This is a genomic window from Bacillus massiliigorillae, assembly GCF_000380245.2.
Classification (GTDB): domain Bacteria; phylum Bacillota; class Bacilli; order Bacillales; family DSM-1321; genus Bacillus_AD; species Bacillus_AD massiliigorillae.
This window is the reverse complement of sequence record NZ_HG428741.1, coordinates 2,239,665-2,355,007: the sequence shown is the minus strand read 5'-3', so window position 1 is coordinate 2,355,007 and position 115,343 is coordinate 2,239,665. Positions and strand designations below refer to the sequence as shown.

Below are 115,343 nucleotides of genomic sequence, written 5' to 3'. Positions count from 1 at the left end.
AGTTATTAAATAAGTAAAATATTTTGCAACCATACTTTTTCAGCGTCGTCTAAAGTATGAAAGGGTGTGGAGGATGCTAGAGAAAAAGAAGAGGGGTTATATGGAAGAGGAGCATTTGAATAAAGAAGAAACTATCGAAATGTTAATGGATCAATATGGTAAAAGTGTTGTGAGATTAGCATTCACTTTTGTTAAAAAAGAGCAATTAGCTGAGGATATCGCACAGGAAGTTTTTATTAAATGCTATCAAAAGTTGGACGATTTTCGTTACGAGTCTTCTTATAAAACTTGGATTTATCGTATTACTGTGAATTTATGTAAGGATAGGCTGAGAAGTTGGAATTTTAGAAATATTTTTTTAACGGAATTGTTTTCGGAAAATAGAATTAATTATAACACTCCTGAATCAGAGCTATTGAATTTAGAGATGAAATCTGATTTATCAATAAAAGTGTTATCATTACCGATTAAGTATCGAGAAGTTATTATTTTATATTATTACGAGGACTTTTCTTATGGTCAAATATCTGACTTGTCGAATATTAGCATACAAACGATTAAATCTAGATTACATAGGGGAAGGATTTTATTGAAAAAAATGATGGGTGAGGGAGGTAAAAATGATGGATGATAGGTTAAAACGTTTAAAAGAAAATATGGACAATACTATTTTAAATACTTTGGATTTTCGGGAAGAAAATAAGTCTAAAGTAAGAAAAGTGATTTATAACTCAAAAAAAATAAAAAGATAAAGAATCTGTATCCACGGATTTTAAGTCTCGGTTTTTCCTGCATCTTTATATTAGGCATCTGTTATCTAGGGTTAGAAAAGTTCGGTTTTATTCAACCAGAAAAGGAAAAAGTTACGGCTAATACTTTGATTTCATCTGGAAAGATATATGATTCTAATGGTAAAGCTATCGGAGATAAGGCTGTATCATTTGACGATGCATTAGATTCAAAAGTACTCTCAGAAGTTAAGAAAGGTAATAATTTAAAATTAACAGTTGACATGGATTTGCAATACGGAGTAGAGAAAATTATTGAAGAAGAATTGATTCAGAAAAAAACTTTTGAAAACACTGACCTTTTAGACCGAGCGTTTGTAGTAATGATGGATCCGAACACAGGAGAAATTTTAACAATGGCTGGTAAACAATATGTGAGAGATGAAGAGACTGGTAAGATGCAGATTCATGATTTTGCTCTAGGAAACATAACTACATCTTATACAATGGGAACGGTTATAACGGGTGCAACAATCTTAACAGGCTATGAAACTGGTGCAATTCAACCTGGGCAGGTAATCCTTGATACTCCATTAAAGATAAAAGGTACAGTTTCAAAGAAATCGTGGAAGGATATGGGGTTTATCAATGATTTGAATGCATTAAAGCAGTCATCAGATGTCTATATGTATAATACAGCAATTCGAATTGGAGAAGGAGAATATCGTGAAAATCAACCATTAAAAGTGAATCCTGAAGCATTTGATACAATGCGCCGTTATATGGGGCAATTTGGTTTAGGTGTTGCAACAGGCGTTGATTTATCAGATGAAATGAAAGGTTTTAAAGGAAAAGGAACGGAACCTGGTAAATTACTAGACTTATCAATTGGTCAATATGATACCTATACTCCGATGCAATTACTACAATATGCTTCTACAATTGCAAATGGTGGAAAAAGGCTGCAACCTCATATTTTAAAAGAAATAAGAGAGCCAGCTAAGGATGCTTCGTCATTAGGTGCAATTATCAAAGAAGTATCTCCTACTATTCTTAATAAAGTAGATATGGAGCCTAAGATGGTTGAACGAGTTCAAAAAGGATTTCAGAAAGTAATGCAAGAGGAGGGCGGAACAGGTTATTCAATGTTCGGAAATGCGGGCTACAATCCTGCAGGTAAAACGGGTGCAGCATCGGCTTTTTATGATGGCCCACTTCATAAAAACAATGATGAGCCACTAGCCACAATGAACTTATCATTGGTAAGTTATGCACCTGCTAATAATCCAGAAGTTGCGGTGGCAGTTGTTGTTCCTTGGGCATATCAAGGGGAAAGTGGTCATTCTATGAATTTAGATATTGGAAGAAAAGTGATGGATAAATACTTTGAATTAAAGGGAAATAGTAAAGCACCTCTATCAGAAGGTGAAGAAAAAAATGCAGATGTAAAAGAATAATTAGTAGAAAGTAATTCAGCTCAGCTATGTATGCGTATCAATATATACAAGAAAATGAGTTAGTTTTTAATTAAAGTCACAATTATGTTGAATAATTAAATAAAGGTAATAGATGTTAGGAGTATAATTATAGACAAATAATCTTTATAAGGAGATGTCCAAGGTGAAAGATTTTCAAATACATTTTAATGGCTCTGAGTATTCGGTGTTTTATGAATATTGGGATGGAAATGTTTATTGGGAAACTGTTCAAGATGGATTTAAGACTAAAGAAGATGCTAAAAAGTGGGTAGATGGAACCCATTCTGTACTTGAAGAAAGTAGAGAAAGAGATTTATGGACAGAGATAAATTAGAATAACGATACTAACTCAAAAAAGTTCTCAAATATAAACGGCATTTAAGGGAATTGTTGTTCCTTAAGAAGCTTAAAATAGCGGTAAATAATGTTATATAACGAAGCGGGCAGAAAGAATGTGAATTCGATTTTCTGTTCGCTTCTTCTCTTTAAGTCAGAATAAAAGAAGGATTTAATTAGAAAATGTATGATAGTACCCAGATTACATATGTGAGATGTTGTAAGGTGTTAAAAAGAATTGATAATTGAGTGAAGGATTGAGTATTTGATATTCAATATAAAGATAAAAAGCTAATTTTTTATAAAAATTAGCCAAAGAAGAAAAAGTATTTTAAACCTATCCGTGATTAAATATGTAAAATAGAATCAGTTACCAAGAATGATTTGAATAAATGACGTAACTCCATTGTCTCCAAAAAAATGATCAAAGTAATCAATCGCTCTAACTACAACCCATGTAAGGGTGCTTGCGATTAGTCGAATGATAAGCAGTAATAACCCGGATTTCCAAAGAATGAAGACGATTAATAAGTAAAAGAACCATTTAATTGCACTGAATCCTAATTTAATAAACATTAAAAAGAATATAAGTCCGCCTATGATGATATATAACATGTATTCCCAACCTTTTATATTAATTGATTTTACAACTAAATGATATATGAATATATTAATGTAAATTGCATTAAATGAAAATATGATGAATTGTTGTTTAATTATTATGAATATTTAATTTGTTATAGTGTGATAAAGGATGATTGTTATATGAAAAAAGCCTCCCATAAAGAGAGGCAGTTTATAATCATAACCCAAGAAAGTATTTTTTATAGATAAAACCAAACTCTTTTGCATTATATTGAACTTTTCTGTTACAGCATTTAAAACAAGCTTATTATCTCTTTGAGAATCACAATACCTTCCTCCATTTGTTATCAGGTTAAAAAATTAAACAGCATAATCAAATATTTCTTTCTCTTTAGAAGAGTTATTGTTGATAAGTAAATCCTTATATTGTTTTTTGGAAAGTGTGGAAGATAAATGAGGTTCATCATTTTTATAGAGAATTCTTTCAGCATCTATGAATGCACCTTTTTTAGGAAAAGTACTAATCATTGTATACTGATCATGTTCCGTTGTTCCGTTTAGTTTAAAATCATATTTATGAAGTTCATCATTGATTTCATATCTTAAATAGTAGCTTATCTGTTTACTATATAATTCAAATAATATAAATTGCTCGTAAGTATTAAGTTTTGAAAATTCTTTTTGTGGTTTAAATTTTAACAATTAACTTTAAAAAAGCATTATGAATAATGAGGTGATTTATGGAAATGATAGGGGCTTTCAATTGAAGTAACAAAAAACCAGCCAATTAAGGCTGGTTCAGAAGAGGAGATACTTGAAAAAAGATTCATCATAAATAGAGTATGCTAAAAAAATTACGAAACTATTAAAGAAAGTTTAAATATTTTTTAAAAACGGATTATTTTTTATTTCATCTTCTATTGATGTTAGAGGACCATGACCAGGAAAAACAACTGTGTTTAATGGAAGTTTAAATAATTTATGATGAATGCTATTCATTAATGCATCCATATTCCCTCCTATAAAATCTGTGCGTCCGATGCCTCTTTTAAATAAAACATCTCCTGAAAATAAATACCCTTCTTCACGGAAATAAAAAGATATACTACCTGGTGAATGACCAGGTGTTTCAAGAACATCAAATGTAAAGTTCCCTATAGTTAATATTGATTCATTCATTATGACCTTTTCAGCTTCTCTTTGTACAAATGGTATATCCATGTCGGAACCATTTAAAGCAGGTGTATATAGCCATTCTTCTTCATTTTTATGTACGTATGCTGGAATTTGAAATGCATCTCGAACTTCATCTGCTGCTCCAATATGGTCAGAATGTGCATGAGTTAATAAAATAGCTAGAGGTTGCAATTCATTATTTTTAATAAATTGAACTAATTTTTCTCCCTCTGCACCTGGGTCAATAATGATGCATTGATCTTTTTCATCTTTCAATATGTAGCAGTTTGCTGCATACGATCCTAATGGTAATTGATAAAATTTCATCATACAAAAACCTTCTTTCTTTTTAAGTTTTTGAATAAAAGCATGTTATTAAATAATAGTTTTACACTGATACAGGTAAACCCTCATTAGATGATTTCTAATATCAGGAATAATTATAATATTTAAAAATGCTATTCTAATATATTTTAGTTTATGTATAGTTCAGTGGTAAAGCGAATTATTATTGAATAACATTAAGTTGAGTTATTAGACATATTTTATGGAGAGGGAGAAAGATTGAATTTATAAAAGTTTCATTATATAAGTTTTGGGGAAGGGATGAATATATTTGGTGATTCTTTAATTTTATTTATGCCTATTACGGTCTTCTGGAATGTGAATGAGGCGGTTGGTATAATAATCCAAAAGGAACAGTGACGGTTTTTCTTACATATTGTATGATTATTATGAAACCGTAAGCTTTTATGTTCGTATATATGGTATAGCCAATTTTCCTATTGGATGAAAGAACATCAAAAGTAGGTTGGTAATAAGTAGGAGGGAACCAGATGAAGGTAATTATAGGTTCGATTATTGTCATATTCTTTTTAGGTATTGGCATTTGGTTAATAATGTCTCCATCATTTAAGCAAGTTGGAGATACAGCCTACAAATTAAAAGAAAAATTAAAGGAGGAAGATGACGAAGATGGAAAACGTGACAGCGATGAAAAAAGGTAAAAGTCGTAAAGTATTAGGTGGAATTATTGTAGCTTTAGTTTTAGTTGTCGGAGTAGCTGTAGTATCGTTATTTATTGAAAAGATTCCAAATGGTTACGTGGGCGTAGTTTATAGTCCAAATGGTGGTGTTCAGGAGAAAACATTAGGGCAAGGTTGGCACTTAGTTGGACTGTTCGATAAGGTAACAAAGTATCCTGTAAGAATGCAAACGGTTAATTATAAGGATATTCAAGTTGCAACTTCTGATGGGAAAAACGTAACAATTGATTTTGCTTATACATATAGCATTCAGCCTGATAAAGTAGTAGATGTTTTTAACAAGTTTGGTCCAATTGAAGTCGAGCAAATTGAAGAATCATATTTACGTACTAGATTATGGGATGCAGGACGTAAGGGAATTGCTAAGTTCTCTGTTATTGACACGTATGGAGAGAAATCTTCTGAAGCAGCTTTAGATGTACAAAAAATCTTTTCTGATGACATTGGTAGAATTGGATTTGTTGTAGATAATTTAACTCTTGGTGTTCCAAAGCCAGATGAATCTACACAAGCAGCGATTAATAAGCGTGTAGAAGCTGCACAGGAGCTAGAAAGAAAACAAATTGAATTAAACATTGCGAAAGCAGAAGCAGAAAAGAAAAGAATAGAAGCACAAGGTATTGCTAATTATAATGAAATTATTAAAAAATCAATATCTCCACAAGTAATTCAGAACAAATGGATTGAAAAATGGGATGGTAAAATGCCTAAGGCGACAGGATCTAACCAATTAATTCAAATTCCTATTGATGATACGACAACTTCAGCTACAAAGTAAATTGAGATTGTCAAAAGGGTTCTATTAGAAATATTTCTTAGTAATGTATGGAGGTGTGGCTCATTTTACGATAAAAATAAGCCACATCCTAACAGAGGTTCTAACAAACGAAGTTAAATTATAAAATTGTTAAGAGGCGTCCCAAAAGTAATTGAAAATCGCTTTTGAGACGCCTCTATTTTTATCGACCAATTCATCTGACTTTATGTAAAAGAAAAAAATGTATATATAATATTTTTTATAAGACGTTTAAAAGTAAATTTGATAAAGTTAAAAATAGAAACTATTAACTTAGAAACTATTATTATATTCATTTAACAAACAATCGAGTTCTTGGCTATGTTCAAGCGTTGTTGAACTGTTTAAACCGTATTCAGAGACGATTTGAAATAGTTCTTTACGCTTATTTTCAATTTGTTGCAATAATTCTTGATTTGACACAGTAGATAATCCTTTCGAAAATAATTGATTATAGGTATATGTAACTAGTAAAAAATGTAATTTTCCCTTTTAATAGTATAACTTTTCGTGGAAATAAATTCAAACATTTACTTTCATTGTTAATTGAATATTCTGTCAAATAAAATTCAATAATAATTTTTCCCTAAAATAACCTATTTTTGATAATATAGTTATATAAGATAGTATGTTAGGAGGTTGCACCATTGTCAGAGGTTAATATTTTTCTTGCTTTTGGAGCTGGATTCTTGAGTTTTATTTCACCTTGTTGTCTTCCGCTATATCCTGCATTTTTATCATATATTACTGGAATGAGTGTTGGAGAAATTAAATCAGAAAATGCAATGCTGCAAAGAAGAAGTATGCTACATACATTGTGTTTCTTAATAGGTTTTTCCATCATTTTTATCGCATTAGGATTTGGTACGTCGTTTTTAGGACAATTCTTTAAAAACTATGAAGATTTAATTAGACAAATAGGAGCGATTTTAATCCTATTTTTCGGTCTAGTGATTGTAGGTATTTTCAAGCCCCAATTTTTAATGAAAGATCATAAATTTCAATTGAAAAGTCGACCAAGTGGTTATTTAGGCTCTATATTAGTTGGGCTTGCATTTGCAGCTGGATGGACGCCATGTACAGGTCCTATTCTATCAGTTGTCTTAGCTATGGGTGTATCAAACCCTGACTCTGCTATGATGTATATGATTGCATATATACTTGGTTTTGCAATTCCTTTCTTCATTCTTTCTTTTTTTATTGGGAAAATGCAATGGATTAAGAAGCATAATGTATTCATTTTGAAAAGCGGTGGATATATCATGATTGTAATGGCTGTGGTCCTCTATTTTGATATGATGACAGGCATTTCTTCCTTTGTAACTAATACTTTTTTTAATGGTTGGACAGGATTCTAATGCGTTCGTTTTGTATACATTACAATAAGTGAAAAGTATATTTAATTTTTTTGAAATTTTTTCTAGAATCTGAGTTTTTTATAGTATACTAGTTAGAAGATATTGTAATAGTAAACGGATTTTAGTTAATGCTGATTTATATAAGTTTTCTATAAAGGGAAATAGGAAAACCCGTTTTTATAGGTAGGAGGTCCAACATTGGCTAGAATTTTGATTGTAGATGATGCGAAGTTTATGCGATTAACTTTATCTAGTATCTTGGTAAAAGCAAATCATGAAATCGTCGGGGAAGGTGAAAATGGTCAACAAGCTGTTGAACTGTATAACGAACACCAACCCGATATAGTTACTATGGATATCACAATGCCGGTAATGAGTGGACTTGAAGCGGTAAAAATCATAAAACAAGATAATCCGGAAGCGAAAATAATTATGTGTTCTGCTATGGGACAACAGAAAATGGTGGTAGAAGCCATCGAAGCTGGAGCAAAAGATTTTATTATTAAGCCGTTTGATGAAATGAGAGTAAATGATGCAATTAATCGTATTTTAAGATAAAATAGAAAAAACCTGTTCATTTCGAACAGGTCTTTTGATTTTCAATGTAAAAATTGGTAATATAATAAAGCAAATTCATACGAAAAATGTCTTACAACTAGGTGTACATTTATAGATGAATAAGCAACAGTTGTATACAATAAATGTAGTTAGCTTTTGCAATCCCATGAAAAGGACTGATGGATTTGATTTATATTTCAACGGGAATAGCTATATTAATGGCTTTGGGTGTTTTATTTATTAGAATGAAAGCTTCGAGTAAACCTGTTAGTAGCAAAAAAATAATATTACCACCTATTTTTATGAGTACGGGAGCGCTTATGTTTCTTTTTCCTTTCTTCCGAGTTACCTCAGCAGAAATATTAGAAGCACTATGTGTGGGGATGTTTTTTTCAATCTTTTTAATTAAAACGTCTACTTTTGAAATTCGAGATAATGATATTTACTTAAAACGATCAAAGGCGTTTGCATTTATTTTAATTGGTTTAGTAATCATACGCTTAGTTGGTAAACTGGTATTAAGTAGTACTATTGATGTTGGTCAACTAAGCGGTATGTTTTGGATTCTTGCGTTTGGAATGATTGTTCCATGGCGTGTAGCGATGTATGTACAGTATAAAAGACTACAAAATACAATGTTAAATACGGCAATCGTTAAAGCACCCTAAGTTGGGTGCTTTTTTCTATGTAACGAAAAATACTGACCTCTAAATGGCGATATAGAGGTCAGTACTCTTTGGGAAATAATTTAATAACTTTTAGGATTTTATGGCGGGACTGTGTGGGAATCGAACCCACCAGAGATGACACGCATCTCTCAGATGATTTTGAAGATCACGGGGCACACCAGTGTCCCTTCCAACCCCGTGTGACAACGTTTCTTATTATACAAAGAATGTTCACTAATGACAACATGATTTTTCTTATTTTCTTCACAAATTTATCAATATTAAATAAGTATCTCCTTAATCTTCTAACTTTACCATTTTGAGGGTAAAATCTTGCTATAAAATAAGCTACTTTATTATAATAGTATTGATATAGTGGAAGGGGAACAGGAGGTTATATCTATGTTGAGTGGCTGGTTTTTATGGTTTATTTTATTATGGGTTGTAGTGCTACTAGGATCTTTTGCTATCGGTGGATTTTTTATGTTCAGAAAATTCTTAAAAAGAATCCCGAAGCAAGATGGCTTGTCAGATATGGATTGGGAAGAGTATTATGTGAAAGAAACAGGAACGTTATGGACCAAGGATACTAAAGAGTTATTGGATGATTTAGTAAGCCCAGTACCTGAGTTATTCCGAGATGTTGCTAGACAAAAAATCGCAGGGAAAATTGGTGAGCTTGCGTTGCAAGAGAAAGCTAAGCTTATAGATGAAGACCTAATAATAAGAGGATACATAATAGCAAGCCCTAAGCGCGATCATAAATTCTTGCGTAAGAAGTTGCTGGAAAATAAAATTGATATTCAAATTTATCAGCATTTATTTGATTAATGAAAATAGAAAATGGCTTCATTTGAATGTCTTTTGACGTTTGAATGAAGCTTTTTTAGAGGCGTATTTATTTTATCGCTATAACAATAAATGCTTGGATAATAAAGGGTAAATATATAGTGAGATAAAAATTAGCTAATAGTAAGAAAAAATGGTTGAATTTTCATTGAATTTGTACTAATCTTTAATAGTGATTTTGATAATCGTTATCATTTAATTATAACAATTTTGTTAAAGAAGAAATGAAATTATAAAGATTGTTGAAGTAAGAAACTGAATATTTAAATTTTTGTTCTGGTGTAACAATTACCTTCTGTGTGTTTTTTTATTTGAAGAGTTATATGCCAGTTTGGAGTGAATGAATTTGTATAGAAAAATAATTTATATGTGCTTGTCATTATTAATTATCCTTTTCTCAAGTGTCCATTTAACAGCTTATGCAAAAGACGATGTGAAAGAATCAGCGAAGAATTTGGTAACTAGTTTAAAAGATGTTCAAGAGCAGTTGCAACAGAATGATATAGAAGCTGCAGATCAACTTTTCCGTGATTTTAAAGTAGAATGGACGAAAGTAAAGGGAGATATTAGAGAAGATTCACCAGAATCGTTACAAATGGTGGAATCGGAAATGGCTCAATTATCGCTATCTTTATTAAATGAAGAAAAAGAAAAATCTATTGAAAACTGTAATGAATTAATAGAGATTATGAACAAATATAGCGAGGGGACATTAAATACAAACCCTAATAAAATAGAAGAAAAAAGTTTATCTTCTTATATTACGTTACTAAAGGATACAAAAGAATCGCTTAAGAAGAATGATTTGGCAACGGGTAAACTTCAAGTCCAACAATTAACAAATGAGTGGCTTAGCGTTGAAGGTGATGTTGTCACGCAATCACAAAGCGTGTATAACAACGCTGAGAAATCATTAGTGTTGTTAGCTGCCTATGTTGAAGATGAAAGCAAGATTTCAAAAGCTATAAAGACTATTGATACATTAATTGTTGATTTAGAACCATTACAGAAAGATTCCTATGGTATATGGGATGCTGCATTAATTCCTATACGAGAAGGTGTAGAGGCACTGCTAGTGGTAGGTGCTTTACTAACTGTTGTAAAAAAAGCAAACGTTCAAAAAGGTCGTCGATGGATATGGGGCGGGACGTTACTTGGATTACTGGTCAGTATATTAATTGGAGTAGTAGTTTCATATATTTTAACGTCTATTTCATTTGGACAAAATAATTTCTTAATTAATGGATGGTCAGGTGTTCTAGCTAGTCTAATGCTTCTATATGTAAGTTATTGGCTACATCGTAATTCAAATGTGAAACAGTGGAATAGTTTTATTAAAGATCGAACAGAAATGGCACTTAGTAAGGGGAAAATGTTTTCCTTTGCGGCTTTAGCATTTTTAGCGATATTAAGAGAAGGTATGGAAACAGTTATTTTCTTAATTGGTATGGTTAATCGGATGCCAATGGAAAAGTTGTTGTTAGGAATAGCTTTAGGATTTAGTATTTTGATTATTATTGCTATATTGATGTTAAAAGTAGGAGCATATCTACCATTAAAACCGTTTTTCGTTGTATCAAGTTTAATCGTATTCTATATGTGTATTAAGTTTATGGGCTCTGGAATTCATAGCTTACAACTTTCCGGGCTAATTGATTCAACTGTCAATGAGAGCATACCAACAATTTCACTTTTAGGTGTATATCCATCTTGGTATAGTACAATACCTCAAGTAGCGATTTTTGCAATTGCTATTGGAGTTGTTATTTATAAACGTGTTAAACAAAGTCGTATTGAACAGAAAATTGGGGGAACAATTTCATGAAAATTGCAAACAAAGGGTTAAAAATCGTATTAATGTCATCACTATTAGCAGTACCTGCTTTAGCGGGATGTAATAATGATTCTTCAGAAAAGACAACAAGTGATAAGCCAAAAGAAACAGCGACAGTAGAAAAAGATAACGGGGTAAAAACTATTGCTGAATCACTTCAAAAATCGTTGCAAAATTTAACAGCAGCAATTGATAAGAACGATAAAGTAGAAATCGAAAAACTAGGGAAAGAGTTAAATAGCGAATGGTTGAAAAAAGAAAATGGCATTCGTGAAACATTCCCATTACTTTATACAGAAGTAGAAAAGTATATGCAGCCATTATATATCGGAGCTACTGGTGGCGCGCCAGATCAAAAGAAATTACAAGAATTAGCTGGACAGCTAGATGCTTCACTAACGAAGTTAGCAAGTGCTAAAGAAACAGAAGAGAAAACATCTGATATTTTAAATCAAGCTGTTGGACAATATGAGAAGTATGTTAATGAGGAAATTACAGCACTAGTTGCTTCTACTAAACTATTTACAGATGCTGTGAGAGCAAAAGATGTAGAAAAAGCAAAACAATATTATATTGAGTCACGTGTTCATTATGAACGAGTTGAGCCAGTTGCAGAAAGCTTTGGTGACCTTGATCCGAAAATCGATGCACGTGAAGGCGATGTTGACGAGGCTGAATGGGGTGGCTTCCATAAAATTGAGAAAGCACTATGGATGAATGAACCATTAGAGCCTATGGCTGCAGTGGCAGACCAATTAGATGCTAATATTTTAGAGTTAGAAAAACAAGTAAAAGAACTAAAATTACGTCCAACAACAGTAGTGGCTGGAGCAATGGAATTAATCAATGAAGCAGCTATTTCGAAAATAACTGGAGAAGAAGAGCGCTATTCTCACGTTGATTTAATGGACTTAGCGGCGAATGTAGAAGGTTCTCAAGCTGTGTACTTTGCAATTCTTCCTGCATTAAATGAAAATAATCGTGAATTAGGAAATAAACTAGATGCACAGTTCACTGTGTTAACGGATACGTTGCAACAATATAAAAAAAATGGTCAATATGTTCTTTATACAGAGTTAACAAAGGATCAAGTTCGTGACATCAGTCAAAAGCTAGCTGTATTAGCTGAATTAATGGGACAAACAGCGAAGATATTACAATAAGGAGGATTTATGATGGCGGATTCCTCTAGAAAAATTACAAGACGCGAATTATTAAAGCTTTCAGCTGTTGCTGGAGCAGGGGTAGCTATAGGAGCAAGCGGTTTAGGGGCTGTAACTGCTCTTTCAGAAGGCGGATTTTCAAAGTCTACAGTTTCTAAAGTAAATGATGAGGAACTTATTGTACCTTTTTATGGAGAACATCAAGCGGGAATTATTACTCCGCAGCAAACAAATATGTACATTGCTTCATTCAATTTAATGACGAATGATAGAAAAGATGTTATTAACCTTTTAAAAGATTGGACTAGCTTAAGTAATATATTAAGTAAAGGTAAAGTAAAAGACGATGATACAGTTAATGACTTTCAATCGCCAACAGATACTGGTGAATCAGAAGATTTAACTCCTTCACGATTAACGATTACATTTGGATTCGGACCATCCTTCTTTATGAAAGATGGTGTCGACCGATATGGCGTAGCCAAGCACAAACCAAAATATTTAAAAGATATACCAGCTACCAATGGTGAAGTATTGCAAGAACATTTGGTTGGAGGAGATCTTTGTATTCAAGTATGTGCGGATAGTCAACAAGTGGCTTTTCATTCAATACGTAATTTGATAAGAGCAGCATCTGGAACAGCACTTGTTCATTGGATGCAACAAGGCTTTATTAATGTACCAGACGGCGGAAAAACACCTAGAAATTTATTTGGCTTTAAGGATGGTACCGCGAATCCATCTGCAGATGATCAAAAATCATTACAAGAAATGGTTTGGGCTGGTGACAATGAGCCGGAGTGGATGAAGGCTGGCACCTATATGGCTTGCCGAAAAATTCAAATGTTCTTAGAAATGTGGGATCGTACTTCTCTTAAAGCGCAAGAAGATACATTCGGACGAAAGAAGAGCAGTGGAGCAGCCTATGGAAGTGTAGGGGAGCATGATGAAGTGGATACGTCCCAGCTTCCGAATGTTTCCCATACTAGGATTGCAAAAGAAACCGGTCAGCGAATTCTTCGACGTGCCTATTCTTATATGGATGGTATGGATCAAGTAACGGGCAATATGGATGCCGGACTTATGTTTATTTGTTTCCAACGTAATCCAGATAAGCAGTTTGTTCCGATGTTAAAGAAATTATCACAAATAGATATGATGAATGAATATATTAAACATATTGGTAGTGCTATGTTTGCTTGTCCTGGCGGTATTAAAAAAGGAGAGTATGTAGCACAGCGGCTTTTTGAATCTTAATTATGGAACTGTCTCAGCTGAGGCAGTTTTTCTTTTGGCTAATCTTCCATCTGCCATGCTCGGTCATAAGCCGTTCTGTTTTGAAAACTAAAAGCGGGTTTTCAAGAACAGTTCGTCTAGCCTTGCGCATGTCTCCTTATTGATTAAAAGCTATAACAAGAAGCAAATTCTAAATTCAAAAGGATCGGTGCTGGTTTTTCTTAATTTAAGAGGGTATATAATTTTGTGTGGTGTCCAATCTTACACCTGCTATGCTCTGAAATAAGCCAACCTGTTTTGAAAACCAAGTGCGGGTTTTCAAGAACAGCTCGTCTTATTTCTGCCGCATAGCTCTTTTTTGATTGGGAGTAAATCAAGGAGCGTAAACATCAATCAAAAAAGACCGGTGACGGTTTTTCTTAACAATCTGCTATAATATGGGGGAGCAAGAACTAGAAATGAGGGATGAATGTGAAATTCATACATACGGCCGATTGGCATCTAGGGAAAATAGTGCATGGTATTTACATGACTGAAAACCAAAGATATATTCTCCAAGAATTTGTGAAAATAGTAGAGGAAGAGCAGCCAGATGCAATAGTCATTGCTGGGGATTTATACGATCGTTCTGTTCCATCTACAGAAGCAGTTGAATTACTAGACGAAGTATTATTTCATATAAATATTACAATGAAAATACCACTAGTCGCTATTGCAGGTAATCATGATAGTGCGGAACGCTTATCGTTCGGTACGTCTTGGTATAAGCATAGCGATCTTTATATTCAAGGGAAAATTGAGGAAGATATTCAACCAATAAAAATTAAGGGAGTTAATTTTTATTGTGTTCCTTATGTTGAACCAGGGGTAATTAGACAATTATACAATGATGAATCTATTCATTCACATCAAGATGCAATGGCCGCAGTAATAGCTAGAATTGAAGAAAAGCTAGATAAAGATGAACCAAATGTGTTAGTCGGTCATTCTTTTGTTATTGGAGGAGAAACATCAGACTCGGAGCGTACACTTTCAGTTGGAGGTTCGGGCTGTGTTGCAAGTGAATTATATACACCTTTTTCTTATACTGCACTTGGTCATCTCCATAGCCCAGATGCTATTAAACATCCAACAATTCATTATTCAGGTTCATTGATGAAGTATTCGTTTTCTGAAGTTAATCAGAACAAATCAATCAACATTGTTGAAATGAAATCAGATGGGACTTTTACTTTGAAAAGACGTCCGTTAATACCGAAGCAAGACATGCGGGAATTAACAGGTTTTTTCAATGACTTGATGGATCCAGAATTTTATAAACAACAGAATACACAGGATTTCTTAAAGATAACACTATTGGATGAAGGTACAATTCTTGATCCTATTCATAGACTTCGACAAGTATATCCGTTTGTTTTACATCTGGAACGAAAATGGGATGTAACGGATTTAAAAAATAAGCAAAGTTATACAGTAGCAAAAGGTGAAAATAAATCTGAATTACAATTGTTTGAAAGCTTCTATGAGCAAATGACAGAGCGGAAATTTGATGAACAGAAGCATGATATTATGAAGCGAATTATTGATTCAGTGAAAAAAGAGGTGGAGATGTAAGATGAGACCACTACAATTAATATTGCAGGCCTTTGGTCCTTATGCTGCTAAAGAGGAAATTGATTTCACGAAATTAGGCAATCGCAATATGTTCGTCATTTCAGGAAAAACAGGAGCAGGTAAAACGACAATTTTTGACGGAATCAGTTTCGCGATTTATGGAAAAGCAAGTGGAGAAGAGCGTAATGGAACTGATTTAAGAAGTCATTTTGCTGATGCTGATATGACAACTGAAGTGTCATTGAAGTTCCAACTAAGAGATAAAACATATTATATTTGGCGATCTCCTATGCAGGATAGAAAGAAGAAGTCCGGAGAAGGCTTTACGACCTCTAATGCGAAAGCTGAATTGTATGAGATTACGAAAGATGGTAAGGAAATTCTGGCGGCAAATGTTAGAGATGTAGATGAAAAAATCAAAGAAATTATCGGTTTAGATGCGACGCAATTTAAGCAGATCTTGATGATTCCACAAGGTGATTTTAAGAAGCTACTTGTTTCTGAAAGTAAAGATAAAGAAGTTATTCTTCAAAAACTGTTTCACACACAAATTTACAAAAAAATTGAAGAAAAGTTAAAAGAAGAAGCGAGCACGATTAAAAAAGAAGAAGAACTTATTCAAATGGAAATAAATACACTTATTTCAAGTATTGAATGGAATCAAGATGATATAAAGAATGAAGCACCACAGCGTATTGTTGAACTTCTTGAAGAAGAAATGGAAAGGGGTAAAGAAGAGACAGAAAAGCTTCAAAATGAATATAAGTTAAAAGAAGCGTGGGAAAAAGCATTACAAAAAGAAATTTTTCATGGAAAAGAACTGCTTGTTAAATTTGAAGAGAAAAATAAATACACACAAGAAAAGCAAAGCTTAGAAGGTAAAAAAGAAACAATTGCTAATCAGAAAATAGAATTGCAGGCAGCTCAAAAAGCAAGCAATCTAGAGAAACAAGAGCATTCTTATTTACGTGTTGGAAAAAGGTTAACTGAAACAAAAGGGAGAGTTGATTCTTTAAAACAAGAAGCAAATGTACTTGAAAAAAGAAAGCTACAGTGTCAAGAAGCTTATACAATTGAAGCCAATAAAACTTCAGAAAGAGAAGAAGCAGCAGCTACAGTAATTAGCTTACAAGATCTACAAAAAGATGTACTTACATTTGCAAGTTTTCAAAAAGAAGTAGCGACTCTCGAAAGGAATTGGCAAGAGGAAAAAGCAAACTGCATTGCCCTTGAAAAGAAGTCAGAGCAAACAGAGCAGCTGTTGAAACAAATCGAAGGGCGAATCTCTGAAGCACAAAAATCAGCTGTTCTATACGGTGAAACCTTGCATGAGCATGAGAAACTGGAAGCGACGTTGCAGTTATTAAAAGAATTTAAGGATACAAATGCTGAAATCATTCAAGTTCGAAAAGCTCATAATGAGAAGCAATTAGAATTGAATGTAATGGAAGAAACGTTCCAAAAAGAAAAAAATGTATTGATGGAAATGGAAGCTGCTTTATTTCAGTCTCATGCTTTGCTTTTGGCGACTGAATTACGAGAAGGACAGCCATGTGCTGTTTGTGGATCGACATCCCACCCTAATCCAGCTACACATTCACAGAAATCAGGTGTGGCTTCTCAAGAAGACCATGAGAAGCAAAAAAGTAAATGTTTGAAATTAGAAAAACAAACACAAGTGTTACAGCAAGATGTGTATCGTTTGCACGTGCAGATTGAAAATCTAGACACTAGTATTGAAAAACAAGAAGAGTTACTGCAATCAAAATTATCATTCTTTGAAAGAAATGATTTTCAAACGGTACTTTTGCAGTTGAATTTACAATTAAAAAATACTTCAGAATCCCTGCTTCAACTTCAAAAAGAAAAAGATGAATTACTAAGTTTAGAATCGCAGTTAGAACAACTAAAGAAACAAATAGAAAGTCTTCATGAGAATAGTAAACAAACAAAAGCTAAAGAAGATGAAGTGAAAGAACGATTTATTCAATTGAGTACAAGGTTAGAAGGGATGGAAGAAAGAATCCCTGAGGAGCTGCGGTCAGAGCGAGCATTTGAGCAGGCATTACAGAATGCCATTTCAAAAAGAAACGAGCTTCAGCGTGTTCTTGAACAAAAGCAAGTAGCATTGCAACTAGTGTTAACGGAAGAAGCAAAATTGAAAAGTGCAATTGAAACGAATGAAAATAGTATGCAATCTTTACAAATTGAACTTGATGAAGAAAGAGAACTGTTTAAACAAGAAATGAATAATCAAGGATTTGAGACATATCAATCTTATAAAGAGGCGAAACGATCGGAAGCAGAAATGTTACTAATTCAAGAAGCGATTGAAGCGTTTGAAAAAGATTTTCAACGTGTTACTCACTTACTGAATAATTTAGAACTGGGATTAAAAGGAGTTGAAATGCCGGATATAGCTTCTATTGAACAGCAAGTACAGCAATTAGGAGAGGAAATGAAGCGAGAACGTACGGTAATTAGTGAGTTAATGCTTCAAATCCAACAAAATGAGAAAATTATTAGTAAGCTAACAAATAGTATTGCAAAGCAAGAACAAATACAACAGCAATACGTTACAATAGGTCATTTAGCGGATATGTCTAAAGGACAAAATCCTTTTAAAATAACATTTGAACGTTATGTTTTGGCAGCTTTCTTAGATGATATTCTGCAAGAAGCGAATGAACGTTTAACGAAGATGACGAGCGGTCGTTATCAGCTATTAAGGAAGGTTGATCCAACGCGTAAAAATGTTCAAAGTGGATTAGAATTGACTGTATTCGACCAATATACTGGTATGGAACGACACGTTAAAACATTAAGTGGTGGTGAGAGCTTTAAAGCGTCTCTTTCACTAGCACTTGGTCTTGCAGCAGTTGTTCAACAAAATGCGGGTGGCATTTCTTTAGAAACGATGTTTATTGATGAAGGGTTTGGAACGCTTGACCCCGAGTCATTAGATCAAGCTATTGAAGCGCTTTTAGAGATTCAAAGTAGTGGTCGTTTAGTTGGTATTATTTCACATGTTCCGGAATTAAAAGAGCGAATGGATGCTCGACTTGAGGTAATTGGTAGTCAAAGCGGCAGTACGACAAGATTTGTCTTATCATAGAGTGGAAAAGAGGTTGTCCATATTTGGACAATCTCTTTTTATTGAATGTTAAGCTTTTACTTTGCCTTTTCGAACGTTGAAGTAGTTGTATAAAAAGTCTGCTACTTCATAGTTTGTGGCTTTATGGTTATTAAAAATCGTATCACGCAATAAAGTTGTGACACCATCTTCTTCCGCGTGAATAATTTGTCCCCATTTACGAGCTGATGTTTGAACCATTGCACTACGAGGCTGTCTTTCAGCTTGATAGTGCTTAAAAGCTTCATTGTACGTTGCTTTTATTTCTAGTGCTTCGCCTAGAACATAGGCATCTTCAAGTGCTTGTACACCACCTTGCGCTAAATATTGTAACATTGGATGTGCAGCATCACCTAATAGTGTCACGTTACCTTCTGTCCAATTTTCAATTGGCAAACGGTCAAACATTGGCCAACGGAATTGTGTTGAAATAAAATCTAATGCACGCACTACTAATGGATGTGCTCCTTTAAAACGCTTTGCCATTTCTTCTGGTGTACCCCAGTCACCATTTGGTTTGTAATCATATGTTTTAAAAACCACTACTTGATTATAAAGTTCACCACGACGTACAGGATATTGAACTAAATGTAGGTTTGGACCAATCCACATGATTACATCATCCATAGCTACATCATCTTTTGAAGTGATTTCCTCAATTGGAATCGTACCGCGATATGCCACATATTCGGAGCAAATTGGTTTATCATTTGAAAATAATTTACGAACGTTAGATTTTAAACCATCTGCACCAATGACAGCTTCAGCCCTATATATTTCACCATTTTGGTTTGTAACGCTTGCTTGCCCATCTGTTTGCTGAACACTTTGGATGCTTTGATTGTTCATAAATTGGATACGATCTTGTTTTTGACATGCTTCGAATAATACCCGGTGTAAATCAGAACGATGAAGTACAATATATGGGTGTTTAAAATGTTCTTGGAAGCCTTCCGTTAAATCTAAAACAGCAACTTCTTTTGCTGTATATACATCTTTCAAAACGAGACGTTTGGGGAATACAGCAACTTTTGCAATTTCTTCTTTTACACCTAGTTGATCTAATACAAATAGAGCATTAGGTGCTAATTGAATACCAGCGCCAACTTCTCCAAATTCAGCAGCTTGTTCTATTACCGTTACGGACTTGTTTGTTCGTTGTACGATAGAAAGTGCTGCGGCTAAACCACCGATTCCTCCACCAACTACAATAATGTCACTGATTTTTGTCATGAATAATGGCCTCCTATTCTACAAAAAGAAATTTCAACAAATAGTGAACAATATCTCTTTATAATGGAAATTTAACTTGTGTGTGGTATGTTTGTCAATAATAAAAACGAAATATTCTGTTTTTTATTAATGAAATTACACAATCATTTGAAGGATTTTAGTCTCAACTTTACGTAGATAAAGAAGCGTAAGAGTTATTTGTAAGATGTTCAGCAACTAGCAGAGCACTGGGGAACTTTAGCAGTTAAAGCCTTTGGTCATGTGATTGTCGGTTATGCTATAAAATATGTCAGCTCAAAAGAAAATTTTTTTCTTTACTTGAAAGGAAATAAGCTAAAGAAGCGAGAATGAAATAAAAAATATCGTTGAATCATTAAACATGCAGTTTGATTAGAGAATAATTTTTGTTTTTTTTCGATAACTCTAACAGGTAATGTATGATGGAGTTTCGACGAATTGAAATTGGTTTATAAAAAATAGTGAAAGGATGTTCTTACAATGATTATTGAAGTTTCAGGTCAATCGGACAGTCCTCAATTACAGCAGAAGGATCGTATGTTATCCATCTATTCCTCTGCATTCGGAATTTTAAGAAAAGAACTTATTAATAATATAGGTATGAAAAGAATGAAAGGCTTTTTGCTACGGTATGGATGGGAAATGGGAACCAGTGATGCGAAAAAAGAAATAGCAAATGGATCTTCATTAGAGGCATTGCTGAAACAGGGACCTGTTTATCACCATCTGAACGGATATATAAAAAGCATAGTATATGAGGCGGATTTTGAATTTGGGTCTGATCAAATGATCAAATGTGTTAAAGGGAAAGGGACATGGATAGGGTCTTATGAAGCAGAAGAACACATTAAGCGTCTCGGTATTTCTGAAACACAAGTTTGTCATATGAATGTTGGTTATTTAAATGGATATTTAACAACGGTATGTAATCATCCGGTTATAGCAAAAGAAGTCTCATGTGTCGGAAGGGGTGACGATAAATGTGAATGGGTTCTAAAATCACAAGATTCTTGGGAAGATGAAATCGAAGAAGAGTTGGAATATTATCACGAAACTCCAATTGTTAAAGAACTAGAATATACATACGAACAACTTCTTGAACAGCGCAACTTTATTACGAAAGTATCGTATATTCATAAAAGGCTAACGGAAGAAATTATAGATGGCAATAATCTACAAAATATTACCGATATCGTACATGAGATATCAGATATCCCTTGCATGATCTATGATTTGAATTTTCGAACACTTGCATACTCGGGATTAACAGAGGAAGATTTTATGAAGTTGGAACAGGACTTTAAGGGGCGTATACAGAAATCACCCGAATCTTTATTTAACGGTGCTGGCTATGAATTAAATTCTTTAGAAAGGAACGCGGTAATCAGTACAGAGCAACAAAAACGTCTTATTGCACCAGTTATTGTAAGAAAACAAATCATTGGTTACAGTACTTTAATCTATATTGAAGGTGAAAATTTATATCGGGAAAATGATTTTTTGATACTTGAAAGGGTCGCTAATGCTGTTTCTTTATTTCTTTTGAACGAGAAGACAAGCTTTGAATCATTCGAAAGGATGAAAGGGAATTTTCTGGAGCAATTATTAAATAAACAATACTTATTGCGAAAAGAAATTCTTAAGCGAGGAATATACGTTAATATTGATCTTGCAAAACCATTTCGTATTATTGTATTAGGTTATCACCATAAACAATTAAATCATATGAATGATGAATTTCTACTTTATGAACAAATATTAGAAACAGCCTTACTGTTTTTTAAAGAACGAAATCATGACGTATTGATTGGCCAACGTGAGGGGAATGTAGTTTTTTTAGTTAATAATGATGTTGTTAAAAAAAATGACATAATTAAAATATTCAAAGAATTATCTAAAAATTTAGAAAAAATATTTAAAAATTGTATAATTAAAATCGGGATTAGCTCAGAAGGTAAACAAATCGAAAATGTTTCCCAATATCATGATGAAGCAGTATTAGCACTAAGAATGACTACAACGAAGAAAGCTGTCTCTTATGACGACTTGGGTGTTGTAGGGGTATTGATTAAGTCAACAAATGAAAGTGAAGTTAAATCAATGGCAAAGCTATTATTGGGGCCCATTTATGATGATGAATCCCCTAATATCAAGCTTATTAAAACACTTTATGTTTTTTTGTCGAATGGTGGAAGATTAGAGCAGACGATGAGAGATCTCTCGTTATCCATGAGTGGATTATTATACCGGTTACAAAAAATAGAATCTGTCATTAACAGAGATCTCCGTGATCCTAAAGATAGTCACCAGCTGTTTCTAATATTGGAAGCCTTGATCGCATTAGGAGAATTAGAAATAGAATAAATTAGAATATATAAGTTATTTTTGAAAAGCAGCTGCGGATTTGATGGGTACTTCCCATAAATCTGGAGCTTTTTTTATCTTTGTAAAAACAAAACCAATAAAAAATTACTAATTTCTCGTATAATTCCATATGATTTTATCTCTAGTTTTCGAGCCCTCCATTTTTCTATAATTCTATTAACCGCTACATGAAAGCGCTTAAATTGAACAAGCGAGTAAAACTTTACATTTTAACAGAAAGGGTGGAAAGCTATATGTCAATGATTTCAACGAGAAAAATTCGAACAGGAAGTTACGAAACAGTTCTTCATGAAGGAGGAGAACAAAACAAGGAAACAGTCATATTTCTTCATGGCGGTGGTCCTGGAGCAACTGCTATGTCGAATTGGAAGGATGTCTTACCTACATTTTGTGATAGATACCATGTATTAGCTCCTGATATTCGGGGATTTGGGAGTACAGACCATCCTGAGGAACCTCCAACAGATATGTTAGGATGGATGCGTCAAAGGGTTAACCAAATCGCAGCTTTGATGGATGAACTTGGTATAGATAAAGCGCACCTTGTAGGGAATTCAATGGGAGGAGCTCTTACTCTTAATCTAATAATGGATATGCCAGAACGTTTTAATCGCGTTATTCTGATGGGGAGCGCAGGTGCTTCGACAGAACCTACACCAGAGCTTTATAGGATGTCTAACTTTTATAAAGATCCAACTCCTATTGCACTTGAAAACTTATTTAGATGGTTTGTGTACGATGAGGAAGTACTTGGTGACAAACTAAAATCAATTACTGAGGAGCGGTATCAAGAGGTTATGCGTGTCGAAGTTAAAAAATCATATGAATCTATGTTTAAAATTCCTCCTTTTATGACCATACCTCCATCAGCGCTTAGAAGAATGAATCATCCGTTTTTACTTCTTCATGGACGTGATGATCGCTTTGTCCCATATGAAGGGAGTATCCAATTTTTGAAGCATCTACCAAACGTACAATTGCATGTTTTCGATCGTTGTGGCCATTGGGTGCAAGTAGAAAGAAAAAAAGAGTTTATTAAGTTAGTATCGGATTTCTTAGGAGAAGAGCTATAAATCATTTGAGTAAAGGAGAATAAATTCATGAAAAATAATCTTTCAGAGATTGATTTATTGCAAACCAATGAGGGACTAGTAGAAAGGGCAAAGAGCTTTGTTTCAAAATTACGTGAACGAGCTTGCGAGACGGAAGAACTTCGAAGAGTACCAGAAGATGTCATTGCTGCAATGAAAGATGAAGGGCTCTTCAAAATCCTTCGTCCAAAAAGATATGGTGGTCATCAAGCGAATATTAGAACATATTTAGATTGTCTTGTCGAGATTTCACGCGGTTGCGGGTCGACTGGCTGGGTATATTCTCTTTGTAATATTCGTGAATTAATGATAGCGGAATCCTTTTCTGAAAAAACACATCAAGAGATTTATGGCCAAGGGACAGATGTCGTATTTGCTGGTGTATTTGAACCTCGAGAAATCTCAGTTCGCCGCGTTGATGGAGGTTATTACATCGATCAGGGAAAATGGATGTTTTGCTCTGGTAGCGTCCATGCAACATGGGGATATTTTGGGATGCCAATTGTTGATGAGGCTGGCGTCATCGTTGATCAAGGTTTGATCACGTTACCTTTTAAAGATATAGAAATCGGTGATGATTGGCATACACTTGGTATGAGAGGTACATCTAGCCATAGTGTCATAATAAAAGATACATTTATACCTGATCATCGTTGTGTATCTTTATCAGAGGCAAAAAACGGGAACTTTCAATCCAAACATCTCCGAGATGAGTCATTATATAATACTGCGCTCTTTCCAGCTCTGAACTTGTCATTATCAGCTCCAGCTTTAGGGATAGCGCGAGCTGCCTTGGATTTATTTATGGAAAGGCTTCCAAATCGTAGAATAAGCTATACGTTTTACAATAAACAAATCGAAGCTCCTGTTACACATTTACAGCTTTCAGAAGCATCATTGAAAATTGACTCGGCAGCAATGCATTTTTATCGCGTTGCAGATGAACTTGATGCTTTTGCTGAAAGTGGTAAATATATGGATGTTAAAACTAGAGTTAAAGTGAATGGAGATATGGGGATAGCCGTGGAATATTGTAAGGAAGCCCTTGATATTTTAATCGGTGCTAGCGGGGGATCTTATATTTACGATGGGAACCCATTACAGCGGGTATTTCGTGATTTTTGGTCGATGTATGTCCATGGAGCGATTTTACCGTCATCACAACTGGAAACCTATGGTCGTTCACTGTGCGGATTAGAACCGAATAAAGATTTTTTGTAAACCATTTATGAAAGTAGGGATAATATGAATCCAGAAATTGCAAAATTAGGACATGTTTCATTAGTGACGCCAAATTTGGAGAAATCACTTTGGTTTTTTCATGAGGTAATCGGCTTGGAAATTACTGAGCGATCAAGTGACACTGTATACTTACGTGCCAACGGGGAGTTTGAGCATCATAGTCTTATACTTAAAGCTGGAGACCGAGCTTATATGGACCATATTGGATGGCGAGTGAAGCGTCCAGAGGACGTGGAATTATTTGAACACATATTGAAAAAAACTGATAATGTAGTTCGGAAAATTCCGAAAGGTCAAGAAGCAGGCCAAGGGGATGCAATTAGCTTTCAAATGCCAACTGGTCATAAGTTTGAATTATATTATGATGTTGAAAAACCACTTGCTCCTGAAGGTGAACGATCAGTATTGAAGAATCAAACGTATAAATCATGGAATCGAGGCATCTCTCCCCGCAGAATTGATCATGTAAATATATGGACTTCACATGATCCAGGGGCTGCTCATAATTGGTTAGCGGAGCAATTAGGTTTTAAAATGCGAGAATATATTCGCTTAGATAACGGTCAAGTGATTAGTGGATGGATGAGTGTTACGCCTCTTGTTCACGATATTGCAGTAATGGCTGAACCAAATGCCCCAACGCCTGCAAGATTACATCATGTGGCATATTGGTTAGACAACGCTCAAGATGTACTTAGGGCTTGTGATATTTTACGTGAACATGGAATAACCCCAGATTCAGGTCCTGGAAAGCATGGCATTAGTCAGGCACTTTTCACTTATGTACGAGATCCTGGAAGCGGGCATCGAGTAGAATTATTCAGCAATGGTTATTTAATTTTTGACCCAGATTGGGAACCAATTGAGTGGAAAGAAGAGGAATTAGCGCTCGGACTTACAATGTGGGGACCAACAGAGTATGTACCTCATCGAAATAATCATATTATGGATCGAACAACAGAAGCGTAAAGGCATTTAAATCGACTACTTCCATTAACATTACTTAAGTTATTACAAGATATAAAAAGTAGGAAGAATCGTAAAAGAGTAAAGAGGCTTCCTAAAAGGGAATGAAAATCGCTTTTAGGATAGCCTTATTATTTATAAATTAATAGAGAAGAGTAGGTGTAAAAATGGATAGTCAACTTTTTAGAAATGCTATGGGGAAATTCGCCACAGGAATAACAGTGTTGACCACATTGTATGAAGAGGAACCGCATGGAATGACAGCAAATGCATTTATGTCTGTTTCGCTAGATCCAAAGCTAGTAGTGATTTCGATTGGCCATAAAGCAAAATTTTTAAATAAAGTTAAAAATACGAAGAAATTTGCTGTTAATATTTTGGCGGATGATCAAGAACACTACTCTCGCATTTTTGCAGGGCAGCAACAAGGAGAAGGTGCTTTTGATACATTAGCTAATTTGCCTGTATTAAAAGGTGCATTAGCTCAAGTCGCATGTGAAGTTGTTTCAGAGTATGTTGAAGGAGATCACACCCTTTTTATTGGAAAAGTCCTAGATATTCGTATAGAAGAAAAAGAACCTATTCTATTTTATGGAGGAAAATATCGTAAACTTGCAAATTTAGAAAGAATAGAAAATTAAGAAGGTGTATCAGTTAATGAGACCTATGCAATCTAACTTCATCAAATTGATCAAAAGGTAAAAGTATATGTAGAGGGGGAAATTCGATATGAAAATAATTTATGTAGATCAAGAAAATATCCCAGCGCTTCAATTGAATCCTGTATTTTCTACCATGGCGCTTGGATATTTTGATGGTGTACATCTAGGCCATCGAAAGGTTATTGATGCAGCAAAAGATATAGCCAAACAAAATCAATTAGCATTGTCAGTTTTATCATTTTTCCCTCATCCTAAAAGTGTGTTGTATCCGTCTAAAGAAATGCAATATTTAGAGCCGTTAGAAGAACGAATTGAAAAATTAGAAAAGATTGGTGTCGATATTTTTTATGTTGTTCAGTTTGATAAAGCATTTGCACAAATAGAACCAGATGTATTCATTCGGCAATATATTTTAGGCTTAGGTGCTAAGCAGATTGTCTGTGGATTTGATTATCATTATGGAGCCAAAGCTAGAGGGAATGTCGATACTTTAAAGCAATATGAAAACGAACGAGTCGGCGTAACAATTATTGAGGAACAATGTATTTCACAACAAAAGATTAGTTCTTCTATTATTAGAGAATATCTAAATATCGGTAAAGTAGATGAAATTCCTAAATATTTAGGAGATTACTATAAAATCAAATGGTGTTGCCAAAAAGGCCTTTTCCCTTATTATTCTATGTCCGCCCCGGGAAAATATAGAGTTTTAGTAGATAATCAAAATAATGTAATAGAATCAAAGGTAATAGTTACACATGATCGGCAACTAGAGTTTGATTACTGTTTATCGAAATTAGGAGAACAATATACCGTATCATGGTTGGAGCATGTAAATCATTAATAAACGATTTAAAAACTTCAGAAAATTATTTTTGGAGTTTTTTACAAAAGCGATAATCGCTTTAGGAGCAGAAAAAATTAGTTGGAATAATCGGATATCAGATTCTACGTAGGAAATAAAACGATATAGCTAATAAAGGGAAATGGTGTGCTAAAAGAGATTTTTGTTTCTCTTTTAGCACACCATTTTATTTTTCAACAGTAATGAGTGATGCTTGTTTAGGAATAACTCGTCCTACTATGAAAGCTTCTCTTCCTCGTTGTTTAAGTGATTGAATGTATTCATTAGCTTCCTCTTCCGGTAAGCTGATGAATAAACCACCTGATGTGATGCTATCGCATAAAGCTAGTTGCTCATGCATTTGTAAATGCTCATCATAGGTAACTTTGTTTTTTAACCATGCATGGTTTGATTTAGAACCACCCGGTACAACACCTTTTTCAGCCAATTCAAGGGTACCTTCAATGAAAGGAACACTTGAATATTTAATAATAATACTAACGTCACTACCCTCAGCTAACTCACTAGCATGACCTAATAGTCCGAAGCCAGTAATATCAGTCACCGCATTAGGATGAAAATTCATTAAACATTCTGCGCTCACTTTATTTAACGTAGCCATTGTTTCCGTTACAAGCTTCTCTTGTTCAGGGGTAACGGCGTTTCGTTTAATACCTGTTGTAAGGATGCCAACTCCAAGAGGCTTTGTTAGTATGAGCACATCATTTGGCTTTGCACCAACATTCTTCCAAATTTCCTTTGGTGATACGATACCAGTAACAGATAAACCAAATTTAGGTTCAGCATCATCAATACTATGGCCACCAACGGTAACAGCACCAGCTTCAACAACTTTATCTGAAGCTCCCCGTAAAATGTCGGCTAAAACATCGCTTCCAAGCGTATTAATTGGAAAGCCTACAATATTTAAGGCTGTTTTGGGTGTACCACCCATAGCATAAACATCACTTAATGCATTAGCAGCCGCTATTTGTCCAAACATATAAGGATCATCTACAACAGGTGTAAAGTAATCGACTGTTTGGATTAAAGCAATCTCTTCTGTTAATTGAAATACACCAGCATCATCGGCAGTTTCGTTCCCAACTAGTAACTGTGGATGTGATGGTTGTTTTGGTAATAAGCGCAAAACTTGCGCTAAGTCCTGAGGACCAATCTTGCAGCCTCAGCCAGCTTTTGATGATAATGAAGTTAAGCGTACAATTTCTTTTTCAGTCATGTCTACACCTCCTATAGTTATGTAAGTATTAATTATGTAATAAGTATTACTTATCTTTATTAGTATACTACAATAAGACCATAATAAGGCGTGTAAAATCTGGTTATTTATTTCTTAATATTCTGAATATTTTTATCTATAAATCATTTCTACTTCATGGTTTTAAAAAGAATCTGAATTTATAATTTCTTTCATATCATACATTTTGTAAGAAATGAGAGTTGTGATTATTTTGGAAAGGGGGATTCTCATATGAAAAGCATATTTTTCTCTTTAATACTAGTTATTGTTACGATACTTGGATGGCAATATTACGAATATATAACTCGTCCAACTACTACAGCGGAAGACGTATTTAAAAGTTATGTACATAATTATCAGCAGAATAATTACAGTGGAATGTATGCTTTTGTTGATCAAAAAGAGTTAAAGGAAAAAGGATTTACTAAAGATACATTTATTCAAAAATATGAGGCTATTTTGGGTGGAATAGAAGCATCACATATAGAAATTGTAAATAAGAGACTGACTTTTAATAAAGATAATGATCACTATGAAGGGGTTTTTAAAGCAATTATTTCGACCTTCTTAGGAAATGTCACAGCTACATACTCAGCTACTATTACGCAAAAAGAAATAGATGGAAAGAATAGATGGGTTGTTAATTGGAATCCATCATTAATCTTTCCACAAATGGATTACGGAGACAAAATTAGTGCGCAAGCAATTATACCTGAACGTGGAGAAATACTAGATAGAGATGGTATACCTTTAGGGAGAAACGGATCAGTTTATGAATTAGGAATCATTCCACGGGAACTAGGAAAAAAACGCGAAGAAAATATAAAAAAAATTAGTAATTATTTTAATGTCTCAACTGAAACAATTAATCTTGCTTTAAAACAAAAATGGGTAAAGCCTGATTTATTTGTGCCTATTACTATATTACCTGATAATTTTAATCCGAGTTATTATATGGAGGATATCCCTGGTGTTTCGTTTGGTACGAGAAATATTAGACGCTATCCGTTAGGGGATAGTGCAGCTCACTTAATTGGCTATGTAAAAAAAGTGACAAAGGAAGATTTGGATCAAGATGAAGAAGGTTACTATTCAGCTAGTGATTGGATAGGAAAAGCAGGGTTGGAAGCTACTTTTGAAAAGCAATTAAGGGGAAGTAAAGGTGGCTTTATTAAAGTGATAGATGAGTCAGGAAATAGTAAAAGTATTATTAAACAAAAAGAGGCTATCAATGGTGAGGATATTCGTCTAACTATAAGTTCAACACTTCAAAGCAATTTATTTGAAGATATGAAAGGTGAGGCAGGTGCTGTAAGTGCTATGAATCCCCTTACTGGGGAATTACTTGCTTTAGTTAGTTTTCCATCTTTTGATCCAAATATAATGGTAACTGGTATGTCCGTGGAGAAGTGGAATTCTTATAATGACGATCCTAAATTTCCGTTTTTAAATCGATTTACCAGTTTATATGCACCAGGATCTGTATTTAAGGCTATAACAGCTTCGATTGGAATTGATTCAGGAGTGACCTATCCTGAAAAAAGGCGTCATATCAATGGATTACAATGGAAAAAAGATAGTAGTTGGGGTGGATATTATGTGACTCGGGTTGCAAATGCTTCAAATGTAAACCTTTATGATGCACTTGCTCTATCGGATAATATTTTTTTTGCTCAAGAAGCACTTGAAATGGGCTATAAAATGTTTGAATCAAAAGCAATCCAATTCGGATTTCAATCTGATTTTAATCTACCGTTATATGTTCCGAAAAGCCAACTTTCAAATGAAGGTATTCACGGTGAGGTGTTGTTAGCAGACTCATCATATGGTCAAGGAGAAGTATTAATGTCTCTGATACATTTAGGGGTTGCTTTTACGCCATTTGCTAATAGTGGACAACTAATATTTCCTCATTTACTTTTGGGAGAACAAAACGGACATAAAGAAAGAATTATAAGTAATAACACCGCAGAAGTCGTAAATAATGCTCTTGTACAAGTTGCAGAGAGAAGGGATGGAACAGCCTACAGTTTACATACATTACAAGATAAAATCGCTGCGAAAACAGGTACAGCTGAATTGAAAAAGAAAAAGGGAGAGAATGGTCTCGAAAATGGTTTCCTTGTAGCGTACGATACAGAGTCACCTAATATTTTAATTGCAGCAGTGGTAGAGAATGTAAAAGGTAGAGGTGGAAGTCAAGTGGTTATTAATAAAGTAAAGCCATCACTTCAAACTTATCTAACTTTTAATCATTAATGAAATATAAAGAGTGAGATGATAAAAAATGTTAAGTAAATGTCGTCTTATAGGTGGAATTGGGTTTATCTGTAGTACTGTTTTATACATTCTAATACCCCAACCGGTAATTGTAACTGTGTATTGTTCCACATGTGTATTATTTTTACTTTCAATTTTTTTAGAATTAAAGGTGATTTATGATGAAGAAGCAAAGAAAGAAGGAAGAGAAGAAAGTTAAATACACGAATGTAATTCGATTAAATCTATTGTTTTTTATTGTTTTCGTATTATTTGTTGCACTCATTTTAAGACTCGCGGTTGTACAAATTTTAGATGGTGAAAAATATAGTCGTGATGCTAGTGCCACCACTCATAGAGTAGTGAAAACATCTAATCCTAGAGGTAAGATTTATGATCGAAAACATCGAATTATAGTAGATAATGAATCCACATATGCCATCGTTTATTCAAAAGAAGAAAAAACGACGACAAAAGAAATGCTTGATATAGCAAGGAAACTATCTCAATTGATTCAATTGGATACAAACAAGCTTACAGAAAGAGATTTAAAAGATTATTGGATTGTAACAAGACCTGAACAAGCAGTAGAAAAAATAAGTCCAAAAGAATGGAAGGATACGACGAAGTCTGATCAGGATTTATATAAATTACAATTAGAGAGGATTAATTCAAAAGATTTAGCAGCTATTGATAAAAATGAATTAGAAGTAGCAGCAATACTAAGGGAAATGAAAAAAGGATATGCCTATTCTTCTCAAATAATTAAAAATAAAGGCGTTACAGATACAGAGGTAGCGGTAGTAAGTGAACAATTGAATGAATTACCTGGAGTTGATATTTCTATCGATTGGAACAGAAAGTATAATTATAATGATGTTTTTCGTTCTGTATTAGGGAATGTTTCATCATCAGAAGATGGATTACCGAGTGACAAGTTAGAAGATTTTCTATCAAAAGGATATAGTCGAAATGATCGAGTAGGTAAAAGTCAAATAGAGTTGCAATATGAAGATTTATTACAAGGCGAGAAATCTGTATCAGAAATTGAAATGAGCAAAGACGGAGATTTACTCTATAAAAAGGTCATAAATGAGGGTAAAGTAGGAAAAAATCTTGTTTTAACGATTGATATGGAATTACAGAAAAAAGTAGAGGAAGTATTAACAAAAGAATTAGTGATGGCTAAAAATAACGGTGGTGGAGAATTTTTAAACAGTGCATTTGCCGTTGTTATGAATCCACAAACTGGAGAAGTTCTTTCAATGTCTGGAAAGAAGTTAGAAAATGTAAATGGGAAAATAAAAGTGATTGACCATGCACTTGGAACGATAAATTCGTCATTTGAAATGGGGTCTTCCGTGAAAGGTGCTACTATATTAACTGGATTTGAGACAGGGAGTATTAAACCAAAGCAACAATTCTTGGATGAACCCATCTATATTAAAGGTACAAAGGTGAAGAAATCTGTTAGTACGATGGGGATGCTTAATGATCAGACAGCACTTCAACGTTCATCTAATGTATATATGTTTAAGGTTGCCATGGCTATGTTTGGAAAAACGTATTATAAAGATATGAAATTACCAATAAAGCCAGAAGCGTTTAATACATTTCGTTATTACTTTAATCAATTTGGGTTAGGAATTAGAACGGGGATTGATTTACCGAATGAAGCAGCTGGCTTGCCTGGTAACAAATATGACCCTGGTTATCTGTTAGATTTTACAATTGGACAATATGATACGTATACACCTATCCAGCTTACTCAATACATTTCAACAATTGCTAATGGAGGCTACCGTGTACAGCCACATTTGCTTAAAGAAGTTTTGAATCCTTCTGATGGAATGGAAGTATATAAATCTGTAGAGACGAAAGTATTGAATAAATTAGATATGAAGCAAAGTTATATAGAGCGGGTACAGGAAGGGTTTAGAAAAGTATATCAAGAACCGGGTGGCACAGCGTACTCATACTTTAGTCAGCCCCCTTATAATGAATATAAATTAGCCGGAAAAACAGGAACAGCTCAATCGTTCTACTACGATCCAGTAAAAAAATATTTATATAAAGAACAGCCAACTTATAATTTAACCTTAGTAGGTTATGCACCTTATGATCATCCAGAAATAGCATTCTCAGTTGTAGTACCAAACACGAAGACAGATTCTCATCCAGTTAATAAAAGAATTGGCCAAGGTATTATTAAAGCGTATTTTGATTTAAAAAAAGAGTAACATAAGGCGTCTAAAAAGTGATTGATAATACTTTTTAGACGCCTTTTTTCGCTTTATTAAGGTTCCAATGAATACCTTTTTGTCGTCAATCACTTATTTGGAAGGTAATGTAGCTTTTTTTACATATCATGATGAGCATGGTTCTTTTGGCGACTGTGATTACGATTTTTAACTTTATGAGAGCCACTTAAAGGAGCAGGCTGTCCAGATTGATGTCCTTTAGGCGCATTTTTTTTCATATCTTTACCATCATTTTTATTCATTGTAACGCCTCCTTTTCCTTCTTAAATTGTGCGACTCAAGCAGAGTTTATTCCATGAATAAAGTACATGATTTTGAAGAAAATAAGCTTGATTATATAAAGAAGGAGATGTGGGAACATGCCTTATCATCAAAATCCACAACAAGCGTTTCAGCAAGCACAAGAAGGAACGAAGGACGTTATAGATGTTTATGAGAATTTAGATTTTAGTGGAGCAGCTTTCGGTCATCAATTAAACCATTTGAAACATGAAATTAATGAAGCATATCAACAAATTGAAAATGCCATGGAAGTAGCGACAGATCATCAGCGCGATCAACTACAAAAATTCCAAATGGATTTGAAAGCAATAGTAGACGAAGTAAATAAAAACTGAAAAAATAGCATTGATAGGACATCGCTTTTAAAGTAACGGTTCTGTTTTTAGGTGATAAAACGCAAGTATAAGCATATTTGACAGCACAATTACGGTTTTGACACACTCATTAGAAATAGAAAAAAAGCATCGATTATAGTTGTTATTCGGTGCTCTTTTTGACGTTTGATCAAAAACCATATGAATGACAAGATAGAGTTTATCTTTTTTTTATAATTTATTTAGAGGAAGTTTATAGTAGGGTACTAACATAATAGGAGAAGTAACTATAATCATAAAATGAGGAGACTATAAAATGAATAAAAAAGCAAAAGCCATATCATCAATACTACTCGGATGCACATTTGTATTAACAAGTTACAGTAGCGCGAACGCTCAAGAAAATCATAGTAAATATGGGCAAGATGCGAGTGTTCATGATAAAGAAAATCATGGTAAATATCATCAAAAAACTGTTAAAGAGAATAAAAAAGAACATAAGTTTACTAAAGGGCAGGTAATGGCTGACATTCTTAGTAGTACCAATTGGCAAGGTACAAGAGTGTATGACAAACATCATAATGATTTAACAAAAGAGAATGCGAACTTCATAGGTCTTGCGAAATATGATGTGAAAACAGGACATTATGAATTTTTTGATGCAAAGACTGGGAAAAGTCGTGGGGATAAGGGAACATTCTTTATCTCTAATGATGGGAAGAAGAGAATATTAATTTCAGAATCAATGAATTATCAAGCTGTTGTTGACATGACAAAATTAGATAAACATGTTTTTACTTATAAAAGACTGGGAAAAGATGCTAATGGCAATGATGTAGAGATATTTGTTGAACATATTCCATATAAAGGGGAAAAGCTTTCTTTTACTGATCCAGACAAGCAGTTGAACACTATTACCGGAAAAATTGATAAAAAGGTTGATGGAGATGAAATTTTAAGTAAAACTCTTTGGAATGGAACAAAGGTATTAGATGAAGACGGCAATGATGTAACAAAATATAATACTAGCTTTATTAGTCTGGCAAAATTTGATGATAAGACTAATAAATATGAGTTTTTCAATCTTGAAACAGGCAAAAGCCGCGGTGATTTTGGATATTTCGATATTATACACAAAAATAAAATAAGAGCCCATGTTTCGATTGGAGTTAATAAATATGGAGCTGCGCTTGAACTTACTGAACTTAATTCAAATAAATTTACGTATAAAAGAACGGGTAAAGACAAAGTTGGTAATGACATAATTGTATTCGTTGAACATGAACCTTATAAAGGTGATTTTAAACCGAAATTTAGTTTTAAATAAAACGTCAAATAAGATTGACCCGTCATCAAGGAGGGAATTGTTTTCTTTATTCCCTTTATATTTCTTTTGGTAAATTTAAGCTGTCAGGGAAGTTCACTGAAGTAACGGGTTTAGTACAAAAGATTGTAATGCTTTCTTTTAAATCAATAGTGACTTCAGTAAGGCGATTGTTAATGTTTTAAGATTACATTAATAGCATTTTATTTATATCATTAATGGAGGTTTAGCAATGGACAAATTCATGGAACTAGCAGTAGAACTAGCGGTAGAAAATGTTCGTGAGGGTGGACAACCTTTTGGTGCAGTACTTGTGAAAAATAACAACGTTGTAGCTGAGGGTGTTAATGAGCTGCACAAAACTTATGATGTTAGTGGACATGCGGAATTACTGGCTATCCGGCGCGCACAAGAGCGATTGCAAACGGATAACCTATCAGATTATACAATGTATGCAAGTGGGGAGCCTTGTCCGATGTGTCTCACGGCTATGTACTTTGCTGGAATCGAAAAGGTTTTTTATTGTGCTTCAGTTGAGAATGCGGTTGAAGTGGGATTAGGGAAATCTAAAACAATATATGAGGATTTACAAAAAACAAAAGCAGAACGCTCACTTTCGATGATACAAGTGCCATTAAATGAAGGGCAAAAAAATCCAATGAAGCTTTGGAAGGAGAGAGTGTAGTCTAATGATTGTAATTGGAAATGGCTGATGCTTTAAGCACAGCAAAAATTTCATTCAATTGTAATGAAGACATAGACTATTCAAAATAGTAAGCATAAATTTTCTCGAAAAACAATAGATGAATTACAACAATTGAAAAAATATTTCATGAAAACAAAGTCTTTTTGTCGGACTTTTCTCCTTGAATTTGTTAACCTCATGATGATAGTGAAAACTTAATTTTGATTTGCGTTTTCTATATCAAAATACAAACATGATGGAAAAGGAGCTTTACAATGAAAAAAAGTTTATTTGCCTTTTTATTATTACTAATGATTATACCTACGATGGCATACGCTCACACGGGTTTAGTTTCATCAAATCCTAGTGAAGGACAAATAATTAAAGAAGATTTATCACAGATTACGTTGCAATTTGAGTCTGAAATTGAAAAGTTGAGCTCAATGAAAGTAATTATAGATCATAAAGAAATACCATTCGCTAATTTAGAAGTTAAAGGGAATGAAATGATGGGGACACTTTCCACTCCACTAGAGAATGGAAAGTATACGATTGAATGGAAGATTGTTGGTGAAGATGGGCATAACATAGAAGGGGAAATTCCTTTCAATATTGAAAAAGAGCAAACTGCCGCTATAAATAACAATGTATCAGTGAAAGATGATCAAAAGGACTCAGGTACAGAAAAGAAAGAAGTTCAAGATCAACCGAAAGTTGGTAATGAAGAGACAAAGAATGGGTCAGTGATGACAATTGTTATAATTATCGTATTAGGAATTCTATTAGTGGCCGGATTTATGATGTTATTAAAAAAGAAGAAATAAGATGAATATTCTTGTAATTATTGCAGAAGTAATCAGTTACATTCTTTTTTCTTTTCTAGTAGGTTATGTAGCTTTGCAATTTGTTTCCGAATCCAAAAAACCAATTATTATAGTTGGAAAAACAACTTTGTTACTTTCTACTTTAGGAATCATCATTTGTTCTTTTGCTCCAGTTCTGAAAAATATTACATACTTTTCAGGTGATGTAGGCGTATATGTAGCAACTGTATCAGTACTTACTGACTTTAAAGTAGGTAAGGCATGGTTGTTTATAGCTTTTGCAGCTACTTTGTTATGGATTACTTTTTATAAAGTGGGTTCTAAGTATCTTCAAGCTATTTTTCTTCTGTCAATGATTATCGCAGTGGGATCCGCAGGTCATGTTGCTTCATTGTCTTATTGGACAGGACTGATCTCACATTCAATTCATTTCTTGTTAGCAACCTTTTGGGTGGGCGTATTACTATTGGTAGGATGGTTTGCGAAAGACGAACAAAATTGGTCTGCCTTTTTACGTTGTTTTTCTCCTATGGCAATAGTTTGCTTCGTTTTAATCATAGGTAGCGGTCTCATTCTTATGTTTAAAGTTGTCGAGCCTGTACAATATGTAAATGCTTGGTCTATCCCATACGGAAAGATGTTGCTACTTAAACATATAAGTATTATCCCAGTCCTTGTATTTGCATACATTAATGGTTTTCTGTCGAAAAGAGTTTTTAGTTCACATACATTCGATCCTAAACCGTGGATTAAGATTGAAAGTATCCTATTATTAATAATATTTTCAATAACAGGAACTATGGGGACATTGCCACCACCATATGAGGCACTTGCTTCAAATGTTCATGTGTCATTTGTTCTATCCATTCAAGGTGTTTCATTACTGGTTATGTCATTTCTGTTTATATGTATGATAGTTTTAAGCTTTTATAAAAAAGCATCGGCTTTTTTAGGGTTGTTATTTAGTATTGGTTTTATAGCATCTCTGTATATTGGTTGGATGTTGAATCTATTCTATTGAAAAGGGCTGTCCGAAAAGTGATTTTAAATCATTTTTTGGACGCCCTTTTATGCTTTTTGTACCATTTGAAGTCGTGTTCATTTAAATCTCACTTTTGCTTAGTAGACTAAAAAAGCTGATTTTTGGCACTTTTGGTCAAGATAAAATTCAAATGATTCCTTCAAAACACTTATTGGACAGCATCTTTTTTCGAATTTATATTTTGTTTATATTTAAGATATATAGAGTTTAGAACTGCGCTTCATAATAAAGGTTAAGCAAATGATAAAGGAGAGAATATAGTATGAATAACAGATTTAAATTCGCAACACTCGCTATTTTTAGCACAGTCACATTATTAGCGGCATGCTCTGATGCAACTAACAATGAGGCAAACAATTCAAAAGTACAAAATCAACAGGCGGAAGGCAATCAAGTTGAGAAGCATTTAACAAAGGGTCAAGAAATGGTGAATGTATTAAGCAGTACAAATTGGCAAGGTACTCGTGTTTACGATGAAAATAATAATGATTTAACTAAGGAAAATACTGGATTTATCGGTTTGGCAAAATATGATTCGAAGACAGGTCGATATGAATTCTTTGACGCGAAAACAGGTCAGACACGTGGTGATGAAGGTACATTCTTTATGACAAATGATGGTAAGAAGCGTATTTTGATTTCAGAAACGATGAAATATCAAGCCATTGTCGAAGTGACTGAATTAAATGATGAGATTTTTACTTATAAACGCATGGATAAAGATGCGAATGGTAATGACATAGAAGTGTTTGTGGAGCATATACCGTATGAGAATAATGAATTAGACTTCACAAAAGAAAATCAAAAGTTAACTACTTCGACAGGAAATATTAATACTCGTGTGAGTGGGGATACAATTCTTAGTAAAACATTATGGCAAGGTACAAAGGCGCTTGATGAAAAAGGCAATGATGTCACAAAGTATAATGAGAATTTTTTAAGTATTGCAAAGTTTGAAGGGGATACAAATCAATATGAATTCTTTAACATAGAAACAGAAAAAAGTCGTGGTGATTATGGTTACTTTGATGTGATTCATGACAATAAAATTCGCGCACATGTATCAATAGGTGATAATAAATATGGTGCCGTATTGGAACTGACTGAATTAAACGATGACAAGTTTACTTATAAGCGTATTGGTAAGGATGCGGATGGCAAGGATATAACAATTTTTGTAGAGCACAAGCCATATAAGGGAGATTTGAAGCCATCATTTAGTTTTTAAACAACAAGAAAGTCCATTACTTGAAAAAGTAAGGCATCTCCTTTATAAATTGAGGAAAGGAGATTAATATGACAATCAAAAATAGATTCTTAACTTCATATATTGGAGGTATCGTTATTGCGAGTGTCTCCATTCTCGCAATTTTATGCATTGTTTTTTATGTGACAATAGGCTCAGTTCCGACACCTAAAACATTGTATAAAACTTTTACGCAGCAGCGCTCTTTGAGTCCAGAAGAGCAGCTTGCTTACGTAGAGTTACGTAATATTGCCAAGCTAAATCCAGACAAACTTTTAGCGCAAGATACGCATGAAAAATGGAAACAAATTGAGAAGAAGTCACTTGGGGTTGTTATCCGTCGCGATGAGAAAATCTTGTATTATTCGAAAGGTCTAGTAGAAAAATCACTTATCGTGCATTTTCCAAGTTTTGATACAAATAATATTGAAACGAAGGGTACAATCGATAATGCAGGTAGGCTGTATCGTTATATTAAGTTTGATTTTTTTTATAGTGACAATTCGAAGGGTAGCGTTTTAGTACTTAAAAAGGAAAGTAGTTTTTTAGATTTTCTTACAAAATGGGGAATTATAATTATTTTCATTATCCTACTTGTATCCATTGCAGCAATGCTCTTTTTAAATCAACTTTTACGTAAGACAATTATTAAGCCTTTAGAAAATTTAGGACAGACTATGTCTAAAATGCGAGAGGGAGATTTAATGATCGATGAACCTCTTATACCTACCAATACAGCAAGAGAAGTCCAAGAGTTGACAGCTAATTTTGAGAGTATGCGAGCAGCGCTTTTAGTTTCAATCCAGGATCAGAGAAATCTTGAAAATAACCGTAAAGAATTAATAGCCAGTATTTCTCATGATTTAAAAACACCGATTACATCTATCATTGGGTATGTTGAAGGCTTACTGGAGGGAGTTGCTGAAACCCCTGAAAAGCAGGAAAAGTATTTGAAGACCATTCATTCTAAATCACTAGCATTGAATAAATTAATTGAAGAACTTTTCCTTTACTCTAAGTTTGATGCAGAGGCAGTTCATTTCTATTTTGAACGTATACAGCTTGCAAAGTTCCTCGCACATATGGTAGAAGAATTTCAGTTATATCACCAAGATGTTCAGTTTGTGTTGAATGTAGCAGATGATGTGTACGCCCATATTGATCGTATGCAGATGAATCGAGCAATTACTAACTTAATAGAAAATAGTATGAAGTTTAGAAAAACAACTGAACCGTTGTGTGTGATATTAGAAGTAGTAGTCGTGGATTATATAGTTGAAATTGTTGTGAAAGATAATGGACAAGGAATTTCGGAACTACAACTCCCATATGTATTTGACCACTTTTATCGTGGAGAAGAAGCGCGTACATCTACGACAGGGGGAAGTGGCTTAGGTCTTGCAATTGTGAAGCAGATAGTCGAGCAGCATAATGGTCAGGTGAAAATTCAAAGTAAGCTACATAATGGTACGACGGTGACAATAACATTGGAAAAAGCTTGAAGGAAGGGTCAATAAATGGAGCCATCACGTATATTAATCATTGAAGATGATATCAGTATTGCAGAATTACAAAGAGATTATCTAGAAATTCATCAAATAGAGGCAGAAATTGTAACGGATGGTTTTGAGGGAGTGAATCGAGCATTAAATGAGCCTTTTGATTTAATTGTCATTGATTTAATGCTCCCCTCAATGAATGGTTTTGAAATATGTCGACGTATTCGAGAAAAGAAAGATATTCCATTGATGATTGTATCTGCTAAAAAAGAAGATGTCGATAAGATAAGAGGTCTTGGGTTAGGTGCAGATGATTATATGACGAAACCATTTAGTCCGAGTGAGCTAGTGGCACGTGTACAAGCTCATATTAAACGTTATAAGCAACTGACAGGTACTGGACAAGCACAGGATCATTTAGAGATGAAGAATATTATAGTTGAGAAAGCTGCGCGTAAAGTATTCGTTTTAGGTCAAGAAGTTATTTTTACGACGAAGGAATTTGATCTTCTCGTGTTCTTTATGGAGCATCCGAATCGCGTATGGACAAAGGAGCAGCTTTTCCGTCAATTATGGTATATGGATGATTTAGATGGGGATGTTTTTACAGTTGTTGTTCATGTAGGACGCGTTCGAGATAAATTAAAAAAGGGTAAACTATCGGAGTTGCCAATTGAGACAATCTGGGGCAGTGGATATCGCTTTAATAGTTGAAAATATCCTTGTGAAAGGAAGGTTTACATGAAGTTTTTTATTGGCATTATCGTAAGCGTTTTCTTACTATTAACAGGATGTAATGAAAGGGAGGAAAAGAATGTGAAGCAACAGTCAGATAGTCTTATTCAAGCAATTGAAAACAATGATTTAGAAAGTGTGCAAGAAATTTTAAAGGATTCGTCATATCTAATTAATGAATCGAATGATAAAGGGGAGACGCCTCTCTTAATTGCTGCACATAAAAATAATATCGAGGTGGCAAAACTTTTAATAGAAGCGGGAGCAGACATTAATCAACAAGATCGTATTCAGGATAGCGCCTATCTGTATGCAGGTGCACAAGGGAAAACAGAGATTTTAAAGTACATGCTTGAGCATGCTGAGCCAAATCAAAACATTTTTAATCGCTTTGGTGGTAATGCTTTAATACCAGCAGCTGAAAAAGGACATTTAAACAATGTGAAGCTACTTTTAGTAGATGGCAAAGTAGATATCGATCATCAAAATAATTTTGGCTATACGGCATTAATCGAAGCAGTAGCATTAACTGACGGTACAGAAGTGTATCAGCAAATTGTACAAGAATTACTAGAATATAATGCGAATAAAGAACTTCGTGACCAATCGGGTATGACAGCACTTGATTATGCTATGGAGAGGGGCTATACAACAATGATTAAAATATTAGAAGAATAGTAGTAAGATGGATATAGCGATTAGGTATATCCATTTTATTATGTAAATTGACGATTGAGCTCTTTTTGTGAATTACCAAATTCGCTTGATATTTTGTTAAAAGAGAAATATCATCCAAAATAGATAGTGTGTAAAAAAGAAGAGATGTTTCCTTAACGGAAGCACCTCAGAGATGGATATATTGGTACTAGAGAAGGGAATCTGTCTAAAATAGTATCCCGGTTTTTATCCGTTTAGTGAATAGGGGATGTTGTCTAATCATTATTCCGTTGTACCATAGTCAATAATTGTTGTAGTAATATTGGTGGTGATGGGAATGTTTTGATATGTTTCTTTCCAGTTTATTTTAGTCCAAATATCATTGTGAAATGCTTTTACTCGTAAACCGATGCCGAGGCCATCACAGTTCGATTGTTGCAGTTTCTTAATGGTTTTATTAGCAGCTTTAGTTAATTCTTTTTGGATATTTTTATTTAGTTCTCGTATTACGTCCTCACGATTTAAATGGTCTATTGGATACTCCTTAATACTTAATTTTAAATCCAAATCAATATTGACCACAATATTATCGGATTTTTCTTTAACAACTAAATTTCTTTTCATTTTCAGTACGTTGAAGGTGACTTGATTACTTAATTCATTCTTTTTCTTGTTGGATACTTTAAATGTAAAGGTTCGTTTTTTTCTGTTCTCTCCGTTAAGTAATAAATACATTTTTGCTTCTAAGTTAGATAGTTCTCCTACAAACCGATTTTGATTAAAAAGTGCCAATCCAATAACTGTTGCTCTATTTTGTTCATCCGTTAATTTAATATGAGGAATTAAGATATCCTTTTCTGCAGCTTCGAGTTTAGATGAAGTATCTTGAACGGTTACCTCGGGTAACTCCCCTAATTTTATAGCACTTTTTATTAAGCCATTAAAATATGCGCCTTTTAGTGGTTGTTCTGGTGGTACAATAGATAATGCTTCTTTTGCAGTTCCCTTTACAATTGCAACATATGCATTTAAAGGACTTTTTGAATCTCTATAAAAAGTATCCATTACAGGGAGAATGCTTTGCTTTGCTAACTTTTCACCAATTAAAAAAACTTGTACTTTTGAATAGTCTAATTCCTCTGCAAATTTTTTGTTTATTTGTTCAGTAGCATCTTGAGTGGAAGCACCTTTACCCGAAACGGTGACAGCTTCCTGCTCCTGACTAGTGTCTTGTCCTTTTATTGAAATTGGAAATGCAACAGTTTCAAGCAGTTCTTTTTTAACAAGATCAAAGCTTATTATTGTAATAACCCCTTTATCTTTTAGCAATCGTTGATCCCAACAACCACTGCAAGCGAGTAATATAAAACAAAGAAGGCTTCCAATCTTAATTATTTTCATGAGATACACCCTCTGTCTGTTGCTTTGCTATTGATAGAAAAAGTAAAAAAGCAGGTATCAAAACTATAAAGATAATGCCACAATTTGAAATAAGTAATTCTAATTGAATTACTTCTTCTTTTAGATTCCAAATGAGTGAAATAATTAAACTACAAAATGCTGACAAGTAAACAAATAATACTCTCGTTTTTTTATAGAACAGGTTCTTTAGCGCTTTGGATGCAGAATATAAATGGTTCATGAAAGAAGTAGATACTAGTACGATCCATAGTGTAATAAAGAAAAGATCGGGTCTTTCAATTAATGTTAGCTTCAGGGACTTTATTAAATATGGAACAGGTTCAGGAATTCTTGATAATTCGTGTGCATTAAAAAAAATTAAGCAAGAAAATGTAATTAACGTGTAAAAGAGAGTTGTAAACAAATTGGCTAGGGAAGTTACTTTTAATTTTGTTATAGAGGATGAATTAACGTATGGAAAAATAATTAACATCATTTCAAATCCTATAAAAGAAAAAAAGCCTCATGTGTCCCTTTTAAAATAGGGAGGTAATTCGAAAATCCAATTGGTAATATGTTTAACAGAGTCCCATCTTTTAAAGAATAAAATGTTAACGGAATCATGAAAATCGAAACAAATGTACAAAGTAAAAAAAAACGACCTATCACACGAAGATTATCCTTTACCACATAGATTGCAATGCTTATCATAAGAGCTTTCGTAACCCAATGAGGTGTATGAGGTAATAGCCAATCAGCTATAATATTGCTGTATAACGATAGTACAATACTACTTAAACATATAAAGTAAATACTATATAAAAAACAAAGAAATATTCCTAATTTTCTCCCTAATAGCTTTGTTATGATTTCAAAAAAATTAGAAGTTGGATATCTTCGAGCAAGAAACCAGTGAAGAAATATTAATATTTGAATAAAAAGCCCTGTTAATAAAATAGATAACCAACTATCAAATTTTGCTTCCTTGAATAGTTCATAGGGCATAGTTAATATAGCGATACCTATTTGAGATTGCAAAATAATACCAAATAATTGAAGTGGGGTTATGTGATTTTTAGCTGTCATTATTATCCCACTTTCTATTTTTACTTTGTTTTTTTACTTTTTTAGGATTAGCATCAAGTGGCCGTTTACTAAACATCCAATTTGGAAATCTAACAAAGGTGTCTTTCAAGTTTGTTAAGTGAAACGGAGCAAATGGTGCAAAATATGGTTTACCGTATGATTCTAATTTACATAGGTGCTTCGCTATAAACAATGACAAAAAAACGATTCCTACAAAACCTAATGTTGCTGCTGCAATCATAAATGGATAAGCTAAAGTTCGAAGAGAATTACTCATTTCATAAGATGGTATTGTGAAAGAAGCAATGGATGTTATGGCAATAATGATAACCATAACATTTGATATTAGTCCTGCTTTAATAATGGCATCCCCTATAATTAAGCCTCCAACAATACCAATTGTTTGTCCAATTGGTGTAGGTAAACGTACTCCAGCTTCTCTGATTAGTTCAATAGTTACAAGCATAATAATCGCTTCAACAAGTGGTGGAAAAGGAATCCCTTCTACTGAATTTTTAACTAGTAGTATTATATCGTTAGGAATAATCTCAAAATGATAAGCAATTGTTGCGATATAAAAGGCAGGGAAGCTAATAGAAATGATAAAGTTCATTAGTCTTAAAAAACGATATACAGTAGCTGTAAATACTCTTGAATTATAGTCATCTGGCGTTTGAAAAAAGGCGAAAAACGTAATAGGGAGGATTAAAACCTCAGCACTTCCATCAGCCATTAGTATAATTCTTCCGTCTAATAAATGGGCCATTCCCCGATCAGGTCTTTCTGTATATAGCGTTTGAGGAAAAGGTGAAAAAGGTTTATCCTCGATAAATTCTTCTAAGAAACCTGGAGTGAAAATCATATCGGAAGATACATCATTTAATCTTTTTTCTACTATTTTAAGTATGTTTGGGTCTACTAAATCATTCATATAGAGAAGGGCAACTTTATTATTTTCTTCTGTTCCCATTTCTTTATATTTAACTGTTAATTGACGGCTTTTTATTCTTTTTCTAACCAAATTAATATTAATATCGATACTTTCTACAAAACCTTCATGAGAGCCTCTAACTACCTTTTCACTAATTGGTTCATCAGGGGAACGATTAATTGGTTTTGAAGAATTTATTAAATATAAATTGTTTTCTTGTTCAATAATTAGAATGCATATGCCTTTATTGAGCATATTTATTGCCTTATTTAAGTCAATTGTTGTTTTTACATCTGGAATCGTTATAATTTCTTCAATAGGTTTAATAGTATTGCTATTTAATGGAGATAATAGTCCATTTTGAATTATTTCAGCATCACAAATGGTATCAATATACACAATTACAGCATCATTGTCGTTATATTTAAAATATCGAGTTTGTAAATCATCAGTGTAATTATATTTCTCTTTAATATAAGAAATATTTTCATTAAGAGTAGAAGAAACGTGCTTATCATCATTTATTTCATTTTCAACATAAATTTTCTTCTTTTTCTTCCGTTTAAAGAACATAATATAATCACTCTTTCACAATTATTGATTTTATTATGTGGGTTAATAAGGAAATTATGCAGATTTTCGAAAGAGTAACTTTCCCGATTTCGTCATAATGTATGTTATTTAGTAGTAAGTAGATGATTTAAGACTGTATTGACAAATAAATGGGAGATTAGTAAGTTGGAAATTGGGTAATTGTAAAACAACTAGAGATTTGGAGGCTTATCATGACTAATATAGAACAAAACATATTTAACATCATAAACGAGCGTCATTCTATCAGAGAGTTTGATGGTAATTATAAAATACATAAAGATGAAATAGAGGAAATGATTCAAATAGCAGCTACTGCTCCTTCTTCTAGTAACTTACAACCATGGCGCTTTCTAATTATTCAAGACGAAAATGTAAAAAAAGAACTACAGGGTATTGCCTATAATCAAGCTCCAATTGGAAGCTGTTCAGCTGTTATTTCTGTTATTGGCGATACAAAAATGTATAAAAATGTTGAAAAAATATATCATAGTAATTTTGAAGCTGGTCATATTGATGAAGTAAATACACAACGTTTAATTGATAGTGTCATGCATTCATATCCAAGCTTTGCGTCTGAAGCAAGAGCGAATATCGCTTCATTTGATGCAGGCTTAATTTCAATGCAATTCATGCTTATTGCGAAGGCAAAAGGATATGATACGGTTACTATTGGCGGCTTTAATAAACAAGAATTTGCAGAGCGCTTTGAGCTAGAGGATCGATATATGCCTATCGTGTTAATTGCTCTTGGTAAAGCAGCTGCACCAGCATTTAAAACAACGAGGTTACCTGTAGAAGAGATAGTGGATTTTATTTAATTTAGTATGCAAATGGCAGGGGAGTATACCTCTGTCATTTTTTTAGCTTAAATGTTTTTCTCTAGCTATGATTAGTTGTATACTTTTCAAAATGCTATTTTCTTAATATTATGAATGTATAGAATGTAAAGTGTGAATTAAAATATTGGGGTGTTTAAATGAAAGCATTAGTACATAGTGATAAAGATGGATTTGCTGGTTTATTGTATCGAGAAATAGAAGAGGTAAAGCCTGGACCAGGAGAGGTAAGAGTTCGTATTAAAATAGCGGGCATGAATCATCGTGACTTATTCGTGCTAACTCGTCATAAAGCTACTGATGCACCATTAATAATAGGCTCAGATGGAGCTGGAATAATTGATGCAGTCGGTGAAGGTGTAGATGTAGATCAAATTGGAGCTGAAGTTATAATTAACCCAGGACTTGGTTGGAAAGAGAAAAGTGATGCTCCACCAGCTGGTTTTGAAATAGTGGGGCTTCCTTTTCATGGTACGTTTGCAGAATATATTGTTGTACCAGTGGAAAATGTATATCCTAAACCTTCACATTTAAACTGGGAAGAAGCAGGAGTACTATCTTTGGCTGCTCTAACAGCTTATCGTGTGCTATTTACTAGAGCTAAAGTAAGTCATAATATGAAAGTGCTGATTCCTGGTATCGGCAGTGGTGTAGCAACATTTCTATTACAATTTGCGAAAGCTGCAGGGGCTACCGTTTATGTTACTTCACGTTCTGAAGAAAAGCGTCAGAAGGCAATGGAGCTTGGTGCTGATTTTACAATAGATAGCAGTGCTGATTGGGATGAGGCACTAAATGGTGAGAAGATGGATGTAGTTATCGAATGTGTAGGCGCAGCAACTTTTAATAAATCACTGAAGCAACTTCGTCAAGGTGGAACGATTGCAACTTTTGGTGCATCTGCTGGAGATGAAGTAACGATAAATCTTCGTGATTTCTTCTATGGTCAATTGAACATGTTAGGATCAACGATGGGAAGTGCAGAGGAATATAAAGAAATGCTAGAGTTTATTGAAGTGCATCAAATAAAGCCAGTAATTGATGGTATTTATTCATTAGACCAGTTTGGACAAGCTTTTAATCGTCTTGAAGAGGCGAAACAAATAGGGAAAATTGGTTTTATTATTGAATAAGGAATAATAAGGGGTGTTCGAAGAAAATGATTATTAATCATTTTTCGAACACCTTTTTGATCTTTAGTAGTTCTCCAAAGATTTATTGATTTTTTTTTCGCTTTTTATTATTTTGTCTTTGCATGGTCGTTAATGGTTCATTAGATAATTCTTCATTATAACCTGCACCCATACCTTGAGCAGAAGCTGCATTTGCTCCTGGTCTGACATGATTCGCCTTTCTTTTACCCACGAGTATTCACCTCATTTCACATAAAAAAAATAATTGGATACTTATATATTATTTTCTAGAAATAGTATTATATGTATTCTTGAAATCTTTTTTAGGATGTTTAGTGTTGATTTTATTGGTGTAATTAAGAATCATTATCAATTATGGTGATTTTTGATAAGTTTTACTTATCATACACAATAACATTCTTGTCATTTACTTATGTGTTGATTTTTTATACACTAAGGTTGATAGAAAACGAAGTCGGGAGAAGTTTTCAAATTTTTCGACATATATGATTTTTTCCTTTATAGTTAAAGGTGATAGAAGTTTGGTACTTAAGTTAGTATCAGACTAAGTCTTTATGAGTATTTTTCATTTAATTAAGGAAAAAAGAGGGGGATTTGTAATGGCAAAACAAGACACTTTTCAAGCACGCTCTTCTTTTGAAGCAAATGGTAAGAAGTATAACTATTATAGTTTAAGTGCTTTAGAAAAAGCAGGAATTGGAGCAGTATCTAAATTACCTTATTCAATTAAAGTACTTCTTGAATCAGTATTACGTCAAGAAGATGGACGCGTTATTACTAAAGAACATGTAGAAAATTTAGCAAAATGGGGTACAGCTGGACAACAAAATGTTGATGTACCATTCAAACCATCACGTGTAATTCTACAAGACTTCACTGGTGTACCTGCAGTAGTTGACTTAGCATCAATGAGACAAGCAATGGCTAACATTGGTGGTAATCCAGATGAAATCAACCCATTAATTCCTGTTGATTTAGTTATCGACCACTCAGTACAAGTTGATAAAGCTGGTTCAGCAGATTCATTAAAAGTGAACATGGATTTTGAATTTTCACGTAATAATGAGCGTTATCAATTCTTAAGCTGGGCTCAAAAATCATTTGATAACTACCGTGCAGTTCCACCAGCAACTGGTATCGTTCACCAAGTAAACTTAGAGTACTTGGCAGCAGTTGTGCATGCAGTAGAAAACGAAGACGGAACTTTCGAAACATTCCCAGATTCATTAGTAGGTACTGACTCTCATACTACTATGATCAATGGTATCGGTGTACTTGGATGGGGTGTTGGTGGTATTGAAGCAGAAGCAGGAATGCTTGGTCAACCTTCATACTTCCCAGTTCCAGAAGTAATCGGTGTTAAACTTGTTGGTCAACTTCCAAGTGGCGCTACAGCTACTGACTTAGCTCTTAAAGTAACTCAAGTATTACGTGCTAAAGGTGTAGTTAACAAATTCGTTGAGTTCTTCGGACCTGGCGTAATTTCATTACCTCTAGCTGACCGTGCAACAGTAGCTAACATGGCTCCTGAATACGGTGCTACTTGTGGTTTCTTCCCAGTTGATGAAGAAGCATTAGCTTACATGCGTCTAACTGGTAGAAGCGAAGAGCAAATCAAAGTTGTTGAAGAATATTGCAAAGCGAACGGACTATTCTTAACAGCTGATAGTCAAGATCCAATCTACACTGACGTAGTTGAAATTGATCTTGCTACAATCGAAGCAAATCTTTCTGGTCCTAAGCGTCCACAAGATTTAATTCCAATGTCTAAAATGAAAGAAGAATTCCACAATGCATTGAATGCACCAGCAGGTCCTCACGGATTTGGTATCGATGCAGCGGATAAAGAAAAAGAAATCACAGTTAAATTAGCTGATGGTTCTGAAGTACAAATGAAAACTGGTGCTATTGCAATTGCTGCAATCACAAGTTGTACAAATACTTCTAACCCATACGTACTAGTAGGTGCTGGTTTAGTAGCTAAGAAAGCTGTAGAAAAAGGCTTAACAGTTCCTGCATACGTAAAAACTTCTTTAGCACCAGGTTCTAAAGTTGTTACAGGATACCTTGCTGATTCAGGTTTACAACCATACCTAGATCAATTAGGATACCAAATCGTTGGTTACGGATGTACAACATGTATTGGTAACTCAGGTCCTTTAGCTGATGAGCTTGAAAAAGCAATCGCTGAATCTGATCTATTAGTTACTTCAGTTCTTTCTGGTAACCGTAACTTTGAAGGACGTATTCACCCACTTGTAAAAGGTAACTACCTAGCTTCACCACCATTAGTAGTTGCTTACTCACTAGCTGGTACTGTTGATATCGATTTCTCTACTGAAGCAATTGGTAAAGACAAAGATGGTAACGATGTAATGCTTGCAGACATCTGGCCAACAGCTGATGAAATTAAAGAAGTAGTAAATGCTACTGTAACACCGGAATTATTCAATAAAGAATACAACACTGTATTCACAAACAATGAGCGTTGGAACGAAATCAAAGTAGGTAATGATCCATTATACACTTGGGATGATGAGTCTACTTACATTGCAAACCCTCCATTCTTCGAAGGTTTGAAAGCAGAAGCTGGTACAGTTGAACCACTTAACGGATTACGCGTAGTTGCTAAATTCGCTGATTCAGTAACAACTGACCACATTTCTCCAGCTGGTTCAATCGGTCTTAAGACTCCAGCAGGCCTTTACCTACGTGAAAATGGCGTAGAACCAAGAGATTTCAACTCATATGGATCTCGTCGTGGACACCACGAAGTAATGATGAGAGGTACATTTGCAAACATTCGTATCCGTAACCAAGTTGCTCCTGGTACAGAAGGTGGATACACTACTTACTGGCCAACTGGCGAAGTTACATCAATTTATGATGCTTGCATGAAGTACAAACAAGATGGAACTGGCTTAGTAGTTCTAGCTGGTAAAGATTACGGAATGGGTTCTTCACGTGACTGGGCTGCGAAAGGTACTAACCTTCTAGGCATTAAAACAGTTATCGCTGAAAGCTTCGAGCGTATTCACCGTTCTAACCTTGTGTTAATGGGCGTTCTTCCATTACAATTTAAAGAAGGCGAAAGCGCTGATACTCTAGGATTAACTGGTAAAGAAACAATTGCAGTTACAGTTGATGAGTCAGTTAAACCAAGAGATTATGTAAAAGTTACAGCTACTGCTGAAGATGGCACTGTAAAAGAATTCGAAGCATTAGTACGTTTCGATAGCGAAGTTGAAATTGATTACTACCGTCATGGCGGTATCCTACCAATGGTTCTTCGTGAAAAATTAGCAGCTGCTAAGCAACAAGCTTAATCGTATATAAGTAAAAGACTGCTTCAAAAGTGATTAATTATCACTTTTTGGAGCAGTCTTTTTTTGTAATTATAATCATTGGGTATCTTTTGGAATAGGTATTTGACTACACAGAAATATCTGATTTTATAGAAGTGTCTAGTTCTATAGTTTTGCTAGGAGCAGCCAATGTTTGTTCGGCTTTTTGCTTAGGAATTAATAAACTGATGATAAAAACAAGTGCGAATATTCCTATGATAATATAAGCAGAATATTGCAATGCTGTAGTCAATCCTTCTGCAGTAGCTTTCGTCATTAAATCTTGAAATGTAATGCCTAAGGATTGTAGTTCATTAGCCAGGCTTTGTTCAATTTTTGTACCTCCACTTATTCTCGCTTGTTCAAGGGCTCCCATTACGTTAGAGCTAATGCCTTCTAATTTGGATATATCGCTCAAAGAAGATTTTGTAAAAGCATCGGTGAAAGATGAGAAGATGATAATACCTGTAACTGAACCAAGAGGTGTACCTAAATCTCGAAAAGTTGTGAAGACACCTGAACCAGCACCGAGCTTGTCAGCTGGAATAGTGCTTAATGTATATTTCATTAGTATAGGTGTAATGGCTCCTTGACTAAACCCAAGTATAATAGAGAGTATTGTAATATAGGAAAATGATGTGTATACATTAATCATTGAGAATACGAAAATAGTTACAATCGGAATAAGATAGATGAAATTTACTAATTTCTTATTATTAATTTTATCTGCTAGCTTTCCAATTAGGATAGCTCCAACTACGCCTCCAGCATAAATAATGGTGTAGAACAAACCTACATTAGATACATCCCTACCAGGGCTTGAAGATATAAAAAAGTTCATTATATAAATGAAAGATTGATATCCTGCTACAGTAAGAAGGTTCATAATCATGGCGAGCGCAAATAATCGTTTTTTAAAGAGTGATAGTTCAACAATTGGATTGGCTATTCGGTTTTCTACAATCCATAAAGCAATAGCCGCTACGACTCCAAGAGCAAGTGTACCTAATGTATACGGTGAGGCAGCCCCAAAACTTTTAACGAGTGTGGAAACAGAAAGCATGCTTCCGGCACAGATAAATAATAGAAATGCACCAAGTAAATCGAAAGATCGTGTTTTCTCTCCTTTGGATTCCACAATAAACATTTTTATTACAATAAAACCAAGAATAGCGAGGACTGCACTTACCCAATAGATGATAGGCCATCCGTATATTTTTATTAAGTATCCAGCAATTACTGCTCCAGTCATGGAACCACAGCCTTGCACAGCTGTGAAAATACCGGTTGCGAATCCTCGTTTCTCAGGTGGAAAGATGATGCTAATGTAGGCCATAGCTACTGGTAAAATACAAGAAACAGCAAAGCCTTGAAAGACACGTGCAATTAGAAAAAAAGAAAAATTAGGACTGATTGCTGCAGCAACTTCAGAAACAGCAAAGATTACCATACCGAATAGGAGGATTTTTTTCCTTCCAAACTGATCAGCAAATCTGCCCATTATTGGATAAAAGGATGCTGAAGTAATATAAAAAGACAGAATGATGAGACCTGCTAAATATGTCGGAAGTTCAAAATGTTGTGAAATACTTGGAATGGCAGGAGCTTGAAAAACCATAGCTTCGATACATATAAAAGAACCAAATAACAAAGCGATAAATTGAATCCATTGTGAGCGTTGAACTTTATTCTCCATAAAACACCCCTCGAAATATATTGATTTTTCAACTAATTCCTAACCTATCACCTGAAAGCGTTTCCAAATGTATGGAAATATACCTCCCTTCGATGCTGTAAAGTTATAAATCAACAGCACGTACTGTTTGTTAGATTATAAAAAGGGATGTGTGTATAATCAACACCAAAATAACGTGATAATGTTGTTAAAACGATACTTTTTGCAAAATGATAGGTTAAAAGCAAAATAAACTACAAAAGAGGGGGGGATGTAGTTTATTTATTTAGTACATAATTTTGAGTTGTCTAACCTTACACCTGTCACAATTGGTCATAAGCCAACCCATGTTGAAAATCCAATAGCTCGCCTAGCCTTGCATGTGTCTCCTTTTTGGCTGCAAATACGAAAAATCAGTGTTTAAAATAAATATTTTGTTAAATTCTTTTGCAATATAATCTGGATTGTATTTGTTTTCAGTATGAACTAGCCAATGATGTATGAATCCTACAATGATGGATGCTATATAGTTTGCGAAGAAGCCATGGTTCATATTGAGCTGATTAGAGGAATCTTGTTCCTCTTTTATTTTTTTTAGATAAAAATCGTATAAAGCTTCTGAAAGTCGATAGGAGAAATTAGGAACATGATGATAATTCATTAATGTTTTAAAGAAGGAAGAGTTTTCGGATACATATGTGAAAAGTTGGAGTGATGAATGTTGAGTAATTCCATATTGTGTGGATGTTTTGGACGTAGGGCTAACATCATGTGTCATACTAGTAATCATTCCATTTAATAGTTCATCAATCATACAAGATAAAAGCTCCTCTTTATCACGAAAATGTGCATAGAAGGTGGAACGATTTAAATCGGAGCGATTTACAAGATCTGTAATGGTGATATCACTAAATTTTTTTTCGTTTAAGAGTGAAATTAGAGATTGCTTTAATAATTTTTTTGATCTTCTAATTCTACGATCTACTTTACTATTTTTCATTTGTTCTCCTCTCACGAAACATTTTTTTTATTTTTTTTAACAATACAAATATTGCAATGACGCTCTTGAATGTATGTTTTCCAACATGGTGTATTATAAATTTTCTGAAAATTTAGAAAATGATATTGCGTATTTAGGAATTGTAGATTATTATATACGCAACAGAGATAGAAAGCAAAATAAAAATGAAGAGATAAGGAATCAATAAATTTGGAGGTGAAATAGAAGTTGAATGCTTATTTATTACTTCAAATATCAGCGAGTATCGTGCCTGATCAGGAAATCATTACGTTTGGTGAGCAAAGACTTACGTATTCAGAGTTACTTGATCGAACGGGGCGCTTAGCTGAAACACTAGCATCATACGGTGTTAAGCGGGGCGACAGAGTTGGATTTATTGCAACAAGTTGCTCTGAAATGGTTGAAAGCTTCTTTGCTGCTTTTCAATTAGGTGCTGTTATTGTACCAATCAATTATCGAGCTAAAACGGATGAACTTTCCTTTATGATTCAAGATGCAAGTATAAAAGTCTTGATTACTGAACATCGATACGCGGAGTTAATCGCACCAGTTTTTAAAGAGAGTGGCGTTCATAAAGTTATTTGCATTGGTGAATCTCACTCGATTGGACCTAATTATGAAGAGGCTCTTGAAGGTGCATTAGAACCTATGTGGGATTTTGCAGATGTTGATGATTCTGATTTGGCAGTTCTACTTTATACAAGTGGCACTACTAATACTCCAAAAGGCGTCATGATTACATATGGGCAGTTAACTAACTATGTGATGAATCATGTGGAAGCGGCAGATGGAACAGAACGAGGTGCTACTATCATTTCTGTACCTAGCTATCACGTTTCTGGAGCGACTAGTATTTGTAATTCTATCTACCATGGGCGAAGGTTAATATTGTTAAGTCAATTTGATGCTAATGAGTGGTTACTAGCAGTAGAAAATGAAAGCGCTACCCATGCCTTTTTGGTTCCAACAATGTTAAAGCGTGTAATGGATCATCCAGGTTTTAGTTCTACTAATCTTAGCTCCCTTGAAAGTCTATCCTATGGTGCAGCACCGATGCCTTTTCCAGTAATACGACGGGCAATCGACCTCTTTCCATCCTCAACAGAATTTGCTAACGGCTTCGGGATGACTGAAACAACTTCTACAGTTTCAGTTCTTGGTCCAGAAGATCATAAATTGATTGGTACCGCCGAGGAAATTGATAAAAAAATTAAACGACTATCTTCAGTAGGAAAACCTCTATCTAACGTTGACATTATGGTTCTTGATAATAACGGTTCTCCAGTTGCAATAAATGAAATTGGGCATGTATATATTCGTACACAGAAGGCGATGAAAGGTTATTGGAATCGTCCAGATGCATCAAAAGAAACGCTTGTAAATGGATGGGTCAATACACATGATATGGGTTGGTTAGATGAAGACGGCTATCTTTTCTTAAATGGTCGTAGCTCTGATATGGTGATACGCGGTGGGGAAAATATCTCGCCTGCAGAGATTGAAAATGTCTTCATTTCACATCCAGACGTTGCTGATGTAGCAGTAATAGGTATACCTAGTTTGGAGTGGGGAGAAGAAGTAATGGCTGTTGTTGTAGCACAAAATGTAGATGAACCACCTAGCGTTGAGGATCTTCTAACCTATTGTAAAGATCGTTTAGCTAGTTTCAAACGACCGTCAAGCATCGTTTTTTCTTCAGAACTTCCACGAACGCCAACTGGAAAAATCCTAAAAAGAGATTTAAAAGAACGCTATATAACGAGCGATTCAACAAAGTGATTTTCGGCGATAATCGCCTAAATATAAGCTTTTAATACTAGTAAAGAGGTGATAGAAATGCGTTTTGATTTAACAGAAGAACAACAACAATTGAAACAAGAGATTCGGACATATTTGGAAACTCATATTACACCTGAATTATTAGAAGAAGTGAAAGAAAACCCTGAAGGTGGTCCTCTATGGAGAGAATATATTAGACAAATGGGTAAGGATGGTTGGCTTGGAATAGGTTGGCCAGTTGAATATGGTGGGCAAGGAAGAACGCCGTTAGAACAATATATTTTCTTAGAAGAAGTAGATCGATCAGGTGTCATTATTCCATTCATTACATTGGAAACGGTTGGTCCAACTCTAATGAAACTTGGCTCCAAACAACAAAAGGAATACTTCTTGCCCAAAATTCTTAAAGGGGAAGTAGAGATTGCAGTTGGATATTCTGAACCACAAGCAGGCACTGATCTTGCTGCACTGGAAACACGAGCTGAAAAAGATGGAGATGACTATATTATTAATGGGCAAAAAGTTTTTACTACAATGGCTCATGTTGCTGATTATATTTGGCTTGCAGCAAGAACAGATCTTGATGCGCCTAAGCATAAAGGGATTTCCATTTTTCTAGTGCCAACGAATACACCTGGCTTTTCAGTGACACCAATGAATCTAATGGGAGAAAAATCGAATGTTAGTTATTACGACAATGTTCGGGTTCCGAAAGATGCACTTGTCGGTGAAGAGAACATGGGCTGGAACTATATTACGACACAACTTTCTTTAGAAAGGCTAATGCTTTCAACATATTCGAAGATGAAGCGAACAGTGGAAGAAACCATTGAATGGGCGAAAGAAACAATTATTGAAGGTAAGCCAGTATTTGAACAAGAATGGGTTCAAGAACGATTGGCGGAATTATCAGTGAAAATTGCTGTGCTGAAAAACTTAAATTATCGTGCAGCTTGGAGTCATGCGAATGAGCCGGCAGCTCATTATCGTCCATCCATGAATAAAGTTTACGCCGCCGAGCTTCATCAGGAAGTATACGATATATGTATGCAAATTATGGGTATGCATGGTCAATTACTACCTGATTCAAAAGATGCGCCTATTAATGGAAGGGCAGCAGCTTTAGCACAGAAGCAAGTTGTATTCTTATTCGGTGGCGGTGCAAGTGAGGTAATGCGTGATCTTATTGCAAGATTCGCTTTAGGATTACCAAAAACACAATGAAAGCGTTAATGATAGAGCTTAAAGAAGGAGGAATTATTAAATGGCAATAGCTGAAGCGAAAATTCAAGAACATGTAGGAGTTGTATCTGAGCGGATTGAAGGTCCTGATGCAGTGTGTAAACAGATGATTCGTCATTGGTGTGAAGTAATGCAAGATGCAAATCCATTATATTCAGATGAGGAATATGCAAAGTCATCTAAATATGGTGAAATCATTGCTCCACCGATGCAGGTGCAGGTTTATACAATGAGTCCACTTTGGCCTGCAGAAGAAAGAGAGCCAAGCCCGATGGAAAGACTTGTTGCACTTTTGGATCAAGAAGGCTATTCGTCAATTGTTGCTACAGAGCAAGGGCAAGAGTATTTTGCACCTATGAAGGTAGGCGATGTAATTAGTTATACAATTTCTGTTCATAAAGTGTCACCTGAGAAAATGACAGTTCGTGGTCCAGGGTATTTTGTGACATTTCTTTATACATTTATGAATCAACGAGATGAAGTAGTTTGCAAGCAAACCTTTACGATTCTCGCATATAATTCGATTTCGAACGAATAGGAGGAATGAAAATGAACACAATGAGTTCAGCAACTGTTAATTGGAATGAAATTGAAGTAGGGTACGAATTGCCCTCTCACACAAGAGATATTACGGCTGCTTTAGTAGTTGGAGGCGCCATTTCTGCAACGCATGATTATGCACTTGTTCACCATGATCATCGCGAAGCTCGCAAGGCAGCTGCGGAAGATGTGTTTATGAATATTTTGACGACAAATGGCTTAATCGGTAAGTATTTAACAGATTGGTGTGGACCGACTGGCGAAATAAAAAGTATAGTCTTACGATTAGCAGTGCCGAATTATCCAGGTGATCAAATGACAATTACAGGTCAAGTAACAAAAAAATATCAAGAAGAAGGTAATAATTTAGTAGAAATAGAGTTTGTCGGTAAGAACAGCATTGGAAATCATGCTTCAGGAAAGGCCATTGTAGCTCTGTAATTCGAAAGGAGGAAAAGAATTGGAAAACATTTGTGATAAAACCGCGATAGTGGGTATTGGGGAAACAGAATTTAGTAAAAGCTGTGGTCGAAGTGAGCTTCAAATGGCTTGTGAAGCTATATTGGCAGCGGTTGAAGATGCAGGCTTAGCGATTGATGATATTGATGGAATTGTCAATTATACATTGGATACTGGAGCTGAGCAGGTAGATATTGTTAAGGCATTAGGCATACCAAACCTCAGTTTCTTTAGCAAAATTCCGTATGGAGGTGGCGCTAATTGTGGGACTGTTGCACATGCTGTAGCTGCAGTTGCATCTGGGCTAGCTAATTATGTTGTGTGTGTACGTTCTATTAGAGATGCTTCAGGTCCTGTAAAGTATGGTGATTTCGAGCCAACTCGAGTATCTGACCTTACGTATATGGGCATGTATCATCCATTTGGATTATTAACACCTGTTTCATGGGATGGCATGTTCGCACAACGTTATATGTATGAAAACAATATCAAAGATGGACAGTTTGCTCCTATTGCACTTGTTAATCGTGAAAACGCTAACCGTAATCCAAAAGCACAATTTTATGATCGCAAACTAACATTGGAAGAATATATGAATTCACCTATAAATGTTGCGCCACTTCGTCGTCATGATAGCTGTTTAAGCTCGGATGGAGCAGTTGCACTCATTGTAACAACAGCAGAAAGAGCAAAGGATTTAAAACAGCGCCCTGCTTATATTTCTGGTGCGATTCAAGCGACGGCATCGAATGGTGAAATGATGACAAGTTACTATCGTCCAGAAATATCAACATTTGCAGAAATTGAAACGTATGGGAAAAGATTATTCCATATGGCGGGTATCTCTCCTTGGGAAATTGATGTAGCACAAATTTACGATGCGTTTAGCCCACTTGTTCCGATGCAATTAGAAGCGCTTGGCTTTGTTGGCAAAGGAGAAGGAATTGATTTCATTCAAGGAGGAGATCGAATTCGTCCTAATGGGGAACTGCCAATTAATACGGCAGGTGGACTAATGTCGGAAGCATATATTCATGGAATGAATTTAATTACGGAAGGTGTGCGCCAAATTCGAGGAACATCTACCACTCAAATTAAAGATGCTGAGCTTTGCTTAGTGACAGGAGGACCAGGGGTTCCTTCAAGTGGTCTTATACTAAAAAGGAGGTAACGATAGATATGGTTCAATATAACGAAGGTATTACTCCGCCTAGACCAATGGTGGATGCAGATAGTTTACCGTTTTGGAAAGTATTGCAGGAAACGAAACAACTTCACTTTCAAAGATGTGGAGATTGTAAAGAATTAATGCACCCACCACGACCAGTATGTCATAAATGCCATAGCTTCAATATGGAATGGGTACCTACAACTGGAAAGGGGAAGATTTATAGTTATGTAGTATACCATCGTCCAGTTCATCCAGCTTTTAAAGTTCCTTATGAAGTTGTACTTGTCGAATTAGATGAAGGTGTTCGTATCGTTTCGAATATGATTGATTGTGAACCGGATGAAATCTATATTGGAATGCCTGTAGAAGTGGTTATTGATCAGGTTTTTGAAGATTTACCCTTGCCAAAGTTTAAGCGTCAAAATACGTAAAGAGAGAGGTGTAATACTATGGATTTTGCTTTAAATGAAATTCAAGAAGTGTTCAAAAGTACAGCGAATAAATTCTTTAAAGAGAAATGTACCATAACAGCTCTTCGTGCGGCAGAAGCTAGCGAATATCATTATTCACCTACTTTTTATAAAGAAATAGCGGAGATGGGCTTCTTAGGGCTAGTGATTCCAGAAGAATATGGTGGAGCTGACGGTAGCTTAATAGATTTAGCCTTAGTCGTTGAAGAAGCGGGGGCTGCTATTTTCTCTTCACCTTTTGCCTCAACACTTGCGTACGGAGTGCTTCCAATTCTAAAATTCGGTACAGAAAATCAAAAACGTGAGCTTCTTCCGAAAATTGCCGAAGGAAAACTCATAGTTACAGGTGCTATGTCAGAGTCTCAAGCTCATTATGATTTATCCTATATCACAGCTACTGCCGTAGAAGAAGGAGGTACATACTCTCTTACTGGTAAAAAGATGTTTGTACCATATGCACCGAATGCGGATTATTTCTTAACATTAGCGAGAACGACTGAATCTCATAATGCAAGTAATAAAGGCTTGAGTCTATTCCTTGTAAAAGGAAATCAAGCTGGTATTCAAATTAATCCATTACAAACCATTGGTTCAGATGGATTGTATGAGGTTGAGTTTGAAGGAGTAACTGTAACAGATGCAGATATACTTGGTTCTATTAACGAAGGATGGAATCTTGTTCAGCAAACAATAGAGTTGGCAACAGCTCTTCAATGTATTGAACTAACAGGTCTACTTCATAGAGCTACACAGGTGACGAATGATTATGTAAAAGAACGCCATCAGTTTAAGCGTCCGATTGGTAGTTTTCAATCTGTCCAACATCGTCTAGCCGATATGTACACGATTGTAGAAGGAGGACGCTTAGCTGCTTATCATGCGATTTCAAGATTGGACGAAGGAGTATCTGCTGAGACTGAAGTAGCAATTGCAAAAGCATTTATATGTAAGGAAGGACAAAAAGTATTAGTAGGTGCACATCAATTGCATGGTGGTATGGGGATTGATATGGACTATCCACTACAATTTTGTTTCAGAAGATTCAAAACAATGCAATTGAATCTTGGTCCTGCACATGTTCATATAAAGAAAGTGGCTAAATCCCTTGGGAATGAATCCGCTTCTGTAGCCCAATTAGTGAATTAAGTAATGTAGTATATTTCGATATTAATATGTAATGCAAGAAAAAAGGGGAACATCGTACTTATGAAAAATTGTAATGCGTAGCTCCTCTTTTTTCTTACAAAAAAGAATAGAGGTGGAATATTATGGTTGATAAAGCTCTTTCAGGAACAAAGGTCATTGATCTTTCATGGAATATAGCAGGTCCTTATTGTACAAAATTATTAGCTGATTATGGAGCAGAAGTCATCAAAATTGAACAACCAAAAGTAGGTGATCCCTCAAGGCTAGATGGCCCATTTCCGAATGATGAAGTGAATATAGAAGCAAGTGGATTATTTGCATATTTAAACAACAATAAGTCTGGTATAACTCTTAACTTAAAAACAGAACGTGGTGCATCTATATTAAAAGAGCTAGTGAAAGAAGCAGACATACTAGTAGAGAACTTCTCTCCCAAAGTGTTATCTAGTATGGGATTAGGTTATGAAGAGCTGAAAGAGATAAATCCAAGATTAGTTATGACATCTATTACAAGTTTCGGTCAGAGTGGGGACTACCAGGACTATAAGGCTACAGAGCTAATTACTCAAGCTATGAGCGGTTTTATAAGTCAAATTGGTGAGATGTCGAGAGAACCATTACGTGCGGGTGGTCCGTTAAGGTTGTTAGAGTATGCGGCTGGTACTTTTGCAGCTACAGCTACTTTGGCTGCTATCTTCGGAAGACGAGCAACGAATGAAGGTAAGCATGTGGATGTATCCATTGCAGAATGTGGAGTATTACAAATGCCATATCGTAATGTTCAACATTCATTTACAACATGTGCTTCTTTCGAGGAACGTTATATTTCATTACCAAGTATTGAAAAATGCAAGGATGGCTATATCGGAATTAATTTATTATCGGGACAGCATTGGCAAGATTTTTGTTTTATGACTGAAATGTATGACTGGGTAGAAGATCCTCGATTCATGGAATTATTTAGACGTGCTGAAAATAAAGAAGTATTTCGAGAAAGATTCGATAAATGGTTAATAGAGCATACAAAAGAAGAAATTATTCAGTTAGGAATAGAGTGGAGAATTCCGATTACTCCTATTTTAACATTTGAGGAGATGCTTAGCTTTCCTCAATATAAGGAACGTGAATTCTTTGTCAAGGTTGATCATCCAGTGATGGGGGAAGTTGAACAACCAGGTGCTCCATTCCGTTTATCAAAATCTCCATGGAGTATTGATAAAATAGCGCCGTTATTAGGAGAAGATAACAAGCATGTATTTGGTGACATTCTTGGATATTCTGAGGAAGAAATAAAAGAAATGTCAGCAAAAGGAATAATTTAAAGGGGGCAATACTTATGACATTACCTTTAGAAGGAATTCGAATTGTTGACTTAACCATGTGGTGGTCAGGTCCTATGTGTACATCATATTTAGGTTCTTTAGGAGCGGAAGTGATAAAAATTGAGTCCATTCAACGTCCAGATGGCTTTCGCTATTCGATGTCTTCTCCTGGAGAGAATTGGTGGGAATTAGGACCACAGTTTAATGTAGCAAATGCAAATAAAAAAGGCATTACATTAAACTTAAATGATCCTGAAGGCATGAAGTTGTTAAAGGAATTAGTCGCAAAGAGTGATGCTGTGATTGAGAATTCTTCACCACGTGTAATGGAGAATTTCGGACTTTCATATGAAAAATTATGCGAAATAAATCCTTCTATTATTATGGTATCAATGCCTGCCTATGGAAGAACAGGACCAAATCGTGATCAACCTGGTTTTGCTTTTACATTCGAAATATTGTCTGGAATTGTTCAAGTAAACGGATACCGCGATGATAATCCTATGACTATAGGGGGAGCAGGAGATGTAATCTCTGGTGTCCATACAGCTTTTTCCTTATTAACGGCTTTGCAACATCGAGAAAGAACAGGTGAAGGACAGCTGGTGGAGGTAGCTCAAGTAGAAGGCTGTGCGAATTACATGGGTCAACAAATTGCTGATGCTTCTATGAATGGTCGCAATTGGGGACGTCTAGGAAATCGCCAACCAAATATGGCTCCACATGGTGTCTATCGTTGTAAAGGGGAGGATGCATGGGTTGCAATTGCGGTTGCAAATGATCAGGAGTGGAAGCAATTTTGCGAAGCGTCTGGAAATCCTTCTTGGACTAAAGATGAGAGATTTAACACGATACAAAGCCGATATGAAAATCATGATGAATTAGATATTTTTATAGAAAATTGGACTTCACAGCTTAAAAATAATGAAGTGGCAACTAGACTTCAAGAAGTTGGTGTAAGCGCAGGTCCAGTTGTTCATGTAAATGATACGGAAGCGGCGCCATACTTTCAAGACTTCTTCCAACCTGTCACCCATCCACTGAATGGAACACATTTATATCCAACATGGCCTGTCAAATTCTCTGGTCAAAGACTTGAACATCGATCTCCTGCTCCTTTATTAGGGCAGCATAATGAAGATGTATTAAAGAATATACTAAATCTCTCAGATGAAGAAGTAGTAAAGTTAGTTAATGCTGATGTAATTGGTAATGTCCCGCTTGGTGTAAAACAATAAATTAGAATGGGAGGAAATATGATTATGGCAATGAAAATTGGAGCTAAATTAGTTTGTCCGAAATGTCAGAGTGAATTTATTGTAACAAAATTAGCAGCGAATGCTGAATTAAAATGCTGTGGAGAGACTATTCAAGAGAAGCAATCAATGCCTAAATAAAGATAAACAAAAGAAAGGATGGTTTATTATGGCTAATCAATTAGGAAAGCGTTTGCAATGTAAAGAATGTGGGATTGAAGTGTTATGTACTAAAGCAGGAGAAGGTAGTATTCAATGCTGTGGAGCTGTAATGGAATTGAAAAAACCAGTAGCTCTTCCAACTGCAGATTAAGAGAGTAGAAGAATAAAACACTAGTCACTTCATTCAATTTATACATCGATGTTACGAAGGAGGGTTGGAGATTGGAGAGGCTTGAAAAGAGTTTATTAAGTGGAATGAGAATACTTGAATTAACATATGGTCCTTCTGGTAGTTATGCGGGACGCTTATATGCTGAAAGTGGTGCACAAGTTACTAAAATATGTAGTAAATCATATGTCTTATCGTCATTTAGAGATAAGGGCAAAGCTATTCAGTATACGAAAACTGATACGGAATTTCATGCAGTCGTAGTTGATTTGCTTCATTTCGATTGGGATATCATTATATGGGACCGCCATTGTAATAACGAGTTAACTAATCACTTGAAATCGTTTCTACAAAAAAATAATAGTCACTGTACTTGTATTGGAATTTATATGGATTTTCCGATAGGCATTAGTTTGGATGAAGAAGATTCTCTACAAGCGGTGAGTGGTTGGATGGAACTAACAGGAAGTCCAGATCGAACACCTTTACAAGTTGGAGGAAGCTCAGCAACTAGCATAATCGGTGCTCATGCAGCTACAGCGGGATTACTTGCTTTAGTAACTATGGAGCATCAGCAAAATCAAATAGTTCAAATCAATGCTCTTTCTATTTGTGTAAGTACATTAGAAGGAGCATACTCAACTTATTTGGATACTGGTCAATTACGAGGAAGAATAGGAAACCGTCATCATTCATTAGCACCTATGGCCATATTACCAAGTAGGGATGGTTGGGTATTTGTTGGAGCACCTGTTGATGAGAAGTGGAATTTGTTAGAGGGCTGGGCAGAACTAGTTCATCAGTCAGAATGGATAAATGCAGATAATCGAATGTCGTATTGTCAACGTCTTGAAGAGGAATTAAGCAAATGGACATCAACAATGAGCAGCAATGAACTGTTTCATACAGGTCAAGCATTTAGAATGCCATTTGCTATGGTGCAAACACTTGAAGAAGTACGGGATTGTCCACATCTGAAAGAAAGAAGCTTCTGGAGTACAAATAATCTTGGTCAGAGTGAAATGCGTTTACCGTGGATGATTCACTTGAATAATGATGGTAACGAGCTGAAATCAAATCGAGTGCAGAAAAACAAACCTTTCAGAATACTAGATTTGACGAGTATGTGGTCTGGTCCTTACTGTACAAGACTATTTGCAGACTTAGGGATAGAGGTTGTCAAAATTGAAGCACCACATCGTCCGGACGGTATTCGGTCAAATCAAGGAATAGATGCTCCGTTCTTTAGAGAATTAAATCGAAATAAATTAGCTATTGAATTGGATTTGAATGCAGAAGAAGATCGTCATAAATTTCTTGAATTATTGAAAAGCAGTGATGTGGTCGTAGATAACTTCAGTCCTCGAGTAATGCCGAATTTTGGATTGCAAAGTGAAAAACTCTGGAGGCATCAGCCTGAACTGATACATCTTTCATTATCCGCTTTTGGGCAAACGGGTCCTTATCGTGATTATGTAGGCTACGGTCCGACGTTGGAAGTCATGTCGGGTATAGCATCTTTAACACATTATGATGATGGCAACCCTTGGCTTCCAGGTTTTTCGATAAGTGATATAGGGGCTGGTATCCACGGTGCTTTCGCTCTAGTTTCAGCATTGTATTATCGTCAAACAAATAGAGTTGGTATTAGAATTGATCTTTCACAATATGAGGCTGCTTGTCAGTTTATAGGTGAGAATGTAATCGATTCTAAATTACCTGAAAAGTTGGAAGATAACGAGAAGATTAGGAATCTACAGGATGTTGTAAATGACAAGCAAGTACACAAAGTCTTGTTTAAAGATGGATCTTCATCGATTGGTATGCCATGGGAGTGTGAAAGTTGGAGCGTTCCGATGAGACCACCACCAGAAGTAGGAGAGCATACAAAATATATAGATACATTTCTTAAACAGATGATATCTTCTACATAGTTTGCCTGTTTTAATCTAATAGGGAGTTGGAGGTTTTCACTATGAAATATCACTATCTTGAGGTATGGATTGAAGAACAAATCGCGTATGTTAAACTTAACAATCCGAATGACAGAAATAGTTTTCTACCTGAGTTGTCTCAGGAATTATTAAATGTGGCAAATGAATGTATTGAAAATGAAGCCATTAAGGTAATTGTCTTAGGGGCCAATGGACTTGATTTTTCAATAGGTTTAAATCCTAATATTGTTCAATATGATTCGGAAGAAGAAGCGTATTCACCTGTTGTGCTTGCAAGTGCAGCTATCGAACAATGGGCTCGTATTCCGTTTCCAATTGTTGTAGCTATTAATGGGCACTGTGCATCATTAGGACTTAGTTTAGCGTGTGTAGGAGATATTCGCTATGCAACAGATCAAGCCACATTTTATATACCTGAAGCAACTTGGGGAGTTGTTCCAGCGGGTGGTGTAACGCAACGTCTTCCAAGATTAATAGGCAAGGGACCTGCTATGAATATGTTATTAGGTGGAGAAGCGATACAAGTAAACCAAGCTCTTGAACTAGGTTTAATAAATAAACAAGTAAGTGCTACTAGTTTATGGGAGGAAGCTTGTGATTACGCTAAAAAACTAGCAGAAATGTCCACTCTATCGATGCAATACACGAAGGAATGCCTTGTAAAAGGAAGTGAAATGTCGTTTGAACAGGCGTTACGATTAGAGCTAGATGTCTATATGTTATTACAAACGAGTGAAGATCGTATGGAAGGTGTTCAAGCCTTTTTAGAGAAACGAACACCGCAATTTAAAGGTAAATAGATATGGCTGTAGGGAGGGGAATATATGAGTCAATATGAACCAGTGATACGATTTGAGAAGGATGAGCAAATAGCAATTATTACATTAAATCGGCCTGATAAATTAAATGCCTTTAGTGTTGAGATGAGAGATCAATTGTATGAAATCATTTGTATTGTTCGAGATGATCCTACAATACATGCAGTGGTACTTTGTGGCGAAGGGAGAGGTTTTTGTGCAGGAGCAGATTTAACAGAATTCGGTACAAATCCAACTGTAATTCAAAAGCGAAGAATAAGGCTGCAACGAGACTTATGGGAGGAAATCCGTCGTTTACCAAAACCCATAGCTGTTGCCTTGCATGGATTTGCAGTTGGGTCAGGTCTTGAGATGGCTATGCTTTGTGATTTTCGTTTTGCAACACCAGGAACGCAATTAGCTCTTCCCGAAGCAAAGTTAGGTATGCTTCCTGCGGCTGGTGGTACACAAAGTTTACCAAGACTTGTTTCGCAAGGACTAGCATTAGATTTTGCCTTTAGTGGTCATCGTATTACGGCTGAAGAAGGTTATAAAAAGAAGTTAATTAGTAAAATAGTAGCGAAGGAAGAGTTATTGGATACAGTAATTCAATATATGAAAACGATAGTTTCACAAAGTGGTAAGTCAGCTAGTTGGATTAAGTCATTAGTTGCAAATAGTATAGATATTTCGCTGTCACAAGGTATTTTAAAGGAGCGAGTGCTTGTTGAAAGATCGTGGACTGAGAGAAGGAAATGACCAAAGTATTAAGCGACCAATTCTTTGATACTTGTAAATCTTTCTAAGTTAATAGAATAGTCGCTTGAATAGATGGACTGAAATTCAATTATTGTTCGTAGATTGTTTCCGAATCTTTTTTTAACATATATTCATTTGATATTTTTTCAGAATAATTCTTTATTAATTCAATGAACTCTTGTTGTTTTTCAGTAGTTAGACGTGTCGAGGGAAGAAGAATATTTAACACTGCAGTTGGTTCCTCACCTAGGCCCCATATCGGTGCTGATATTGCACTTGAATCGGGGAATCCTTCACCTAAGCTAACTGCATAGCCCTTTTCTTTCACTTCTTCTAATTCTTTTAGAATGAGCTGTTCATCTGTAATGGTATCGGGTGTGAATGTTTTAAATTGTGTTTTTTTTAAGTAATTATCAATATCAACTGATGCCATGTGAGCCATATGCACCTTACCAGCAGCACCCAAGTATAGCTCTACTTCATCTCCAAAAGGACTCGTTACTTTAACAGGATAAGTGCTATGTACACCACTTAAGAAAAAATAATTATTTCCTGAACGAATGGAAATATAGACAGATTCATTTGTCATATTGGCTAGTTCTTGTACGAATGGCTCTGAAATTGTAATAATATCATTCACTTGGAATTTATGAACTAACTGGAATAGGATAGGACCTGGATAATATTTTTTGGTTTTAGCATCTTTCACCAAGAAGCCACGATCTACCATTGTAGCAGCCAGACGAAAGGCAGCTGTTTTACTTACACCTGTTTCACGCTCTATATCAATGAGTCCAACTGAGTCATATTTAAGAAATAAAGCTAAGAGTGACATTGCATTATCTACTGTACTTAATCGATGTGTTGCCTGTTTTGAAGACATGTAATCCCCCGTTAATAAAAAACTGATTTTTCAATCTCTTTTAAATATATTATACTGCAATCAGAAAAAAATGACAAATAAGGCAATAAAGAGGGGGTGACTTAATACTGCTTCATGTAAGCGATTTTTCCATCTAGCCACGTTTGATTAACTTGAATTTCACTAAGTTTTTTAATTGAGCATGTTAGTGGATTGTCCTCTATTAAAATAAAGTCGGCGTGAAATCCGGGATGAATCATCCCACGTTTCATTTCCCAGCCAGCTGCCCGTGCAGCAGTAGTTGTATAAAGTTCTAATGACTCCCATCGGCTAAGTTTTTCATCAACGGAAAGAACTTTACCGCTTATTGTTTTTCTAGTACAAGCCGTTCCTATGCCTATCCACGGATCAAATGACGCAACTGGGGCATCTGAGCCAGCAGCTACTGTTATGTTATTAGCTCGTAAGCTGTTCATTCTATATAACCAGCTTTGCTCAGATGAATCAACATCTTTTAAGTAACGGTCACCATGATGATAAATTAAACTCGGATTTGTTACGACCATGACACCTAACTCATGAATGTCAGATAAAAAGCCATCTGGACATAAACTTAAATGCTCAAGTCGATGTAGCATAGTATGGTTTGGAACGAGTTCTTTAGCATAACGAATAGCGTCTAATGCTGACCATACCATTTCAGGTGTTACTACATGGATGGCTAAAGGAATCTGTTGTTGAGCTGCTTTAAGTGCAATTACTCTTAGTTCATCAGGGGATGGTACTAAGTCAGGATTTGCTTCAATCACAACTTTAATAGCTCCAATTTCTAATTTATCATATACATCGGCTGCTACACATTGTTGATAATGGTGTGTAAGAATAGCGTGATGTTCGATATCTGCCATTAATTGAATGGCAATCTTCCAAAAATCGTTAACACAGTTATTCCAAAACTGTAAATCGAACAATGTATTAGTGGGAGTAGCATCTTGAACAGCTGTTATGCCCTTACTTAATAACTTTGTATGTAATTGTTCTGCACCTATTTGAAGTTCTTGTGTTGTGAGTGGTTGTACGAATTTTTTAGATAACCAAGCATCTCCCCCATAGATAACGCCTGTAGGTAAACCATTATGATCACGTTCTACTGTAATACCAGATGGGTCTTTTGATGAGGAATTAATTCCTGTTAGGGAAAGTGCAGCACTATTTAGAACGGATACATGTCTAGTAATATGCCGTAGTCGAATAGGATGTTGTGACGTTGCTTTATCCAGATCCCAACGTGTAGGATGTCGTTGTTCTTCAAGATGAAAAGGGTCATATCCAGTCGCACGAATCCAAGCCCCAGCTTCTAGTTGATTGGCTTTATTGCGTAGAGCATTAACGATTTCTGAGATATTTTGAACATCGTCTCTACCACAATGAACGGAATGATCATGACTGATTTGAGCGCGAAGGTGACAATGTGCATCTATTAATCCTGGTAATAATGTCATTCCTTGACCATCGATATGAGTGCCGTTTACAGCAAGTGGCCATGTAGTTTCTTCATCTAATAACCCAATAAACTTTCCATCTTTAACTGCAATTCCTTTTGCTTTGGGATGACTACGATTCATAGTTAGTACTAATACATTATCAATAATGACGTCAGCAGGTATTTGCTGCATAGTGATAGAACCTCCTTTTAATCGAAGAATGTTAGTTATGTGGGATTATATTAAAAATTTAAAATATTATCAATAATTAAACGAATGTGGAGGGAATAAAATGAAACTTAAAGATAAAGTAGCTTTTGTTACGGGTGGGTCATCGGGGATTGGTAGAGGAATTTGTCATGCCTTCGCTAAAGAAGGAGCATCTATCGTGTTTATTGGATTAAATGCAGATAAGGGAAAAAGAACCGAGCAGGAATTGGTTGATTTAGGATGTAATGCACTATACATTCAAGCAGATTTATCAGATCGAAAAGTTTTGCCTAGCTTAATTGAAAGAACGATTGAGAAGTTTGGAAAGTTAGATATTTTAGTTAACAATGCTCATTCCTCCAAAACCGTAACCATTGAAGAAACAACAGAAGAAATCATGGATTTATCTTTAAATACAGGATTATGGGCGACTTTTATACTAATGCAGAGTGCTCTTCCTTATTTAAAAGAAACACAGGGAACTGTTATTAATTTCGCATCGGGTGCTGGTTTAGATGGATTAGCAAGACAGGCTTCCTACGCTGCATCCAAGGAAGCAGTACGAGCTATAACACGTGTTGCAGCGAATGAATGGGGAAGATATGGTATAAACGTAAATGTAATTGCACCATTAGCAAATTCTCCTGGAGTGGATGAAATGAAAGAAACGCATCCAAATGCGTACGATAAAATGCTTTCGCTCATACCATTACGACGTATGGGAGATTGTGAGAAAGATATTGGCAGAGTGGCTGTTTTTTTAGCAAGTAGCGATGCAGAGTATATTACCGGACATACGTTAATGGTAGATGGAGGAACTGTGAAAGCTCGATAAGGAGGTGCAAATAGTGCTGAATAAAATAACAGATCATGTATATCAACTGCAAGTTCCAATTCCATATGATTTGGGAGAAGTGAAGTGTTATATAGTTGAAGGAGAAAATGGCTATACCATTGTGGATACAGGTGATAATATAGAAGATGCGATTACATTATGGAAACAAGTACTTCCAAAAGATAAGAAGATTGAAAAAGTTGTATTGACTCATGCGCATTTGGACCATATTGGATTGGCTAGATGGTTTCAAAAGAATTACAATGCAGCTATTTGGATGTCAAAAGCTGGTTACGAAGAAAAGAAAAAAATTCAGTCCATGTTTAAAGGAAAAAAATACAATAGTCCACTTTCTGTTTTATTTCGTGTAAATGGTGGACCAGAGCATCCGGAAGAAGATGAAGTTCATCATAGATTTGATGCTTATGAATTTGAACCTGATTATGTTTTCGAAGAAGGAGAAATCATTCAAATAGGCGATTATAATTTTGAAACTATTTGGACACCAGGACATTCGCCCGATCATTTTTCTTTTTATAATCATAGCCATCAAATTCTTTTTGTAGGTGATCATATACTAAACTCTTTAAATCCTATCGTTATGGCTCAACATATGGATGAAAATCCATTACAACTTTATCTTCATGCTCTTGATAAAGTGCAGCAATATTCAACGAAGTATGTTCTTCCGGGCCATGGTGACCTTATAACGAACTTATCTTCTCGAATAGAAGTTATGAAATCTCACTATAAAAAAAGGTGGATGCAAATTCATAATGCACTCAAAGAAGATGGTAGAACCGCCTTTCAAATCTCACAAAGCATTTATGGAACAGAACTTCCAATCGAACGAAAGATGTCAGCTTTTCTTCAAACAATCACCAATTTGATTTACTTGCTTTCAATTGATGAAATTGTAATGAAAAAACAAAAGGATTTTATCTATTTTTATCCAAAGACCTCTAGGTAGTTAAAGGAAGAGTTTTAGAGTGTAATTATATAAGTGGGCTGACTATTATTTCAAAAGTCAGCCATTTTTTGTAATCTTTCATTTTCCTCGTTGAGATTCAATAAGAAAAAAATTACAATAAATACATATATATGAATTTTCGAATAATTGTTGGGGGTGTTTGATTGGAAACAGTATTGGTGAAGCAAAAACCAAAACGCAGTAAGAAAAAAATCGCTTTGTGGATTAGTGGGGTAATTGTTTTTTTACTTATTGCCATTGCAATTGGAATTAACATATATATTTCACGATCATTGCCTCAAATCGAAGGAGAAATCAAGCTAGACGTACTGAAAGAACCTGTCAAAGTTGTAAGGGATGATGACGGTGTGCCTCATATCACCGCGAAGAATGAACATGATTTGTATATAGCCCAAGGATATGTACAAGCTCAGGATCGACTGTTTCAAATGGATTTAAGTAGAAGGCAAGCTTCAGGTAGATTAAGTGAAGTAATTGGCGAGATGACGATTGATAAGGATAAGTATTTTCGTACCATAGGTTTAAGACGGGCAGCTGAGAGCTCATATTCACAATATTCTAGTGAAGCGAAGGAAGTATTGAAGCAATTTGCACAAGGAGTTAACTTATATATTGAAGAATTGCGGAACAATGGGAAATGGCCAATTGAATTCACGATATTAGGTTATAAGCCTGAAAAATGGACAGAAATTGATTCGTTAACAATCGGTAAGTATATGGCATTTGATCTTGGTGGTAACTGGGATGATCAAGCATTTAGATCCTATTTATTACAAAATTTCTCTAAGGAGAAAGCATATGATCTTTTCCCTACTTATCCAAAGGATGCACCATACATTATTGAAAAAGAAGAGTTAGATATTGCCGCTAATTTCGCAAGCGTTGTTATTCCTTATGATTTAAATGGTAGTAATAATTGGGTCATTAGTGGGGAAAAAACAAAGAGCGGGAAACCGTTATTAGCGAATGATCCTCATCTTTCTTTAGCAACACCTGCTATATGGTATCAGATGCAACTAGAGGCACCTACGGTTAATGTAGGCGGTGTTATCTTTGCTGGAATTCCAGGTATTATTCTAGGTAATAATGAGAAGATTGCATGGGGTGTTACGAATACGGGTCCCGATGTGCAAGATTTGTATATAGAGAAAAGAAATCCAGCTAATAAAAATGAATTTTCCTATAATAATAAGTGGGAAAAAGCAACTGTTGTGAAAGAACCGATTAAGGTTAAGAACCAAGATACTATTGACTATGAAGTAACGATTACAAGACACGGTCCAATTGTAACGGAACTTGTTGACCCATCCAAGTCAGGGACTGTATTGTCATTGCGTTGGACGGCACTAGACCCTACAACGGAATTGGAAGCAATTATGAATATGAATAAAGCAAGTAATTGGGCAGAATTCGAAAAGGCATTAGAAAAATTCCATTCGCCGACTCAGAATTTTGTATATGCAGACCAACAAGGTACCATTGCATATAAAGCTAATGGAAAAATACCAATTCGTAAAAAGGGTGATGGATTAATTCCTGTTCCTGGATGGACAGATGAATATGAATGGAAGGGATACATTCCATTTAATGAACTTCCCCGAGTGGTAAACCCAAAAGAAGGGTTTATAGCAACAGCTAATAATAAAGTCATCTCAGATGAATATCCATATTTTATTAGTAATCAATGGGCACAGCCTTACCGTGAGCAAAGAATAAAGGAAGTATTAAGTTCTAAAGATAAACTTACTGTAAAAGATATGAAATCGTTACAAATGGATATAGTGAACTTGCAAGCAAAGGAATTTGTACCCCTGTTTATGAAGGAATTAAACGAAAATAAAGATAAAGAAATCCAGCAAGCGCTTGAAATTCTGAAAGGTTGGGACTTTAAAGATGATAAAGAAGCGTCAGCTCCGTTAATCTTTAATATATGGATTACAAAAATTCCATTAGTTTTATTTGAAGATCAAATTCCGTCAGAAAATTACGAATTATTTAAAGGGAGAAAGCCTGTATTAGATCAAATTGTTCGAAATGCATTAGCTGGTAATCCTGGTCCGTGGATTAAAGAATATGGTGGTATAGCGAAATTATTAGAGGATTCCCTTCAATTAGCTTTGAAGGATATTAAAGAATCACAAGGTAATGATATAAAAGATTGGACGTGGGGCGAATATCATCAAGTTCATTTCGACCACCCTCTTTCTAGCGTTTCTCCACTTCAATATGTATTTAATAGTAAGGGAGGAGTACCAGCAAATGGAAGCGGTGTGACTGTTCAAGCTGCTGGATTTAAGACAGATGGTACAACTGACCATGGTGCCTCATGGCGTTTTGTCGCAGATTTAAGTGATTTATCTGTTACAAATCATTTAGTTGGACCTGGGCAATCTGGTCATTTAAAAAGTAAATGGTATAGTGACCAATTAGAAAAATGGGTTGATGGAACGTATCATCAAACCTCTTTTAAGAATGTTAAAGGAAGTGTATTAACTTTAACACCATAAATAAAAATGAGAACTATTTCGTAATGAATTAGTTCTCGTTTTTATTTACATAGATGAGCTATACAATTCTAGCGTTGCTAAACTATACAATAATCAAAAAGAATCAGTGTTGATTTTTTAATAAATGTTACATATTTTCAATAATTAAGTATAAATGGATATATTTGATTGTTACTGAAATTCTTCTGCGCTAAAATAAGAGGATAGCTTTATTGGGAGAATGTTATAGATTCTACATACCTAGATTGGAAGCAGGGGGGGAACATGGTTTGATTAAAAAAATAATTTCAGGATTTGTCTTACTTTTGCTCATTTCTGTAGCCATTGTAAATGCTATGGAGGAGAAAAAAGAACCGAATTTACCAGGGCTAGAAGTAGGTGAAAAAGCACCAAATTTTACACTTGAAAATCTTAAAGGTGAAAAAGTATCTTTATCAGATTATAAAGGACAAACGGTTATCGTAAATTTTTGGGCAACTTGGTGTCCACCATGTCGAAAAGAAATGCCTGATTTAGAGAAGTTATATCAACAAAACAATAGCAATGTAGAAATACTTGCTGTAAATACAGATACGAATAATGATGTTGCATCATTTGTTAAGAGCATGAATCTTACATTTCCAATATTATTAGATCACCAAGCAGATGTATCTGGTCAATATGATATTATTTCTTTCCCTACTACATATATCATTGATAAAAAAGGGGTTATAGTGAAAAAACAGATTGGTGAATTATCATTTGAGCGCTTGAATGAAATGATGAGTGAAATATAAACGTGAAGAATCAGTATGCAATTAATAATCAGAAAAAACAGAATTATAAGATTTGTAACAATAATGACATAAATACTCAGTCTTTTGCCCATAATAAGTATTATCATAAAGGATAAGTAGGTGATAATATGAAGAAAAGACGGAAGCTTTCTTTTGAAGATTTAGTTTTGGAAAATAAAAACGAATTATTAAAGGATATGAAAGCTCTAGAACGAATTGAAAGTAAATTAGAAAAAAGACATTTAGAAAAAGCTGAATAAAGAGTACATGTTTTTGCTTCTTTCGTAAAGAATAGAAGTAAGGAGGGTGTATATATGGGTAATCCAAAAAAAGATTCAAAACATTTTGCGCCAAATCATATTGGTACAAAGTCACGTTCAGCTGGTGGCAATAAAGGAAAGCAAATGCAGGACCAGTCAGGTCAGCATGCTCAAGTAATCCAAACAAAAGGTGAATAGGCACCTATATATCTAAAAGTGCAAATAAAGGATAAGAGTGCTCTTGAATAGAGCTCTCTTATTCTTTTTTATTTTCTGAAAAAAATTCCTAAGGGATACTTTTACAGAAAATTTTCTACTATGTTAAAATAATAAAGTGAAACTTTGATATGTTTAGAGGATGTTTTACACATTAATTATTAATGATGGATACGAAAGCTAATCTCTAGTGTATAAAAGAAAGGGGAACTATTGTAATGCTTATTTCGAAAAAAGAGATAGAAGTTCGTTATGCAGAAACAGATCAAATGGGTGTTGTTTATCATGCTAACTACATCGTTTGGTTAGAGTTAGGACGAACACAAATCGTAAAGGACTTAGGTTTTAATTATAGTGAATTAGAGGAATTGGGTTATGTGTCCCCTGTACTAGAAGTGCATGTTTCTTATAAGAAATCGTTAAAATATGGAGAAACAGCAACCGTACATACATGGATTGAAGAATATTCACCTACACGAACTACATATGGTTACGAGATTTACAATGAGAAAGGTGAGCTTGCTGTTACAGCGACAACACTGAATATTGTTGTAAAGAAAGAGACATTCCGACCAATTTCCATGAAGCGCTACTTCCCAGAATGGCATGAAGTGTATGAGAAGAATAAGAAGCAAAAATAGAAATTTAATTTAATATGTAAAAGGTAGCTAAATGTCCTTTGTTATGACATTAGCTACCTTTTTTCATGAAATTTATTTAACACTATACTCCGGTTCATCCTGCTTTTCATTATAATCGACATATAAATCATGATTATCGAAATACCATAAATCACGCTCTTCTACATAATATTGAATCTCATTTTTTTCAGCTGATGCACCTATCGTCATTGGTTCTTCAACTTGGATACCAAGAGAAAATCCTGATTGGACAGTACTAACGCCACCATATCTGGCAAAGAAACGAACATTATCACCTTTTTGTAAATCTAATTCTCTTTCATACCATGCGGCAGCTTCTTCACTTATATAAATTTTCAAAAGAAATTCCCCATTTCTTAAATTAATGATTGATTACTATAATCCCACACAATATGTAAGGATATAATGCGATGTGTGATTATGAGAGCTTTAAGTAAAAAGTTCTACTTTTTATTATAAAGGAAGTGTGATGAATGGGGTAGAGATAAGCAGGAATAGTGCAATGGCATAAAAAAGTGCTCCAAATATAAATAGCATTTGGAACACTTTTTTTTATATATGAAAACGATCGATACTTTCTTTTAATTCTTTTGTTAACATTCTTAGATTATTAGAGATTTGTTGAACTTCTTCAATTGATTTTTGTTGTTCAGTTGATGTATTTGTTACGTCTTGAACACCTTTACTAGTTTGTTCCGATACTGCAACAACACTATCAACTGAGAAAGAAATCGATTGACTACTATTATTTAATAAATCATTGGCTACAGCAATTTCCTCAATATCTTTTGATAAGTGATTCATAAAGCGTATCGTTTGGAGAAGGATACTTTCGGTTTCCTTTGATAATTGAGCACCTTCTCGAGCAAATATATTGCCATGTTCAATGTTTTCTAATGCTTTGGAGGAATCTTGTTGTATTTCGTGAATAATTGTCGCAATTTCATCAACAGATGTACTACTTTGTACAGCGAGTTTCTTCACTTCTTGGGCAACAACCGAAAATCCACGTCCATGTTCACCTGCTCTAGCAGCTTCGATTGAAGCGTTTAAAGCGAGCAAATTCGTTTGCTCTGATAAACCATGAATTAAGGAAGAAATTTCATTGATAGTTTGTAGCTTTCGATCTAGTTCTTTCATGATGTTAGAGGATTCGATTGCTTGTTCTGAAATGTGACTCATTTTTTTATTTAGATTTTCCATCGCTATTTTTCCTTGAGAGGTAGTTTGTTTTGTTTCTTGTGAACGATTGACAATTGTATCAATATTATTGGACATCATTTGTACTGCCGCAACATTGCTTTCTACGTTGTGAGTAATGTTTATCATCTCATCTGATAGTTTTTCCGAACCTTGTAATACTTGTACCATGGTAGCGCTTACGACTTCGGTAGCAGTTGATGAGATGTTTGATTGATTGTTTAAGGAAATTGAATCTTTTTCAGCCTGTTTAACAAGTATATGAATCTTTGAAACCATTTCTCTAAAATTAATAATCATTTCATTTACCGAGTTGAATAGGGAGCCTAATTCGTCGTTGGCTCGCTTTGGCATCGTTTTTGTTAAATCTCCTTTTGCTACGGTATGCATCAAGGAGGAGAGCTTATTAATTGGGTTAATAAAATAGCGTGAGAATAGAAAGCTAATAACAATAGCAACACATACAACTACACATATGACAATCACTTGGATTGTGAATAGTTTTGAGAAAATGGTTTCAGTATCTTTCTCAGCATCAGCAATTCTTGAACTCATATTTTTTGAAATAGTCTTTGAAAATGATTGTATTTCATCCTGAGAAATAATAGAATACATTTCCCATCCTGTTTCTTTATGAATTTGACCAATGTAACTGATTTTCTCATTATCTAAGAAAGTAGTGTTATTCGTTTTCTCCTTAAAGATCGGGAGGCTGGAAATATTTATTTTCTTTTGGACTAGATTTGAATCTTTATAGGCTAATAAAATTCCTTTCGGATCTGTTAAGATAACATAGCCTGTTTTGCCAACTTTTGTTTGAGAAATATGATTCAACAAATTTTGAAGAGATAATTCACATGCAATTACTCCAAAGAAAGTATCATTTTTATATAGCGGTGTGGAAATTGTAATATAGTAATTATTATTATTTTCATTTAAATATGCATTAGAGATACTAAATGAATTCTTTTTTAGCTTAGCGGCTGAATCGAACCATTGCTGATTATTAATAGAACTAATAGGTATTTTATCTTTAGGTGAATAAGCCAAGGGTTGTTGATTAGGTGTAGCAAGTAAAAATGAATGAATTACTCCATTTTCTTTTGAGAGTTTATCAAATAAACTTTCAATATCACTTGTATTTGAAGAGTATACCTCGTCAAATTGGGCAGCTGCTAGTAGGGCCGTTTTTCCGTTATTAAGCAGATTTGTAATTTGCGTGGCAACATTTACATTTTCGTGATAAGTGAGTGTCCCAGCGTAATGACTTGCAAAACCACTAACATCTCTTTGTACATCTCCAGATAAGCCCTTTGTCAGGCTTTCTGAGTTCTTTGTGAAGGATTGTACGGATATATAGGTGAAGAATGTACAAACACTTAAAATGGTAAGGATTGTCAGCAAAACACTAATGATTAACTTTAGTTTTAATGACATATATAGGCCTCCTTTCAGCCAAAGAATATTTTGGAAATAATGTAAGTTGATTATCTCATTTTTAATAATGGTTTTAAATACCTATAATGACATATATTTGAAAATTTAATTAAGATTTCTTGATATATTGTCTTGATTTTACAATAATATGAATAAAACCATTAGAGGAAAGTAGATGTGATTGTTACTAAAGTCATGTGTGTAATTAACTATTCAATTAAACATATATCTTGGTGTGTGAATTTATAAAAAATTATGAAAATAGTCACTGATTTGTAATAATCCTTGTTTGATTCTTAATATTTCGTGCAATATAATAAGTTGTGTTTCAATTGCATTTCTTTTTAACTAGGTTTCCAAAAAGAATTCTGACTTTCCTATTGTTCGTAAAAACTTTGGAAAGAGATATGAAGAAATCTGGTTCATATTTTGGGGTATTTTAGTTTTGTGAATATAGGGGGATTAGGTATTATGGTTTTTTTTGCTAAAACAAAGGAAGCTCGAAGTGTGTATTTGGAAAAAGCAGTACATGCACAAGTAAGAAAGGAATTTCAAAATGAAGAAATTAATCTACAACTAAAATCTATATCTTTTACAGAAGATGATATGAAGTTAATTTCTGTTTTTCAGCCTATTATTAAAGAGAATATAGACTTATTAGTTGATAGCTTTTATAAAACGATATTTGAGGTATCAGAATTAAGAACGTTAATCGAAAAACATAGTTCTGTTGAAAAACTACGAGCAACATTAAGTCATCATTTACAAGAAATGTTTAATGGAGTTATGGATGATGCTTTCTTGGAAAAGCGTTTTCGTGTTGCTAAGGTACATTATCAGATAGGTTTACAGCCAAAGTGGTATTTTTGTGCTTTCCAAAACGTGCAAAATTCAATCATTTCATTAGTATATGAGAATGTTGGGCATATAGATGATCGACAAGCACTAATATATTCTATTTGTAAAATTATAAATTTTGAGCAACAGCTAGTGTTAGAAGCGTATGATAAAGAAAATATTAGAGCACGTGAAGCGCAATATAAAAAAGTAAAAGAAGAGGTAAAGAGTAAAATTCTAACTATTTCTGAAGAATTAGCTAAACTAAGTTACAATACGAATCAATCCATGCAACTAATCTCTTCAAATAGTAGAGAATTCAATACAAATATCAACTCAAATAATAAACAATCTTATCGTACTCGTGAACTCGCAAAAGATGGTCAAGAGCGTTTGAAAGAATTAACGAAAAACATTCACACAATTAGTGTACATACAATGGATGTTGAAAAAAATATTCAAGCATTAAATAAATCATTCAAACAAATTACTGAATTTGTTGGGCTAGTTCAAGAGATTGCGGATCAAACGAACCTTTTATCTTTAAATTCTGCAATTGAAGCAGCAAGAGCGGGTGAGCACGGTCGTGGCTTTGCTGTTGTTGCTGATGAGGTGAGAAAGTTAGCAGATCAAACGAAGCGATCAATTACTGAAATCTATACAATTGTTAATACATCAAGTAAATTTATGAAGGAAGCGGTTAAGTCAATTGAAAATGTACAAGATGTTGTACATAGTGGAGAGGAATCTTCAACAATTACGCAATCTTCCTTTGACAATATTATCGCGTCGATGGATGAAAGCCTCCAAGGAACTGGAATTGTAGAAGAGCAAATGGAAGGCTTTGTGAAAATTTTAGATGAAATTGTGGAATCTACTTCACAGGTTGCTGTTTCAGCAGAAACATTAAATGAAACGGCTACTGCTTTATAATAAGAAAAACCGTCACTGGTCCTTATTGATAAATGTAGTTTAACTCTTCGTCTTACTCCAAATCAAAAAAGAGCCATGCGGCAGACGTAAGACGTTCTCTTTTTGAGTACCCGCATGGGAAATCGCATATATAAAAACAAGCATAAAGGCAGTGGATTTCGCAAGTGAAATCACACTGCTTTTTAGCATTATTAAAATGAGTTTTGTGGTAAAATTAGTAAGTTTTTCATTACGCTAAAGGAGCAGGTTTGTTAAAGCATCGCCATTGTACACATCATTTTTTTCGTGTTTATTGAGCTTTAAGGCTGCTATTTCTGATAACTTCTTTAATAAGATTTTATTAAAGTACCTGTTATCTCAATAAGAGCTCATTTCGTACCATCGGCTATCCCTTTATACGAAAAGCTATAATAATACTTTAATAATAAAGGAATCCGATGACTCGCATTCAAATTATGAATACTCTCCATCAATTTATCGTATTCATAGCCAGTGTGCTACATTTGCCAATGCCAACTTTTCAAAACTGAGAGGTTCTTCATCATAATCACCATGATTTAAAATTTGTACACATAAACCATCTTCAATTTCATCAGTTTTTTCTGGAATTTCCAATTTATAAACACAATTTCATTCTTAGATAGTGGAATACCTCATTGAGACACGTAATATCCACCTGTGTGATTATAGAAATATATATCCAACTTTTGTGTGTAATCGCTGATTAGTTAGTTATACGCTTATTTCATTTCAACAATTTATCTTTATAAAGTAATTTGAACTAAAGCGGAATGACAAACGTAATATAAACATTAAGATCCTTATATTACATTCACAATCATGAAAATTACTAGCTTAAGATTTTTAAAAAGGGGGTGACGAATAGATGTATTTCCAATCGAATAGTTTGAGACATTAGTCATTCTATTAAATGTAAGAATGTTTGGTTTACTATTATATAAAATTAAACAATTGTTAATTACATATTTTCTCCAACGTAGTTTGTATTCTAGGTGAGGATAAGTTTGGACGTGAAGGTAATATAATTAAGGGAATTTATCCAATGGAATTCAGGAGGATTTATCAGATGAAAAAAAACTCAACAGTAGCAAAGGTGCTTTTAGTAAGTGCACTCGGATTAACAAGTATTGGTGGCGGTATGATGTTCTACACAAAATCAGCTCAAGCAGCAGCAGAAAATAAAGAAATTAATTTTGAACAAGTGGGGAAAGAGTTCTTTGAATCTCTAAAGAATAGTAAATGGGATGAGGCTTACTCTCTATTAAATACCAATTTGCAAAAGAAAGTAAAAAAAAACACAATTGGAACAATTGTGGAAAGAACATTCACCGTATGGTGTAATCGATCAATGGGAAGTTTTGAAGATTCAAAATGATTCTGTACATACAAAAGTAATTATTAAATGTTCGGCTAAAAATGGACAATATCAGTTTGTCGTAAAGTTAGACAAACAAGGAAAAATTGATGATTTTAATATCGAAAATTATTATGCGGATGGAGCCTTTTTAACCCCTCCTTATGATTTGCAAAACTATACAGAAAAGCAGGTTACCATCGGAAATGGTGAATTTGCCTTACCGGGTATATTAACAACGCCAAAAGGCAAGGGACCATTTCCAGTTGTCGTTTTAGTGCATGGTTCTGGTTCAAGCGATATGGACGAGTCAATGTTTGCTCATAGACCTTTCCAAAACTTTGCAGTTGGTTTAGCAAGTGAAGGAATAGCGGTCCTTCGTTATGATAAACGGACCAGAACACATGCTATGAAATTTAAATTTGAGCCAAATTATACAATTAATGAAGAGACAGTCGATGATGCAAATTTAGCAGTCAATCTATTAAAAAAACAACCAAAAATTGATAACAAACAAATTTTTGTTCTAGGTCATAGTCAAGGAGGTTTTGCCTTACCAAAGATCATTTGATTAAAGGTGTAATTAGTGTGGCTGGACCAGGTCATTAATTTTCCGATTTAGTAATCATGCAATTAGAACAAGCATTAGAAAGAGCGAAAAAAAGTAATGAGGCACCAGAAACGATTGATGCAATAGAACAACAAGAATTATTTTACAAACAACAATTTGCACTTTTAAATGATCCACAGTTCTCGCTATCAAATCCACCACAGGGCTTTGCTTTGCCACAGGCGTCATGGTGGTATGATCTTCGCAATTATGTGCCTGCTGATCTAATAAAAAAACAGGAAATTCCGATGTTTGTAGTACAAGGTGGAAAAGATATACAAGTTCCTGTTTCAGATTATGAACAATTAAAAGGAGAATTAAAAGAACGAACAAATGTTCAATATAAGTTATATCCAAATATGTTTCATGGCCTCGCCAACTGGGAAGGGGAACCGAATGGAACGACAGAATATATGACTCCAGGTATTGTACCTCAAGAATTGATAACGGATATTTCGAATTGGATGAAAAAAGGTGAAGTTACAGAAACACCTTTAATTGACCCAACCGTATTTACAGATTATAAAGAAGGATTATATTGGTCTGAAGCGATTAAATGGGCATTAAATAAAGGATTAGTTGTAGGTTTTTCTGACGAGAAAAAGCTAAAGCCGGATTTAACTATAACTGAGAGTCAGTATTTGCGAATAATGCTATGCTATTCGAATGATCATTCTCAAAAAGAGGAATCTATAAAAAGTCTTTATGAATTTGCAAAAGAAAAAGGTCTAAAAGTATCAGGTAAGTCTAATGTTAATCTAACAAGAGGGCAAGCTGCTGTTTTATTAACTAAAACTTTTGCGAAACAAAATTTCACAGAAAAACAAGCTGTTCAATGGTTATTCGATCAAGGGGTAATTAATGGTTATGATCAATCTCACAGCTATGAATCTTTTAAACCAACAATGGCCATTTCTAGAGCGCATTTGGTAACGATTCTTTATAATTTAGAGCAAAAAAAATGATTTAAACTTTAAATTTTATTTTCCCAAAAAAAGCTCAAACAATAAAACACAAACACTCTAAAAATGCACTTGAGGGGGGTTAGTTCAATAAGAAAAGATGAAAATTAATATACAAAAGAATTATTTAGTTTCATGTTAGACTCATATTACGAAGCAAAAGAGAGGAGAAATATAAATGAATCAGGATGTTGAACTGTACGATAAAATGATTTATTACAAAGGTAGAGTATGGACAATTTACGCTTTGACAGAGAATCATGATGGTGTGTTTGCGTACCAAGGTCTGAAACCTTACGATACATTCAAATATGATTCTTACCAATCTAACCTAAATATTACTTTCTTAAAGATGGATGAAGCCTTGAATTGTATTGTTGAAGGTGATGACTGTATTGCAGAATGTGTTAAAAACGAAAAAATAGCACAAGCAAAGAAGCTTAATAAAGAAATGGCAGTTGAATTTTTGGTTTATCTTACTGGACACCCAAAAACGAAAATTAATAGTGAGATTGAGGAAGAACATAATTGCTTTAAAATTGTCTTAGGTCAGATTCGTTATGCTCTTTGGAAATCGGATGGTAGATTGTATCTGCATCATCAGATAAATGGAAAAACGACAGACACATCTTTTGATTTTGTAACTTGGAAACCAGACAGTATGCACGAGTATGCTAATAATAAGAAGCAAGAAAATGAATATAAACAAGAGATTATAGAAGCTTATAAGGACAAGCATAATTGTTCTTGTGATCGGAAGTAGATTCGCATAACGTAGATTAAACTTAGGAAACAAAAGGTTCAGTCAATAGTCTAAATTTAAAAGCTCATCGAAGCTGATAAGCTTTAGAGTAACAAAGTTAATTAAGATTGTTTGCTTCTCTTTTTTAAATAAAAGTTAAAAATGGACTTCATAATCAGATATAAGACAAAAATGGTTGAGAATATTAAACCTGGTTCTGCAAAATAATCCATAAAGATGAAACTCAATATTACTAAGATAGTCGCTACTATAAGGTCTAATTTTTACTCATAAGATATATTTCCCTAGCCGTTCTTTACCATATCAGCAATAACTAATGCATCTTTTTTATCACTTTTTGACTGAAAATTATCACGGTTTTCTTTATTCTCCTTACTAAATGTGGGTTCACCGTTACAACCTCCATATTTTATTGAAGAATCCATTTTGGAAGATTGATCCAGTAGTATCTTTTTTATACAATTATCGGGCAGTTTAGTTCAATAAGGAATTCTGTGTTTAGGATCGAATTTAAAATTAGTTTCGATGAACCTTATCATAAGTAAATGAGGTTTTTACTAAAATTAGATAGAATATGTTCAACTTAGTTTTAATGAATTGAAAGGTAATTTTAGACCAGCTATTATGTAGATTATATAAATGAAGGTATGAATTAATATAGAGATAAAGTAGAATTTAGCGATTAGATTATTGCTATATACCACTAAATATAAAACTTCTATACCGAAATAATAAAGATAAGTACAGTTTAGATTTTGCAATGAATTTACTTAGTGGTAAGTATGGATTTATGTGTCAATATGATAGAAAAACTAACGCTGATACTATTTGGTCAGTAGTTTATGATTTGAAAAGTAATCATATTTGGAGAGTGGAAGGCAACCCTAGTCGTAAGAAGTTTAAGGAAGATACCCGTTTTAAAATAAAGTAAGTTGATTGATACTGAAAAGAGTACTGCTGGAACAGATTTTTGGGATTTAAATGTAGAACGTGCGGTATTGATTTAGGGGAATTAAAACACATTATGAGAATTTAGAATAAGACTCAGAATCTTTTTGGGTGAAAGAATGTACTTAAACAAATGGGTGCATTAGTGGAAAATCAGAGCTGTCATTTAGACGGCTTTTTCTTATGAAGCTAATGGGGCAGGTTAGTGTAATAAGAATAAGTTATGAATTCGTATAAATAACCTGTTATTTTCTTTATGTAGCATATTTGATATTTTAAGGAAAAGAGGAGGGAAATGGAATGAGAATTTTTGATGCCCATTTTCACATTATTGACTTTAATTTTCCGATTATAGAAAACCAAGGATATTTGCCACCAAGTTATGTAGTAAAGGATTATCAAAATGAAACTACTGATTTAAATGTATTAGGTGGAGCAATTGTATCAGGTTCATTTCAAGAATTTGACCAAGAGTATTTATTGAAAGCTCTTAAACAATTGGGTTCAACATTCTGTGGCGTAACGCAATTACCTTATACAGTGACGGATGATGAAATTTTAAAGCTAAATGAAAAAGGAGTAAAGGCATTACGTTTTAATATAAAACGAGGTGGTTCAGAAGATTTATCTAAGCTCGATTACTTTGCAAGGAGAGTTTATGATTTAGTTGGATGGCATAGTGAGCTTTATATTGATGCGAAAGAGTTACCCGAAATTTCACCTGTGATTGAAAAGTTACCTGCTATTTCAATTGACCATTTAGGATTGTCAGAAGAAGGCTTGCCATACTTATTAAATTTAATTGATAAAGGTGTACACGTAAAAGCAACGGGTTTTGGGCGTGTGGAACTGAATGTTGAAAATGCCTTGAAATCTATTTATGAGACTAATCCTGATGCACTTATGTTTGGAACTGATTTGCCATCTACAAGAGCAAAAAGACCTTTTGAGTACGAAGATATTAAATTGATTCAACGACTTTTTGATAAACAGGCTTCTGATAAAATCTTGTACACAAATGCTTTAAAATGGTATTTCAAATAATTCAATATTAACTGTATTGATCTTGGAAAGTTTGTGAAGAAATGTTCTTAATCTATCAGGTGCGTTCGTATTATATAGTTCAGCCAGTAATTTCTGGTTGAACTTTTTTTGTATAGATTTAATCTATCAGTAGCCAGGGTAGAACGTCCGGGTGCGTGGGACATTGATTCCGTCAGCTAAACTGTTCACCCCCTACTAGTAGAAATATGTTTAAGGCTGGTTGGGACTTAGATCTCGTATAACAAGCGAAGCTATAATACTACTTGGATGAAATAGGGGCTACTGGTGAATACACTAGAGGAGGAGAAAGAATGAACCCAGTTGTGGGTGTAGACATAGCTAAAGGAGAGAGTGAAGTTCAAGCTTTTTTAGATAAAGGAAAGCCTTATGGAAAGAGTTTTTCAATCAAGCATAATCGTGAAGAATTAGATGCGCTTATAAGCTTCTTAGGGGAAATGAAATCAATGACTGGTCAAATGCCAGTGGTCATATTGGAATCAACAGGACATTATCATACACCTATTATTCAATGCTTAGAAGAAAATGAAATCCTTTATATTTTATTAAATCCAATCATTTCTCATCAAGCAAAGAAATCCAGTTTGAGAAAGGTAAAAACAGATGCATTCGATGCCTATCAATTATGTATTCTTTATTATAAAGAGGAATTTGAGCCTTATAAAATGAAAGGAATTCAGCTTCTAAACCTTCGAAACTTATCTAGACAACAAGAGATTATAACCAATATGTATGTGGAAGCAAAACTACAATTCCATACGATATTAGATCAGGTTTTCCCTGAATATAGGAAGGTTTTTGGTGATCTTTTTTCGAAAGTGTCTTTGTGGATATTAAAAGAATATCCAACTTCGGAGAAGGTTCTGATTACAGATGAACAGCAGTTAGCAAATCGTATTCGTGAGTGCTGTCCGACTCGCTCGGATCAATGGGCAAGAGAAAAGGCCGGAACGCTTAGAAATGCAGCTCTTCAAATCCGTTTCAGAAGGTGATGTATCAAAGTCATCTAATCAATCTCACTATGTATATAGATATCCTATTTCATTACCAAGGATACCTTTCGGAATTGGAGAGCCAAATGGTATCCCTAGCAAATGAAATAGAAGAATATAAGATTATCCAATCAATCCCTGGAATCGGTGAAAAAATCGCAGCCACGATTATTTCAGAAATTGGGGAAATTGATCGGTTTAATCACGCTAAGAAATTAGTTGCCTACGCTGGAATTGATCCTAGCGTCCATTCATCTGGGAAGTTTACAGCGACCACCAATCGGATAACCAAACGAGGTTCCAGTAGACTAAGGCATAGTTTATATCTAGCCATTTTGTGTGGAATAAGAAGTTCCAGAAATAAAAAACTCAAAGCGTTCTACGATAAGAAACGATTAGAAGGAAAGCCTTCAAAAGTAGCGATTGTCGCTTGTATTAATAAGCTTCTTCACTGGATTTATGCTTTATTAAAGAGGAAAGAACATTTCCTAGATATAGCTTAAAAAGCCTTTTTAACCACATAAAGAAAAACCTTCCATAAGACATCTGGAGGGCTATTTGGTATGCCTAAAAGTATTATAGCATAAAAAAATTTATGTTTAAGAGAAAGATATTGACAACCTATTAGCTGGTTTAGTTTAAGTACAAGGCTGTCATTTAGGCGGCTTTTTCTTATGTAACAAACGGGGCAGTTTAGTGCAAGATGGATTTTTATTAGATTAAGTGGAATAAAATGAATGCGTAAAAAGGAGGAACATCCATTTTATGATCATGCCTTTGCTTGGCGAGGAAAGCGAAAAAATTTTAGCTAAAAAAACGCATCCTTCATTTGATTAGAAGTTTGCGTTTTTTTGTATACTTTATTTTTTCTTCTCACGAACCAAATCAATTACAACATTTTTTCCATCAATATCTTTAAATAACAATTTAAATTGATTTACATTATCGAAAGAGGTAACATCAAACGTTTTCACTTTAATTATTGTCCCATTATCTTGAGCTCTTGAATATCCCTTCAATGTTGACTTATGTGTTTTCCCTTTTCCATCTATAAGAATGGAACCATCAATTGTATTTTTCTGACTTTTTATTATTTCATCATCTTCAGAAGGATTACGCTCAAATGTGATATTCATTCCCGTAGGTAGTAATTCTGCAGACACTATTTTTGCGAATTCAGGCTGTTGTTTAGGGATAAAATTAATCTCCTGATGTCCTTTAAATTTCGCATCTAACTTTATTCCTCCTTGCCATGTCCCTTGAATTTCCTTACTTAGTTGTATACCATTCTTATGCCATGCTTCTATATTTTCCGTTAAAATATTCGATTGAGATTCTGCTTCAGTCCTATAAGATACATCCTTATTTTCTAATGATGAAAATACAGATATTGAACTGATGTTAAAGTTTAAACTGTTGATACCATCAATTGAATTCATAGGATAATATACTAAATTATAAATTATTTCTCCTTCTTCTTCATTTGCTTGAATACTCGATTCCCCACTTGCTAAAAGCTTACTATTTTCATTGGTTAACCCTTTTGTGTATTCAGCTTTCTCTATGTATCGTCCTTTATCATCTGTTAAATCGTACTTCATTATTAAATCTGTCATATTACTTATTATACTTTTATCCTCAAAGTTAAATTGTAAAGAAACTGCTATTTTAGATTTATCGTACAAAACATTTTTAATTTGGATTGAAACACCATTATCTTTCATCACATTATTCTTATCTACTTTTTGAATATATCCATTATCTGCTGCTAATTGAACTCCCTGATCTTTCGCAAAGAAGAATTCCTTTACCATAGCCAAAGTTGTATCGCCATATACCCCAACTCCAACACTTGCTCCAACAATTGTTATTCCTGCTATAATTGCCGCAGCTATTTTTTTATAAGAGGATGTTTGTTTTTGTTTTTTGCTTCTCCTAATTTCTTCAAAAGCAAGTGCTTTTTTCTTCAAAACACTATTAGGAATTATTATATTATCATTTAATGCTTTTTCTAATTTGTGCTCAAATTGATCACTCATTTGAAATTCCTCCCGTAATTTATAATTTCTCTTTCTTGTTTTAAATAAAATTCTTTTAGCTGTTGCCTTGCTCTATGTAGTCTGGATTTAACCGTTCCTTCTTTTTCATTTAAAATCTCTGCTATTTCTTTTGTTTTAAATTTATTTACATAATAAAGTGTGATTACTAGTCGATACTCCACATTTAAATAACTAAGCATATTGTCAAACTCAAGCTTTTGTTCAACATTCTCCGTTACGATTTGATCACTCTGCACTTCTCCATAATCATCTACATACAAAATCTTATTTTTCCGTAATATATCATTACATTTATTCATTAATATTTTCGTAATCCATGTTTTAAAATATCCTGGTTCTTTTAGCTTTTTTAGATTTGTAAAAGCAGATAAAATAGCTTCTTGTATTGTATCACCTATATCTTCTTCATTTTTCAGACGAGCTTTTGCCACTTTATATATTTGTGGCATTATTGTATCAATAGCTTCAATAAAGGCTTCCTCATCACCTTTTTGAGCTCGCTTTATGAGCAGCTCCATTTGAAATTCCTCCTTAAAAATCTAACATTTCTTTTTATTATAACTATTAGACAATATTTGCTTTAATTTAGTTGCGAGAAATTCAAAATGAAAATAACCTTAGATCAGTAAATACCGGAACTAAGTTACTTTAATAATTTTATTTTTTGCAATGGACAACGAAACCCGTTAGTAATCAAAACAGCCTTTTTCTTATGTCACTATCGGGCAGGTTAGTTCAATAAAAAATGGTATTTTATAGATTATCTGCTTTACAAAATGTTACAATCTAGCCATTCGATAAATGTGAAATTATCCATTTGAGGAGAGATGAAATTGAGGATTATATTAAATCCTGAAGAGTATGCAAAAGTTTGTAAATGTTCATTAGAATTAGCTACTAAAAGATGTTCACATTATGAGAATCTTTATAAAATACATCGTGAAGCTGTTTGCCCTACCTGCAACGCTGAAAGCAGAAATTTATATTTTGACGATGATAATGTACCAAATGAAATAACTATAGTTAATATTCGTTGTCGAAATTGTAAAGATACATTTTCTACTAGCGATGCAAGACTACGTGATTGGGAAGCTGGAGCAGGATTATTCGATCAGGTTCTAGATGTAATTGACTACGGAAAGGGCTCCGTAATGGGATTTGCATATGATGATTTGTCGAAAGAAGAATGGATTCAATTTGTACAAGAGTCAACTAATAAATTATATAATGATGATTTGTAAATGAATGTCTAGGGTTGAAGATTAAGGCTGCTAACGAGTCAGGTTAGTGTAAGAAGGTAAAAAATCGAATATCCTATTGGAAATAAAATTTGGAGGGAAATAAAATAAAAAAATTTATAATTATATTTTTGATAGTAATACTCGTGATAATTGGTAGAATAGCATTCTATTTAAGTCAAAATTATAAAACAATAGGCTATGTAGTAGAGGTAAATGAAAATTCTTTATTAATTATTTCTGAAAGAGGTTATATAGAATTACAAAAAAAAATCCCTAGTACCTCAACAAAGAATAGGATAGATAGTGATTTACGAACGGAGTACACGGACATTTGCATACCCAAAATAAATAAGTTCTTTCATTCCAAGTTTGAGAAAAATGAAAAAGTTAAAGTGTTTTCTGAACCTATGATAATTGAAACAGGCATTCCTACGATTGAAGCAAACCTAATAACTAAAATGGAATAACAAGACTATACCAACTAGATGTTTTTGAATAAATTTAGATATACTATTAATAAAAGTAAGTAAATGTAATTAAACTATAAGTTGCAATAGCATAAGAACAGAGCTGTCATTTAGACGGCTTTTTCTTATGCAGCTAACGGTGCAGGATAGTTCAATAAGGATTTCAGTTGAATAAAGGAAAAAATAGCTTTTTGTAGAATGGATATTTAAGTAATTTGTGAGGAGGGATAACCAATAAATTACTATTTATCCTGAGATAGTAATTTATAAACAAAGATATTGAAGATGAATAGGTTTTAATGTCAATAATTCAACTTGCAGAAATTATGAGCGACTCTACTGTAAAAAGTACTAATGAATTTTTAAATGAGCTAAGGATTAAGACTTTTAGAAGTTTGACTATAAAATAAACTGAAAAAAGGGGGAAATATGGAAATTAATAAATTGAAACTGCATACGAATAAACTATTTGAAATGAAGAACTTTTATATAGATATATTAGGTTTTAATATTAGTAATGAAACTGAAACAAGTTTTAAAATTAACGTGGGATCAAGTGTTTTAGAATTTAATAGTGAAAATTCAAATGATAATCCATACTATCATTTTGCGTTTAATATCCCATCTAATCAATTTATTGAAGCAAAATTATGGACGAAGGATAGAGTTACTTTGTTATTAGAAGACGGAGAAGATGAGGCTGACTTTTCACACTTACCAGCTCATTCAATTTACTTTTATGATCCATCTGGTAATATTGTTGAATTAATTGCTAGATATGGAATTAATGAAAACCGAGAAGAGCCTTTTAGTTCGGATAGTATGTTGAATATTTGTGAAATAGGGTTGATAGTTGATGATCCTATTTCTATTGGAAATAAACTAAGTGAAATAGGTTTATATGAACGTGATAACGATCCAATCAGTGCAACCTCGTTAAACTTTATGGGAAAAAGAAAGAAAGGTATCTTCGTCATCTTAGCTCAGCCAGGGAGGAGATGGCTATTCTCAGAAAAAAAATCGGAAATTTATCCTCTTGAAATTATATTAGACAGCGATTTTAAGATAATTGTTAATCCAGAACACAAATGTTCAATTGAATAATGCTTGATCCATATAAAGCATTCTATCAAATCGTATTAGTTAATTTTGAAGTTAATATAAGAGTTTAATATCAAGACTGCTCATTAGCAGTCTTTTTTTGTTATGGAGCTAACGGGGCAGTTTAGTTGAAGAAGGAATGCTATAATATGGTAAAATAAAAAGCGGATTTTAAAGGAGATGAGATTTTGGATCCTTTAAAGAAAAAAATAAATAGTCGGATATCCGAAAATAATTTGTATCCTATTATGAATAATACTAAGTGGGGAAAATTACAAAAATCTATAATAAATGATTTCCCAATTCTCCCTCCTTATCAAGCTAAATATGTATTAGAAGATACTCCTAAACCTGAATTATTTGAGGGTGATGTATGGTACTTAGGAGATTGGGTAGAGGGAATATTACCTTTTTATTCAGTGGAATGGATAAGAGTTAAACCTAGATATCTAAAACATAGGGGAATACTTATACAGGATGAAGTTATAGATTTTACAAATGAATTTCGCACATTGTTACAAGAGTTAAAAATACCATATGTTGAAAAAAACAATGACTTTTATATTTATGGATACCTATCAAATACCGAATTACTTTCTAAAAAATAAAGGCTATGTTAAAGGAAAAGGTTGATTTATGTTAAAACGAGAACAAGTTTGTGAAGGCTTACACCTGAACTAACGCCGCAGGATAGTTTAATAAGAAATAACATAACTGAGTAATTGTTTTTTTAAAAAAGTATGCAGTGTCTATTTATTATTAAAAAGGGGAAGAATCGAAAAATATCGCTTTCTTCCCTTTAATTAATCCCTTTATTTTTTTGCTAATTGTGAAGCCAATTGTTTGGCTTCATCAGAAGCATTTTGTAACAATTCTTCACGATTTGATATAGAAGTTCCTTGAATACGCATAATTTTATAATCTTCTATTCCCATAAAATTAAACATAGATTTTAAATATTTATGAGAATATTCTACTTCTGTGTACCAATCGTTATTTGTATAAATGCCACCACTTCCTTGTATAACAACCATACTCCGACCATCATATAATAACCCAACTGAACCATTTTCAGTATATTTGAATGTTTCTCTTGCAATCAAAATGTTATCCATATAGTCTTTCAACTTTGAAGGTACATTGAAGTTGTGCAAGGGATAAGAAATAACATATTTATTGGCACTTTTAAATTGTTGAAGAATCTCATTCATACGTGTGATAATTTTTTGTTCTTCATCAGTTAGCAATTGGTTATTTCTTTGTTTATCCCAAGCAGAGAAAGTATTTTTATCCAACTGAGGAATATAATCGTCATATAAATTGATTTGCTCGATGATTTCTTCATCTGAATGATCTTCTTGATAAGCGTTCATAAAATCACGTAAGGCATTTAAACTAACGGAAGTTGTGGAATCGAATTCAGGGTGTGCATTAATAATTAAAAGTTTACTCAAAGTTGTTTTCCTCCTAAAATTTCCTATATAATATTAATCGTAGATAAAAATAATCGTGGATTAAAATTGTCTACGATTAATATATAACTTTTTTCTTTTTCCGTCAAAGATATACACTTATTGTTTTTTTCTATGCGGAATAATAAAATATCTTTTTATAGGAGAGTAGGTGAATAAATATGAAGTATAGTGTAATGGTTGAATATGCTTTACACAGTTTAGTGTATTTGATAGATATACCTGATGACGAAACCATTGGCATTAAGGATTTAGCAGAATTTCAAGGATTATCAGAAACCTATTTATCGAAAGTATTCAGTAAGTTATCTAAGGCTGGCATTGTAACCTCTGTTTCTGGTGTGAATGGAGGTTATAAATTAGCAAAAGAACCAAATAAAATATCTTTTTGGGATGTAATTAGGGCAGTTGAAGGTATTAAGCCGATTTTTCAATGCAAAAATATCTTAAAAAATAACGTGATGTATCAAGACGATGAAAAATGTCAATCGTGTACAACTAACTCTACTTGTACGATTAACTTGGTTATGTTAGAAGCTGAAAATCAAATGCGTGAATATCTGCAAAAAAAGACACTTGATTGGTTGAATCAGGAACTTGATTCAGTGGTATCAAAAAAGATAAGAGAAGACTCAAGAAATTATTTTATTAAAAAAGGTACAATTTGATTCTAACCTAAAGTGGTGAATCCTTTAGGTTAGATTGTGAATAAATGTACTTAAACTATCAGGTGCGTTAGCTCAATAAGCCAAATTAAAAAGGTCGGTTCCATTACAGGAATCCGACTTTTTTAGGTTGAAATTCTCTTAGCGTATGTTTTCCGCGTTTTGTTGGTAGGACCCCATACCCATCAAGCTAAGAACGTAGATGCTTAAATTTGACTGCCTATTTTTCAAAGTGAGGAAGAAATTTAAAAAGTAGGCATACCAAATAAACCTATTTAAATTTGTTTTTTTACCTAGGCAACTTGTTTATGTTCGATTGTTCTTTCATACACCACACCGAGAATATCAAATAGCGTCTTTTTCTTGTATCGATGGCATTTCCGACCATTCTTTTTTAATAATTGATACAGTCGATGAAGGACTTGTAGAAGTGCTTCTGTACTCATTGCCATCGCTTGAAATAATAACGGAAAGTAATCTTTAATCATGTAAATCGCTTTATATTCGCTTAGTTCTTGCTTCTTTTTTTCTAGTAGAAGCTGTCGCATTTGAAACATGGTTGATGAGCACAGAAGAATGCCAATGAGTTGACCGTATAAGTGGCACTCTAGGCGTTCTTTTTTTATCTTTTTACAGGCATCAAATTATTATGGTAGGAACAGCCTCATCATTTGGGTATTGCCACATAAAAAATAGACATTTACAAGTCCAAGGTGTTCCAGATTTTAAAGTCGGGACCGCTTCACAATTCTTTTGGACCTATACAGAAAAAGGGTTCATGGATAATGTTGTTCTACCTGTATTGAATGGGTCAGATGAATTACTTTATACAAACATATCTAATAGAAGATATAAAGTATTATATTTATCACGGGAAAATAATAGAGTTCACGTTTACATCCATAAAGGAAGTGACTGGGCTGGCTATTCTGATTATGACTGGGTAGTCGTTACATCTTACCCATGGTTTAGAGGAGAACCAATACGATAAAATAGATGACCAAGAAGCATATCGTTTCTTGGTCATTTGCTTAAAGGCTACATAGATAAGTTCTATATTCTAGATTCTACTAAGTTATAAGGGAGAAGAACAAAGATGAATGGTAAAGAGAAAGAAATCAAACAAAAGATAGTAAATATTGATAGAACTAAGGATAAAAAGATTTTTGATACGAAGATGATGGATAGCTGGTCCGATGAAGACTGGGCTGAATGGGTTGGCACCGAAAAAGACTATGGAATAAACGTAGTGTTTGAAGATGATGAAGAAATCTATTTGCAACTATCGAGTCTTGCTGATGACGAGGTAACGAGTGAATTCATACTGGGCTTTATCGTCAAAAATAGAGCAAATCATAATCTAAAAATCCAATGGACTAGATTACTTGTCGATCATATCGAATTCGATTCAAGTGGATTCGAAGATTGTTTACTAAAGTCCAACCAAGCAGCTGTAGATATAGAACTACGCGTGAATCACCAGAATTTCAAGGGTCAAATTGTTGTCGGAGTCCAAGTGATTGATGCAGTAAGTCTCAAGCTTATGAAAGACATTGTTTTAGACTATAAACTGTTTTAATCTAGTTCACCGGTTCAGTTTAAAAATCTATCTCGAATTAGATTATTCCTCTATCTCAGCAAGCAATCGTTTTCCTTTTGGAGTGACAACATAAGCATTCTCAAGTTGTCCTCCATTCGGCAAATGTCGACTTTCAGAGGTAATGTAACCTGATTTTTTCAAACGGTCAAGCGAATACCTAAAACGGTTAACGCTTAGGCCTAGTGCTTGGCGCATTTCATTTCGAGAAAGACATGACGGTTTGTCAAGCTAAGTGCGACATTCTTCTAGAAACGCTTCGTATGAAGTTTTCCATCCAATCCATTTCCTTGGTCTATCATTAATTAACGTAAGAGCTTGGAAGATATCGTTATTTGAAACCTTTGCTAAATCGGTTGCTTTTGGAAAGAACTCACGAAGCAATCCATTTCCGTTCTCATTCGAACCACGCTGCCAAGAAGAATAGGGGTACCGTCACATGCCCATTAAGCTAACAATCGATATATCCCCCGAAATGAAAAAAGAACTTCTAAAATTTTCGTTTTGGGGGTAATTGTTTTTCTTAGCTTGATAGCGATGGGGAATCAGCCCTAACAAAGTCAGCATATACTTGACTTTGAGAATCAGAACCTTGTTGTTTATGATTTTTAATTATGAAATTGCGATACATCTTATAACCCCTTGCTTCTTTATGCAATAAAAGTAGGCACATATGGTGGGTTTTCTATACGTCCTAAGTATGAATCTCCAGAATTTAGTGATAAGAGTAGTTATGGTAAGTAATGTTACTAGATAAAGCGTTTAAAATAGGTATTTGGGATGGATAAAATACATCTAGAAAAAGGGTAGTAAGGTATTAGAATTTGGAAAAAATAGTGACAAAATTAGTTTTTTGTGAAGACATGAATAATAATCCAAAAACTCCTTAGTTTTACAAAGTATACATATGCTGTTAGACTAGCGCATGTATAAAAAATTCAGAAAAGATAGACAAAAGGAGTGTAAAGCAATGAAAAAGGCAATGGCATATTTTTTAGTTTTTAGCATCATCGTATCAACTTTTTTTATTATCCCAAGTAAAAAAAGTTATGCCGCTTATTGTGGTGGAAGCACTACTGTAACTATCGATAATGATAGTGGCGCAAATAAGTCGTCGGGGTCATGGATACTAAATTACAACTCAGCTTCTAAAGGTGGAAACCATAGAACGGCTACGGGTGGAGACGGAAATACTAAATATTATTGGAGACATGGGTTCTGTGCAAATCCAAATAATCACAAATTGTTTGCTCACTTAAATGTCTCAGGATTCGACAACGATAATGCAAAGTATGTTGCTTACAACGGGAATTCGGGACAAGAAGTAACAATTGCTTATATTAATCAATACAAAATAAGAACGGCAGGTTGGTCATATATTGGTTCTCTAACGTTCCCACCATACGATTTTCCGTATAATTGGGTATACGTATCGCCACATACAGCAGAAGCGTATCAAAAAACTGGTGCAGATGCTATAGAACAAAAATAGGGGAGGAATGAAAAGAAATGAAAAAAGTAATCGGTATAGGGGTAGCTTTAGTTGCAGGTGCTGGAATTTATTTCGGTGGTGATTTCATTACGAAAACGGATAAGCCACAAAAGGTTGAGGCAACACAAGTTACGGTGTCTGATAAAGAAGATATTCAATATAAAATGATGAATGCAGTAGATTTTTATAGTTCAGCTGAAGGTTCGTTTACTTTAAAAAACGATAGAAGACATGCCAATTACACAGTTGATTATGCGGTATCATTAGGAGCAAACCCTACGGGTACGGTGAAAACAGCAGATCAAGGAGTACCTCGTTCATTAGAAAATTTCTCTAATGATAAAACAACGACCGTTTTTTATAAAACAAGATCAGTAGATGTTATGGATACGATTCCAATTTCTCAAACTGTAGCGAAAGCAAGAACTATAAGCAAAACACCATCGGATGCAGCAAGCCAAATTCTAGCAAGATATGAAGTGCTTAGCGATGGTGAATTAGCGGCTATTTACAGAAAAGAAAATCTTATCATGTCGAGGGCTTCTGAATCTTTATTCCCACAAGAATTAGCTATGAATTACTTAAAAGACTATAAAAACTGGGAAATTGGTGAAACGGTCAAGATGAACGGTTTAGACGCTGTAACAATTAATGGCGTGTTTGATGCTGGATTTAAAGAAAAGTATGATGGGATAGATAAGTTTGAGCTTTATGTAGCGAAAGATACTGGAATTTTGCTAGGATACAAGCTACTTGAAGGTACTGACGTTATCGAAACGTTAGTAACACATAACATCGTATTAAATAAACCAGTAACTACAACAAACTATGACCCGGCAGCTGTTTCTACTTTTAAACAGATGTAACAATAGAATATGGACTACGTAAATAAGGGCTATTAAATTAGCCCTTATTTCTTTTCTATGAAACTATAGATTTTCTTTTTCATACACCTAATTATTAATTTATGCCAACAAGGGGTTAGCGTCACATGCCCATCAAGCTAAGCTAAATCCTGACCCTTAAACCGAAAAAACGCTATGCTTAGCGTAAGAAATTTACGAGAAAGGATGGCGTTTTTTATGTCTATTATTTCGGACGAACTGTATCTTTTCGCCCAAGAACTACAAACCTCTTTATCCTCAACCGTACTACATGATATGGCTAAACAAGTAGGATTTGTCCAGCGTTTAAGCAAATATCAAGCAAATGAATTGATTGCTCTTTGTTCATGGTATAGTCAAGAAATTGCTAGCACGTCCCTGACTCAATTATGTAGCCTATTGGATGCTTCTACAGGGGTATTGATGAGTCCAGAAGGGCTGAATCAACGATTTAATCCAGTAGCTGTTGCCTTTCTTCGAGAAGTTTTTTCTAATCTTCTCCAACAAAAACTCTGTTCGACTCATTCTTTATCTGCTCATATGTTCTCTCTTTTCCATCGTATTCGTATTTTAGACGCAACGGTTTTTCAGTTGCCAGATACCTTTGCCGCCAATTATCAAGGATCAGGTGGCAGTAGTAACACTGCAGGAGTGAAAATTCAACTCGAATACGATTTACTCAGTGGTCAATTTCTTCATGTACAAGTTGGACCAGGGAAGAACAACGATAAAACATACGGTACAGCTTGTATTCATACTGTGGAAAAAGATGATTTATGCTTGCGTGATCTTGGTTACTTTGATTTGAAGGATTTACAAGCGATTCATGATAAAGAAGCCTATTATATCTCTCGTTTAAAACTGAATACTCGTGTCTATGTCAAAAATCCAGAGCCGGAATACTTTAAAAATGGCACACTGAAAAAGCAAACAGAATACCTTCAGCTCCATATGACAGAGTTCATGCATCAGTTAGAACAGGGTGAAACGATGGAAATTCCCGATGCCTATATTGGGCAAAATCAGAAACTACCAGCTCGTGTTATCCTTCATCGTTTGACAGAAGATCAAACGCAAACACGCTTAAAAAACCAACTCATACGTGAAAAGAAAAAAGGAATTATTATGAAGGAAAAGAGTAAACGGTTAATGGGAATGAATGTCTATATAACAAACACTTCACCACAGGTCGTGCCAACAGAATATGTCCATGCTTTATATTCTCTTCGCTGGCAAATTGAAATTTATTTAAAACATGGAAATCATTCTTTGAAATTGATGCCTGTAAAAAGATGAAAAAAGAACGCTTGGAGTGCCACTTGTACGGACAACTCATCTCTATCTTTCTATGCTCATCAACCATGTTTCAAATGAGACAGCTTCTACTAGAAAAAAAGAAGCAAGAACTAAGCGAGTACAAAGCCATTTACATGATTAAAGATTACTTTCCCTTATTATTTCAAGCTATGTCTATGAATACAGAAGCACTTCTAAAAGTCCTTCATCGACTGTATCAATTATTAAAGAAGAATGGTCGGAAATGTCATCGATACAAGAAAAAGACGCTATTCGATATTCTCGGTGTGGTGTATGAAAGAACAATCGAACCTAAACAAGTTGCCTAGCTCAAAAATCCATTTTTTTAGGCTTATTTGATATGCCTATTTTTCGATTGCTTTCTCGCTTTGAAAAATAGGCAGGCGAATTTAAGCATCTACGTTCTTAGCTTGATGGGTATGTGGTAGGACCCCTTACAGGCTTGTTTGAAGCGGGGGCTTCTCAGGTAATAGGTACTTTTACTAGCTACCCAAATTGACCGAGCTAACGCCCTTGTTCAGAAAGGTTATATATGTATATCTTTCTATTCTAACGCCAATAGGCGTATGGCTTCTATTCTTGATATTGATTGCAGCGTTGTGATCACGTTCCATAATAGAGCCACAAGAACATTCATATGTACGTACAGACATAGGCATCTCTTTTTTATTTCCGCAACAAGAGCACGTTTGAGTAGAAGGAAACCACTTATCAACGTTGATAAGTTTCTTTCCTTGCTCTTCTAGTTTGTAAGTTAAGTAGGTTGTGAACATACCCCAACCATTGTCTGCAACGCTTTTGCCGAATTTTAACGCACGAGACATCCCCTTTCATATTCAAATCTTCGACTGCAACGGCATCGAACGCTGTTGCTAGTTCTTTGGATTTGTGATGAAGGAAATTTTTGCGTTGGTTAGCTACTTTTTGCTGTAATTTCGCAACAAAAAGACGTTGCTTTTTTCCAACGTTCAGAACCTTTGATTCTTCTCGATAATACTCTTTGTGCCTTTGCTAGGCGGTCCATCATTTGACGATAAAAACGAGGGTAGTTGGCTTTCTTACCTTCGCTATCTACATATAATTCAGCCATTGCAAAGTCTAGTCCAACCACTTTTTCTAATTTGGGTTGCACTATTTGTTTTTCATATTCAGTCAAAATCGACACATAGTATTTACCCGTTGGTGTCATTGGAATCGTACACGATTTAATATTGTGCCCAACAGGGACTTGTCTATGTTGATTGATTTTTACGAGTTTTAATTTAGGTAATTTAATATGATTGTCTAGAAGCGCAATATTGCTATTTACCTCATTCGTTGTATAGGATTTTCTATCTTTTTTACTTTTGAATGTTGGAAAGTCCGAATTTCCCGCAAAGAAGTTCTTATAAGCAGACTCCAAATTCATTTGGGCATTGGCTAAAGCAAGAGAATCTACTTCTTTTAACCACTCAAATTCAGCTTTATACTTTGCTGGAGTAGGCATTTTTTGTTTTTTTAACGATTCACGATCATCTTTATACAAATCGAAGATTGCTGTGCGATTAGCTAACATTTTGTTATACACAAATCGAACGCAACCAAATGTTTTTCGAATAATCAATGCTTGTACAGTTGTAGGATGAATACGGAATTTATAGACTTTGTTTTGCTTCGTCATATTAGTTCACCTCGCTTGAAGCACTTATCATATCGTATCGAACGAACGTTTGTCTAATGGAAATTCCTTTGGCTTACGCCAACCAAAATTCATCTCCCGCCTAAAAAATGAGCTATCGCTCTTCACGTTTTTTGAGGAAGGAGAATTCTTTTGGGATTAGTTAAATAAAAGAAACTGAACCATCCGAGTAAATTAGAATAGGCGAACACAGAATAGGGAGTTACTACAATGTTTAACTTTACTAAGAAAGCAAAAGAGAACTTAATCTGGCATTGACTTAAGTGCTGCTGAAACTACTTCTTCTTGTTTATCATCCGCAAAGATTTCAAGTGTTGCATTTTTATTTAAAAGTATAAGGTTGAAACCCTTGTATCATCAATTGGCTAACGGATTCTGTGAGTTCTTCTAATGAACAGTCGAATTTTCCTGCTAACCAATCTTGATATATTGATATTTGCCCACCTACTAAAAGATGCACACGTAATATATATTCTTGACGTTCTTGATTGGATTGTATGGTTTCTTGATAACTTATTATTTTTTCTATAAGAACGTCTTTTAATTTCACTATAAAGCAAGATGCCCCTTGTACCAAGACGGACTTCCGATAAAATTCAATGTCTTGTTGTAAAAAGTCGCCCATTTTAACAAAGAATGGCATAGGATTTTGAATTAATTCGCTGGCTGTAAAATCATCGAGAAAATCTACCATTTTTCCCATTATTTCATTTTCTATTTCTTCAATGATAGCATAGATATCCGAGTAATGAGCATAGAATGTCCCTCTACTTATTTCAGCTCTTTCCACAATATTTTTAACAGTTATTTTCTCAAAATCCTTTTCCAATACTAATTCTACAAATGCGTGCCTAATCATTTTTCTCGAACGAACGGCGCTTTTGTATTCTGCTTTCCCACTCATTTTTTTGCACTCCTAAAAATTATTTTCTAAAGTTGAACACTATGATCAGTGAATGTTCAAAGTTATACATATCGACGAAAATTGAACATTGCCCCTATTTATGAGGCTAAGTATACTTTATCTACAACCAAAAGTATACACTTGTATAATTTTATGAGGGGTATCTAGAAACCAAGATCATCCTTAATTAAGTAAATTGAAAGTGAGAGAAATAATTATGAAGAATGTAATGAATTGGAGATTAGCTTCGTTCGTTTTATGGATAGTAGTTACAATCATCCTTGTTGCGACGATGCCAAATTTAGGTCAATTGGTAAGGGAAAAGGGACAAATTACTATTCCTGAAAGTGCTCAAAGTAATATAGCAGCAGATATACTCAATCAAATGGATGAAGACAGTGATGAAGAGTATCAAATCATCGCTGTGTTTAATAGTGGTAATGATCAAGCATTAACAAATGAACAAAAAGAAGAAGTAAGAAAAATAATTAAAGAACTAAAAAGCGAACAATCTCAGTTAGGTATTAAGGATATTGTGACACATTTAGATAATGAACAAACGAAAAAACAACTCATTTCTAAAGATGGAACAACAATTCTGGCACAGCTTTCAGTTGAAAAGAATGATAGAGAAATTTCTGAGGTATCGAAGGAACTTACTAAAATTGTAGATAGTAAGAATGTAGATACCTTTTTAACAGGAAACGAGCTTGTAATGGAAGATTTTGTTCAATCAACTCAAGAGGGTATACAGAAAACAGAAGTGATAGCGATTATTTTTATCATCGTTGTACTGATTCTTGTTTTCCGTTCACCAATCGTACCGTTCGTTTCTCTTTTAACAGTAGGTATATCCTACTTAGTGTCGCTCGGAATCGTTGCGCATTTAGTCGATCAGTTTAATTATCCATTTTCTAATTTTACGCAAGTATTTTTAGTCGTTATTTTATTCGGTATTGGGACAGATTATAATATTTTGCTTTTCACTCGATTTAAGGAAGAACTGGTGAAGCAAGAAGATAGTTGGACAGCCGTTAGAGTAACGTATAAAACAGCTGGTAAAACCGTTATGTATAGCGCGCTCGCAGTGTTTATTGGATTTATAGCGCTTGTTTTGGCAGAATTCAGCTTATACCAATCGAGTTCATCCGTGGCGATTGGGGTAGCTGTACTCGTACTGGTTTTGATGACCTTAAATCCATTTTTTATGGCTTTATTAGGGAAGAAGATGTTCTGGCCAGTGAAAACATTTAATGGACATAATGACAGTAAAATCTGGGGATTTTTAGCTAAGATTTCTGTTTTAAGACCATTAGTTGTTTTAGTATTTATAGCAATCTTATGTGTTCCCTTTGTCATCAATAACAGTAATTCATTAAGCTACAATGATTTGCTAGAAGTTGATGATAGTTATGCTTCTAAGAAAGGAATCACGGTCATTGAAGATCATTTCCCTGCTGGCTTTTCTTCACCAGCAATTCTTGCCATACAGTCAAATGAAGCATTAGATAATGCAAAATCATTACAAGCATTGGATGATATAGCTGAGCAGATTTCGCGAGTTGATGGTGTATCAAAAGTAATGACAGTTACTCGTCCAGCAGGAGAAAAAATAGATGACTTATATATCACAGAGCAATCAAAAATAGTCAATAATGGTTTAGGCGACGCTAATGAAGGTGTTGGAAAAATCAATAATGGATTGTCTTCAGCTGAGAAACAATTGGGTCAAACAGATACGAGTGGTGTGCAAAATGTTCAGGCATTAATTGATGGAACAAGTGAACTGAAGACAGGTGTTTCGAGTTTAGGGAAAGCAATTAATCAGTTAACGAACGGTGTAGGCGCAGGAGCGAATGGCGCTCAAGAACTAGAAAACGGTTTAGCTTCTGTAAAAGAAAATATGAATTCTTTAGCGAGTTTCATGCCACAATTGTTGACTGGTTATACGGAACTTGAAAAAGGTTTATCCTCATTTAGTACTTATTTCGCAAGCATTAGTCAAGCTATTGAAAGTGCAAGCAAAGGTTATGTGCAAATTGAAGGTTCAATGAACGCACTAGTGCAGGCAAAACCAGAGTTGGCCAATGATGTGAATGTACAAACAACGCTAGGGATTGCTTCAGCTGGAAAGCAGCAGTTAAGCCAGTTATCAGTAAAACTAAAAGCGCTAACACCTCAATATGATGGTGCAATGAAATCATTTAGAGAAGCAAATAATTCACTTGCCAAAGTAAACAGTGGCCTCTCACAATTACAAGCAGGTGTGAATCAGCTACACGAAGGTTCTGCTAGCTTAAAGAATGGATTACAGACAGCTGCAGATGGCTCCAACCAAATTGCAAGCAAAACACCAGCTCTTGAAACAGGATTAACGATGATAAATGTAGGACAAGAGCAATTACTTACTGGACTAACGGATTTAGCAAAGCAAATGGAAACCTTACAATCAGGGTTATCAGCAAGTACAAAAGGCTTAAAAGAAGTTAGCACAGGATTAACCAGTGCCCAAGATTATTTAACAGGTCTTAGTGAATCAAAGGCTTCTGAAAAACTTTATATTCCAAAAGATATTTTAGAAAGTGATGAATTCCAAAAATCGTTGAATATGTATATGTCTGATAATAGAAAAATAGCTCGAATGAGCATCATTTTAGATGTAAACCCCTATTCAAAGGAAGCAATGACAATTGTAGACGGAGTAGAACAAGAGATAAAAGCTATCATCCAAAGTGGCGAACTAAGTGATGCGACAGTAGCAATTGGTGGTAGAACATCTCAAAATGTGGATCTTGAAGAGATTGCTAGTGGGGATTTCGCTCGAACAGCAGCTATAATGCTAATTGGAATTGGGATCATTCTGATCATTATTACTCGCTCTTTCTGGAAACCGATTTTTATCATTACCTCTTTAGTATTAACATACTTTTCTGCACTTGGTATGTGTGAATTAATAAGTAATAAACTTCTAAATGTAAGTGAGCTAGGATGGAATGTACCGTTCTTTAGTTTCATTATGATTGTTGCACTAGGCGTAGACTACAGTATTTTCTTAATGATGCGCTATAGAGAGTTGGATGGTAATTCTACGAAAGCTATTGTGGATTCCGCACGTCACATCGGTGGCGTTGTTATATCAGCTGCAATCATTCTTGGAGGTACATTTGCGGCATTAATTCCTTCAGGGGTTCTTACACTAATTGAAATAGCCATTACTGTTATTCTCGGTCTATTCTTACTTAGCTTTGTAATGTTACCGATTTTAATACCAGCTTTGTTAAGTGGAATGGATCGAATTCGCAAAATAGGACGAATTAAAAAGTAAATCAATGTTATTTGTAAGTTAATTAGATAGCATATTTAATTATAATTAAATTAGCATACAACTGGTGAAGAATGAGACACCTTATATAGATAAATGTAGATAATAGATACTAATCGAGAAAACCATTCACAATGAGTTAGTAGTAGTTTGTTTATGATTTTTAATAATTGCGACTATAAATTATGGTTGAAATCCTTTTAATATGGTATTCTATAAGTAGATTTACTTTTTTAATTTTTAATTTACTATTTTTCGCACAACAGCGAAACCAAAACACGAACTTAAACCTATGAGGTTATTAGAGTAACATTTTCCTACTTGGAGTCTGTCTATTAAACTAATAAATCCTTATAGGTTTTTTTGTCGTGTGTATCTAAACAAGAAAGGGGAATTTTATCTATATTTTAAATCTAGAAAATAGTGTTTCACTACGATGGGTATATCCTTTGGAATGCTCTTTTTTTTGTAAATGAAAACAACATATACTTCAAGGAGGCTTGAACATACAGTAAAGGGTAACGACAACTTTAAAAGTATAAAACAACAAACTCTATAATTAAGGGGAAATTAAAATGACTCAAGATAGCACATTTTATCAATTTAAAGTATTAGAATATCGTTTAGATAGCGGTTTAGATGAACCAAATTTTGAAGTTGGTGAAGCTGTAATCTAAAATGAGGACACAGGTGAAATTTTTAAAGCAACCATTTGGTGCGATTTATTTGATTTAAGTGAAGGGATTATTGAAAATCCATCTACCTATCTTAATTTAGAAACTAAAGAGGAAGATGATAATGGAGAACTCATATTTGAATCTTATGAATTAGAAGAATTCGACATTGACGTTTCTACTGTTAAAAAAGAGGGCGAGTTTAAGTATTATACACGCTTTGACCGTCAAATTGAATTAGATACCTGGATTCCAAATAAGAGCTATGAAAAGCACTATGAATTACGTGGAGTACGCTTCTTCATTGGAGAAATCGGAGAAGATACGAATGTGATTGGTGAAGCTATCATTATGGATTTAGATACAGAAGAACAATTAATCGAGCCAGTTAATACCGTTAAGCAAGATGATTCATTCGGTGTGGTTGATCCTTATGTTTTTGTTCGTCTACGTAAAGGGTGGAGATTCGAGAAGAAGCCTATCTTTGTAGACTATGAATTAGAACATAAATTTGACGTTGAAATAGCGTTCGTTAAGAGTAATGAGAACGAATTGACTATTCTAGACCGTAATAAAGTCGCGTATGAACTGAATTCAGGGTATGAATTTGATGATGAAACCCAGCAGTTGCAACTTTTCTAAGTGCAGCTTTTTTTATTGGCCAAAACCTAATTTAAAAGGAGCGAGACATATGTATACGCTAATTTCGGACGGAAAGAAATTGCCGGCAGTGAAAGATGAAACGGAAAGCCAATTGAAGCGAATATTAGTCCGCTATTAATGAACGGAAAAATGTACTTTGCTATTTTCAACATTAAATAAACCAATAAATCGAGAGGATGATTAACTATCAGTGATAAGAAATTCAAAAAATATATGAGAGTAGTCCTTAAAGCAAATTTATCTGAATTGCTATATAACGAGGAAGATAAAAGGCCTTTAGGATATATCAACTCATTTAAAATCACTGATGATGGAGAACGCGCCAAATTTGTTGCGATTTTCGAGAACAAGGAAGGAGTAATAGAATATACAGAATACCAACAAAATCAAATTAAAATCTTGAATAGACGTTTTTCAATCTATCGTGAAATCTATACGTAATTTCTTTGATTATGAAGGTGATGGGGATAATTATCCGTACTTACCTACAGGACTTTGGTTTAAAGATCCGGCACGAATCAAAGAAACGAAAGAGCGAATTTACTATTTCCAAAGTTCTTTCTTAGATTGCTAAATTAATGGAAGGTGCAAGAGGTTCTACTCAGGCATCTGGTGAATTTAGAAAAGTGCCAAACTTTATTGGACCTACTAAACGAATTGAACCAAAAGACCTTTTGCTATTTCTAATCTACCTTATGAATCTACTTTGCTTTTAGGTACGAGATTGGACGAATCTACTAGACGTGCAGCCAGTATTAAGAAATGGGAAGTAGATGAGTTTTTAGGTAAACACGCCTATTTCTCTGTTTAAGTTCTTATTGAACAAACGGAGCAGGTTAGTGAAAGAAGAGTTTTAGATGAAAACACCAGGGAAACATGAGGTTAGCTATGTTAAAAAATAAAACCCTACTCTTCAGTAGGGTAAAGATGGAACTAAATAATATTTGTTCTCAATTTTAGAATACTCCTCAACAGTTATATTAAATTTATCGCAAATCGCTTCTATAAATAATTTATCATCTATGTCTGGATTATAATACTTTCCATTCTTAGTCATAATATTAAATAGGTTTCGAGCGTAACTGTGTATGTCGAAATCGTCATATCTATTAACTTTTTCAATATAATAATTTAAATTTGAAATATATTGGATAGCTACTCTTTCAAATTCAGAAGAGGAAAAAACGATTTTTTGATTTATTGAAAGGTGGCTTTCGAATAAATAGATTGAGTTTTTATTGGGTAGTGTACTATCATATACAAAAGTATTTTTACCAGATTGTCCGCAAATAATAAAATCTTTTTTGCTTAGGATATCACCACTTTTATTAGGATGATTCTTTAGAATAAAACGAAGTGTTCTTGCGGGCGTTTTAAAATTCTTAAATTGCTCAACAGTCTCAATATTTGAAATTTCTCTATCTACGTTTAATTTTACATACATAGTTTCGTTCTCAATCTTAACACTTGGATTGCTAATAAAATTTAATAGATAGTGTTTTTCGATTGCTTGAATTGTAGATTGTTTAAGAATATTTATTTTTTTACTGAAGTTGTGTGTAGTAGAAGAATCAGCAGAAAGTGTAATTATTAACAGTAAAGGTAATATAAGAATACATCTTTTTTTCATTACTTCTCCTTTATGTTGCTTGTGGTATAAGCAAAAAAAAAAATATGAAAAAATATTGAGAGAAGTATGTAATTAGTGTGGCGAATATATTAAATCAGGGAACAGAACAGTACATATAGCATAGAAACAGAAATACTGAAACAAATAAAAATGAGATGAATGTAAAGTTTGTAAAGAAATACACTTAAATAATCGGGTACTAGAGCTGAAGATCGAGGCTGCTATATAGTAGTCTTTTTTGTTATGCAACTAAAGGGGCAGGTTAGGTCAATATGAAAAGATGAAAATTAATATACAAAAGAATTAGAGAGTATCTTAGATTGAAAAAGGACGAGATTGTGACTGCAATCGATAAAGCTTAAAAAAGATCAAAAGTTTAACACTTTATGTTAATTAATAAGGAATTTATTCATGGATGAATTGTACATCTAATTTCTCACTATATGTTTGTCCTAATTTAACAGCTTCATTTTTTGTTAAATCAGTTGCAAGTATACTACACAAATCGTTCCCTATATTAAACCTGAAAAATAGTATGTGTTTTTTAAAAATTAAAAGAATCCATTTTGATTATTTTTTTACATCTTATTTATGAAGGAAGGTTCTATATTTCCGTAGAACCTTTCTTTTTCTACTAAACTTCGACATTTTTCGGGTAGTGGGACCTTTTCCTATTATCACAACAGTAAATCAAATGGAGAAATTTTCTTTGCCTTTATTATCATACTTGCAATTTCTTCTGGGGTCTCTAAAGCGCCCTTTTTAATCCACAATTGGATAATTGATATGATACTTGACAATAACATTTCTTCTGCGTAGTCATGTGGTAATCCTTCCATTTGAAGTGAAAGATTTTCTGAAAGATTCACTTTTTTTATGATTGTATCCTTAATAATTTCTTTGAAATTATCTATCAATTTATTATTTCTCCCAACACTCATTAATACACTTAGCATCTTCATATTAACTAATGCATATTTCAAAACCTCTAAAATTGCTTCATATGGAATTAACTCGACTGAATCATTTATGTTATCATCTCTATATTTTTCAAAAGTTATTTGTATATTTTGTAAAAAATCTATTTCTAACTGATCTAAAAGATCATATTTATCTAAATAATGTAAATAAAAGGTTCCGCGATTGATATTCGCTTTTCTAGCTATATCACTAATAGTCAGACTATCTATTCCCTTTTCTATTAATAATTCTAAAAATGCGTGTTTAATTTTCGTTTTAGTTCCTGTTTCACGTATAGACGTCATATTTCAAATCTCACTTTCTTAAATCAACACCAGATCCTAATCTGTTCATTGATTCACAATTTCTTTTATTCTATGATAATTATATAAAGTAATCAACAAGTTGTTCATTTAAGGAGGTGCTATACCATGGCTTATATTGAAATGATTGATAGTTATAAAAAATATCAAACCGGGAACACCGTTGTATTTGCGAATAATGGCGTAAGTTTTACGATTGAAAAAGGAGAGCTTGTCGTCATTTTAGGAACTTCAGGAGCAGGAAAATCAACGGTTTTGAATATTTTAGGAGGGATGGACACAAACGATGAGGGGCAAGTAATCATAGATGGAGAAGAGATTTCTAATTTTACATCCAAGCAGCTGACTACTTATCGTCGCAATGACGTTGGATTTGTCTTTCAATTTTATAATCTTGTTTCTAACCTGACAGCCAAAGAAAATGTAGAGTTAGCTTCTGAAATTGTCAATCATGCGCTAGATGCAGAAACGGTTTTGAAAGATGTTGGCTTAGAGCAACGAGTCAATAATTTTCCTGCCCAGCTTTCCGGGGGAGAACAACAGCGAGTAGCAATTGCTCGTGCAGTTGCTAAAAATCCAAAGATTCTTTTATGTGATGAACCTACAGGTGCACTAGATTATAAGACTGGAAAGCAAGTTTTACAGATTTTGCAAGATATGAGTCGAGAACAAGGTGCAACGGTGATAATCGTTACTCATAATGCGGCTATTGCGTCAATTGCTGATCGAGTCATTCATATGCATGATGCGAAGGTCAAGAATATTGAAATCAATCATAATCCTAAAGACATTGTCGATATTGAATGGTAGAAGAGGGATATGATGAAACGAATATTTTGGAAAGATATCTATCATTCTATAACCAGCTCATGGAGCAGATTTTTTGCGATTTCTTGTTTAATGCTTTTGGGTGTATTTGCGTTTGTCGGGTTGAAGGTCACTGGTCCAGATATGCGATTGACAGCAGAGAACTTTTTTTCAAAAAATCATTTAGCCGATCTGTCCATTGTTTCTACATATGGTTTAAATGAGAGTGATCAGCAGCTAATCGAATCGGCGAATCAGCTCGATATTGTGGAATATGGTTATTTGAAAGACGTTGTGATAAAAGACACAGATGAAAGTATTCGTATCTTTTCGGCTCCTGGCTCGTTATCTCAGTATGAAATCATCAACGGCTCTATGCCGAAGAGCGATGATGAAATTGCATTGGACTTTTTGTATGAAGGCAAATATAAAATCGGAGATACAATCACGTTTACTGAGGAAGAAGATGTTGAAGGAAATCACGTATTAAAGAAGCATCGTTTTACCATTGTCGGTTTTGTTAAATCAAGTGAATTAGTCGATAAGAACAATATTGGACAAACAACCGTCGGTACCGGTAAGCTGAATGGCTATGCAGTCGTTACGGAGAGTACATTTGATTCAGAGGTGTACATGATTGCTCGTCTTTCCTTCTCAAATACAAAAGGTTTAAATGCTTATAGTGATAAATACAGTGAGTTAGTGCAGGAGCATAAAGCTGAACTGAAAGCCACTTTGCAAGATCAATCCGAACAACGATTAGACATGATTAAAGAAGAAAAGCAAGCTGAACTTGATGAGGGTTGGGACGAAATCAAGGATGCTAAACAGCAAATAGCTGATAGTCAAACTGAACTTGATGATGCTAAGCAGCAACTTGATGATGTTAAAGGTGAAATAGCTGAGAATCAAGAGAAGCTTGATACGGAGGTAGCCAATGCACTGGATAAAATTGGGGAAGGTCAGAAACAGCTCAATGATGCACAAACATCAATCGCTACAGCTGAAGGGCAATTAAAAGAGGCACAAAAACAATTAGCTAACGGGAAAGCAACGTTAGATAAGAAATGGGCACAATTACAATCCGCCATAAATCAGTTGGATTATGCGAAAGAGGTGTTGAATAAGACGTACAGCCAATTAGCCAGTGTGGCACAAGCGATTCAAGAAGGGAAAGCACAGCTTGACAGCGCTCGTCAGCAGATTACCCAAAATGAACAATCATTGGTTGCTGCACAAAATGAAATCAATGAAAATCAAAAAGATGTCGATGCTAATAAAGCTGTTTTAGCAGAGAAACAAGCTGAAATTCATACTCAACAGGTAGCACTGAATGAAAAGAAATCTGAAATAGAAAAAGCACAAAGTGAAATTGACAGTAAGCAAGCTGATTTAAATGCCAAGACAACAGAACTGGTGAATGGAAAAGCAAGCTATGAAGCCGGAATTACCAAACTTGAAAATGGCCTCTCGTCTGGTAAGGAACAATTAGCCGTTCTGCAAAGTCAGCAAGAAGCTTTAGTAGAAAGCATACGCCAGTTACAAGCAGAAAAAAAGGTGGCTGAACAAGCAGGAGATTTCACAAAAGTAGAAGAAATCGAAACAGAAATAGAGGCGTTAAAAGCCCAGCTGAACCAAGTAAGAGCAGCTATTGCCAGTGCAGAGCAAAGCATTACAGAGACCGAAAACAAATTGGCAGCTATTCAGGTTGAGTATAACTCATTTATGACAAATACGTATACGCCTGGAATAGCGATGATGGAAGCTAGTCAAGCAGAACTTGATGAAGCGCGAACACAAGTGGACGCAGGTAAGCAACAAATTGTAGCAAGCCAAGCAAAAATTGTTGCAGCTCAGGAACAAGTAGATGCAGGCAACCAGCAAATTGCAAAAGTTCAAGCGAAAATCAATGAAGCCCAGGCGCAAGTGAATGCAGGCAACCAGCAATTAAAAGACGCCAAGGTGACACTTGCTCAACAGGAATCTGTATTGGTTTCAAAGGAAAAACAATATGAAGCTGGATTAAAAACTTATAATCAGGGCATTTCCACTTACAACGAAAACCTTAAAGCATACTATTCCGGCTTAGAAAAGTGGACGGAAGGAGTCGAAGTGCTCAACCAAAATTCCGTTACATATGAAAGCAAGGTTGGGCAATTAACAGAAGCGAAAGCCAAGCTAGCTAATAAGCAAAATAAATTAGCTGAGGCGAAGAGAGAATTTGCTCAAAAACAATCAGAGAGCCAACAGCAAATTGATGAAGCGAACGAACAAATTGTCTCGAAAGAAAATGAATACAAGGAAAAATTAGAGGAATTTGAAAGCAAGAAAAGTAAAGCTGAGAAAGAAATTGCTGAAAGTGAACAAGATTTGAAGGAAGCAGAAGAAGCAGTGAATGATTTATCGTTGCCCAAATATACAGTAGGTGACCGTAAAGATAACGCTGGATACAAAATCTATTTAAATAACTCACAGAGTATAGATGCTTTGTCTAATGTATTCCCTGTATTCCTATTTGCGATTGCCGCTTTAGTAAGCTTAACCACGATGACACGATTTGTTGATGAGCAACGGATCAATATTGGAACGTTGAAGGCATTAGGCTACAGCAATCGAGATATTCATATGAAATTTATTGTGTATGGATTCGTGTCAAGTACGCTAGGTTCAGCTATAGGAGCAGTAATCGGACATATACTGCTACCAGTAATCATTTTTAATGCATATACAACAACAACGACTTTTTCACATGTTGAGTTGCATTTTTCACCGCTATATACAATAGTGGCTTACGTGATTACAATTTTATGTACTGTTTTATCGGCATATTTGGTCGCAATGAAAGAATTAAGGGAGCAACCGGCTAGTTTATTATTGCCTAAGCCTCCTAAAACAAGCTCAAGAATTTTGTTGGAGAGAATAAAGCCGATTTGGAAGCGAATGAATTTTACTTATAAAGTGACGGCTAGAAACCTATTTCGCTATAAGAAACGAATGTTTATGACAATCTTTGGCGTTGCGGGTTGTATAGCTCTTCTCATTACAGGTTTCGGACTTAAAAACTCCTTGTCAGGTATTGTCGACAGACAGTTTGGAGAAATCATCAAGTATGATTTGATTGTTGTCAACAATGATGACCTTGATAGCGGTGAGATGAAGGAACTGAATAATCAACTGAATGATGAAGCGATTCAGCAAACAAACAGTGTTCATTTTGAAAAGTTGACGGTCATCGCAGGTGATAATAACAATAGTCAATCTATTACACTGCTAGTTCCTGAAGAGGAAGAAAGTTTTAGGGAATTTGTGCATCTTCAAAATCGGGAGTCAGGTAAAAATATAGAGTTACTAAATGATGGTGTAGTTGTTTCAGAAAAAATAGCCGACTTATTAGAGGTTTCAATAGGTGATACGATTGCATTAACGGATAGCAACGACCAAATAAGAGAAATGAAAATAGCCGACATTACGGAAATGTATATGGGGCATTATTTGTTCATGAATAAAACAGAATATAAGGGGATTTTCGGAAAAAGAGTATCTCCAAATGCGTCATTAGTTACTTTGAAGGATTCGGGAGCAAACATTGAAGAAATTGCAGCTGATTTTATCAGTCTTAGTGGTGTCAATGGTGTTCAGCATAATATTCAAATGAGCACACAGATTAATGCCATCATGATGGGATTGAATAAAGTTGTTTTAGTATTGATTATTGTTTCAACGATGCTGGCTGCTGTTGTGATTTATAACCTGACAAATATTAATGTGTCAGAGCGTATCAGAGAATTATCAACGATTAAGGTTCTGGGCTTTTACGATAAAGAAGTGACGCTTTACATTTATCGGGAAACTATTATCTTATCCATTATAGGGATATTAGTGGGATATGTAGTAGGGTTCTTCCTGCATGCGTTCATCATCGCTGCATTGCCCCCAGATGAGTTTATGTTCAGTCCCGATTTATGGTTTAGTAACTTTGCATTATCTACAGGCATTACTTTATTGATTACGTTTGTTATTATGATTGTAATGCATTACAAGATGAAGTATGTGAATATGTTAGATGCCTTAAAGTCTGTTGAATAGAATTTACAAATCGATGTGTTCAAAATGAATTAGGTGAAGTTTCGCAGGAGTAAAGATAAAAGATTTAGAAATACATCAAAAGAATGACATCAAATATTACTTATTAAATCCAAAACAATATTTAAGTGTGCACGAGTCATCTTCTAGAGATAGTTATCGAGCAGATAATAAAAAGATATTTAAAAAATAGATTTCTTGAAAAGAATGTTAAGTAAAAACTAAAAGTAGTGTTCTCCATATTAAGGGCTGTGTTCAGCTCTTTTTCTTATGCAGCTATCGAGTCAGTTTAGTGGAATAAGGATTTTATTGCATTGTGTATGGATAAAACGTTTATAAATTGTTCTTGGTATATCACAGCATTATAACTAATGTAATATTAAATTAAGTGCATTTAATCAAATAATTAATTAAACAGAAGAAATGAGGAGTTATTCAATATGAGATTAGAAAGCGAAAGAATTTATCTAAGACCTCTTTGTGAGTCAGACGCTCCTAATATTTTAGAATATACAAAAGATAAAGAAATACGTTATATGACAGGAACCAATTCTAATTTTTCATTGGAGCAAATTAAGTCACATATAAAGAATATAAATAATGAATCTAGTCGTTATGATTTCGCTATTTGTCTAAAAAGTAGTGATGAAATGGTTGGGGAGTTATCAATTTTCGATATTGATGAGGAAAGTAAAAAAGCTGGATTCAGAATATCAATGGTTTCTATTTCATTAACAGGGAAAGGATATGGTACAGAAGCTATTAAAATAGTTCTAAGTTTTGTCTTTGATCAACTCAAATTAAACCGTATACAGTTGGAAGTATATAGTCATAATCTACGTGGAATTAGAGCCTATGAAAAAGTGGGCTTTGTAAAAGAAGGTGTTTTACGTCAGTCTTTATTTTTTAATAAAGCATATTCAGATGAAATTATTATGGCAATACTTAAAAGTGATAATGACAATATGCTATTGTAATTGCCATTCTGTTAATACATACACTTAAACTAACCAGCTAATAGTTTGTCAAACATTAAGCTAAATTATGAAATTCTAACGTGTTATACTAAAAGTAGGGCATGACAAATAAGCTTCCTTTATTATGGAAGTTCCTTGAAGATATGTGAAAATTTATTTCAAGCAACATCATGGAATGTTGTTTTGTTTTTTAAAAGAGCGTAAATCCAATGTAAAAGCTTGTTAGCACAGGCAATAATGGATACTCGATAAGGTTTGCCTTCTTCATGTTTCCTATCGTAAAACTCACGTAATCTCTTATTTCGAGGGATGAGTTCTTTTGTCGTTCGGGTTTTACGTGCATCTCGAATGGCACAACGGACAGCTGTAAATAGAGCATGTCTAAGCCTGCTGGAACCCCTTTTCGTGATATGATTTTTAGTTCCCTTAAAGGTACCAGATTCAAAT

Annotated in this window: 99 protein-coding genes, 1 tRNA gene and 9 pseudogenes; 78 read left to right on the top strand and 31 right to left on the bottom strand. The window is 34.3% G+C overall.

Features of this window, described 5'->3' with window-relative positions; genetic code table 11:
• Positions 1-100: 100 nt before the first annotated feature.
• The 4 genes from TX86_RS10855 to TX86_RS10845 all read left to right on the top strand — a co-directional run bounded on the left by TX86_RS10855 (position 101) and on the right by TX86_RS10845 (position 2,540).
• Positions 101-631 carry a sigma-70 family RNA polymerase sigma factor gene (locus TX86_RS10855; protein ID WP_439096761.1) on the top strand — a complete coding sequence of 177 codons (531 nt, stop codon included), beginning with the start codon at positions 101-103 and terminating at the stop codon, positions 629-631.
• Positions 621-752 carry a helix-turn-helix domain-containing protein gene (locus TX86_RS27450; protein ID WP_268258250.1) on the top strand — a complete coding sequence of 44 codons (132 nt, stop codon included), beginning with the start codon at positions 621-623 and terminating at the stop codon, positions 750-752. The genes TX86_RS10855 and TX86_RS27450 overlap by 11 nt, the downstream gene beginning before the upstream one ends.
• A gap of 125 nt (positions 753-877) precedes the next feature.
• Positions 878-2,185, top strand: a complete 1,308-nt coding sequence (locus TX86_RS10850) for a penicillin-binding transpeptidase domain-containing protein (RefSeq protein ID WP_052343639.1) — start codon at positions 878-880, stop codon at positions 2,183-2,185.
• Between the two features lie 163 nt (positions 2,186-2,348).
• Positions 2,349-2,540 carry a hypothetical protein gene (locus TX86_RS10845; RefSeq protein ID WP_042348757.1) on the top strand — a complete coding sequence of 64 codons (192 nt, stop codon included), beginning with the start codon at positions 2,349-2,351 and terminating at the stop codon, positions 2,538-2,540.
• Between the two features lie 368 nt (positions 2,541-2,908).
• Here TX86_RS10845 and TX86_RS10840 read toward each other — a convergent pair whose 3' ends face one another.
• The 3 genes from TX86_RS10840 to TX86_RS10830 all read right to left on the bottom strand — a co-directional run bounded on the left by TX86_RS10840 (position 2,909) and on the right by TX86_RS10830 (position 4,630).
• Positions 2,909-3,157, bottom strand: coding sequence for a hypothetical protein (locus TX86_RS10840; RefSeq protein ID WP_042348755.1), 249 nt, complete (start codon positions 3,155-3,157; stop codon positions 2,909-2,911).
• A 330-nt stretch (positions 3,158-3,487) separates the two neighbouring features.
• The gene (locus tag TX86_RS10835) at positions 3,488-3,829 is read right to left on the bottom strand and encodes a hypothetical protein (RefSeq protein WP_042348754.1); all 342 of its coding nucleotides are present in this window, start codon (positions 3,827-3,829) and stop codon (positions 3,488-3,490) included.
• 174 nt (positions 3,830-4,003) lie between these two features.
• Positions 4,004-4,630, bottom strand: coding sequence for an MBL fold metallo-hydrolase (locus tag TX86_RS10830; protein ID WP_042350405.1), 627 nt, complete (start codon positions 4,628-4,630; stop codon positions 4,004-4,006).
• A gap of 509 nt (positions 4,631-5,139) precedes the next feature.
• Between TX86_RS10830 and TX86_RS27025 the strand changes: the two genes are divergently transcribed.
• Entirely contained in the window at positions 5,140-5,310 is a 171-nt protein-coding gene (locus TX86_RS27025) for a DUF8570 family protein (protein WP_195892890.1), read from the top strand.
• A complete protein-coding gene (locus TX86_RS10825; RefSeq protein WP_042348753.1) occupies positions 5,279-6,127 on the top strand; it encodes a prohibitin family protein in 849 nt (282 codons plus the stop codon). The genes TX86_RS27025 and TX86_RS10825 overlap by 32 nt, the downstream gene beginning before the upstream one ends.
• A gap of 291 nt (positions 6,128-6,418) precedes the next feature.
• On the opposite strand, the gene TX86_RS26275 is transcribed toward TX86_RS10825, so the two are convergent.
• Complete coding sequence (locus TX86_RS26275) at positions 6,419-6,568, bottom strand: aspartyl-phosphate phosphatase Spo0E family protein (protein ID WP_081707635.1); 150 nt, start codon at positions 6,566-6,568, stop codon at positions 6,419-6,421.
• 224 nt (positions 6,569-6,792) lie between these two features.
• On the opposite strand from TX86_RS26275, the gene TX86_RS10820 reads away from it, so the two are divergent.
• The 3 genes from TX86_RS10820 to TX86_RS10810 all read left to right on the top strand — a co-directional run bounded on the left by TX86_RS10820 (position 6,793) and on the right by TX86_RS10810 (position 8,729).
• The gene (locus TX86_RS10820; protein WP_042348752.1) at positions 6,793-7,503 is read left to right on the top strand and encodes a cytochrome c biogenesis CcdA family protein; all 711 of its coding nucleotides are present in this window, start codon (positions 6,793-6,795) and stop codon (positions 7,501-7,503) included.
• A gap of 198 nt (positions 7,504-7,701) precedes the next feature.
• Entirely contained in the window at positions 7,702-8,061 is a 360-nt protein-coding gene (locus TX86_RS10815) for a response regulator (protein WP_042348751.1), read from the top strand.
• Positions 8,062-8,240: 179 nt separating this feature from the next.
• Positions 8,241-8,729 (top strand): CcdC family protein, encoded by a 489-nt coding sequence (locus tag TX86_RS10810; RefSeq protein ID WP_042348750.1) that lies wholly within the window; start codon positions 8,241-8,243, stop codon positions 8,727-8,729.
• Between the two features lie 101 nt (positions 8,730-8,830).
• On the opposite strand, the gene TX86_RS26705 is transcribed toward TX86_RS10810, so the two are convergent.
• Positions 8,831-8,927: transfer RNA gene (locus TX86_RS26705), tRNA-Sec, on the bottom strand.
• A 204-nt stretch (positions 8,928-9,131) separates the two neighbouring features.
• Between TX86_RS26705 and TX86_RS10805 the strand changes: the two genes are divergently transcribed.
• From TX86_RS10805 to TX86_RS10780, 6 genes are all read left to right on the top strand, one after another.
• Positions 9,132-9,560: a DUF2621 family protein gene (locus TX86_RS10805; RefSeq protein ID WP_042348749.1), complete on the top strand. Its 429-nt coding sequence runs from the start codon at positions 9,132-9,134 to the stop codon at positions 9,558-9,560.
• 364 nt (positions 9,561-9,924) lie between these two features.
• Entirely contained in the window at positions 9,925-11,403 is a 1,479-nt protein-coding gene (locus TX86_RS10800) for an FTR1 family iron permease (RefSeq protein WP_230203611.1), read from the top strand.
• Entirely contained in the window at positions 11,400-12,575 is a 1,176-nt protein-coding gene (gene efeO / locus TX86_RS10795) for an iron uptake system protein EfeO (protein WP_042348747.1), read from the top strand. Before TX86_RS10800 ends, efeO begins: the two co-directional genes overlap by 4 nt.
• A gap of 12 nt (positions 12,576-12,587) precedes the next feature.
• Positions 12,588-13,832 (top strand): iron uptake transporter deferrochelatase/peroxidase subunit, encoded by a 1,245-nt coding sequence (gene efeB, locus TX86_RS10790; protein ID WP_042348745.1) that lies wholly within the window; start codon positions 12,588-12,590, stop codon positions 13,830-13,832.
• Between the two features lie 450 nt (positions 13,833-14,282).
• The gene (locus TX86_RS10785; RefSeq protein ID WP_042348744.1) at positions 14,283-15,425 is read left to right on the top strand and encodes an exonuclease SbcCD subunit D; all 1,143 of its coding nucleotides are present in this window, start codon (positions 14,283-14,285) and stop codon (positions 15,423-15,425) included.
• Between the two features lies 1 nt (position 15,426).
• Entirely contained in the window at positions 15,427-18,540 is a 3,114-nt protein-coding gene (locus tag TX86_RS10780; protein WP_042348742.1) for an AAA family ATPase, read from the top strand.
• Between the two features lie 48 nt (positions 18,541-18,588).
• Here TX86_RS10780 and TX86_RS10775 read toward each other — a convergent pair whose 3' ends face one another.
• Positions 18,589-19,791: an FAD-dependent monooxygenase gene (locus TX86_RS10775; RefSeq protein WP_042348741.1), complete on the bottom strand. Its 1,203-nt coding sequence runs from the start codon at positions 19,789-19,791 to the stop codon at positions 18,589-18,591.
• A 498-nt stretch (positions 19,792-20,289) separates the two neighbouring features.
• Between TX86_RS10775 and TX86_RS10770 the strand changes: the two genes are divergently transcribed.
• The 6 genes from TX86_RS10770 to TX86_RS10745 all read left to right on the top strand — a co-directional run bounded on the left by TX86_RS10770 (position 20,290) and on the right by TX86_RS10745 (position 26,999).
• Positions 20,290-22,173: a XylR N-terminal domain-containing protein gene (locus tag TX86_RS10770; RefSeq protein ID WP_042348739.1), complete on the top strand. Its 1,884-nt coding sequence runs from the start codon at positions 20,290-20,292 to the stop codon at positions 22,171-22,173.
• 254 nt (positions 22,174-22,427) lie between these two features.
• On the top strand, positions 22,428-23,267 hold the full coding sequence (locus TX86_RS10765) for an alpha/beta fold hydrolase (RefSeq protein ID WP_042348738.1): 840 nt from the start codon (positions 22,428-22,430) through the stop codon (positions 23,265-23,267).
• Between the two features lie 27 nt (positions 23,268-23,294).
• Positions 23,295-24,506 (top strand): acyl-CoA dehydrogenase family protein, encoded by a 1,212-nt coding sequence (locus tag TX86_RS10760; RefSeq protein WP_042348737.1) that lies wholly within the window; start codon positions 23,295-23,297, stop codon positions 24,504-24,506.
• A 24-nt stretch (positions 24,507-24,530) separates the two neighbouring features.
• A complete protein-coding gene (locus TX86_RS10755; RefSeq protein WP_042348736.1) occupies positions 24,531-25,496 on the top strand; it encodes a VOC family protein in 966 nt (321 codons plus the stop codon).
• A 164-nt stretch (positions 25,497-25,660) separates the two neighbouring features.
• On the top strand, positions 25,661-26,134 hold the full coding sequence (locus TX86_RS10750) for a flavin reductase family protein (protein ID WP_042348734.1): 474 nt from the start codon (positions 25,661-25,663) through the stop codon (positions 26,132-26,134).
• Positions 26,135-26,222: 88 nt separating this feature from the next.
• Positions 26,223-26,999, top strand: a complete 777-nt coding sequence (locus TX86_RS10745; RefSeq protein ID WP_052343638.1) for an FAD synthetase family protein — start codon at positions 26,223-26,225, stop codon at positions 26,997-26,999.
• 187 nt (positions 27,000-27,186) lie between these two features.
• Here TX86_RS10745 and selD read toward each other — a convergent pair whose 3' ends face one another.
• A complete protein-coding gene (gene selD / locus TX86_RS10740) occupies positions 27,187-28,239 on the bottom strand; it encodes a selenide, water dikinase SelD (protein WP_081707634.1) in 1,053 nt (350 codons plus the stop codon).
• Positions 28,240-28,491: 252 nt separating this feature from the next.
• On the opposite strand from selD, the gene pbp4 reads away from it, so the two are divergent.
• Together pbp4 and TX86_RS10730 are read left to right on the top strand one after the other, a co-directional pair.
• A complete protein-coding gene (gene pbp4 / locus TX86_RS10735; RefSeq protein WP_042348730.1) occupies positions 28,492-30,519 on the top strand; it encodes a penicillin-binding protein PBP4(5) in 2,028 nt (675 codons plus the stop codon).
• 182 nt (positions 30,520-30,701) lie between these two features.
• A complete protein-coding gene (locus tag TX86_RS10730) occupies positions 30,702-32,759 on the top strand; it encodes a peptidoglycan D,D-transpeptidase FtsI family protein (RefSeq protein ID WP_042348729.1) in 2,058 nt (685 codons plus the stop codon).
• Positions 32,760-32,878: 119 nt separating this feature from the next.
• On the opposite strand, the gene TX86_RS26270 is transcribed toward TX86_RS10730, so the two are convergent.
• Positions 32,879-33,022 carry a small acid-soluble spore protein P gene (locus TX86_RS26270; RefSeq protein WP_081707633.1) on the bottom strand — a complete coding sequence of 48 codons (144 nt, stop codon included), beginning with the start codon at positions 33,020-33,022 and terminating at the stop codon, positions 32,879-32,881.
• A gap of 117 nt (positions 33,023-33,139) precedes the next feature.
• Between TX86_RS26270 and TX86_RS10725 the strand changes: the two genes are divergently transcribed.
• From TX86_RS10725 to TX86_RS10685, 9 genes are all read left to right on the top strand, one after another.
• Complete coding sequence (locus TX86_RS10725) at positions 33,140-33,397, top strand: hypothetical protein (protein WP_042348728.1); 258 nt, start codon at positions 33,140-33,142, stop codon at positions 33,395-33,397.
• A gap of 295 nt (positions 33,398-33,692) precedes the next feature.
• On the top strand, positions 33,693-34,703 hold the full coding sequence (locus TX86_RS10720) for a DUF4822 domain-containing protein (RefSeq protein ID WP_042348727.1): 1,011 nt from the start codon (positions 33,693-33,695) through the stop codon (positions 34,701-34,703).
• 229 nt (positions 34,704-34,932) lie between these two features.
• Entirely contained in the window at positions 34,933-35,385 is a 453-nt protein-coding gene (locus TX86_RS10715) for a nucleoside deaminase (protein WP_042348726.1), read from the top strand.
• 275 nt (positions 35,386-35,660) lie between these two features.
• Entirely contained in the window at positions 35,661-36,209 is a 549-nt protein-coding gene (locus TX86_RS10710) for a copper resistance CopC family protein (RefSeq protein ID WP_042348725.1), read from the top strand.
• 1 nt (position 36,210) lies between these two features.
• Entirely contained in the window at positions 36,211-37,230 is a 1,020-nt protein-coding gene (locus tag TX86_RS10705; RefSeq protein ID WP_042348724.1) for a CopD family protein, read from the top strand.
• Between the two features lie 283 nt (positions 37,231-37,513).
• Positions 37,514-38,479 carry a DUF4822 domain-containing protein gene (locus TX86_RS10700; RefSeq protein ID WP_042348722.1) on the top strand — a complete coding sequence of 322 codons (966 nt, stop codon included), beginning with the start codon at positions 37,514-37,516 and terminating at the stop codon, positions 38,477-38,479.
• A 68-nt stretch (positions 38,480-38,547) separates the two neighbouring features.
• Positions 38,548-39,999: a sensor histidine kinase gene (locus TX86_RS10695; RefSeq protein ID WP_042348721.1), complete on the top strand. Its 1,452-nt coding sequence runs from the start codon at positions 38,548-38,550 to the stop codon at positions 39,997-39,999.
• A gap of 15 nt (positions 40,000-40,014) precedes the next feature.
• Positions 40,015-40,710, top strand: coding sequence for a response regulator transcription factor (locus TX86_RS10690; protein WP_042348720.1), 696 nt, complete (start codon positions 40,015-40,017; stop codon positions 40,708-40,710).
• Positions 40,711-40,737: 27 nt separating this feature from the next.
• On the top strand, positions 40,738-41,409 hold the full coding sequence (locus tag TX86_RS10685; protein ID WP_042348719.1) for an ankyrin repeat domain-containing protein: 672 nt from the start codon (positions 40,738-40,740) through the stop codon (positions 41,407-41,409).
• 261 nt (positions 41,410-41,670) lie between these two features.
• Here the strand turns inward: TX86_RS10685 and TX86_RS10680 are convergent, their stop codons facing one another.
• The 3 genes and pseudogenes from TX86_RS10680 to TX86_RS10665 all read right to left on the bottom strand — a co-directional run bounded on the left by TX86_RS10680 (position 41,671) and on the right by TX86_RS10665 (position 45,379).
• Entirely contained in the window at positions 41,671-42,789 is a 1,119-nt protein-coding gene (locus TX86_RS10680; protein ID WP_042348718.1) for a Ger(x)C family spore germination protein, read from the bottom strand.
• Positions 42,776-43,875 (bottom strand): annotated as a pseudogene (locus tag TX86_RS27610) (GerAB/ArcD/ProY family transporter). The gene TX86_RS10680 and the pseudogene TX86_RS27610 overlap by 14 nt, the downstream one beginning before the upstream one ends.
• Positions 43,865-45,379, bottom strand: a complete 1,515-nt coding sequence (locus tag TX86_RS10665; RefSeq protein WP_042348715.1) for a spore germination protein — start codon at positions 45,377-45,379, stop codon at positions 43,865-43,867. Before TX86_RS10665 ends, TX86_RS27610 begins: the two are co-directional and overlap by 11 nt.
• A gap of 212 nt (positions 45,380-45,591) precedes the next feature.
• Between TX86_RS10665 and TX86_RS10660 the strand changes: the two genes are divergently transcribed.
• Complete coding sequence (locus tag TX86_RS10660) at positions 45,592-46,218, top strand: nitroreductase family protein (protein ID WP_042348714.1); 627 nt, start codon at positions 45,592-45,594, stop codon at positions 46,216-46,218.
• 158 nt (positions 46,219-46,376) lie between these two features.
• Positions 46,377-47,369 (top strand): zinc-binding dehydrogenase, encoded by a 993-nt coding sequence (locus TX86_RS10655; RefSeq protein ID WP_042348713.1) that lies wholly within the window; start codon positions 46,377-46,379, stop codon positions 47,367-47,369.
• Positions 47,370-47,451: 82 nt separating this feature from the next.
• Here TX86_RS10655 and sspO read toward each other — a convergent pair whose 3' ends face one another.
• Positions 47,452-47,601, bottom strand: a complete 150-nt coding sequence (gene sspO, locus TX86_RS10650; RefSeq protein WP_042348712.1) for a small acid-soluble spore protein SspO — start codon at positions 47,599-47,601, stop codon at positions 47,452-47,454.
• Between the two features lie 388 nt (positions 47,602-47,989).
• Here sspO and acnA point away from each other — a divergent pair, with 388 nt between their 5' ends.
• Positions 47,990-50,716 (top strand): aconitate hydratase AcnA, encoded by a 2,727-nt coding sequence (gene acnA / locus TX86_RS10645; protein ID WP_042348711.1) that lies wholly within the window; start codon positions 47,990-47,992, stop codon positions 50,714-50,716.
• A gap of 106 nt (positions 50,717-50,822) precedes the next feature.
• Here the strand turns inward: acnA and TX86_RS10640 are convergent, their stop codons facing one another.
• Together TX86_RS10640 and TX86_RS10635 are read right to left on the bottom strand one after the other, a co-directional pair.
• On the bottom strand, positions 50,823-52,430 hold the full coding sequence (locus TX86_RS10640; protein ID WP_042348710.1) for an MFS transporter: 1,608 nt from the start codon (positions 52,428-52,430) through the stop codon (positions 50,823-50,825).
• 349 nt (positions 52,431-52,779) lie between these two features.
• On the bottom strand, positions 52,780-53,409 hold the full coding sequence (locus tag TX86_RS10635; protein WP_042348709.1) for a TetR/AcrR family transcriptional regulator: 630 nt from the start codon (positions 53,407-53,409) through the stop codon (positions 52,780-52,782).
• Between the two features lie 228 nt (positions 53,410-53,637).
• Between TX86_RS10635 and TX86_RS10630 the strand changes: the two genes are divergently transcribed.
• The 14 genes from TX86_RS10630 (at position 53,638) to TX86_RS10575 (ending at position 66,657) form a co-directional block, all read left to right on the top strand.
• The gene (locus TX86_RS10630) at positions 53,638-55,209 is read left to right on the top strand and encodes a class I adenylate-forming enzyme family protein (RefSeq protein ID WP_042348707.1); all 1,572 of its coding nucleotides are present in this window, start codon (positions 53,638-53,640) and stop codon (positions 55,207-55,209) included.
• 57 nt (positions 55,210-55,266) lie between these two features.
• A complete protein-coding gene (locus tag TX86_RS10625; protein ID WP_042348705.1) occupies positions 55,267-56,433 on the top strand; it encodes an acyl-CoA dehydrogenase family protein in 1,167 nt (388 codons plus the stop codon).
• A gap of 40 nt (positions 56,434-56,473) precedes the next feature.
• Positions 56,474-56,989, top strand: a complete 516-nt coding sequence (locus TX86_RS10620; RefSeq protein WP_052343637.1) for a MaoC family dehydratase — start codon at positions 56,474-56,476, stop codon at positions 56,987-56,989.
• Positions 56,990-57,000: 11 nt separating this feature from the next.
• Positions 57,001-57,432, top strand: a complete 432-nt coding sequence (locus tag TX86_RS10615) for a hotdog family protein (RefSeq protein ID WP_042348704.1) — start codon at positions 57,001-57,003, stop codon at positions 57,430-57,432.
• 19 nt (positions 57,433-57,451) lie between these two features.
• Positions 57,452-58,621, top strand: a complete 1,170-nt coding sequence (locus TX86_RS10610) for a thiolase C-terminal domain-containing protein (RefSeq protein ID WP_042348702.1) — start codon at positions 57,452-57,454, stop codon at positions 58,619-58,621.
• 8 nt (positions 58,622-58,629) lie between these two features.
• Positions 58,630-59,052, top strand: coding sequence for a Zn-ribbon domain-containing OB-fold protein (locus TX86_RS10605; protein WP_042348701.1), 423 nt, complete (start codon positions 58,630-58,632; stop codon positions 59,050-59,052).
• 18 nt (positions 59,053-59,070) lie between these two features.
• Entirely contained in the window at positions 59,071-60,237 is a 1,167-nt protein-coding gene (locus tag TX86_RS10600) for an acyl-CoA dehydrogenase family protein (protein ID WP_042348700.1), read from the top strand.
• Positions 60,238-60,359: 122 nt separating this feature from the next.
• Positions 60,360-61,559, top strand: coding sequence for a CaiB/BaiF CoA transferase family protein (locus TX86_RS10595; RefSeq protein ID WP_042348699.1), 1,200 nt, complete (start codon positions 60,360-60,362; stop codon positions 61,557-61,559).
• Between the two features lie 14 nt (positions 61,560-61,573).
• Positions 61,574-62,797 (top strand): CaiB/BaiF CoA transferase family protein, encoded by a 1,224-nt coding sequence (locus tag TX86_RS10590; RefSeq protein WP_052343635.1) that lies wholly within the window; start codon positions 61,574-61,576, stop codon positions 62,795-62,797.
• Between the two features lie 24 nt (positions 62,798-62,821).
• The gene (locus TX86_RS27445; RefSeq protein WP_268258249.1) at positions 62,822-62,956 is read left to right on the top strand and encodes a hypothetical protein; all 135 of its coding nucleotides are present in this window, start codon (positions 62,822-62,824) and stop codon (positions 62,954-62,956) included.
• Positions 62,957-62,984: 28 nt separating this feature from the next.
• Positions 62,985-63,128 carry a hypothetical protein gene (locus tag TX86_RS27020; protein WP_195892889.1) on the top strand — a complete coding sequence of 48 codons (144 nt, stop codon included), beginning with the start codon at positions 62,985-62,987 and terminating at the stop codon, positions 63,126-63,128.
• 71 nt (positions 63,129-63,199) lie between these two features.
• Complete coding sequence (locus TX86_RS10585; protein ID WP_042348698.1) at positions 63,200-65,080, top strand: CoA transferase; 1,881 nt, start codon at positions 63,200-63,202, stop codon at positions 65,078-65,080.
• A 41-nt stretch (positions 65,081-65,121) separates the two neighbouring features.
• On the top strand, positions 65,122-65,901 hold the full coding sequence (locus tag TX86_RS25765; RefSeq protein WP_052343634.1) for an enoyl-CoA hydratase/isomerase family protein: 780 nt from the start codon (positions 65,122-65,124) through the stop codon (positions 65,899-65,901).
• Positions 65,902-65,925: 24 nt separating this feature from the next.
• Positions 65,926-66,657: an enoyl-CoA hydratase/isomerase family protein gene (locus TX86_RS10575; protein ID WP_042348696.1), complete on the top strand. Its 732-nt coding sequence runs from the start codon at positions 65,926-65,928 to the stop codon at positions 66,655-66,657.
• 88 nt (positions 66,658-66,745) lie between these two features.
• Here the strand turns inward: TX86_RS10575 and TX86_RS10570 are convergent, their stop codons facing one another.
• Together TX86_RS10570 and TX86_RS10565 are read right to left on the bottom strand one after the other, a co-directional pair.
• Complete coding sequence (locus TX86_RS10570; protein ID WP_042348694.1) at positions 66,746-67,540, bottom strand: IclR family transcriptional regulator; 795 nt, start codon at positions 67,538-67,540, stop codon at positions 66,746-66,748.
• A 101-nt stretch (positions 67,541-67,641) separates the two neighbouring features.
• Positions 67,642-69,195, bottom strand: coding sequence for an amidohydrolase (locus tag TX86_RS10565; RefSeq protein WP_042348692.1), 1,554 nt, complete (start codon positions 69,193-69,195; stop codon positions 67,642-67,644).
• 100 nt (positions 69,196-69,295) lie between these two features.
• Between TX86_RS10565 and TX86_RS10560 the strand changes: the two genes are divergently transcribed.
• The 7 genes from TX86_RS10560 to TX86_RS10535 all read left to right on the top strand — a co-directional run bounded on the left by TX86_RS10560 (position 69,296) and on the right by TX86_RS10535 (position 75,439).
• The gene (locus tag TX86_RS10560) at positions 69,296-70,048 is read left to right on the top strand and encodes an SDR family NAD(P)-dependent oxidoreductase (RefSeq protein ID WP_042348691.1); all 753 of its coding nucleotides are present in this window, start codon (positions 69,296-69,298) and stop codon (positions 70,046-70,048) included.
• Between the two features lie 13 nt (positions 70,049-70,061).
• Positions 70,062-71,018 (top strand): MBL fold metallo-hydrolase, encoded by a 957-nt coding sequence (locus tag TX86_RS10555; protein WP_042348690.1) that lies wholly within the window; start codon positions 70,062-70,064, stop codon positions 71,016-71,018.
• Between the two features lie 164 nt (positions 71,019-71,182).
• Complete coding sequence (locus TX86_RS10550; RefSeq protein WP_042348689.1) at positions 71,183-73,546, top strand: penicillin acylase family protein; 2,364 nt, start codon at positions 71,183-71,185, stop codon at positions 73,544-73,546.
• A gap of 269 nt (positions 73,547-73,815) precedes the next feature.
• On the top strand, positions 73,816-74,322 hold the full coding sequence (locus TX86_RS10545; protein ID WP_042348687.1) for a peroxiredoxin family protein: 507 nt from the start codon (positions 73,816-73,818) through the stop codon (positions 74,320-74,322).
• Positions 74,323-74,450: 128 nt separating this feature from the next.
• Positions 74,451-74,582: an FbpB family small basic protein gene (locus tag TX86_RS26265; RefSeq protein ID WP_081707630.1), complete on the top strand. Its 132-nt coding sequence runs from the start codon at positions 74,451-74,453 to the stop codon at positions 74,580-74,582.
• Positions 74,583-74,636: 54 nt separating this feature from the next.
• Entirely contained in the window at positions 74,637-74,780 is a 144-nt protein-coding gene (locus TX86_RS10540; RefSeq protein WP_042348685.1) for an acid-soluble spore protein N, read from the top strand.
• Between the two features lie 236 nt (positions 74,781-75,016).
• A complete protein-coding gene (locus TX86_RS10535) occupies positions 75,017-75,439 on the top strand; it encodes an acyl-CoA thioesterase (RefSeq protein WP_042348684.1) in 423 nt (140 codons plus the stop codon).
• A 72-nt stretch (positions 75,440-75,511) separates the two neighbouring features.
• On the opposite strand, the gene TX86_RS10530 is transcribed toward TX86_RS10535, so the two are convergent.
• The 3 genes and pseudogenes from TX86_RS10530 to TX86_RS27835 form a co-directional block, all read right to left on the bottom strand.
• Positions 75,512-75,799, bottom strand: a complete 288-nt coding sequence (locus TX86_RS10530; protein WP_042348682.1) for a HesB/YadR/YfhF family protein — start codon at positions 75,797-75,799, stop codon at positions 75,512-75,514.
• Positions 75,800-76,012: 213 nt separating this feature from the next.
• Positions 76,013-76,831 carry a methyl-accepting chemotaxis protein gene (locus TX86_RS27840; RefSeq protein WP_439096853.1) on the bottom strand — a complete coding sequence of 273 codons (819 nt, stop codon included), beginning with the start codon at positions 76,829-76,831 and terminating at the stop codon, positions 76,013-76,015.
• Between the two features lie 126 nt (positions 76,832-76,957).
• Positions 76,958-78,097 (bottom strand): annotated as a pseudogene (locus TX86_RS27835) (HAMP domain-containing protein); the annotation flags it as partial.
• A gap of 471 nt (positions 78,098-78,568) precedes the next feature.
• On the opposite strand from TX86_RS27835, the pseudogene TX86_RS27830 reads away from it, so the two are divergent.
• Positions 78,569-79,102 (top strand): annotated as a pseudogene (locus TX86_RS27830) (protoglobin domain-containing protein); the annotation flags it as partial.
• Between the two features lie 120 nt (positions 79,103-79,222).
• Positions 79,223-79,867 carry a methyl-accepting chemotaxis protein gene (locus TX86_RS27825; protein WP_439096852.1) on the top strand — a complete coding sequence of 215 codons (645 nt, stop codon included), beginning with the start codon at positions 79,223-79,225 and terminating at the stop codon, positions 79,865-79,867.
• Positions 79,868-80,350: 483 nt separating this feature from the next.
• Here the strand turns inward: TX86_RS27825 and TX86_RS27440 are convergent, their stop codons facing one another.
• Complete coding sequence (locus tag TX86_RS27440; protein ID WP_268258248.1) at positions 80,351-80,482, bottom strand: hypothetical protein; 132 nt, start codon at positions 80,480-80,482, stop codon at positions 80,351-80,353.
• 472 nt (positions 80,483-80,954) lie between these two features.
• Between TX86_RS27440 and TX86_RS25760 the strand changes: the two genes are divergently transcribed.
• The 4 genes from TX86_RS25760 (at position 80,955) to TX86_RS10510 (ending at position 83,577) form a co-directional block, all read left to right on the top strand.
• The gene (locus TX86_RS25760) at positions 80,955-81,263 is read left to right on the top strand and encodes a hypothetical protein (protein WP_052343633.1); all 309 of its coding nucleotides are present in this window, start codon (positions 80,955-80,957) and stop codon (positions 81,261-81,263) included.
• Entirely contained in the window at positions 81,199-81,813 is a 615-nt protein-coding gene (locus TX86_RS25755; protein WP_195892888.1) for an alpha/beta hydrolase family protein, read from the top strand. Before TX86_RS25760 ends, TX86_RS25755 begins: the two co-directional genes overlap by 65 nt.
• A gap of 56 nt (positions 81,814-81,869) precedes the next feature.
• The gene (locus TX86_RS25750; protein ID WP_052343631.1) at positions 81,870-82,817 is read left to right on the top strand and encodes an S-layer homology domain-containing protein; all 948 of its coding nucleotides are present in this window, start codon (positions 81,870-81,872) and stop codon (positions 82,815-82,817) included.
• A 175-nt stretch (positions 82,818-82,992) separates the two neighbouring features.
• On the top strand, positions 82,993-83,577 hold the full coding sequence (locus TX86_RS10510) for a hypothetical protein (protein ID WP_042348679.1): 585 nt from the start codon (positions 82,993-82,995) through the stop codon (positions 83,575-83,577).
• A 287-nt stretch (positions 83,578-83,864) separates the two neighbouring features.
• Here the strand turns inward: TX86_RS10510 and TX86_RS27245 are convergent.
• Positions 83,865-84,025 (bottom strand): annotated as a pseudogene (locus TX86_RS27245) (IS110 family transposase); the annotation flags it as partial.
• Positions 84,026-84,825: 800 nt separating this feature from the next.
• Between TX86_RS27245 and TX86_RS10505 the strand changes: the two are divergent.
• Positions 84,826-85,569 (top strand): amidohydrolase family protein, encoded by a 744-nt coding sequence (locus TX86_RS10505; protein WP_042348677.1) that lies wholly within the window; start codon positions 84,826-84,828, stop codon positions 85,567-85,569.
• Positions 85,570-85,880: 311 nt separating this feature from the next.
• Positions 85,881-87,082, top strand: a pseudogene (locus TX86_RS10500) (IS110 family RNA-guided transposase).
• Positions 87,083-87,439: 357 nt separating this feature from the next.
• Here the strand turns inward: TX86_RS10500 and TX86_RS10495 are convergent.
• Positions 87,440-88,618, bottom strand: a complete 1,179-nt coding sequence (locus tag TX86_RS10495) for a DUF4179 domain-containing protein (RefSeq protein ID WP_042348675.1) — start codon at positions 88,616-88,618, stop codon at positions 87,440-87,442.
• A complete protein-coding gene (locus TX86_RS10490) occupies positions 88,615-89,157 on the bottom strand; it encodes an RNA polymerase sigma factor (protein WP_042348674.1) in 543 nt (180 codons plus the stop codon). Before TX86_RS10490 ends, TX86_RS10495 begins: the two co-directional genes overlap by 4 nt.
• Before the next feature lie 315 nt (positions 89,158-89,472).
• Here TX86_RS10490 and TX86_RS10485 point away from each other — a divergent pair, with 315 nt between their 5' ends.
• The 3 genes from TX86_RS10485 to TX86_RS10470 all read left to right on the top strand — a co-directional run bounded on the left by TX86_RS10485 (position 89,473) and on the right by TX86_RS10470 (position 92,056).
• Entirely contained in the window at positions 89,473-89,880 is a 408-nt protein-coding gene (locus TX86_RS10485) for a hypothetical protein (RefSeq protein ID WP_042348673.1), read from the top strand.
• Between the two features lie 896 nt (positions 89,881-90,776).
• On the top strand, positions 90,777-91,451 hold the full coding sequence (locus TX86_RS10475) for a toxoflavin lyase-like VOC family protein (RefSeq protein ID WP_042348671.1): 675 nt from the start codon (positions 90,777-90,779) through the stop codon (positions 91,449-91,451).
• Positions 91,452-91,636: 185 nt separating this feature from the next.
• Positions 91,637-92,056, top strand: a complete 420-nt coding sequence (locus TX86_RS10470; RefSeq protein WP_052343630.1) for a DUF6678 family protein — start codon at positions 91,637-91,639, stop codon at positions 92,054-92,056.
• Positions 92,057-92,260: 204 nt separating this feature from the next.
• Here TX86_RS10470 and TX86_RS10465 read toward each other — a convergent pair whose 3' ends face one another.
• A complete protein-coding gene (locus TX86_RS10465) occupies positions 92,261-92,902 on the bottom strand; it encodes an FMN-dependent NADH-azoreductase (RefSeq protein WP_042348669.1) in 642 nt (213 codons plus the stop codon).
• Between the two features lie 179 nt (positions 92,903-93,081).
• On the opposite strand from TX86_RS10465, the gene TX86_RS10460 reads away from it, so the two are divergent.
• On the top strand, positions 93,082-93,588 hold the full coding sequence (locus TX86_RS10460) for an Rrf2 family transcriptional regulator (protein WP_042348667.1): 507 nt from the start codon (positions 93,082-93,084) through the stop codon (positions 93,586-93,588).
• A gap of 290 nt (positions 93,589-93,878) precedes the next feature.
• On the opposite strand, the pseudogene TX86_RS10455 reads toward TX86_RS10460, so the two are convergent.
• Positions 93,879-94,220 (bottom strand): annotated as a pseudogene (locus tag TX86_RS10455) (IS4 family transposase); the annotation flags it as partial.
• 14 nt (positions 94,221-94,234) lie between these two features.
• Here TX86_RS10455 and TX86_RS10450 point away from each other — a divergent pair.
• Both TX86_RS10450 and TX86_RS10445 read left to right on the top strand, forming a co-directional pair.
• Positions 94,235-94,576, top strand: a complete 342-nt coding sequence (locus tag TX86_RS10450; RefSeq protein WP_042348666.1) for a hypothetical protein — start codon at positions 94,235-94,237, stop codon at positions 94,574-94,576.
• A 105-nt stretch (positions 94,577-94,681) separates the two neighbouring features.
• On the top strand, positions 94,682-95,164 hold the full coding sequence (locus TX86_RS10445; protein ID WP_042348665.1) for a hypothetical protein: 483 nt from the start codon (positions 94,682-94,684) through the stop codon (positions 95,162-95,164).
• A 249-nt stretch (positions 95,165-95,413) separates the two neighbouring features.
• Here the strand turns inward: TX86_RS10445 and TX86_RS26255 are convergent.
• Positions 95,414-95,611: pseudogene (locus TX86_RS26255) on the bottom strand (transposase); the annotation flags it as partial.
• 541 nt (positions 95,612-96,152) lie between these two features.
• On the opposite strand from TX86_RS26255, the gene TX86_RS10440 reads away from it, so the two are divergent.
• The 3 genes and pseudogenes from TX86_RS10440 to TX86_RS10430 all read left to right on the top strand — a co-directional run bounded on the left by TX86_RS10440 (position 96,153) and on the right by TX86_RS10430 (position 99,183).
• Positions 96,153-96,674: a hypothetical protein gene (locus TX86_RS10440; protein ID WP_042348663.1), complete on the top strand. Its 522-nt coding sequence runs from the start codon at positions 96,153-96,155 to the stop codon at positions 96,672-96,674.
• Positions 96,675-96,691: 17 nt separating this feature from the next.
• On the top strand, positions 96,692-97,540 hold the full coding sequence (locus tag TX86_RS10435) for a hypothetical protein (RefSeq protein WP_042348661.1): 849 nt from the start codon (positions 96,692-96,694) through the stop codon (positions 97,538-97,540).
• A gap of 216 nt (positions 97,541-97,756) precedes the next feature.
• A pseudogene (locus TX86_RS10430) lies at positions 97,757-99,183 on the top strand (IS4 family transposase).
• A 236-nt stretch (positions 99,184-99,419) separates the two neighbouring features.
• Here TX86_RS10430 and TX86_RS10425 read toward each other — a convergent pair.
• Together TX86_RS10425 and TX86_RS10420 are read right to left on the bottom strand one after the other, a co-directional pair.
• Positions 99,420-100,535: pseudogene (locus tag TX86_RS10425) on the bottom strand (RNA-guided endonuclease TnpB family protein).
• Positions 100,536-100,875: 340 nt separating this feature from the next.
• Positions 100,876-101,457, bottom strand: a complete 582-nt coding sequence (locus TX86_RS10420) for a TetR/AcrR family transcriptional regulator (protein WP_042348660.1) — start codon at positions 101,455-101,457, stop codon at positions 100,876-100,878.
• A gap of 217 nt (positions 101,458-101,674) precedes the next feature.
• Between TX86_RS10420 and TX86_RS10415 the strand changes: the two genes are divergently transcribed.
• Both TX86_RS10415 and TX86_RS10410 read left to right on the top strand, forming a co-directional pair.
• Positions 101,675-104,782: an MMPL family transporter gene (locus tag TX86_RS10415; protein ID WP_042348657.1), complete on the top strand. Its 3,108-nt coding sequence runs from the start codon at positions 101,675-101,677 to the stop codon at positions 104,780-104,782.
• Positions 104,783-105,783: 1,001 nt separating this feature from the next.
• Positions 105,784-106,095, top strand: a complete 312-nt coding sequence (locus TX86_RS10410; RefSeq protein WP_042348656.1) for a hypothetical protein — start codon at positions 105,784-105,786, stop codon at positions 106,093-106,095.
• A gap of 934 nt (positions 106,096-107,029) precedes the next feature.
• Here the strand turns inward: TX86_RS10410 and TX86_RS10400 are convergent.
• Complete coding sequence (locus tag TX86_RS10400; RefSeq protein WP_042348650.1) at positions 107,030-107,746, bottom strand: hypothetical protein; 717 nt, start codon at positions 107,744-107,746, stop codon at positions 107,030-107,032.
• Between the two features lie 677 nt (positions 107,747-108,423).
• Positions 108,424-109,011, bottom strand: coding sequence for a TetR/AcrR family transcriptional regulator (locus TX86_RS10395; RefSeq protein ID WP_042348646.1), 588 nt, complete (start codon positions 109,009-109,011; stop codon positions 108,424-108,426).
• Between the two features lie 126 nt (positions 109,012-109,137).
• Between TX86_RS10395 and TX86_RS10390 the strand changes: the two genes are divergently transcribed.
• The 3 genes from TX86_RS10390 to TX86_RS10380 all read left to right on the top strand — a co-directional run bounded on the left by TX86_RS10390 (position 109,138) and on the right by TX86_RS10380 (position 114,896).
• A complete protein-coding gene (locus tag TX86_RS10390; protein ID WP_042348643.1) occupies positions 109,138-109,839 on the top strand; it encodes an ABC transporter ATP-binding protein in 702 nt (233 codons plus the stop codon).
• A gap of 12 nt (positions 109,840-109,851) precedes the next feature.
• Positions 109,852-113,922, top strand: a complete 4,071-nt coding sequence (locus tag TX86_RS10385; protein WP_052343629.1) for an ABC transporter permease — start codon at positions 109,852-109,854, stop codon at positions 113,920-113,922.
• Between the two features lie 437 nt (positions 113,923-114,359).
• Positions 114,360-114,896: a GNAT family N-acetyltransferase gene (locus TX86_RS10380; RefSeq protein ID WP_042348641.1), complete on the top strand. Its 537-nt coding sequence runs from the start codon at positions 114,360-114,362 to the stop codon at positions 114,894-114,896.
• A gap of 158 nt (positions 114,897-115,054) precedes the next feature.
• Here the strand turns inward: TX86_RS10380 and TX86_RS26245 are convergent.
• A partial coding sequence (locus tag TX86_RS26245) for a transposase (RefSeq protein ID WP_154663140.1) occupies positions 115,055-115,343 on the bottom strand: 289 nt, incomplete at its 5' end.

Excerpts from the sequence above, each read along its gene's own strand:
- TX86_RS10855 (WP_439096761.1), top strand. The coding sequence starts at position 101 with ATGGAAGAGGAGCATTTGAATAAAGAAGAAACTATCGAAATGTTAATG.
- TX86_RS27450 (WP_268258250.1), top strand. The coding sequence starts at position 621 with ATGATGGATGATAGGTTAAAACGTTTAAAAGAAAATATGGACAATACT.
- TX86_RS10840 (WP_042348755.1), bottom strand. The coding sequence starts at position 3,157 with ATGTTATATATCATCATAGGCGGACTTATATTCTTTTTAATGTTTATT.
- TX86_RS10830 (WP_042350405.1), bottom strand. The coding sequence starts at position 4,630 with ATGAAATTTTATCAATTACCATTAGGATCGTATGCAGCAAACTGCTAC.
- TX86_RS27025 (WP_195892890.1), top strand. The coding sequence starts at position 5,140 with ATGAAGGTAATTATAGGTTCGATTATTGTCATATTCTTTTTAGGTATT.
- TX86_RS10825 (WP_042348753.1), top strand. The coding sequence starts at position 5,279 with ATGGAAAACGTGACAGCGATGAAAAAAGGTAAAAGTCGTAAAGTATTA.
- TX86_RS10810 (WP_042348750.1), top strand. The coding sequence starts at position 8,241 with ATGGATTTGATTTATATTTCAACGGGAATAGCTATATTAATGGCTTTG.
- TX86_RS10805 (WP_042348749.1), top strand. The coding sequence starts at position 9,132 with ATGTTGAGTGGCTGGTTTTTATGGTTTATTTTATTATGGGTTGTAGTG.
- efeO (WP_042348747.1), top strand. The coding sequence starts at position 11,400 with ATGAAAATTGCAAACAAAGGGTTAAAAATCGTATTAATGTCATCACTA.
- efeB (WP_042348745.1), top strand. The coding sequence starts at position 12,588 with ATGGCGGATTCCTCTAGAAAAATTACAAGACGCGAATTATTAAAGCTT.
- TX86_RS10780 (WP_042348742.1), top strand. The coding sequence starts at position 15,427 with ATGAGACCACTACAATTAATATTGCAGGCCTTTGGTCCTTATGCTGCT.
- TX86_RS10775 (WP_042348741.1), bottom strand. The coding sequence starts at position 19,791 with ATGACAAAAATCAGTGACATTATTGTAGTTGGTGGAGGAATCGGTGGT.
- TX86_RS10770 (WP_042348739.1), top strand. The coding sequence starts at position 20,290 with ATGATTATTGAAGTTTCAGGTCAATCGGACAGTCCTCAATTACAGCAG.
- TX86_RS10765 (WP_042348738.1), top strand. The coding sequence starts at position 22,428 with ATGTCAATGATTTCAACGAGAAAAATTCGAACAGGAAGTTACGAAACA.
- TX86_RS10760 (WP_042348737.1), top strand. The coding sequence starts at position 23,295 with ATGAAAAATAATCTTTCAGAGATTGATTTATTGCAAACCAATGAGGGA.
- TX86_RS10755 (WP_042348736.1), top strand. The coding sequence starts at position 24,531 with ATGAATCCAGAAATTGCAAAATTAGGACATGTTTCATTAGTGACGCCA.
- TX86_RS10750 (WP_042348734.1), top strand. The coding sequence starts at position 25,661 with ATGGATAGTCAACTTTTTAGAAATGCTATGGGGAAATTCGCCACAGGA.
- TX86_RS10745 (WP_052343638.1), top strand. The coding sequence starts at position 26,223 with ATGAAAATAATTTATGTAGATCAAGAAAATATCCCAGCGCTTCAATTG.
- pbp4 (WP_042348730.1), top strand. The coding sequence starts at position 28,492 with ATGAAAAGCATATTTTTCTCTTTAATACTAGTTATTGTTACGATACTT.
- TX86_RS10730 (WP_042348729.1), top strand. The coding sequence starts at position 30,702 with ATGAAGAAGCAAAGAAAGAAGGAAGAGAAGAAAGTTAAATACACGAAT.
- TX86_RS26270 (WP_081707633.1), bottom strand. The coding sequence starts at position 33,022 with ATGAATAAAAATGATGGTAAAGATATGAAAAAAAATGCGCCTAAAGGA.
- TX86_RS10725 (WP_042348728.1), top strand. The coding sequence starts at position 33,140 with ATGCCTTATCATCAAAATCCACAACAAGCGTTTCAGCAAGCACAAGAA.
- TX86_RS10720 (WP_042348727.1), top strand. The coding sequence starts at position 33,693 with ATGAATAAAAAAGCAAAAGCCATATCATCAATACTACTCGGATGCACA.
- TX86_RS10715 (WP_042348726.1), top strand. The coding sequence starts at position 34,933 with ATGGACAAATTCATGGAACTAGCAGTAGAACTAGCGGTAGAAAATGTT.
- TX86_RS10710 (WP_042348725.1), top strand. The coding sequence starts at position 35,661 with ATGAAAAAAAGTTTATTTGCCTTTTTATTATTACTAATGATTATACCT.
- TX86_RS10705 (WP_042348724.1), top strand. The coding sequence starts at position 36,211 with ATGAATATTCTTGTAATTATTGCAGAAGTAATCAGTTACATTCTTTTT.
- TX86_RS10700 (WP_042348722.1), top strand. The coding sequence starts at position 37,514 with ATGAATAACAGATTTAAATTCGCAACACTCGCTATTTTTAGCACAGTC.
- TX86_RS10695 (WP_042348721.1), top strand. The coding sequence starts at position 38,548 with ATGACAATCAAAAATAGATTCTTAACTTCATATATTGGAGGTATCGTT.
- TX86_RS10690 (WP_042348720.1), top strand. The coding sequence starts at position 40,015 with ATGGAGCCATCACGTATATTAATCATTGAAGATGATATCAGTATTGCA.
- TX86_RS10685 (WP_042348719.1), top strand. The coding sequence starts at position 40,738 with ATGAAGTTTTTTATTGGCATTATCGTAAGCGTTTTCTTACTATTAACA.
- TX86_RS10680 (WP_042348718.1), bottom strand. The coding sequence starts at position 42,789 with ATGAAAATAATTAAGATTGGAAGCCTTCTTTGTTTTATATTACTCGCT.
- TX86_RS10665 (WP_042348715.1), bottom strand. The coding sequence starts at position 45,379 with ATGTTCTTTAAACGGAAGAAAAAGAAGAAAATTTATGTTGAAAATGAA.
- TX86_RS10660 (WP_042348714.1), top strand. The coding sequence starts at position 45,592 with ATGACTAATATAGAACAAAACATATTTAACATCATAAACGAGCGTCAT.
- TX86_RS10655 (WP_042348713.1), top strand. The coding sequence starts at position 46,377 with ATGAAAGCATTAGTACATAGTGATAAAGATGGATTTGCTGGTTTATTG.
- acnA (WP_042348711.1), top strand. The coding sequence starts at position 47,990 with ATGGCAAAACAAGACACTTTTCAAGCACGCTCTTCTTTTGAAGCAAAT.
- TX86_RS10640 (WP_042348710.1), bottom strand. The coding sequence starts at position 52,430 with ATGGAGAATAAAGTTCAACGCTCACAATGGATTCAATTTATCGCTTTG.
- TX86_RS10635 (WP_042348709.1), bottom strand. The coding sequence starts at position 53,409 with ATGAAAAATAGTAAAGTAGATCGTAGAATTAGAAGATCAAAAAAATTA.
- TX86_RS10625 (WP_042348705.1), top strand. The coding sequence starts at position 55,267 with ATGCGTTTTGATTTAACAGAAGAACAACAACAATTGAAACAAGAGATT.
- TX86_RS10620 (WP_052343637.1), top strand. The coding sequence starts at position 56,474 with ATGGCAATAGCTGAAGCGAAAATTCAAGAACATGTAGGAGTTGTATCT.
- TX86_RS10615 (WP_042348704.1), top strand. The coding sequence starts at position 57,001 with ATGAACACAATGAGTTCAGCAACTGTTAATTGGAATGAAATTGAAGTA.
- TX86_RS10605 (WP_042348701.1), top strand. The coding sequence starts at position 58,630 with ATGGTTCAATATAACGAAGGTATTACTCCGCCTAGACCAATGGTGGAT.
- TX86_RS10600 (WP_042348700.1), top strand. The coding sequence starts at position 59,071 with ATGGATTTTGCTTTAAATGAAATTCAAGAAGTGTTCAAAAGTACAGCG.
- TX86_RS10595 (WP_042348699.1), top strand. The coding sequence starts at position 60,360 with ATGGTTGATAAAGCTCTTTCAGGAACAAAGGTCATTGATCTTTCATGG.
- TX86_RS10590 (WP_052343635.1), top strand. The coding sequence starts at position 61,574 with ATGACATTACCTTTAGAAGGAATTCGAATTGTTGACTTAACCATGTGG.
- TX86_RS27445 (WP_268258249.1), top strand. The coding sequence starts at position 62,822 with ATGGCAATGAAAATTGGAGCTAAATTAGTTTGTCCGAAATGTCAGAGT.
- TX86_RS27020 (WP_195892889.1), top strand. The coding sequence starts at position 62,985 with ATGGCTAATCAATTAGGAAAGCGTTTGCAATGTAAAGAATGTGGGATT.
- TX86_RS25765 (WP_052343634.1), top strand. The coding sequence starts at position 65,122 with ATGAAATATCACTATCTTGAGGTATGGATTGAAGAACAAATCGCGTAT.
- TX86_RS10575 (WP_042348696.1), top strand. The coding sequence starts at position 65,926 with ATGAGTCAATATGAACCAGTGATACGATTTGAGAAGGATGAGCAAATA.
- TX86_RS10570 (WP_042348694.1), bottom strand. The coding sequence starts at position 67,540 with ATGTCTTCAAAACAGGCAACACATCGATTAAGTACAGTAGATAATGCA.
- TX86_RS10565 (WP_042348692.1), bottom strand. The coding sequence starts at position 69,195 with ATGCAGCAAATACCTGCTGACGTCATTATTGATAATGTATTAGTACTA.
- TX86_RS10560 (WP_042348691.1), top strand. The coding sequence starts at position 69,296 with ATGAAACTTAAAGATAAAGTAGCTTTTGTTACGGGTGGGTCATCGGGG.
- TX86_RS26265 (WP_081707630.1), top strand. The coding sequence starts at position 74,451 with ATGAAGAAAAGACGGAAGCTTTCTTTTGAAGATTTAGTTTTGGAAAAT.
- TX86_RS10540 (WP_042348685.1), top strand. The coding sequence starts at position 74,637 with ATGGGTAATCCAAAAAAAGATTCAAAACATTTTGCGCCAAATCATATT.
- TX86_RS10535 (WP_042348684.1), top strand. The coding sequence starts at position 75,017 with ATGCTTATTTCGAAAAAAGAGATAGAAGTTCGTTATGCAGAAACAGAT.
- TX86_RS27840 (WP_439096853.1), bottom strand. The coding sequence starts at position 76,831 with ATGGTACAAGTATTACAAGGTTCGGAAAAACTATCAGATGAGATGATA.
- TX86_RS27825 (WP_439096852.1), top strand. The coding sequence starts at position 79,223 with ATGCAACTAATCTCTTCAAATAGTAGAGAATTCAATACAAATATCAAC.
- TX86_RS25760 (WP_052343633.1), top strand. The coding sequence starts at position 80,955 with ATGAAAAAAAACTCAACAGTAGCAAAGGTGCTTTTAGTAAGTGCACTC.
- TX86_RS25750 (WP_052343631.1), top strand. The coding sequence starts at position 81,870 with ATGCAATTAGAACAAGCATTAGAAAGAGCGAAAAAAAGTAATGAGGCA.
- TX86_RS10510 (WP_042348679.1), top strand. The coding sequence starts at position 82,993 with ATGAATCAGGATGTTGAACTGTACGATAAAATGATTTATTACAAAGGT.
- TX86_RS10505 (WP_042348677.1), top strand. The coding sequence starts at position 84,826 with ATGAGAATTTTTGATGCCCATTTTCACATTATTGACTTTAATTTTCCG.
- TX86_RS10495 (WP_042348675.1), bottom strand. The coding sequence starts at position 88,618 with ATGAGTGATCAATTTGAGCACAAATTAGAAAAAGCATTAAATGATAAT.
- TX86_RS10490 (WP_042348674.1), bottom strand. The coding sequence starts at position 89,157 with ATGGAGCTGCTCATAAAGCGAGCTCAAAAAGGTGATGAGGAAGCCTTT.
- TX86_RS10475 (WP_042348671.1), top strand. The coding sequence starts at position 90,777 with ATGGAAATTAATAAATTGAAACTGCATACGAATAAACTATTTGAAATG.
- TX86_RS10460 (WP_042348667.1), top strand. The coding sequence starts at position 93,082 with ATGAAGTATAGTGTAATGGTTGAATATGCTTTACACAGTTTAGTGTAT.
- TX86_RS10450 (WP_042348666.1), top strand. The coding sequence starts at position 94,235 with ATGGTAGGAACAGCCTCATCATTTGGGTATTGCCACATAAAAAATAGA.
- TX86_RS10445 (WP_042348665.1), top strand. The coding sequence starts at position 94,682 with ATGAATGGTAAAGAGAAAGAAATCAAACAAAAGATAGTAAATATTGAT.
- TX86_RS10440 (WP_042348663.1), top strand. The coding sequence starts at position 96,153 with ATGAAAAAGGCAATGGCATATTTTTTAGTTTTTAGCATCATCGTATCA.
- TX86_RS10435 (WP_042348661.1), top strand. The coding sequence starts at position 96,692 with ATGAAAAAAGTAATCGGTATAGGGGTAGCTTTAGTTGCAGGTGCTGGA.
- TX86_RS10420 (WP_042348660.1), bottom strand. The coding sequence starts at position 101,457 with ATGAGTGGGAAAGCAGAATACAAAAGCGCCGTTCGTTCGAGAAAAATG.
- TX86_RS10415 (WP_042348657.1), top strand. The coding sequence starts at position 101,675 with ATGAAGAATGTAATGAATTGGAGATTAGCTTCGTTCGTTTTATGGATA.
- TX86_RS10400 (WP_042348650.1), bottom strand. The coding sequence starts at position 107,746 with ATGAAAAAAAGATGTATTCTTATATTACCTTTACTGTTAATAATTACA.
- TX86_RS10395 (WP_042348646.1), bottom strand. The coding sequence starts at position 109,011 with ATGACGTCTATACGTGAAACAGGAACTAAAACGAAAATTAAACACGCA.
- TX86_RS10390 (WP_042348643.1), top strand. The coding sequence starts at position 109,138 with ATGGCTTATATTGAAATGATTGATAGTTATAAAAAATATCAAACCGGG.
- TX86_RS10385 (WP_052343629.1), top strand. The coding sequence starts at position 109,852 with ATGAAACGAATATTTTGGAAAGATATCTATCATTCTATAACCAGCTCA.
- TX86_RS10380 (WP_042348641.1), top strand. The coding sequence starts at position 114,360 with ATGAGATTAGAAAGCGAAAGAATTTATCTAAGACCTCTTTGTGAGTCA.